This window comes from Pseudobacillus wudalianchiensis (genome assembly GCF_001685015.1).
Lineage (GTDB): Bacteria > Bacillota > Bacilli > Bacillales > Domibacillaceae > Pseudobacillus > Pseudobacillus wudalianchiensis.
Map to the genome: position 1 here is coordinate 173,015 of NZ_MAYT01000029.1, position 112,717 is coordinate 285,731.

Genomic DNA, 112,717 nt, shown 5'->3' on the forward strand with positions numbered 1-112,717 from the left:
AAGTTTTTTTACCTGCAATGGCTTTCATGTTAAAAAACTCATTCATTTATCTCATTGTTCACTTTTATCTTATAGCGGGTACTGTTCCTATATCAGCGCATAATAAATAAAACAGCCCATCTCTGGCTTAGGAAGAAGGCTTTCTAAAAAATGAATGTTATGTTTCAATCCTTGATTGCAGTGAAAGTTGACAACCAAGTGTAACAGGGTAAAAAAGAAAAGGAGATTTCATGATGGATCAAATTCTTGCCAGCGCTATAAAAAGCCATGCGATTCCTTTTGAAACGAATGAGGATTTATCGAGGCTTGTCGACGAAATTGGAGAGGCGAAGATCGTTCTTTTAGGAGAAGCGAGCCATGGCACCTCTGAATTTTACTCTGTACGAGCAGCTCTTTCTAAAAGGCTTATTGCAGAAAAAGGGTTTTCGGTCATTGCCGTTGAAGGGGATTGGCCTTCAGCCCAACAAGTAAACCGCTACATTAAAGGGTATGACAAAGAGACAAAGAAAACAGAAGATATATTACAAGCCTTTAACCGCTGGCCCACTTGGATGTGGGCTAATAAAGAAATAGCATCTCTCATTGAATGGCTGCACGCTTATAATGAAAAGAAGGCACCGGAGCAAAAAGTAGGCTTTTACGGCATAGATGTCTATAGTTTGTGGGAGTCAATGGAGGAAGTGCTCCGTTACTTATCGCGGACAAAATCAACGGGCGTTGACCTGGCATTAGCAAAAAAAGCTTTTTCCTGCTTTGAGCCTTTCAACCGGCAGCCGGAAAACTATGCGATTTCTACGCTGAATATTTCCGATGTATGCGTGGACGAAGTATCAAAGCTGCTCGCTTCTATTCGGACGCATGAAGAGCATTATAAAGGAGAAGAGGAAGCTGACCTTAACTTAAAAGTGAACGCACTCGTCGCAAAAAATGCGGAAGAATACTACCGGGCGATGGTACGAAACGATGCGCTTTCTTGGAATATTCGTGATGAGCATATGGTAGAGACGATCAATGAATTACGAAATTATTATGGCGAAGAAGCCAAAATTCTCGTTTGGGAGCATAATACCCATATCGGCGATGCTTCTGCCACTGATATGAAAAACGAAAATATGATCAACGTCGGCCAGCTGATCCGGGAGCAAAACCGGCCGGAGGATGTCTATGCGATTGGGTTTGGCACTCATCGGGGAACTGTCATCGCGGCCGAAGAATGGGGCTTGCCCTACGAAAAGATGGAGGTTCCGCCTGCTCAAAGAGACTCCTGGGAAGACCTTCTTCACCAAGCAGGTCCCTTTAACAAGTTTTTGATGTTTAACGAACAGAATCGTCACTTATTTGACAGCTGGATCGGCCATAGAGCTATTGGCGTTGTTTATCACCCTGAATATGAAGTCTACGGCAATTACGTTCCTTCTAACATTAGCCACCGCTATGATGCTTTTATTTACATTGACCAGTCTCGGGCTCTAACGCCGTTAGAAGCACAAAGATGGTAATCAACAAGTCTCCATTTGAGTAGAGGGGAGCCCTTTTAGACTCCTCTTTACTCAAAATAATAAATATCGTGCTTTTAATTTAATTTAAAATGCTCAACGGATCGATTGAGTTCTTCCGCTAATTTGGCAACCGATTCGGAACTTATGACAATTTCATCCATAATACTAGTAGATTGTTGAACAGAAGCCGACGTTTGTTCAATTCCCGCAGAGGATTCTTCTGCTATCGAGGCAACGCCTTCCAGAGAATGATTAATATCCTCGCTTTGTTTAAGAATAGCATTTAAATTACTTGAAATATGTTGTATTTGCCCTTGCATATTTAGCACAGATTGATTAATGATATGAAATGTTTCCCCTGTCGTCTTAATCTTTTCTGTTCCTTGCGCTACCTGTTCATAGCTATGCTGTAAAGCTACGACTGTTTCATTAGATTCCTGCTGCAAATCTTCCACAATCCCAATAATGCTGCCGATAGAGCCTGATACCTGCTCCGCTAGCTTCCGGACTTCTTCGGCTACAACAGAGAAGCCTTTCCCCTGTTCCCCTGCACGCGCTGCTTCTATTGCAGCATTTAGTGCCAGCAGGTTAGTTTGATCAGCAATTTGTTGAATTACTTGAACGAGCTTAGAGATTTCTTTTGATTGCAGGTCTAATCCCTTCACTTTCTCAATTGATTCCATTACCCCTTGATGGATCGTCTCCATTTGCTTTTCAGATTCATTCATTAAAGCGTAACCGTTAGCGGTTAATCCTATCACCTCATGAGAAGAGCGGTTAAGCTCCATCCCCTGATCGCTTGCCTCATGAACTTGGTTAGTAAAGCTTTGCATGGATTGAGACACTTGATTAGCAAAATTAGCTTGTTCATCTGCTCCGCCCGACAATTCATTCATTGTTGTGGCAATTTGATGATTGCTTTCTTTGACCTCATTTGTGCCATCTAATAACTGATTGGAAGCATCCACTAACTTAATCGAATTATCATCGATCCCTTGAATAATTTTCTTTAGGTCATTCATCATTTGTTGGAAGGCTGTCGTTAAAACACCAATTTCGTCCTTCCGCTCTGATGGAAATGTAATGGATAAATCACCATTTCCCACTTTTGCTATTTCATTCGTTAAATCCTTTAATGGCTTGACTAAATAGTGACTCAGTACATAAACAAGGATGATCGTGATGACTAAAATAATAAGGGCAGACTCCATGATCTTCTTTTTATATGTATCCATCGAAGCGTAAACTTGAGAAGCATTTAAATCAGCCCCTACAATTCCGATGACTTTTCCAGAGGCGGATTTTAATGGGACATACGTGGTGATCAGCGCCCCATACTCTTTCGTATTTGATATTTCAATTTGCATCTTCCCTGTCTCGAACGTCTTTACAATATTAGGATAAACAGCTGGATCTTCTTGGTCACCTAACTGTGAGGCTTCCTCGGCTCCTAGCGGCATGCCATCCACCATATAAAAGTAATCGTAACTGTTAGCGTTTTTTTCACGAGACATCGTATATAGATACGTCAATCCGGTTTTTTCTCTTATATCATTGAGTTCTGTACGTAATTCTCTATAGTAGTCATTTTCTCCGGACGCTACTGATATCTCTTTTTCATACTTATTTACGTCAATCACTTTCGCTGCTTGCTTAGCAATGTTCCCAGCTGTATCGCTCATAGAATTTTCAACTAGGTCGACAGAAGAAGTATAACTAAGATAAGAAATAATCAAACATACTAGCAAGACAACTGTCGAAAAGATGATAACCATTTTAAACCGTATACTTTTTTTCACCCTATGTAATCCCCCTGCGTAAATGAGACTTTATTCCCAAATCCATCATACTATACAGCAATTTCCGAATAAAGCTTCAACTGTTAACAAGTGTCAGATTTACAAGAGAGAAAGTAAGCTTTCCTCACTATCAGCCTTTCTTGCATGAAATTTTCAGATCCCTCTTTCTTTATACAATGAGAAAGCAAGACATGACTAAAAGCAGGCAGCTTTACAGGTGCCTGCTTTTTTTGATTAAACAATTAAAATATACTCAATGAATATTTCTCCGAAAGCATCTCTAATAATTTTAACCCTGCTATGCTATTTCCTTTTTCATCAAGGGCAGGCCCAAAGATACCGATGCCAAAGCGGTTAGGCACGACGCCCATAATCCCGCCCGACACACCACTTTTAGCTGGAATGCCGATTCTGACGGCGAATTCCCCGGCTGCATTGTACATCCCGCACGTCACCATAAACGTTTTGCATACTCTCACGATGTCTCTCGGGATTAATGGCTCCTTCGTAAAAGGATCAGCCCCATCCATGGCGAACACCAGCCCAATTCTCGCTAAATCCAAACAAGTCATTTCGATCGCACATTGTTTCGTATAAAGCTCCAAAAGTCCTTCTACCTCTTCCTCAATAATTCCATGTTCCATCATAAAGTAGCACAATGCCCGATTAAGATAGGCTGTCTTGAACTCCGAATCGGCTACCTCTTGTGAATAACCGATCTTTCGGTCACCTGCTAATTTTTGAACGAAATCCAAGATACGTTCGAGCCTATTTTCAATTGTTTCTCCTTTGATCATGCTTGTGACAGCTAATGCCCCGGCATTAATCATCGGGTTAAGCGGCTTGGAAGGGTTGTACAGTTCCAATTTGACAATCGAATTAAACGGATCGCCGGTCGGCTCATATCCGACCTTTTCAAAAACCTGTTCTTCTCCATAATCCATGAGAGCGAGGGCGAGAGTGAGCACTTTAGAGATACTTTGCAGTGTAATTTTCTGATCTACGTCTCCTGCAGAAATACATCTTCCATCAGGGTGAAAAATAGCGGCTGACAAGTCGTGCGGATTTTCTTTCTTTAGCGCTGGAATGTAATCAGCTACCTTTCCTTGTGCTGTATATTTCTTTGCTTCTTTTACGAGTGCATTTAGTTTATCACTTGAATAACAAGGCATATGATCACCATCTTTTCTTCTATTTCTTAGAAACCGATCGACTATTTTATTAGTTTCAGCTAAACAAATTCCATTTATCCACATATACTTATGACTCATGCAGCTTTTTGCTCTTTTACCTCCCTTACCCTTTTATCGTTTTCCTAACAACTGAAAGTGACAGGCTTTTCCTGTTTATCCGGAGTGATGAACTATATACCTGGACGGTTTCATGATTTATCTGGAATTAAGGGCAAGTTATCCGGAGTAATGCGTCCTCTATACAGGATGACGATCCGTTTATACAGAAGCACCTCCTAAACGCAAAAAAAGCGAACCTGCATAGGTCCGCCTTTTTCTTTTATCCTTCTTTTCCCATCAATTCAGCTAAGCTCTTTTTAAAAGGAGCGTACGCAATCCCCTTTTCTGTCACAATGGCTGTAATAAGCTCATGATCAGTTACGTCAAAAGCTGGGTTGTACACTTTCACGTTTGCTGGAGCCATCGACTTTTCATACCATTGGGTGCTAACTTCTTCCGACTTTCTCAATTCAATTGGAATATCGTCACCTGATGCGCACTCTAGATCAATTGTCGACAGCGGAGCACACACGTAAAAAGGAATTCCGTAATGCTTTGCGAGTACCGCTAAGCCTGAAGTTCCAATTTTATTAGCCGTGTCCCCATTTGCCGCTACACGGTCACATCCAACCAATACAGCTTGCACCTTGCCTTCTTTCATTACGATAGACGCCATATTATCACAAATAAGCGTGACATCAACACCCGCTTCTTGGAGTTCCCACGCAGTCAGACGCGCTCCCTGCAGAAGAGGCCTTGTCTCGTCAGCATATACGCTGAAATGATAATCCCTCTCTTGCCCTAAATAGATAGGAGCTAAAGCTGTGCCATATTTCGCTGTGGCAATTGTGCCGGCATTGCAATGCGTCAGAAGCCCCCAGCCGGGTTTCAACAGGGAAAGCGCATGTTCCCCAATCGCCAGGCAAACTTGTTCGTCCTCTTCACGAATCGTTTCTGCTTCTTCCTTCAGCGCTTGCTTAATCTCAGCGATACTCTTATCTGCTTCCTGTTTCAAGCGATCTTCCATTCGCTTCAATGCCCAAAAGAGATTAACAGCTGTCGGACGGGAGGACGCTAAATAGTGCTTGATTTTTTCAAATTCAACCGCTAATTCCACGTAAGTGTCCGCTTTTACCTGCTTTACACCTAAATAAATGCCGTAAGCTGCCGCTATTCCGATAGCAGGTGCTCCTCTCACTTTTAAATGATAGATGGCATCCCACACCTCTTCTACTGTTGAAAGTTGTAAAAAAACTTTCTCATTTGGCAGCAAGGTTTGATCGAGAAGAACGAGAACGTCATTGTCATCATCGAGCCGTACTGATTGAATGGCTGCTATTGGTGTTGTCATCGTTGATTGCCCCTTTACTAAACTGATTCACACTGTGGCGCAGTACTTTTACAAAATCATCGCCTGTTCGAATACTTGTCCGATCCAAAATAAACGTTTTTCCGGCTATTAAACAAATTTTTTCGGCTGCTGTTCGGTCTTTCGCATCGGAAATCGATGTCAAATCCTTCACATGGGCAATGCCGATCACTCTGCGGCACAATTCTAATCCGGTAACAGCCGCTGTATCTTCAAGAATAGAATCTAAATACCACTCTTTAAATTTCGGAAGAGTGGCTGTCTGTTCTGCTGCCGTCTCATTCCATAACTGTAGAAACTTCTCCGAAAACAGTTCAACCACTTGAACGATGGTCTCTTCTAAATATGGCAGATAATCTGCTCTTGCTTCTGTTTCTTCTATTGTATAATGAGCATGAACATAAGCAAAGATCAGATTTGCCACTACATTCCCGATATCATAGCCAGCTGGTCCATAAAAGGCGAACTCAGGGTCGATGATTTTAGTTGAATCTTCTTTTATAAAAATCGAACCGGTATGAAGATCGCCATGAAGTAAAGACTGGGCCTTCGTCATAAAATCAAATTTCAGCTTTGCTGTTTCCAGCTTAAGCTTTTCATCATTCCAAATTACTTCACGCGCAAACTCTTTCGTTCCTTCAAATACATCGTTTTGCTCGCAATCATAAAATGGCTCTGTATAAACTAAATCTTCAGTGATTTCACAAAGCTCCGGGTTCGTAAATTGCTGGACCCGCTCCTTCTTCTCTTTATGCCCCATGACAACATCTGACGTAAGCAGCAAAGTACGAGCAAGAAAGGTCGTAATATGATCAGCAAATAACGGGAATTTTTTATAGTTTAAGAGAGCCGAACGCATAATTTCATGGTCAGATAAATCATCCATGACACAGCAGTTCATCACTGGATCATAAGCATACACTTTTGGCACAAAGCCAGGAGCCAGTTCACCTTGTAATTCTAATATTTCACTTTCAATTCGATTGCGGTCTGGAGACACCTTAAACGCATCTGAAATACGGGCTACAGGTCCTGCCTGCTTAATAATAATGGACTCGCCGCTTTTGCGATCAACGACTTTAAATACATAATTTAAATTTCCATCCCCGATTTCACGGCATTCCAAATCAGCATCATCATTAAAAACACTCAATCTGTTCTGCACATACTCCACGACATCCGCTTCATTCATCGTAAAATAAGCTGAAGTAAAATCTTTCAAGTGAGTCCCCTCCATTATTTTTGCTTATAATAAGTCAACCCAAGGGCAAAGGCTAAAACGGCTCCTTTCACGATGTCCATTGCATAGTAAGGAACAGACATCATCACAAGACCGTTTTGTAAAATTCCGATCAATACAGCTCCAATAAACGTGCCGACCGCATTTGGCTTGCCTGCTCCAAAGACCGCGAATCCGATAAAAGCAGCAGCTACAGCGTCCATTAAGTAGGGAGCCCCTGCATTGATTTCTGCCGTCATTAACCTCGCAGCAAGCACCGTTCCTCCGATCGCTGCACAAACAGCTGAAAGCAAATAAGCGATCATTTTGTACTTATTAACAGAAATTCCAGATAACCTAGCCGCTTCCTGATTGCCGCCAATGATATACATGTATCTTCCATGCTTTGTATAAGATAAGAAGATATGGACAAGGATAACCGCCACGACCATGACGATAATGATCCAAGGCACCTGGCCGATTTTTTCAAATACCGGGCTAATCGTTCCCATTGCGAAGGTGCCATCTGGCATAACCATGTTTTGTGTGATCGTAGCTCCTTTTGTATAAGTAAGAGCAACTCCTTGAATAATGAACATCATTGCTAAAGTGGTAAGCATATCTGGAATTTTAAACTTCACAATTAACAAAGAGTTCACTGCCCCCACAACGAGTGCAGCAGCTAATGCAGCAGCTAATGCCACAACGATATTCTGGGAATACCAAACGAACATCGAAATGACAATCGCATTTGCCAAAGAAGCAGTCGAGCCGACAGAAAGATCAAATCCATTGATAGATAGAGAGATGGTCACGCCAATCGCAATGATCGTCACAATCGAAATCGACCGCAAAATGTTGATGATATTTTCCCCTTCGATAAAGGCTGGATTGGCCCATGTAAAAACAGTGATCAAAATCCCGATTGTTACAATGGTGCCGTACTTATATAACCAGTCAAACAGCTGAAAAGGCTTTTTCACAGGCTGCTTGTTCACTACGATAGTCTGTTCTGTAGCCATTTATCTTCCTCCTGTTGAGTAATATAAAATTTCGGCTTCGTTCGTAGAACCCGTTTCCATCTCTTTCACTACCTCGCCGTCATACACTACATAGACGCGATTGGTCATGCCTAAAATATCGGCTAGCTCACTCGAAGCATAGATGACGCCTTTTCCTTGCTTAGCAAGCTCCGTGATTAAGCCAAAAATCTCTCGCTTCGCTCCAACGTCCACCCCTTTTGTCGGCTCATCAAAAATATAAATATCGGCTTCTCCCATTAACCATTTGCCGATGACAACCTTTTGCTGGTTTCCACCCGATAAATTGGCCACTTTTGTTTCTGTAGATGGGGTCACGATCCCAAGCCTCTGCACCATGTTCTCTGCTTCTCTTTTCTCTTTCTTAAAATCAATTAAGCTGAAAAACTTTGAAAATCGTTTCATATTCGAAACGGTTAAATTGGTCGTCACCGATTCAGAAACGACCATGCCCCCTTTTCTTCTTTCTTCCGGAACGAGGACAATTCCGTTCCGCACAGCATCAGACGGAGAAGCGATGTTCACCTTTTTTCCATGAACGATCATCTCACCGGCTGTTTGCGGAGAAGCACCGAACAGCGTCTGGCAAATTTCTGTTTTCCCCGCACCGACGAGACCGGCGATTCCCACGATTTCCCCTTTTTTTACTTGTATGTTCAAATTTTTTACGATTCCCGCATCCGACAGGCCCTTTACCTCAAGAACCGTGCCTCCGATCGAAGCTTGATGAGGGGGGTATTGTTCGTCTAATGTTTTTCCAAGCATTTGGGTAATGACGTCATTAGGAGAAGTACATGATGTCTCTTCTTTCATGACTAACTCACCGTTTCTCATCACCGTGATCTCTTCGCAAATAGCAAACAGCTCCGGCAATCGGTGAGAGATAAAAATAACGGCTACTTCCTTTTCTTTTAGCAGACGGATGAGCCGAAACAGCTCTTCTGTTTCCGTCTGGCTTAATGGCGCTGTCGGCTCATCCAATATTAAACATTTACATTGATCAGAAATCGCTCTGGCGATTAACACCATTTGCTTTTCTGCCAGGGTCAGTTCATCCACCCGCTTGTGGGTCGAAATAGCCACATGCAAACTCGCTAGAATATCCGCCGCCTGCCGGTGAAGCGATTTCCAATTGACCAGCTGCTTCTTCCCCATGCCGTGAATCATTTTCTCGAGCATAATATTTTCACCAACGGTTAAGTAAGGAATAAGAGCCGTATCCACTTCTTGATACACCATTTGAATCCCTAATTGCTTCGCCTCTTTCGGAGAACGGATAGCCGCTTCCTTCCCATGAAAATAAATGTCCCCTCGATAATGATCATAAGCTCCGGATAGCACTTTCATTAATGTGGATTTTCCCGCTCCATTGGCACCAATCAGAGCATGGATTTTTCCCTTCTCCACATGAAAATTCACATTCTTTAAAGCCGCCACCCCTGGGAAATCAATCGATATGTTTCTCATTTCAAGCATCGTACTCGTTCCCTTCTCATAAAATGGGTATGGCCATGAAGAAAAACGGAAGCATCCGCTAGAAATCAAGCGAATGCTCTCTCTTCTTAATAGTGTTCTTTCAACGTTTTCATCCAATCTTCTTCAAACTCAGCTGATTTTCCCCAGTTAGGCACGACGCTCTTTAAGCTCTCCATATTCACTGGATCTTTAGATGAAGACAATTCCTTTTGCGAGATTAAGCTTGCATCTAATGCATATTCTTGCGGTGTGTCTTCTCCCGCCAATTTCTTTGCTAAAATTCTCATATCAATCTTTCCGATTAGTGACGGGTCAACTGCTGCTGTGTACTTCCATGAGCTGCCTTTTTCCTGCATTAATTGTAAATCTGCATTCGATACGTCAATTCCGTAAATTTTCACTTCATCACGGCCTGCTTCTTTAATCGCACGAGCTGCTCCGATAGCAAAGGCATCCCATGTTGCATAAATCGCATCTAGCTTGCCTTTCGGATATTTTTTCAACATCGCCTGAACCGCGTTTTGTGTTTGAACGGACGTATCAGCAGCGGCCACACCAAATCGTTCCACTTCTTTGATGCCCGGATTGTTCTTTAATGTTTCCTCATATACCGCATTACGGCGAACCATTGGCGGGAACCCATCTACCCAAAGGTAAGCAATGTTGGCTTTCCCGTTAAAATCCTTCACTAATTGATCTAAGCTCAAGGTAGCCAATGCTTTATCATCTTGAGATGTTAAGGTTACACCATCCACTTGTTTTAAATCCTCAACCGAGTCAAACGTAACAACACTCTTATCTTTTTCTCTCAATTTTTTTACCGCATCAACAGTTGCAGCATCGTCCCCATGAGAGATAATCACTCCGTCATAATCTTGGTTAGCAGCTTGTTCGATGGCATCGTGAAATTTAGCCGTATCGCCGTTCGCTGTAAAGATATCCACCTTGAACCCAAGATCTTCGCCCTCTTTTTTCGCACCCGCTAAAAATTGAGCTGTATGATCATCACCGCCAATTTTCCGGATGACTTTTACTTTCACTTCTTCTCCGTTTGCGAATCGTTCAGGCACATTTTCAATTTTCCCTGGTTTCTTTTCATCTGAGGAAGCCGTTTTTTCGCCTGTTGAGCACCCCGTCAGCAACAATGTTAAAGCTAAACCTGATACCGCTAACTTTTTAGCTATCTTTATCATCTTAAAAATCCCCCTATTACTTTCTGTAAATTAATTAGTTTCAAACAATTCGAGCCATTCGCCATCCGGTCCTTCAAAGAACATGTAACGAGAGCCGTTTGGCAGCGTTGTAATTTCTTTATCAATGAAACGGACACCAGCCTCTTTCAACCTTGTAATCTCACTTTCAATGCCCTCCACTTTTAAAGCAAGGTGATGAACTTTCCCTTCCACAGGCAGTGAATCATTATAGCCTTCCAACAGTTCGATCTGGGTTCCTTCTTTATCTTCTGTTCCAATAAAAGCTATTTTGATTTGGCCGTTCGGATGATCCAAGCGGCCCAAAAGCTGGAAGCCGATAATGTCTGTGTAAAATGAAATGGACTTTTCTAAGTTCTTCACCATGATTCCGACATGTTCAATTCTTTTAATCAATTTGTCCCCCGCCATTTCTTTATGTCTACTATTATTTCTGCCTAATGACTTGTAAATTTGCCTTTGCCTGCAGAAGCGCCAGCTCGTATTGAAACAAGAACTCACATGCTTCAAGTACTTTTTTAGCCTCAAATGCGTTCTTTCCCCAAGCTGTGATTCCATGATTGCGGATGAGAACGGCTCCCTTATCTTCTTCTACAAACGGAGCTAAAGCGGCTGCTAGTTTTGGAATATCAGCGTGATTAGGAATGATCGGGATTTCCCATTCGGCATCCTCTTCCCAGCGGCCGAATGCTTTAATCAGTTCCTGTCCTTTAAATACCACTTTTCCTTCATCGCCATAAATTTCTGAAATCACGTTGTTCGCTACCGTATGAACGTGAAGGCTGCAGCCCGCATTCGATCTGCCATAAATTTCACAATGGAGAAGAGTCTCAGCAGAAGGCTTAACATTCGTTTCCCCTACAGAATTTCCATCCTGATCAACAAGCAAAAAATCTTCATTTGTCTTTTTTCGTTTATCTTTTCCGCTAGCCGTTACGAGAAACTGGAGCGGCTCACCCTGTACTTTAATGGCCAAGTTCCCGCTCGTTCCCATGAACCAGTCGCGTGCTGCCAGTTCCTCTTTTATATCTGCCAACTCATGAATCCGAGTCACCACTATACTCAACTCTTATCATCCTGCCTTTCTATACAAAAAAACCTCTTCGATAAGAAGAGGTTTTCGAAAAAACAACTTCTTATCTTTCAGCATGACTGCTGTGAGAATTAGCACCGTGCTTAAAAAAGTCGGTTGCCGGGCTTCATAGGGCTCATCCCTCCGCCTGCTCTTGATAAGATCTCGTTATTAAATTTATTATTCTCATGAATTTACTTGGATTATGTCACGTTCATCCAAAACTGTCAATATCTTTTTATTTTAAAAAAAGACTTTGGTAATAATAAATGTTGATTTACACTCTAGTCACTTTGCTTTCTGCTCCAATCAACTATTTAGAAATAATATTCATCTGTAACGGAGCTAAAAATTTAAAAAACGAAACAGCTTATGGCTTGGAGCACTTTATGAAGTCGTGACAATTCCCCATTGGTCAATGGCACGCTTTAAAGGTTCTGACGTTTTGGCTGCTTCGGTTAAGGAAACATTATTCACACTCGCATCAATCGCAGCTCGGAAAGCTTGGGCACCGCTGATTGGTCCATCTGGATGTCCAAAGACTCCTCCTCCTGCGTTGATGACCAAGCTCTCACTGCCAAAATCTTTTAACAATTGCGGCACCATTCCTGGATGAATCCCAGCAGAAGGCACAGAGAAAGTTTGTTCAAAACGATTTTCTTCCGTAAGCGCCTGCCCAATCGCTAATGCATCAGACGATGGGATCGCTACATTCCCGTATGGACTTGGGAATAAGGAGAAATCTCCACCGGTTAGACGCGTTAACTTTCCAACAAGCAAGGAATACGAGTAGCCACCGCCAGGCTGTCCAGCCAGAACGCCTGATAAAGCAGAATGTGCCATAATAGGCAAAGAAATATTGTCATTTTCACGCAACGTTTGCAATGTGTCCAATCCATAAGCATGCACATTAAACAATAAAGCATTTGCTCCTAGTTCTTGCGCCCGCTCTGCCTTCTCCTGCAGTTCATTTGATCTCCCCGACAGATTCACTGCATATAAGGCTCGCTGACCTGTATGTTCATAATGGCGGTTAATGATTTCTCTAGCCGTTGTGATTCTCTTTTCAAAAGGCGTTAACTCATTCTCAAAAAGAATTTCATCGTCTTTAATCAGATCAATGCCTCCTGCCAGCAGGTCTTCTAATTGAGAAGAGAAAAAAGACAAGTCTCTGCCTATCACTCCTTTGAAAATAGCCATCAATAATGGACGATCGTATAGATTTAATTTCTCTCTGACCCCCTTCACCCCAAAGCGCGGTCCAGGGAATTGGCGGAGAAGCTCAGCATCAAAGGTTAGATCGACTAACTCATGGCCTTCAAAAAAAGAAAGCTTTCCATATACGGTTGTCAAAATAGCGGGAAGATCAGCGGAAAAATTAGCGGACGGATAATGGATTTTTACTGTGTCCTTTTCCTCTCCTTTTTCTACTGACACAACTTCCCCTTTATTTTTCTGTAATTGCTGGCGCTCCAGATGTGGAATATCTGTCCAAGAACCGACCGTCAGGCCTAAAGCGTATTGTTCTGCCTTTTTTTCTTGATCGGGATGCGACGGGAACAGATAAGTAGCTGTTACACCCATAAAATATCCTCCTCTGTCATTCTGTAACTTCATTCATTCCAAAACTCTCTTTTAGTAAACTGGCACCCAGCCTTCTTCTGTTACGAAAATACGGACAGCAACTACTTTACGGTCATCAGATAATGTAAAGTAATGGCGGACACTTTCAGGAACCGAAATAAGATCTCCAGGATTTAAATGAACCTCAAAGAACCGGCCGTCCTTTCCTTGGATAACAAAAACGCCGTGTCCGCTTGCAATAAATCGGACTTCATCATCTGTATGATGATGCTCACGCTGGAAGTTTTTCAATAACTCTTCCAAGTTTGGAGTGTGATCTGCTAAGGAAATCACGTCCCAAGCTTTATATCCCCGTCTCTCGGCAATATCTTTAATTTCCGTTTCAAAAGCAGCTAAAATCTCTTGCTTTTCTTCCTCATTCAACACATACTTTTCTTGCAAATGAGCAGGTAATTTAGAAATATCCCAATGCTCGTAAATGACATCTTGCTTGTCCAAAAAGGCAATCACTTCTTCTTGATTGTCGATCACTTCATTTGTTCCTTGAATTTTAATAGTTGTCATCATAATTCCCCCTTCATTATTCCTAACATTCCGAATTTATTCACTGCTATATAGAAAGTATAACTGCTTATTTAAGATTTAAGTTTTCTAAAATGTTGATACAATCATAAAACGTTTCAAAGGGCTGAAAAGGAATAGAAAGCTCTTCGCACTTTTCCGCCAAGTAATCTCTTGCAATCACTGAATCTGCAATCTTCGCTGCTTGAAAATCAGTCACAGAATCACCGATCACAATAGTATAGTGATCAGTATTCGCTGTATTACGAATGATAGCCGGCTTGCAGCAGCCACAATTTTGATTCGGACATTCCTGATCACACTCATACGGCCAGCGGATATGAATATGCTCTCCACTGAAATCTGCTTCATTGCAATATAACCCTGTAATTTCATTAAATGGTTCAAGCATTGGCTTTACAAAAAAATCAATGCCTCCACTGACGATATAAAGAGGAATGCCTTGTTTTTTTGTATACTGTACAAATTCGCCAAACCCTTCTCTGATTTCTGCTGTCTCTAAAACAAAGTCAATAATCTCTTGTCGAAGAGAAGATGGAAGAAGGGCAAACATATTCCCAACGCCTTCCTGAATACTGATAGATTGAGATAGCACACCATCTTTCCACTTCTCCCACTCAGGAGGAGCAAACCGTTTCATAATACTAATGATGTTGTCTTTTTTCGTCACCGTACCATCAAAGTCACAAAATATAACGGGTTTCTTCAAGATGCCCTCACTTCTTTCTTTTTACTCTATAATCCCATTCCGTAAATAAAAACAAAAAACCTCTCCAATAAGAAGAGGTTTTGGTAAACACAACTTCTTATCTTTCAGCATGAATTGCTGTAAGAATTAGCACCGTGCTTAAAAGTAAGCCGGTTGCCGGGCTTCATAGGGCTCATCCCTCCGCCTGCTCTTGATAAGAGTTTATTTATTATTTTTTATATTCATATAACTTCACTAGGATTATGACACGTTCTCGAAGGGGTGTCAATCATTTTTTAATAAGAGAAGGCTTGAATCTTTTGCGGCAAGCAGATTCTTTGCAGTACCACTAGTGCTTGTGAGACTGCTAAACTCAACTATTGAAGACTATAACTGATTTTATACATAACCTCAACCCAAATAGTTTTCTGAACGTTCTAAATGTTCCGTTACTATGATATAATCAGAAAAGCAATCTATATGATCGGAGGATACTAAATATGCAATCCTATATCAAGATAGAAAATGGTGTAGTTCCCTCAGTCTGTTCGCTTGATTGTCCGGACCAATGCGGATTGCTCGTACATAAAAAAGATGGAAAAATCACCAAAATTGAAGGCGATCCCGAACATCCCATAACGAAAGGGGCTATTTGCAACAAAGTAAGAAATATGGGTGAACGCATTTATGACGATAAAAGAATACAAACACCTCTAAAACGAATCGGACAAAAAGGAGAAGGCAAGTTTGTTCCTATTAGCTGGCAGGAGGCGATCGAAACGATTGCCACTCGTTGGAAAAAGCTGATTCATGAGGAAGGAGCCGAGTCCATTCTCCCCTACAGTTTTTATGGAAATATGGGAAAACTCAGTGCGGAAGGAATGGACCGCCGTTTCTTTTATCGGCTCGGTTCTAGCCAGCTTGACCGCACGATCTGTAATATTGCGGGCTCAGTAGGATTTAGTTACACAATGGGCGGAAGCTATGGAACCGATCCGGAAGAAATGAAAGAAACAAAGCTATTCGTCATTTGGGGCATCAATGCTGTTAGCACAAACATGCATCAAATGATGATTGCACAACAAGCGCGTAAAAATGGAGCAAAAATCATTGTCATTGACGTGCATAAAAACCAGACAGGACGGATGGCAGATTGGTTCATCCCTGTTCTTCCTGGAACAGATGGCGCCCTTGCACTAGGCATCATGCACATTCTCTATAAGGAAAACTTAGTTAACCGCTCATTTTTACAAGAATACACAGTTGGATACGAAGAGCTTGAAAAGCATGTAGAAGCCTATGATCCACAGACTGTTTCTGTGATTACCGGTGTTCCAGCAGAAGATATTTATACGTTAGCGCGGATGTACGGAACGGTTTCTCCATCTATGATCCGGATTGGAAATGGCCTCCAGCACCACGATAACGGCGGGATGATTGTGCGGACGATTGCTTGTCTGCCTGCTTTAACAGGACAATGGCTGCTAAGAGGCGGAGGCGCCGTTAAGTCTAGCTCTGGTTATTTAACATATAATCAAAAAGCGCTGCAGCGGCCAGATCTTCTCAAGCAGCCAACACGGGTCATTAATATGAATTTGCTGGGGAAAGCCCTGCTCGAGTTGGAAAAGCCGATTCGTTCACTCTTTATTTACAACACGAATCCGGCAGTGGTGGCGCCAGAGGCCAATAAAGTACGGGATGGATTAGCGCGGGAAGACTTGTTCACGGTCGTTCATGATCTCTTTTTAACAGAAACAGCTATGTTTGCTGACATTGTTTTACCGGCAACCTCTGCTTTTGAAAACACAGACTTTTATACTTCTTCCTGGCACAATTACCTTCATTTGCATGAACCGGTCATCGCGCCTTATGGAGAAAGCAAATCGAATCCCAATGTATTCCGGTTGTTAGCACAAGCATTGGGGTTTGACGAACAAGAGTTTAAAGATACGGATGAACAATTAATCGAACAAGCGTTAAGTCATGTATCTACCCCTTACTTCCCTGTTGTGACGTATGAAGAACTTAAAAATGAGCGATTCGTAAAAGCAAAAGATATAGATCAGCTACTGAAAAACTTACCGACACCGAGCGGTAAAATCGAATTATACTCTAAAAAAATGGAAGCAGACGGCCATCCGGCTCTTCCTACGCATAAGCCGTTAGTGCAGGAATCCGATCTTCCTTTTCTCTTTGTGCCGGCACCAAATCATAACTTCTTGAACTCTACGTTTTCTAATAACGAGAAACATATAAAGCTTGAAAAAACGCCTAAATTGTTTATGAATCAACAGAATGCAGATCGTTTAGGAATCGAAGATGGCACAGTTGTGCGTGTGTGGAATCACCGTGGAGAATGTGAGTTAACCGTTTCTACAGGTGACCAAGTTTTACCTGGCGTTGTCGTAAGCCAAGGTCTCTGGTCAGATGCTCTCGGTAAGAAACATCTCGTCAATGCTTTGACCCCTGATCGGGTAGCTGATATGGGCGGGGGAGCTGTATTTTTCTCAGGTCGGGTAAACGTCGAAGCAGCAAATAAAGAGAAAACTGTTCAATAACAGTTTTCTCTTGCTGTTTATAAAGGCGTATTTTTTAGTCATTTGCGGACTATTTGCCGCATTTGTATCGATTCTATTCCCTCGGCGGCACTGGCCCGCTATATTCTTCGCATTGCTCGTGTCTGTTTCTCATGTATGTGCAGAATGGTGGCAGGAGGGCTCATAGGCAGTCTATGTTTTATCACTCTATACCATTTTATTAAAAAAGCGATTGAAGAAAAATTGATTCTATATTACATAGTCTTTAACACTTAAATCGGGCAGCTTTCTGCTGCCCGCCTGTACTTGCCTTATTTAAACTTTAAACTGACCGACTAACCCATTCATCTCTTCTGCTAACGCTGCTAGCTGTTTCGAGCTGGCTGCGACTTCTTCCATCGTGGCGCTGGACTGTTGGGCAGAAGCCGCTGTTTCTTCTACTCCTGCAGCTGACTCTTCTGCAACCGAAGCGATTTCTTCAACGGAGCCATTCATTTCCTGTGCACTTGCTGCTATATCTGACAAGTTAGCAGAGACCGTTTGAATGTTGCTCACCATCTCTGTTACGGCAGAACTAATTTTATTAAGCATTTCGCCAGTCGTTTTGATTTGGACAGTTCCTTGCTCAACCTCTGTATAGCCCATTTTTAACGATTCCGCTACAATACTGGATTCACTTTGTATATTTGATACGAAACCCGTAATGTCATTGACTGAAACACCGACTTCCTCCGCAAGCTTTCTTACTTCATCTGCTACAACAGCAAATCCTTTACCATGCTCTCCTGCCCTCGCCGCTTCAATCGCTGCATTTAAAGCAAGAAGATTCGTTTGGGCAGCGATATCCTTAATAACAGACACTAATTTTGAAATTTCCTGAGACTGCTGATCGAGACTTTCCATTTTTTCAACGGCATCTCGTACAATCCGATCAATTTTAGCCATTTGAGTCGTAGAGGAATTCATTAATTCAGTGCCCTCATTCGTCATGTTTAACACATCAACAGAGTAAGTTTCGATATGTTCTCCATTTTCATTTGCTTCTTCCACTTTTCCGGAAAAAGTCTCCATAATAGAGGCTAAATTCCCCGCACTGTTCGCTTGGGTCTCTGCTCCGGAAGCGAGCTCTTCCATTGTCGCCGCAACTTGCTCAGCTCCGACCTTCACTTCATTAGAGGCTTGTGTTAACTCCTCACTTTGGCTTGTGACTGTTTCAGAAACAACGTTGATTTTTCTCAGCAAATCTCTCATATTATGAGTCATCTCATTAGTCGCCTGTACAAGCTGGCCTACTTCATCCTTTGTATTAACGGTCAGCGGTTCAAGGCTTAAATCGCCGTCAGCAATAGTCTTCATTCGCTCCATCACCTTCTTCAATGGAGTAGAAATCAGATTGGCAGTAACAAGAGCGATGACTCCACTAAACACAGCAACTAAAAGGGATATAATCGTAATAACCGTCATTGTCTTTTTGCCGCTGGCGATTATTTGCTGACCCATCTTATTAATGGAGTCTTTTTCGTTACTAGCTAGTTTTTGATAGCCGTCCATTAATTCGCGAACTTGATTTTCTGAATTGATAAGATTTTGACGGGCTATGTCTTTATTACCTTTATCATACTCGTCGAATACGTTCGCTGAAACAAATTGCCGCCACTCAACCGTACTCTTAATTAGACGGTCAAACTCTTCCGAAGCGCCAAGCTCTCTAACAATTGCTTCGTTACGTTTCCCTTCTTCCGTGTATTCATTAAAACGATCTATGTACACGTCGTTACCAGTCAGCACATAAGCTCTAGCTGTCGCAATTCTGTTAGCCATTGTAGTGGCCATCTGATCGTTCGCAGTGAGCTGCTGAAGCTCTTGGTTCACCATGGACGTAACATTTTGATTAATGGTTTTTATTACCATATGGTTATAAAGACCCAATAAAACAACAAGAAAAATGACTACTGAAAATCCAGCTATCATTTTGCCTTTTATGCTCTTAAAACGAAATAATCTACTCATTTTTTACCCCTCTATTATTTATATATTGCCTTGCTTGCTGATCAGTGCTTAGATAACCGCCCAAACACTCTATAACGAATGTATTCTCTTTTGTCTTTATTGGACTACCCCATGCCGTTTTAATAGCTTTTCATTTGCTCGCATGAGAGCCAATTCTCTACCCACTTTCTTTTATTTTCTCAGTAATCATGTATTCTTATCCTGATCTCCAAACGTTATATCGGCTTTATTTATAATAATTAATAATTATTTATTGAAGTTTAAATATTCAGTTTTCTATAAATGGAGGTTTTTGCAAATTAAAAACTAGCTGTCTTTCATTAATTCAGGAAGCAATAGTCTATGCACTTTATTTACTTTTCTCTAAAAAAGAGTTATGATATATATTGTTAATCCCAACTATTTAAATAGGATAAGAGGTGGAATGAATGGCACAAACAACTTTGACTACGCCGCCGAATTGGGATCATAAATCAACGACGGTCGTTACCCGGCTGAATCCGATGCAAAAGCCATTAGCGTCAGCTGGGATTGTGATAGCACTTATTCTTTTTGCTGTAATTGTAAACGTGACAACCTGGACACAAGGAGTATTATTTATCATCGGCCTTGCTCTTGGTGTTACGTTATTATACGCACGATTTGGGTTTACTTCTGCTTTCCGCCGGCTCGTGTCGGTAGGGAATGTCCAAGGATTGCAGGCTCATATGATTATGCTTGCCGTGGCTTCTATCTTGTTTGCGATTATACTCGGAACAGGCTTTAGCTTTACAGGAATAACTCCTGCTGGCTATGTATCGCCAGTAGGCACAAGCTTGATTTTCGGTGCCTTTATCTTCGGCATTGGTATGCAGCTTGGAAATGGCTGTGCTTCCGGAACGTTGTATCAAGTAGGCGGCGGGGCTTCATCCATGATTTTAACCCTTCTCGCTTTCATTACGGGATCGGTTCTCGGGGCTTACCATTTTACTTTTTGGATGGAGGATACGCCGTCATTGCCGCCGATTTCCTTAGCGGAATCAACGGGTCTCGGTTATTTTGGAGCGCTAGTTGTGCAATTAATTTTATTTGCGGCGATTTATTGGATTACGATACAAATTGCGAAAAAGAAAAACCCGCCAATGATGAAGCCATTGCCGACTACCACTGGTTGGAAGAAAGTAATTCGCGGCTCTTGGCCGTTAATCACCGCTGCCATCGTTTTAGCTTTATTAAATGCCTTAACGTTAACCGTTAGAGGGAACCCATGGGGCATTACTTCTGCTTTTGCACTTTGGGGTGGAAAAGCATTGATGGCGATGGGAGTAGATGTATCCAGTTGGGGATTCTTCTCAGGTCCTAACGGTGAAGCACTGAAACAAACTGTTCTGGCCGATTCTACAAGCGTCATGAATTTCGGCATTATTTTAGGCGCTTTTATTTCGGCTTCCTTCCAAGGGACGTTTAAACCGAAGAAAATTCAACCGAAAGTGGCCGCTGCCGCTGTTGTCGGCGGATTGTTAATGGGCTACGGCGCACGTCTTGCCTTTGGCTGTAACATTGGTGCCTACTTTGGCGGTATCGCTTCCTTCAGTCTTCATGGCTGGGTTTGGGCAGTTATGGCAATGCTTGGCACATATGTTGCTTTGTTTATTCGTCCGCTTTTCGGATTAAAAAATCCAAAATCGTCTGATACGTTCTGTTAACTATAAAGAGAGGGTGCGCTAAAGAAAAAGACTTTAGCGCACCCTTCTTTTTTATAAGCCCCGCTCGTATTCTCTAAACACTCCACGTATCCCATCAATGATATCAAACGGCATAACCCCGTAATGGGACGCTACTTTTGCCCTTTCCTCGCCAGCTCTCGCATGCAAATAGCTTGCTGAAACGAGAGCGTCTAAAGGAGGCGCTCCCTGGGCAAGGAAAGAAGCAATAAGCCCTGTCAGCACATCACCGCTGCCCCCTTTTCCAAGCGCACTGTTGCCATGTGGATTGACATAAATTTCTCCATTCGGCGTAGCAATAATAGAGCGGTGCCCCTTCAATAACAAATAGAGCTGATGCTCCTGGGCAAACCGATGGGCAATGCCCATACGGTCGGCCTCTACCTCTTTGACGCTCATATTTAATAAACTGGCCATCTCACCAGGATGAGGAGTAAAAATAACATTCCCTTCATATTGCCTTACTAGATCCAATTGATTTCTAATTAAATACAAACCGTCAGCATCTATAACGACCGGCTGCCCGTGCAGCGACGCCATCCATTCTTTCATCCATTTCTCACCGTCGGGAAACCGGCTCATGCCAGGCCCAACCGCTATGCTGTCGAATTCATGAAGACGCGGTACCAGTTCACTAATAGCCTGTTCTGCAAAGTGGCCATCCTTCTCCGGTAATGGTAAAAATAACACTTCCGGATGCTGAGCCGCCATCATGGAATAGATACTCTCCGGGACAGCCAGCGTCACTAATCCCGTCCCGCTATGTAAAGCTGATGCAGCAGAAAAAACAGGGGCACCCACGTATTGGCGAGACCCCCCTACGACTAGAACATGACCGAACGTTCCCTTATGACCATTCGGAGGACGCAATGGTATAGAAGCTTTAACAAAGGCTTCAGTTATCAGCTTTGGCAGTGAAAGCCCTAGAGTCTTCGCCGCTGAAGGCGGAACAGAAATATCAACCGCCTTCCACTCACCAATGTACGTTGGACCATCTTGCAGGAAAAAACCCTTTTTCGGAAAGACAAAGCTGATTGTCTTTGAAGCTTGTACAGCTGCTCCTTCTACTTTTCCAGTGTCGCTATTTAAACCTGACGGAATATCAACAGAAACAACCTCTTTCTTTCCTGCCTGTTCATTAACTAGCGAAATGACTTGACGAAAAGGCTCTCTTAGCGGCCCATTTACTCCTGTTCCTAACAGAGCGTCTACAATGATGTCCGCTTCGTTTAAGTGGCTTTGAAGTTCTGATAATGACTGCTCGTGCAAATAAAAAACAGGCAATTTCCGGTTCGTGTAAACCTGGAAATGAACCTTTGCATCCTCCTTCAACCGCTCAGGATCGACCACTAAACAGAGAAGAGCCGTTATCCCTGCGTCACACAGCCTCCGGGCAATGACAAACCCATCTCCACCGTTATTTCCTCCGCCAGCTAGTACAATGACTTTCGGCTGTTTGCAAGCCGAAACGTTCAAAATTTCTTCGACTACTTTTGCTCCAGCGTTTTCCATTAATACGACACCGGGCAGCCCAATGGTTTCCATCGTATATTGGTCCATTTGCTGCATATCTCTTTGCCCTGCTATCAGCATACACGTCCTCCTCATTCACCCAAAAACTTGGCCCTTTCTCCAGTCGAGCTGTTCACGTTCAGTTGCTTTTCTTCATCGCTCCGAACTAGTTGTTCACGCTCAACAACCCTTTATTCGTTTCAATCCTTACTCATCGAGTTCGTTAAGAGAGTGTTTCCCTAATATTTGCTGCAAGGAGCTAAAAGAGTCGATGCCGGAAAAATCGATTCCCAATTGCACAGCCGTTTGGGCGATTTCTGGACGAATTCCGGTCATAGTTGACTGGATACCTAATAACTTCAACACTTGGATAATTTGGAAGATCTGATGAGCCACCATCGTATCAATGATCGACACACCCGATAAGTCAATAAATAAATGGGCAATGCCAGCATCTACACACTTTTTAGGGATTCGCTCTAATATATTTTTAGCGCGCAATGTATCGATATCACCAACTAAAGGCAATATTCCTGTAGAAGCCGTAATCGGAATAACGGGAGAACCTAGCTCTTCGATCAAACTTTGCTGGGCTGAAAGCCTGCTCATCATGAGATCAAAATACATTTCAGAGAACAGAATGTTCAGCTCATCAAATGCCGAGTGAATAACATTCCCCCATCTTAAAATATCTTCATATGCCACTTCATTCCTATTTTGTTCTACAAACTTCTCCACAAAACCCCAATACGCTCTTCTCCCCGAATTGAGCGCAACCTGCACTTCGTGAATCGGCGTATTGCTGGATACTCTGCTCTCAGCTACTTCCCGAGCCCATTGCTCTTTTTGTCTCGTAAAGTTTTCCTTGTCTTCGAGAAGAATGCTCGCCACCGTGTAATTCGTTAAGCGGTTTTGCTGCCGAAGCAACTGTTCTACAGATGGATCGGCATCCGCGGAGTAAACAGATCCTGCCTTCTCTTCTCTCATTGCCAGCCAGGCATCTGTAATGGCATTTGAACTATCTACTAAATAATGATAAAGCTGATCATCAATCTTGCTCATTCGCCTTCCACCTCTATGACTGCATTTTAGTGTAAATAAATGCGTTCGTTTTTTTCCTTTATAAATCATATCATTTTTTCGAACGATAACTCCAATGATCAAAATACATGTTACTCCAACACAACAAAAAAGCAACCGCCATTTGTCAGCCAGTTGCTTTCAAAACCTTCTTTTCATAGGTCTTTTACCCCTTAAGAGGAGGTAACGATCATTATTTCACTTTGACCGCTTACTACTTCAACGTACTCTTTCCTTTCGATATCTTGCATGTCGTCACTATTGGTAATAATAACAGGAGTAATAGCACTTTTTGCTTTTAACTTCACTAACTCTAGATCAAACGTCACTAATTTGTCTCCAGGCGCTACTTTATCCCCTTCCTCTACATGAAGTGTAAACCCTTCCCCATTCATTATCACCGTGTCGAGCCCAATGTGGACTAATAGCTCCGCGCCATTTTCCGCTTTAAGCCCAATAGCATGCATGGTTGGAAATACTAACACTATCTCTCCCTTTATCGGCGATACAATGGTTCCTTCAGATGGTTCGATCGCTACGCCATCCCCCATCATTTTTTGCGCAAAAACGGGATCAGGCACTTCTGCAAGAGGAACAAACCGACCGCTTACAGGAGCATATATATTGATTGTCTCCGAGGCAGCCTCTTTCTTGCCAAATAACTTTTTAAACATCTCCACCCCTCCATCCTTTCATCATCATTTAGTTTCCCAGCTTCCATTTCTGAATAAAAAGATTGGCTCGTCCATTTGTTTTAAAAACAATAGATCGTTCTTCTGGATCTGCAAAAAATCTAGCTGTAAATACTTCTTGTCCACCGTTTATAAAAACCTCCAGCGAACTTGTATCGAGAAAAATATGCACGTCTTCTAATCGCAGCAATTCACAGGTCCTGCTTTCAACCGCTCCGTCTTTATAGGATTTTCTCCTTAATGTAAACAGCTTTTTGATTGGACAAAAAAGGAGAGTGACATTGCCACGAATCTCGATTTCTATTTTTTCTTCACCCAATTCATCAAACTGCACCTTGATCTCGCTAGCCTCTTCACATATTCCACCCCATGTCTTTCCGTTCATCCCTAAAGAAACATGGCCATGAAATGTCTCTTTTCTCCGCAGCTTCATTAATTCTACAACAGGCTTTTGCAAAAGCTTTGTTCCTTCCAAAACTAACTCACGCGGCAGCGTTAACGCATGGACCCAGCCTTTTTTAATCGTTGGCTGAAAAAGCTCCTGTTCATCCGTTATCCCCATCCAGCCAATCATAATGCGCCTTCCCTGTTCATCCTTAAATGTCTGGGCGGCATAAAAATCGAACCCGCGATCAAGCTCCGAAAACTCTCCATGAGCAAATTCAGTCGTTCCTTCCTTCCATTCTCCAATGAAATAGCCAGATTGAAATAGATTTTCATAACGATAGCCATCCGGCTTTAACCCTTGAGGAGAGACTAGTAAAATATCTTTATCATCCATTTGAAAGAAATCCGGACACTCCCACATATATCCAAAATGACCCAAACCATTCATGCAGCTCCCTGCAATGGGGCCTTTATAGTGCCAATTTCTCAAATCTGATGAAGAAAAAAGCACGACCACTCCTTCTTCTTTAATCGTCTGCGCACCTACGACCATGTACCACCTGTCATTTCTTTTCCATACTTTCGGGTCACGAAAATGAGCTGTAAAACCGGCAGGCAGCAAAATAACTGGCCCTTCTTTCTCAAATTGAACCCCATTATCTGAAACAGCTGCACATTGATATGTTTCCCGCTGTTCTCCCTTTTTCACATTCCCTGTATAAAACAATAGTAACTTTCCCGCCTCTTCAATCGCACTGCCTGAGTAACAGCCGTGTTTATCGTACCATTCAGTTGGCGTAAGAGCTGGAGGCTTTTCCTCCCAATGGACTAGATCATCAGAAATATAATGCCCCCAAAATTTTGGACCGTGCGATGTGGCAAACGGGTTCCATTGGTAGAAAACATGATATCTTCCTCTGTATTGAATCAGCCCGTTCGGATCATTTAGCAACCCTACTGGCGGCATTAAATGAAAGAGAAGACGATACGGGTCTTTTTTTCGATTTTCCTCGTTTTCTTTTACTTTTGCAGCTACTTGTTGAAGCCATTCTTGTTGATTCATTCTACACTCCTGTTCTCTCCTATTATTTTCTGAACATCCCGCAATACAGGCAGCGCCGTCATCGCCCCTTTTTGCGAGGCAGCCAGCCCTCCTGAGACAGAAGCAAAACGAGCTACCTCGGCTGCTTCTTCAAGTGTTAAGCAAGAAATGTTCTCCGTCCGCTCGTTTAAACAATATAACAAGGCTGATACGAAGGCATCTCCAGCACCAGTCGTATCAATTGCTTTTACGCTTAGGGCTTCCACTTCTACAAAACCGCTTTTCGTAAACACGATACTTCCCTGTGCTCCTTTCGTTAAACAGACGAGCGAAAGATTAAATTCTCTTATCCACTGTTCAATGACCTCTACCTTCAGATCCCCACTTAAAAACAATAATTCCTCCTCGGACAGCTTTAACACATCTACTTTCGGCAGCATGGCCAAGATCGTGCGTCTAAGAGCCTCTTCGTCTTTCCAAAGGGTTAGACGCACATTCGGATCGAATGAAATGATCATTCCGTGCTTTTTGGCGTAAAACAGCGCCTTCTCTGTAGCAGTTCTCGCCGGTTCTCTTAAAAGAGAAATCGTTCCAAAGTGAAAAATTTTGTGATCTATAAATAGATCTTCATTGATCTCAGTTTCTTCTAAAAAGAAATCGGCACTATCCTTTATATAAAAGCTGAAGCTGCGCTCTCCGTCTTCCTCCAATGTGACGAACACAAGGCCCGTGCGATAAGATTCTGTCAAAATGAGAGACGAAACATTTACTCCATATTCCTGCAATGTTTCTTTCAAAAAAGTCCCCAGCACATCTTTTCCTAGCTTCCCAATGAAAGTAGAAGTCATCCCTAAACGGGCAGCGCCCACCGCCACATTGGCAGGAGCACCGCCAGGGCTTTTTATATACGTGTTATTCTCAACATCCATTGGAATAAAATCGATCAAAGCCTCACCAAGCGTCATAAGTCCAGTTTTCATACGTACCTTCTCCTTTGCTGATCACAATAGCCGCAATCATTCTTGGTTTTTTAGCATTTTATCATGAAAACCAAACAACCAAGTTAAAATAAACGCAACGGCAATGGCGATGAGGTTAACGAGCAAATAAAGAACGATTTGCCCATTCAAGTATAGGAGCGTTCCTGGAATAACTGTAATAGCCATCCCCGTTCCTTTTAATCCAAAGATCGAGGCAAAAAATCCACCTACACCGCCGCCGATCAATCCCATTACAAATGGTTTGAAATAGCGCAAGTTAACCCCGAAAATGGCCGGTTCTGTAATTCCTAACAAAGCAGATAAAGACGATGGAAGGGCTAATGCCTTTAATTTCTTAGACTTTGTTTTTAATCCAACCGCTAAAGCGGCTCCGCCTTGTGCAGCGACCGAACAGGTGACGATAGCGTTGTACGGATTATTTCCAAACTTTTCGAGCAGTTGAATTTCTAATAAGTTAAAGACGTGATGGACTCCTGTAATAACAATCATTTGATTGAGGAAACCAATAATGAACCCGCTAATTCCAAATGGCCATTCTAAAACAGCTACTGTTGCATGCAGCATCACTTCCTCGACACTATGGAAAATAGGGCCAATGATGAACAAGGCTAAAAAGATCATGACAAGTAACGTTAAAAAGGGGGTAACGATTAAATCAAACGTATCGGGGACACGTTTTCGAATTTGCTGCTCAAGCTTTGCCCCAACAATTCCCGCTATAAAAGCCGGCAGCACAGAGCCTTGATAGCCGACAACAGGAATAAATCCAAAGAACTTAATCACCTCTGCCTGTCCGCCGGCCACTTCCCAAGCATTCGGCAAGGAGGGACTGACGAGCATTAAGCCTAAAACTAACCCAATAATCGGCGAACCGCCAAATACCCTGAATGTAGACCAGGCAACGAGAGCCGGCAGGAAAATAAAAGCTGTATCTGTTAATACTTGTGTAAATAAAATAAAGTTATCTGGAACATGATCGGGAGTGATTCCAAACAGGGAAAGTATTTTTTCCTGCATGACTAACCCACGAACCCCCATAAATAAGCCTGTTGCTACAAGAGCTGGAATAATGGGAACGAATACGTCGCCAAATGAACGAATAGCTCTTTGGAAAACACTGCCGCTCTTAGCCGCTTCTTTTGTCTGCTCTCCCTTTGAAGAGCTCTCAACGCCTAGTTTGATCACCTCTTCATAAATTTTGTTCACTGTTCCCGTTCCGAGGATCACTTGGTATTGGCCAGAATTAAAAAAGGCTCCTTTGACTTTTTCAATATGTTCCACTTTGCTCTGGTCAATTTGCTCTTTGTCTTTTACCATGATTCTTAAGCGCGTGGCACAATGAGCAGCCGACACAATATTTTCCTTTCCACCAACGGCCTCGATAATTTCAGCAGCAATGCGGCGGTCTCCATCCATATTTTTACACCCCTTTTTTAGTCACTCATACCCTAATTAAGTAAAGTTAATCTCTATGTGGAATCGATACCACAAGAGTTAAAAAAATAAAATTGACTTCACCCGATGAAAGCGGTTGCAATGTAAACACCATTAAATACCCCTTTATCAAGGTCATCTAAAACCAAAGAGAGGATCCCTGAAAGAGTGTGAAATCGATTTCACACTCAATTATACACTATCTCCTTCTATGACTCTATAATTTAAAACAACTTTTTTCTGTTGTTCTTTATGGCTTTCGATTTTTTCTAGAAGTATCACCGCTGCTTCTCTTCCTGCCCGTTCATTCTCAAAGTCTATCGTCGTTAATGCAGGATCAATGTACTTAGAAATATCAGCCGCACCGATTCCCGCTACAGCCATTTCTTGAGGAACTGTAAAGCCAGCTTTTTTTAAATATTGCATGGCCCCAACCGCGATCCGATCCGTCACCGCAAAAACCGCATCCGGACGGAGGTTCTCAGGAGAGTTTCGGATAATCCTTTTCATCGCCTCAAAGCCAGATGGAATAGTGAAGTTTGCCTGTCCCATCCATTCCTTGTGAATCGTAAGTTTAGCATCTTGCATCGCCGACATAAATCCCTGCTTACGATGAATCCCCACTGCTGGATCAGATTCGTCTACTCCGATGAAGGCAATATTCTTATATCCTTTACGAATAAGATAATTCGTCATTTCTTTCGCTGCATGATAATCGTCAAATGTGACACTTGACGCTTTCGGAATGTCCTGGCCGATGGCTACAAAAGGCTTGTTAAGCTGATGGATTTCTGCTACCAATTCTGCATTGACCGTAGTAGCTATTAAAATAATTCCATCCACTTGCCTGCTCTTTAATAAACGCAAGTATTCGATCTCTTTTTGATAGTCAAGATTCGTTGCCGTTAATAAAATTTGGTACCCTTGATCTTGAAGTACCTCGTTTATTCCATTTACGACGCGCCCTGATGTTTCCGTGCTGATTTTTGGGAGAATAACGCCAATAACTTTCGTTTTCTTTGTCCGAAGTGCCTTTGCATGCTGACTAGGCATGTAGCCTGTCTCTTCAATAACTGCTAGAACACGGCGCCGCGCTTCTTCACTTACATATCCTGAATCGTTCAATACACGCGAAACCGTTGATCTTGAGACCTTCGCCATTTCAGCAATTTCCTTAATCGTCAACATTCAAAACCCTCCAGTACATATAATAAGCACAGAAATATCATAGCACCATCTTTATTGCCAATCTAGCATTGTCCGTCTGTCTGCTTTCTTCCAGCCATCATCAGAAAGAATTTCTTTGTTATTCCTTTTACTGCCTCTCTTTTAATTCTGTATAATGAATTTGGTTCCGGCCATTTTTCTTCGACTCGTAAAGAGAATGATCTGCTAAGTTGATCGCTTCATGCAGCATAGAAAAGACCGGAAGACTGCATACCCCGATAGAAATAGTTAAGGTAATCTCGTGTTTCTTATTTTGGGTATAGAAAGTCCTTCTCTCTACTTTCTCACGAATCGATTCGACCGTTTTTTCCATCTCTTCCTTCTTATCCACCATCGCAAAAAGAATAAATTCTTCTCCTCCGTACCGGCCGGCAACCATCTTTTGTTCAGGGTAACACGCCGCCTCTTCACTTATGACGGCTGCCACATCTTTTAAAACTTTATCGCCGTTTACATGCCCATGCGTATCATTGATCGCTTTAAAGAAATCAATGTCGACCATGGCGATATACATTTTTTTATCTGATGCTGAATGAGAAGCTATTTTTTCTTCAAAGAACCGGATGTTATATAGCCCTGTCAACGGATCATGGCGGGCGTAATATTGGAGCTTTTCTTTTATATCCAGTTCTTTTTCTGCACTGCTAATAAAGAAATTTAAAGTAAACGCTATTAACATAAAAAAGGAAAAGCGAAAAAACATAATGTCTTTAAATACATTCCATCCATCCGGCACCATCATAATAATAGGCAAATCGGAAATCAGCCATGAGCCGACTACTAAATAAACTAGGGTAATCGAATCCAGCTTAGACTGCTCTCCCTTATTGAATAAGAAAGAATAAAATACCGGAAGCACCATGCCGAACACCACACCAGGAACAGCTCCAGGCCCGCCTATCCCCAGACGCCATGCACTTGTTATGACTAAAGCTGGAAGGGCAAATCTCCAGCCCCATTTAACCGTTAAAAACACAAGCGGAACTAATCGCAAATCAAAATGATACCCACCATACGTAATCGGCAAATAAAACAATAGTATAACAGCAAAAGACACAACACTAATAATCCCGATAGCAAAGTATCGGGAAAGCTTTTCTCTATTATTGAGCAATATGGTGATACATAAATGCATAAAGAAAATAATCGCAATGTTGGAAAGGCTTGATTGAATCACAGCATTCAATGACAACACTCCTACTTGTTCAAAACATACTCTATAAATATGGCTATTCTAGGTATCCGTGCTAAATAAATTGGTTTTTGCCTTTTGAATATACATTCTATTACATTTATCTAGTTCCATAGTAACATATTCATTCAAGATAACTCATAAAAAACACATTTATTTTCAAACTTTTCAATCTTAATAAACAAAAAATTTGTTATAATATCCGAGTCTATTGAAAAAATACCATTCATTTAACCTTCGGAGCTGCGCGATGAATTTAGAAATCTTCCGTTATGTTGTCATTGTTTCTGTGTCAGGGGTTTTATCTATTCTATTAGCCATCTATGCCTACACGAAAAGAGACGTATCCTCTAGCAGTACGATCTTTATTTTCATGTCATGTCTTTCCGCCATTTACATATTCGGCCATGCTTTTGAACTGGCAAGCAGGAATCTCACGGAAATTACACTTTGGCTGAAGGTTCAATACGTGGGATTGCCTTTTATTGCTCCAACCTGTCTCGTTTTAATTTTGAAGTATGCTGGATTAGAAGTGTTTGTAAAAAGAAAAACACTTTTACTTTTATTTCTTATTCCGACTCTCACTTCTCTTGTCTCTTTCACAAATGATTTCCACCATCTGCTGTACCGTTCCATTTATTTGCGCCCAGAGGAAGGTGCAATGCTAGCCGATATTGTCGTTGGTCCTTGGTATATTATCCATGGCAGCTATACGTTTGGCTGTCTTTTGCTTGGCGCTTGTATTTTATTATGGTACTGGAAGCGGACAAAAGACGTGTACTGGAAACAAATTATACCTTTATTATTAGGTTTAATTCTCCCCATGATGGCTTCCTTTTTATATTTAATCGGGCTTTCACCACATGGGATGGACCCTGTACCCGTTGTGATGTGTCTCACTTCCGCCCTGTATCTTTGGGCTATCTTTTCCTCTAAGTTGCTTATTCTAGCCCCAATAGCAAGAGACCGGGTGTTTGAAAGCATGCGAGATGGGGTCGTTGTCATTAACTCAGCTCACCAAATCATCGATTATAACCAAGCCGCTGAAAGCATTCTTTCACAACTGAATTCTTCAAGTATTGGAAAAAACATTGAAGCTATTTTGGGGGAAGAAAATCAGGCGATTCCCTACCAATATGATAATCAAAAAGAAGAGCAAGAGTTTGAGTGGATAAACAAAGAAACTCACAAATGCTATCATGTGCGTGTCACTCCCATGTTCAACGATAAGAAGATAATGATTGGCCATATTATCGTTCTGAGTGATATTACCGCTCAGAAAACACTTGAAGACCAGTTAAAAAAACTCGCTTATACAGATGGACTCACCCAAATTTATAATCGCTCCTATTTTATCGTGAAAAGCCAAGAATGCATGAAGCAAGCTATTGAAAAGGAGAAACCGTTGTCTATTCTTCTTTTTGACATTGATTACTTTAAGAAAATCAACGATCGCTACGGTCACAGTATCGGCGATTCGGCGATTTGTCACGTCGTATCGATCTGTAAAAAGCACCTGCAGCCAACAGATGTTTTCGGCCGTTATGGTGGAGAGGAATTTGTTATTTGCTTACCGTATACAGCTATTCATGAGGCTGGCAGAAGAGCGGAAAAGATTCGTGCCCATCTCACCGCTTCCCCTTTACAGACAGATAAAGGCCCGCTTGCAATCACTGCCAGTTTCGGAGTAACGGAAATGCGGACGGCTGCTGATACAATGGATGAGCTTTTGCAAGAAGCAGATCAAGCCCTTTACTCTTCCAAAGAAAGTGGCCGCAATGCTGTGCATTTAGCTATCGGTAATTCTTTTGTACAGTGGAAAGAAAATGAATGAAAAAATAACAAAACATCCCGCTGTCCATGAACAGCGGGATGTTTTGTTATCTCACCCAAGCAATAATTCCCTCATCTTCATCAAGCACTAACTCAATTCCTGCCGCAAACGGATCGACATTGAGTTCAGTATCAAGCCAAAAACGAATCGCCTCAATCATATTAACCGTCGTTAAGATTTGCTTTCGGCCTAACACATGAGATTCAGCAGAGAAGCCATAGTCATCATCGAATAACAATTCAACTTCTACTTCATAAGGAGAGACGTCCTTTTTATCGGAAATATAGAGACAAAGAGCATTGATGATATCCTGCTCAGTTATTTTTATCTGTTCCATGAATCATAGTCCCTCCGTTTATTTCTGAACAAGGAAACAACAATTTTTTTAATTAAGACTACGATCGCTACTAAGACCAGCATATTGATGAGAAATCCAAGCATGGAGCCAAAGATGCCTAAATGTCCAAGCATACTGCCGAACAATAAACCAGCGACTCCACCAAGAAATAACCCTTTTAGAAAACCACCTTTATTCGATTTCGTCACGGCTGATTTCTTTGAATAATTCGTTGTTGATTTTTGTTTATTAACTTGCTGATCTTTGTTTTTCTTAAAAAACGACGAATTGTTGCTGGCAGGGGGACTGTAAGATCTTTTTCCTGATTTATAAGACTTCGCACTCGCTACTTGCGTGTTTTGATCTACAATATGCCCAACAGGTGCTAAACACAAACTAAAAACCATTAACGATGCCATTATTTTTTTCAACATGTAAAACCCTCCAATATTTTTTGTAAATAAGTTATACTGCTTTTGATTTATCTGCATGTTTTTCTTCTAGCTTCTTCTCAATTTCTTCAATAATAGTCTTATCTTTCATCAGTTCCTCCTTATTCTTTTTCACTAGCTGATGAAAAGGTAAACGCTTTTTCTTCATGTTCTCCCTCCTCACTTTATAGATTAGTTTGTTAATAGAACTCATAAGCAGCTACACAAAAAGGGCCTGTACCACACTCGGTACAGGCCCTAACAACAAAAAAGACCTCTACCGTTTGGTAAGGTCTTGCTAACAACGTCCATCGCTGCCAACAAAGCCGAGAGCGGATTGCTCTGTAATGACGACTTTGCTGTAAAAGCTACTCCCCTTAAAAAGGAATATTGAGTTTATATTAATATAATAATTCATTAGACGCTTGGTGTCAAGTGGTCAGCCTAACTTTCATAAGCTTCTGCAAACGACTAAAACTCCTCTTATTCTACTGGACCAGCCCATGTTGGGATACGGTCATCTTCATCAAACTCAATAATCACGTCTGTTACATTCGCTATACTTTTCTTAATGTTTGCTTCAATATGATCTCTAATATCATCTGCCACTTTAATTTTCATTTCTGGATCTACTTCTAGCCGAAGCTCAACATGAAGATCCTCTCCTTCTTTAATCACATCCAAATCCTGAATATCTTTTACTTGAGGATGCTGAAGAACATGGGCACCAATTTTCGCCTGCAGCTTAACATCTGCCACGCCAAGCGCTCCTGCTGCATTATCTAAAAATACTCGGCCGACAACTAAAATGAGTAAACAGCCAATAATAATAGAAGCATATCCCGTAGCACTGTGGAAAGAGGTGTATCTAGCAACCAAAATAGCGATTAAAGCAAGAAGCGCCCCACCTACAGCTACATTATCTTCTAAAAAGACGAGCTTTGTAGCCGGCTTCGCGTTTCTTACATTCTTATAGCTTTCAGGAACAATCTTCCATCCTTTCACTTTTTCTGCTGGTAAATGCTCGGTAATTTCCTTCATCGCCTTAACGAGAACGCTTGCTTCTAATACAGCAGCGGCTCCAAGTACCCCGATATTAAGCCAAAACCAATTTTCTGAGTGAGTTGGAGCAGAAATATGATGAAAACCTTCTATAATTGTTTCATACGCTAATACCCCCACAACTAACACGGCGCCTAATAAAACGAGATTGACTAACCGGCCAAATCCGCCTGGAAACCTCTCTGTTGGCGCTTTCTTGCTTAACGCTGAACCGATATAGACAAACAGCTGATTCGCTGCATCTCCAAAACTATGCATCATTTCAGCAAACATAGCTACATTTCCTGTAATAAGGTAAGCAGCTGTTTTAATAAGAGCGACAATCGTGTTTACGACGGTTGCCCATAAAGCCGACTTGCTCCCAGACTTTAATAAATGATAAAATTCTGTCACACTGTCCGCTCCTTTCTCCTCCTTAAAGACTTTCGCTCCTTTATCATCTATTTTATTTCCCGTAGCATGAACGTTAAAAACCTAATTTATTCGTCAGCTAATAGAAAAGATGACATTAAAGTCATCTTTTCACGAGCTTTTATGTCACCTTCTTGCAGCTAATGGGATGGTGCCTGACACTTTTTTCTCTGCTAACTCCCGAGGCCGAGTCGATTTGTACCAGTGCATGCATAAAATAAAGATTAACACGAGGTCAATCGCATCCCCGCCATAATACATGATCATCCCCCCTTTTTCAGCCTGTGCCAAAGAGACACCGTCTGGAGGATGAGCATAAATATACTTTGATAAGATTCCATGGCCGGCCAAAGCGACAATTAGCACAATTGATCGATATAAGAAGCCTTTTCGGCGAGGGATTGGATCAATATAAATCATCGATATGGTGAATACGTAGCCAGCTAAAAACACATGAACATGAACAAATAAATGAAGAAGGAGAGACTCATGCATTGCTGTATATAACCCGGTTGTATATAAAATCCATAAACCGCCAACATTAAGCAAGGAAGCCACGATCGGATCACTCACAAAACGGACAGGTAAACTTTTTAACAGACGGGTAAGATGCCTGGCTAGATGAATAGGGAGCACCCGCAAGATAAGAGTCATAGGGGCGGCGAGCGCCATAAAAAGCGGAGCGGCCATGCCAAGAAATAAGTGACCGATCATGTGGGCCGTAAAGTCGAAGTGGGCACGTTCTGCAAGAGGACCTGCTACAGAAAAAACAGCAAGCAGCACACCCACAACCCAAAAGACGGTACGGGCTAACGGCCACTTCTTATAGTGTCGATTAGATCGTATGATGGCAAAAAAATAGAAAAATAACACTAAACCAAATGGAAGTGCAAGCAGCACCTGAGGTATGGCGCCAGATAACTGGCCGCCTGTATAGCAAATATCAGCATAGCTGCTCATGCCCGGTTTTCTCCCTCCGGTGCACGATGGCGCTGCGTGCGAACAATCAGAATAGCACCAATGATAATCATGGCTGCGGCGGTAACATTCCATATGGCATCATATACGATGACGTTTTCCACGTAGCGTATTTGGTGGATCCTCATCACTTTATGCTGGATAATCCCATCGTACAGCTGAAATCCCCCCGCTCCAAGCAAGACGCCTCCCCACCATCTCATAAGCCATAATGCTTTTCTGCGGTGAAGATCAGCGAATAAAAACAAACCGCCGATAGTCGCAAACCAGCTAAATGCATGAAACAGTCCATCTGATACCAACCCCATACTAGTTGTTGATTTATCATAAAAATGGTGCCAATGAAGCAGCTGATGGAAGACCGCTTCATCAAAAAAAGCAATAAAACCTACTCCAAACAAAAAACCCGACCACAAATTTTTTGATAAATACGCATAGCGATTCGGATAACTATCTTGGTTTCCTACTTTAGCAGCCATCTCATCCTCCTCTATCCTTTTAACTTATACTTACTCTTATCTTTCCACAGATAAACAAGTTGTAATCAAAGCCGCAAAAACAGCTTAAATAAAAACTCTCTCTCAAGCTAAGGAAAACAGACCTTCACGATAGAGATTTTCCTTATAAGAAATCCGATAAGCACCCATACAGCAACGGCTAAATCTCTCTATAAAGGACATACTAATAAGAATTCCAAAAAAATGGGGCGATTGTATGAAAAAGAAAGCAATCCTAATCTTAACTGCAATCTTTGTTATTTTAATAGCGGCTTCTGCCTTCATTAAGCATTCAAATGGAGAGTCGTTCAACTGGCTAGATACAATAAGCAGAATTTTGGCCGGCATGCTTCCTCTGCTACTCTTATTCTGCAAAAGGATTCCGTTTAGTTTGCCGCTGATTATTAGTTATTATCTTCTGCTGTTCTGCACGTTCTTTTTAGGAGCCATTGTTCGGTTTTATGATCGATTTTCTTGGTGGGATACGCTGCTTCACTTTTTCGGCAGTGTCTTTATGGCCTTTATTGCTATAACACTGTATAAACTATTCATCCCTGAGCCAGTAGAAAAAAAGGTTTCCAGCTGGCTCATTTTTATATTTGTTTTATCGTTTGCCATCTCTTCCAGTGTCATTTGGGAAAGCATAGAGTTTGCTGGAACGATTATGGGTTTTTTAGAGAGCGACAGCAATAAGGATACGATGACAGACTTGCTTGCGGGCATGGCAGGCGGAATTGTTGCAGCTGTTTACGCCTTATTTCGTAAAAAGACCGCTAACGAAGTGCATAAATAAAAAAGAGAGCTCTCTTAAGCAACTAAATGTTAAGAGCGCTCCCTTTTCTTTTAAATTAGATAGTTTTTCATGAAGCACAATAGCTGCTTAGCAGCTATCTGTAAAAACTTCCTATTCCAAAACTCCTGTTAATTTTCTGCCAACTGTTGTCCAGTCTTCTTGCCTGACGGGCTTCCTTTTAAAGGATCCTCAGCCTGCTTTGACCGTTTAATAAACAAAGCAAGAATAAGGGCAACCGCCGCAATTAAAGTCGCTACGAAGAAAGCGTCGTTAATTCCTTCAAGCATCGCTTTCATAGCGATTTCCTGCTTCATCCCCGCAATGGCAGCGTCTGATGGCTGAACAGTTGGATGCTTCATCGCATTTGCAGCCAGTTCAGAAGCGTGCGTTTCTGTGCGGGTAGTCATGACGGTCACGAGCAACGCCGTACCAATAGCGCCCGCTACTTGATTCAAGGTATTATTCATTGCCGTTCCATGTGGATAAAAGCGAGCTGGAAGCTGATTCAGACCGTTTGTAGACACCGGCATCATCACCATGGATATGCCAAACATCCGAATCGCATTCAATACAACTAAATGTGTGTAACTTGTATCGATGGCTAACTTACTGAAATAGTAAGTAGTAATCGTTGTGATCGCCAATCCTGTAACTGCTAAAATACGCCCGCCGAATTTATCAAACAATCTTCCAGTGATAGGTGACATAAGCGCCATCGTAAGCGCGCCTGGCAGCATCATCAGCCCCGCATCAAGCGGAGAAATGCCGCGGATGGTTTGTACATAAATAGGAATGAGCAGCATTCCAGAAAACAGTGCCATATTTACGACCATCGTAATGGACGATGATAAGGCAAACATCGGATATTTAAAAATTCTAAAGTTGAGCATTGGCCGTTCTGTCTTTAACTGCCGTAAAATAAATGCAGTTAACGAAACAGCGCCAACAAGGATGGTGCCGTACACTTGCGGACTATCCCATCCTTTACTTCCCGCAGAACTAAATCCGTATAATAGGCCGCCAAAGCCCACGCTTGATAAGAGAAGTGAAAATAAATCAAGATGGATATCCACTCTTTCTTTCTTATCTTTGAGCAAGAAAAAGCCAATTAATAGAACGACAACTGCAATCGGCGTCACAAAGTGGAACAGCATTCTCCAATCGTAGTGTTCAATAATCCATCCTGACAAAGTGGGACCAATCGCCGGTGCAGCCATTAGAATCAAACCAAATATCCCCATCGCGGTTCCCCGCTTTTCGATAGGGAAGCTTACAAGCATCACATTCATCAAGAGTGGCATCATGATGGCTGATCCAGAAGCCTGAACCATCCGGGCTGCTAATAGAACAGGAAATATATGAGCCACTCCGGCAATAATTGTTCCAATTGTAAACAAGCCCATCGCAACTAAAAACAAGCGGCGCACAGAATATTTTTGAATTAAAAAGGCAGTTGTTGGAATTAAGATTCCGTTTACTAACATAAACCCTGTTGTTAGCCACTGGACCGTCGAAGCTTCAACCTCTAAGTCCTTCATAATTGAAGGCAGTGCGATATTTAGCAATGTATTATTTAAAAAGGCGATAAAAGCGCCGATCATGAGCACAGCCAGAATCCCATACGGTGGACGATCGGTCTTTTGCATTGAATAATCCATTCAGTTCCCTCCATAGACGTTAAGTTCATTATTTTGTACCTTCGTTTCATACAAAAGATATCATATACCACAAGTCCAAATATCGCAACTTAAAAATACCCTTCCTTTATGAAGTTTGTACTAGTCTGAAAATTAATGTACTATAGAAGTTGTACAGTAAGTCCAACTAAACTTAAAGGTGATGAAATGAACGACAGAAAGCAGCATGTGATTAAGATGGCTCACCAGCTATTTGTTGAAAAAGGATTTCAGGCTACTTCCATTCAAGATATATTAGATTACAGCGGAATTTCCAAAGGCACATTTTACAATTATTTCTCTTCTAAAAGTGAATTGCTCATGGCTCTTTTCAGAACTATTCACAAGCAGCTTGAGAAGGAACGGAATGAGCTGCTTATCGGCCAGGACCCTTCTAATATAGAGATCTTCATTAAGCAAATTGAACTGCAAATGAGAGCCAATAAAACACATAAGCTCATTTTTTTATTTGAAGAAGTACTCGTTTCCAATGACACAGACCTTAAGCAATTTATGAAAAAAGGCCAATTACTCATGATCCGCTGGGTGTATGAACGATTTATAGACATTTTTGGCGAAAGCAAGCGTCCTTATTTACTGGATTGCGCCATTATGTTCATCGGAATTTTGCATCATAACCTTAGGTATTATACGTTGGCTTATGATTCAAATACGAGCATTCACCAGGCGGTCCGTTATAGTGTAGAACGAGCAGCCAAAATCGTAGAGGACGTATCAGAGGCAGGAGATCAACTAATTAAGCCTGAGCTTTTAGACAGCTGGCTCCCGGATTGTAACAAAGCAAACCAGACGTTTCAGCAAAAACTTTGCCAGGCAATCACGGACTTAAAAAAATCGCTAAACTGTCATGAGGAAAAGCCGAGATGTACGGAATTGCTCGAATTTATTCAAGATGAACTCCTTCATGCGAGAAACCCTCGAAAGTTTCTCATTGAAAGTGCCCTGTCTTCCTTAAAAGACAGCCGCGATTTTTTAAACGAAAAACAGCTTCAAACGCTCGCCCAACTCGTTACCCATTACTTTGCCCAATAGAGAGAAAAATGTTAAGGAAACTTACAGTGTAAACAAAATCTATTTTCAATGCTCTCAGGCTGATTGAAAACTTCTGTCTTTCGAGGAAAAGCGAGTTTTTTAACAGCCTGAAAGCCGATAGATATTTCTTAAGTTTTTATGCATTAAGTTAACGTAAGAACAATAAAGAAAATGACCATGACAACTAAGCCAACAGGCAAGCCAAATCTTGCCCACTCCTTGCTTGTAATCCCAAGTTTTCCAGCAGAAATGATATTGGGAATATTGCCAGGCACAAGCATTCCACCGCTAATTAAAAGCCCAAGTAAGATGGCTTGTACAGTTGAATTTCCCATCGACGAACTAATTTCCGCCGCGGCAAGAGTGGCATTATCCAAAACAGCTGAAATCATATTAATCCAATACAGCACACCGGTATGGACACCTAGTAAGTATTGATTAATGAACGGCTCAAAGCCTGCGCCAAGCAATGTGAGTCCCATCACAAATAAGTAAATTTTAATTGTGCGAACGACAATGTCCTCGTAGGTTTCACTTGCCTGATCACTCTCCAGTCCTTCCCGATCTTGCTGTGGATGGACGAAAAACATGGAAAGCACACCAAAGAGCACAACAGCCGCTAGTACTTCGGGGCCGATTAGTCTTAAGAGATAAAAGAAATCCTCTCCCAGCTTGCTGACGGCAATCGTGGAAAGCGGTTCTCCAATTGGAGTAAGGGAAGCGCCAAGCCCGATAGAAAAACAAGCTAATACAACAAGCCGAACTTCAGATGGACGATCAAGACTAAGCACGCTAACAATTAACACCAAAATTAATGCAGCAATAATCGCCGTAATGACACTCGATAGAAGTCCTAGAAGAATGACGACTAACGCAATAAATAATCGAAATGGCATCATCCTGCTCATATTAAGAATCCCGTTTTCTAAAGGCTTTCTAAACCATTTAAATAAAAGACTTGCGACTAAAACAGCGATTGTAATGTGAAGCGGATCCTCTAATGCCTTCTCAAGAAGTTCCTTATCTAATACTTTGCCGATAACAGCGGCTAAAAAACCCATAATAAATAAAAATATCTCTAAATTTTCCTCTACCCGTTTTACGAAGAATGGCAACAGCAGCACAAGCAGCAAGATAACGGACAAACCAATAACCATGAAATCCCTCCTTCTTCAGCTTTTCCTAGCGGCAACCTATTTATATGAAGAAAGGATAAAAAATATTTACTGTTGTCCACCTTAAAGGAAATGCTCAAAATCTGACAAAAGCAGGCATCCAATACGGATGCCTGCTTTTGGTTATAAACACATTCTATTTGCAATACTTCTGCTTTTCGAGGAGCGGAGTGAGCATAAACAACAAGGAAAGCTATTCTATATGTTCATATAAAGTCACGCTTTCAATGTAATTAACGAACCTTCTTAACTCCCTCGCCTGCTCGTTAGTAATCTCCCCTGATTGATACATTTCATGAATTTCACCACGTTCGATGTCCATTACCTTTAGGCGCAGCTCTTCTTTTTTCCCTTCCCGCTCTTCATTGTATGGAACAGCTGGTCTCTTTAGCTGATCAATGGTTCGCTTATATTCAACTATGACGGCCCCGACAATATCGGGTCTTTCATGTTCTGTCGCCTGCTCTTCCAGATGTTTAAGTGCGACTTGCAATGCTTTTAATTGAAGTGACTTTCTTAACCGTAATTTTGCCAGCTTCGTTTCGGAGTCTTTATGAAAGTGTTCCATAAAACGCCTCCAGCCCCGAATCATCCGGCCGATTAGATACATCATTTCCGAGCGAACATTGTTAGAGAGAGCTTCTTGTCGGCGATCCAGTGATTTTTCAAGCGTTTCAAACAGAGTTTCATCCATGCCATTTTTCTTTCTAATTTCATCGAAATATTTTCGTTCTGCTTTTAGACCCATTAACCGCACTTCAGTAAGTTTTTGTTGGTAATAGACGGTGTCTGATGACGTTGAATGCGGGTCAGGCTGGATCTGCCGAAACATCATCTTATATTCATCAATGAGCTCATAAGCGGCATCTTTGTTTTCTTCATTTATTTCCAGCCGGATCTTTTTAATAGCAGCCAGCAGAACTTTTCTTTTGGCCTCCTGCAAGCTGGCTTTCCCCAGCTCTTCTCCTTCGGCTGCTTCATTCCTGCTTAGAAGAGGCAAGAGCAGAGTCGCCGCAATCAACGTAAATAAAATAACGCCCGCTGCTAAAAACAGAATAAGTGATCTTTCTGGAAATAAATTTCCATTCAATACAACATACGGAATAGAGAGAACACCCGCCATGGTGACGGCTCCTCTTACCCCTGTTAAGCTAATGAGCAGAGATGTTTTAAAATTTGGTTTTAACACGTCCTCTTCCTTGTCAGAACGATAAGCAAAGTAAGAGAAAGAGTAAGACCAAATAAAGCGAATCCCTAAAATAATAAACCCGATCGCGATGACATATCCGATTACTAACCAATTGCTCATAGCCGGATTATCTACCGTTTCGATCATAGAAGAAGGAATATTCAACCCCAGCAGCAAAAAGACAACCCCATTTAAAGTAAATAAAACAATGGACCAAATATTCTCTGTCAGCACTTGCTCCTCAGCGATCAAAGTTCCTGTTCTTTCTTTTATCAAGGAGTGAACAACCCCTGCTACTACAACAGCAATGACGCCGGAAGCATGCAGCAGCTCTTCTGTAATGAGAAAAATAATAAAGGGTGTAAGAATTTGCAACAACGAGTGAAACGTTACATCATTAATTCCTTGCTTGCGCAGAACAAAACGTATCCATGTGACAAGCAAAGCTAATACAAATCCTAAAATCCCCCCTACTAAAAACATATAAGTAAAATCAAAGAGAGCCTCACGCAAAGAAAAATACCCGGTTACAACGGCCGCAACCGCATAATTAAAGGCTACTAAACCAGAGGCATCGTTGATTAAGGACTCTCCTCTAACGAGATGAAGCACCTTTTCAGGGAGATGAATGCGTTTAGCAATACCATTGACGGCTACAGGGTCAGTCGGTGATAAAATAGCGGCTAAGGCAAAGGCAGCTGCAAGCGGAATACTCGGTATTAGCCAGTGAATAAAATAACCGCCGCCAAGAGTTGTGATAAGAACAAGAACAACAGCATTTCCTAAAATAGGCGCCCTCATCTTCCATAATTCTTCGCGCGGAAAATGTCTCCCATCATTGTATAAAAGAGGAGCTACAAAAAGTAATAAAAACCACTCTGTTTCGATTTTTAGCGAAACACCCCTAAAGATGAGCGCAATAATCACTCCAAATCCTATTTGTGTTAAGGCTGTAGGGATAAACGGGATATAGTGGCTAATGATATTTGAAATTAACAAAAAAACAAGCAGTAACAATACAGTCATCAGTAAATCCATTTGTTTCTCCCTTCTGAATAAACGACAGATCAAAATCCGAAAACCAATAAGCATACTCTTTCGAGATAGAGACGAATTGTACTAAGCAGTATAGCCCGTTCAATATGTAGACACTATTATATTCCTTTTTATATTTCAAAATATGCTTGCACTTGAAAAGAAAACCCTAAAGATTAGACACTTTTTTCACGTCCAATCTTTAGGGTTTCATTGATGATAACTCCTTAAACCTATAGGATCACCCTTCCTATCAAACCACCGATAACACCTAACACCACTACAGATGCCATGACAAAAAATAATACTTTTTTAGGAAATGATTTAGCCACCATTAACAAAGACGGCAAGCTAATAGCAGGCAGTGTAATAAGCAGTGCAGCTGCAGGACCGGCGCCGAGCCCTAAGGACATAAGCGTTTGAATGATCGGAATTTCTGCTGCAGTCGGAATGACAAAAAGCATGCCAGCAACTGCAAAGATAATAATCGCCAGCAGGCTATTCGCTGCCGATTCACTTAATTGCGGGAATAACCAAACGCGTGCGGCTCCTAAAAGCAATACTGACAGCACGTATGCCGGCACAATATAAAGAAGCATCCTTCCTATACTTCCCAACCATCTTCTTAAAAATCTACCCTCTTGTTCCGCCTCCACTATCACTTGGTCGACATCAACCGGCTGAACGTCTTTCACGAGACGATTGGCCCAGTAACTAATGCCAAACGTTAAAATAAATCCAACGACGAGCCGCATAAGGGTGAACTTCCAGGACAAGACAAAAGTCATAAAAATAAGAGTTGCGGGGTTCATCATAGGATTGCCAATCCAAAAAGCTAAAGCAGCACCGACGGAAACGTTCTTCTTACGAAGTCCAATCGCGATCGGTGCCGCACAGCAGCTGCACATCATACCTGGAACGGCAGCCATCCCAGCAATCATTGTACTGCCAAATGAGGCTTTTCCAAGCAATTTAAGCAGCCATTGTGCCGGCAATAAAACTTGAAGCAGGGAGCCAAGCAAAATGCCGAGAACCGCCGCTTTCCATACAGAGCTAAAATAAGCGAGTGCATAGTCCCAAGCCGATTGCCATGACGGCGCCTCACTTGATAGATCTCCTAAAATAGAATCGCCAATAGAATGCGTATTGGCTGCTAAAATAGATTTGTTATAATAAGGCCACCATTTGATGTAAAACAATCCAGCAGCTGCAATCAGAATAAAGGCAGCAACAAACCAAAGGGTTCTTTTGTGCGTCGCCTGTTTAGGTTGAGGTGTTGTATCTAGCTGCACCATGGTATCCTCCTATATAAAATTTTTAAGACATAATATTATATCATAAATCAATAGAGCTTATCGAAAGCGCGCCTCCATAAGAGGGGTAAGAGTCCAAAAGTTATGTTTATACACCCATGAATGTTTCTTGATGTTTCTGACGTAACAGCCACCTTTAAGTAGTGACTAAAATTTACTCTCCCTTTGCTGTTATGGATTACAGTGCAAAAAAATTAAGGATAATAACACACTCTCTCTGCCTTCCATTTGCTTTCTTTCCTCCTCTCCCTTTACTTTCTTTGCTTATTTTTAGATTCATTTTTAATAAACGCAAATTTTTTTTGCTCATAAAATAAACGTTTTAAAAGACAGAATTCAAACAATATTCACTTTTAATAAAAAAAATATATTGACCTAACTATATAATTTGTTTAAACTGATAAAAAATTATTTATGAGTTTGTATAAAAACACAAATTAAAACAAAGAAAGTAGCACATCCCCTTATTCACGTTAGCTAATAAACGAACAACAACGTATAAGACTATACTCTTGAATAAAACTCTATTAAGTCGATCACTTGAGATGAATTAGCGTAAGGTGTAGTGTGCATGGGAAAGAAAGTCAAAGTCTCGTGGAACAAAAGCAGGAAGAGAACACTTTAATTGGAGGAAAATTTCATGTGGATTATCACTGTTCATTCTAAAAACAATGTACAAATGTTTGAGTATGATACCCAGAAAGAAGCAACAGAAGCTTTCAAAAGAATCAAGGGTCATAAATTCCTGACCGAAGTGATTTATTTTAACGACAGCTGCTTAGTAGAAGCGTAAAAATAAGCTGCTTATAGCTTGCTGTTCAACCGTGAAGCATGCACTATCTTTCTGAAACAATCCGCTTAAACTTTTTTGTTTAAAGCGGATTGTTTGCATTCCTCTTATATAACTGAGAAACTCCGCAACTTCATCAAAACTCCCCACTGATATTCAATCTTATTTAGAGCTTTTTGCTTTAGAAGCATGGAACAGACCAACATGTTAACTAATAAGATGAAACAACAAACAAATACAGTTGTCAGGACTGTTTTAATTGAGGGAGTGGAAGTATGGGAGCGGTTAACGGAAAAGATTTTATTAACCGATTAAATCAACTAAATAACGAAATTTGGTTTGATGGAGTAAGAATACAAGGAAAAGTCTCTGAGCATCCCGCTTTTAAAGGTCTTATCCAAACAAAAGCCTCTCTTTATGACTTACAGCATGATTCAAACTTAAAAGAGCAGATGCTGTTCTTATCCCCCCAAACGAAAGAGCTTGTCGGGATTTCTTATTTACAGCCGAAAACAAAGGAAGATTTAATTAAAAGAAGAACGATGATCGAACATTGGGCAAGACACACCGGGGGCATGGTGGGAAGAAGCCCTGATTATTTAAATACAGTTTTAATGAGCTTTGCCTCCTCCGCAAATCTTTTGATCGGAAAAGACAATTGTTTTCCGAAAAATATTCAAGCTCTATATGAACGAGCTAGGGAAAAAGATTTGTCATTTACACATACATTTATTACTCCTCAAGTAAATCGTTCTCAAACCTACTTCGAATGCTCCGAGGAACCCATCTCTGCTAAAGTGATTGACAGAAATGAAGAGGGGATAGTTATTAAGGGAGCCCGCCTCTTAGCTACTCAAGGCGGCTTAACAGATGAAGTGCTAGTGTTCCATGCTCCTCGATTATTCTTTGAGATGGACGAAGCATTTGCTTTCTCTATCCCTTCCAACACGAAAGGCTTAAAATTTATTTGCAGAGAGAGCTTTATTGGAGGAGAATCTATTTTTGATCATCCGTTAAGCTCACAATACGAAGAGATGGACTCTATTGTTGTCTTCGATCATGTGCTAGTTCCCTGGGATCGGGTATTTTTTTACGACAATGTGGAAGCCGCCAGATCTTTCCTTTCAAAAAGCTCCTTCTCTCCTTTTGCCATACACCAAGTCGTAACGAGACAAATTGTAAAAACAGAGTTTATTTTAGGGATCGCGGAGCTTCTTATAGAAACCCTTAATATTAGCGACTATCAACATATACAAGAAAAATTATCAGAGATCATCATTGGACTTGAAACAATGAAGGCTCTTCTAGAAAAGTCGGAAAACGATGCAAAATTAGATGAATGTGGTTACATGCGGCCGAGCATTATTCCACTTCAAGTTGCCAGTAACGTCTTTCCTAAAATCTATCCACGCTTCAGTGAAATTATCCAATTAATCGGGGCTAGCGGAATGGTCACTTTACCAACCGAAAAAGCCTTTCATTCTACTATTAGAGGAGATCTCGATCAATATCTTCAAGGGGCCACCAAAACAGCAGAAAACCGAATTAAGATTTTTCGTTTAGCTTGGGATCTGACGATGAGCTCCTTTGGCACGAGACAAACTCAATATGAAAGATACTTCTTTGGCGATCCTGTGCGATTATCCAGCTCCTTATATGAGGACTATCCAAAAGAGAAATATGTTAAAATCATTAACACCTTCTTAGATTTAAAAGAGAAACAATAAAACTAATGCGCGGAACAGAGCAAAACGGCAGCTTTATATACAATGAAGTGCTTGTCTTTTGAGGACGGAAGGGATATGAGCATATACTTGTCAACAAAAGAAGAGCCTTTCCTAGTGAAAAGGCTCCTGCTTATTGTCTATCTTTTCTCGTTCCCAGCATGTATAAACTTAAGTGTAATGAGGTCTATTTTTTCAAGCAGACTTATGTTCCCTTTCTAGAAATCGCTCTAGCCATGCAGCCATTAGCTGCAACCCTTCTTTGTGAAGCGGCCGTTCTAAAATAGTCTTCATTAACTTTTTCGTATCTAAAATACTTTTTGGCTCTGTTTGCTCTCGAAGGCCATGTTCCATGTTATGAACAATGTGATACTCACTTTCTCCTTGCACAAGTCCAGTCAATTCTTCTAAAACGGAGCTTTCCACAAGTGAATCTTTATCGCCATGCAACGCAAAAACGGGACAAGAGACATTCTTCAAAGCGGCTCTTGTATTATACGCATCGTGCTCCCGGAACCACTTAGCCGGTTGCTTCATGCCTGTGACCCGGACAATATCGCTGTTTGATTCGATCATTTTCTTCAACATCTTTTCTGCTTTCTTCTCGCCCTTTTCGTCTACTTTAAGCGTCCGATTCAACCAGCCTTTCAATCCCCGCATGGAAAGCAACTCCTGGTATGCCTGCTGCCGCTGATGATAGAGTGCCTCCAGTAGATTATCAACCCCTCCAGATAGAAGCATACAGCCGTCGATTTTCATCTTTGCGGCAATATCTGTTGCCAAGATAGTCCCTTCGCTATGGCCACACACAATCACATCCGACACATTTGGCTGCTCCTGTAAAAAGGTCATCGCAGCTTTAGCGTCATGCAGTAAATTAGACAAGCCTGCTTCTACCAAGTTGCCGTTTCGTTTTCCTGTTCCCCATTTATCATAGCGAAGCGTGATGAAGCCCATATTAGTAAAAAAGTGCGCCAATTCTTTATATAAATTCGTTTGATACTTTCCTTTTGGCCCGTTCCCATTACGATCAAGGGGCCCTGAACCGGCGATGAGCAAAATAGCCGGAAAGGTTCCTTCTTTTTCTGGGCATGCCAGCGTAGCAAAAATGTCTTTTTCAATAACAACCTCTTTTTCAACCATATTTTCTCCCCCTCAGGAATAATAGTGATCATGAATGTTTTATTTCTAAATAATGCATCAACTAATTCTAGAACTGAATGGCTTTTTATTATCATTATTAATTATGATAATAATATCTTTTTCGATAAAGGTCAATAATTAAAAAGAGAAAAAAGTAAGATTTTATAAAAAACAGCAAATGCTTAGTTGTAAAAAGCACCATGACTAAGCTCGACTCTCTTTTGTCGAGCAATAAAAATGCCAACTAAAATGCAGTTGCATTTTAGTTGGCATTTACATTAATATTCTTCAACAGGCTGGATCGCATTAAGTGTGCTGCCAGATTGTCTTTTGCTCAACGTAAGCATCACCACAAAGGAGATGCAGTATAGAGCTGCTAAGTAAATCATCGCTATGGTCATATCATAGCTTTGCAAAATATAACCAACTAGGATCGGTGAAAGCCCTCCTACTGCTCTGCCAAAGTTAAAAATCGTATTTGTCGCCGTACTGCGAATTTGAACCGGGTAATAGCTGCTGATTAATGCACCGTACCCAGCAAACATTCCGTTTGAGAAGAACCCGACAATGGCACCGCCCATTAACACCCCAGCGCTGCCAGTCGCATAGGAGTATAAGAACACGGCACATGCAGAAGCAAGCAGGAAGATGCCAAAGGAACGCTTTGCTCCAAATCGATCCATAAATTGTCCAAAGGTTAACATCCCCATGATCATTCCGACTGCTGTGCTGATCGTCCAAAGCGCCGAGCTCGAAACCGATAAGCCTTGTGATTGCTGAAGCATAGATGGCAGCCAGATCATTAAACCGTTATAGCCAGCAATTTGAACAGTTGCCATGATGCTCAAGGCAATGGTTGTCATCGTTGCTCGCGGAGTGGCAAACAACTGAACCAACTTTCCTTTTTCCCCTTTTTTAGCCGGCTTTTTATCCTTTTGAGCAGCCAGCCATTCTGGAGACTCTTCTAAATTTTTTCTTACAATTACAGCGAAAACAACCGGCACCACACCAACGAAAAACAGCGCTCTCCACCCTAGCGTAGGGAGAATCATCGCACTCAAAAGCGCTGCCAGAATGACACCATACTGAGCGCCTACACTAACGTAGGATGAGGCTCTTCCCTGCTTATTCTTTGGCCACGCTTCTGCAACAAGTGCCATACCAATCCCATATTCTCCACCCGCACCTAATCCGGCGATGAATCTAAATAAGTAAACTTGTTCTATATTCGCTGCTAAACCCGTTAAAGCCGTGCCGATCGCAAACAACAGAACCGTATAAGTAAAAACTTTCACACGGCCAAACTTATCTGCTAGCACTCCGAAAATCATTCCACCTAAAAGCATCCCGATATTTGTAATCGAAGAAATCAATCCGCCCGTTGCCAAATCTATGTGAAACTCAGCAATCATCATTGACATCGCAAACGAAATGAACATAATGTCCATGCCTTCTAATGTTAATCCAGCGACTGATGCTACCACTGTTTTTTTACGATAATCCATTTTGTACCACCCTCCGCTATTTCTCATGTTGTAATCACTCTCTTTTATCTTTGAGGGAATGGATAGATGAATTACATATAATTCTTCCATTCTCTTTTCAAGCCTCACGGGACTTTATTTAAAAGAGGTATTCATCATTGGACAAAATAAAAACCCTTTTGTCAGAGAGGACAAAAGGGCATAAATAGGCATAGTTAAATAGAAACATCCCGTATTCACTCGCCTTTTCAGCCTCTCTGGACTGTATTAAAGGTACTATTATGTCGGTATTTATACTAGCATACTAAAATACTAGCTTCAATACATATATTATGGAAGAAGATTTTTTCCAATATTAAAGGTTCAGGGTTCAATTTAATTGTATGTACCACAGAATCATATTTCATACAATGTCACAACCCTATATTTAAGCACCTGTTGCTCGGCTTCACTATATATTAATACATAATCTTTTTTCATTGGGGTGCTATGATGACGATAAGAAGAGCCAATCAATCCGAAACGCATTATATTCTTCAGCTTACCGGTAATGTATTAAGCGAGAGCTCTATGGGACACATAAAAAATAATGTTCACACGGCGTATCACATGTTTTTACCCTATATCCAAAATGGTGCCTATTATCTGATTGAGGAAGAAAATCAGAGACTAAAGGGCTGGCTCCTATTGGGGATAGATGGGGATTTCATGGCAGGCAATGTTATTGGACAGCTGCTTCAAATATATGTTTTTCCTCAATACAGAAAGATGGGGATCGGAAGGAAGTTAATGCAGGAAGCGATCAGACAGCTTCAATCCCAAGGCATGAAAAAAATTCATCTTAATGTGTTCGCTGGCAACCCAGCAAAAAACATGTATAAGGAGTTCGGGTTTAAAAAAATTTCTACCATTATGGAATTAAATACGGAGGAAAAAGACAGGCGATAACCCCCTTCGGTCTTTCTTCACTTTTTCAGCAGTCTATTTACTCCTTATGCAATATCCATCATATTTTTATGAAAGCGGGTATCCCTCATTGGAAACCTGCTTTTTTTCTTTTCCTACTGCCTCAAAAAAGTTCCGCATACTTTTCTCATATTTGGTTGTTACTAGAAAAATAGTTTTAGGTATTTATTAAGTATGCAATTAGGAGTATCATAATATTTAAAAACAGAAAGAGGTCATCTTATGGATTCAACATTTTCATCGGCAGGTGCAGCCAAATCTAAAACAAGAGCCATTGTCATCAATGCGCTTTTTATCACACTCACTCTTGTGGCTACTATGTTCATCAACATTAGGCTTCCCATCATGGGTAACGGAGGACTTATCCATTTAGGAAACGTTCCCCTTTTTATAGCAGCCTTTGCTTACGGAAGAAAAACTGGAGCGATAGCAGGTGCGTTTGGAATGGGCTTGTTTGACCTGATCTCCGGTTGGACAATATGGGCCCCGTTTACATTTATCATCGTAGGAGCAATGGGCTTTACAGCCGGTCTTATCTCTGAAAAAATGCCTGGCAACAAAGTGGTTGTCCATACAGTAGCCATTATCGCTGCACTGGTAATTAAAATCGTAGGCTATTATTTTGCTGAAGTTATTCTTTACGCTAACTGGGTGCAGCCGTTCGGCTCCATCCCTGGAAACGTGATGCAGGTCGTTATCGCTGGTATCATTGTTTTACCAATTGCGGGACGCTTAAAGAGAATTGCGGGAAAATAAGAAATACTCACAATAAAGATAAAAATCTAGTTGAAATGATTATAGGCATACGCACACAGATTTGTTTACATGTACCAAGCATTAAATCGTAACAGGCTATTCAGTTCCATTCACTATTAAAAGAAGAAAAGTACCCTCTAGATGAACCTTCAATAGAGGGTACTTTTCTGTTCTATATAAAACGTCATTCTCTTTTCATTGTTATAAAACTAAAAATAACTTAGTCTTTTTTCTTTTTCATATTGAAAAGCCTTTCTTATCCTCTACCCACTGTTACGACTCTTATAGAGTTTTTAAACAAATATGAAACGCACTAGACTTAATCGCAATCACAGGAGCAGCATTCGGTCAAAAACTATGCAGTAGTTAAATAAGCTGCTTTTCTGTTAACCCTATTATGAGTGGTCTACCTTTTTTCAAGGACGAATCTTTTCCTTTTCTTTTAATAATAAGGATATGGATATGGTGGGTACGGATAATAAGGGTATGGCGGATATGGGTACGCTGGGTACGGGTAATAAGGGTATGGTGGATATGGGTACGGTCGATATGGATAATAAGGATAGCCGTATCCAAACCCAGGTCTTCCAAATCCAAAGCCGGGCCTTCCAAATCCAAAGCCAGGCCTTCCAAATCTAGACCAAGCCTCCTGGTCATTGACATTAATTATACTATCTGAAAGGGACGCCGTAATTTGATTATCATTAGTCAAAGTAACTCCTCCTTTATAAATATCAAATGTATTAAAGGATATGTTACAATTGCCTAATATGATTGGGCAAACGTCCTCATACTGCATTTTAAATGAAGAAAAAAATCAAATCTCTTTTCTCAATATCATATATCCAAATCTTGTTCTCTTGTTCAACTAACCACCCGTGAGTGTGTCAAGCAAACACAGCCGCCAAATGGCAGAACCTGCTGTTGAACAAACATTACCTGTTACTTTAAGTATAATTCTTCAAAATGTCTGTTGTTAATTAAAATAGATGATACCTTATTTGAAACCTGCCAACTTGTCTTCCATCAAGGAGGAAAACATCATAAAGGTCAGTCGCTGCACTATCAAACAATTCCATATAGACACCGAGCGCCTCAATATTTACAACCATCCAAATGGTGTATAGAACACGCTGATGTCCAATACACGATATTGACTTTTGAAAAAACATTTCATTGTTTTTCTTCTCCCTTAAAATAGAAAGAGAGCTTCCCACGAAGAGTGAGAAACCCTTTTTCAATAGAATGGTAGAATACTTATTCTATGATCATATTACACTTTAAGAAATTTGCCCGCTTATGATACGCTATGGCCTGCGGCTTCTAACGACTCACTTTTACTTAAACCAAGTATTTGCGCTGTTGAAGTGTGAACTTCATGCAAAAGTTCCGGGTTTTGCATGAGTGAGATGCCGTAAGATGGAATCATCTCTTTGATCTTCGCTTCCCACTCTTTTACATGCTGCGGGAAGCATTTGTTGATTACCTCAAGCATAACATGAACAGCTGTAGAGGCACCTGGAGAGGCGCCCAGCAATGCTGCAACCGATCCATCAGCTGCACTTACAACTTCCGTACCGAATTGAAGCGTTCCTTTGCCGCCCGCTTCTGTATCTTTAATAACTTGTACACGCTGACCAGCCACTACAATATCCCATTCCTCAGTTTTAGCATTCGGGATAAATTCACGCAGCTCTTGCATACGCTGTTCTTTCGATAACATCAATTGTTGGATCAAATATTTTGTCAACGCCATCTCTTTAACTCCTGCTGCCAGCAGCGTTGTAATATTATGCGGTTTGACAGAAGCAATTAAATCCATATTTGAACCGTTTTTTAAGAACTTAGGCGAGAAACCGGCGAACGGTCCAAACAGCAATGACTTTTTATTATCAATATATCGTGTGTCAAGGTGAGGAACAGACATTGGCGGCGCACCAACTTTGGCTTTTCCATATACTTTTGCATGATGCTGCTCAACCACTTCTTGATTATTACATACCATGAATAATCCGCTGATCGGGAATCCGCCAATGTGCTTTCCTTCAGGAATGCCTGTTTTTTGCAGTAATTCTAAGCTTCCTCCTCCAGCTCCGAGGAAAACGAATTTTGCAGTATGGTATTCCATTTTACAGCCATCAAGATCGTGTACCTTTACTCCCCATAAGCCGTCTTTCGTACGTTTAATGCCTTCAACACTATGTTTATAGTTGATTTCAACATTTTGAGTTTCCAAGTGTTCAAATAACATACGCGTTAAAGCACCAAAATTGACATCTGTGCCAGTATCAATTTTGGTTGCTGCAATGGCTTCATCCGCTGGACGATCCTGCATAATAAGCGGAATCCATTCTTTCAGTTTTTCTGGCTCATCCGAAAATTCCATTCCTTTAAAAAGAGGATTCTTTGTCATTTCTTCAAAGCGTCTCTTTAAAAATGCTACATTTTCCTCCCCTTGTACCATACTGACGTGAGGCAATGGCATGATAAAGTCGTGTGGATTACGGATTAAATTACTGTTCACAAGATAAGACCAAAACTGCATAGAAACCTGAAACTGTTCATTAACGTTTATTGCCTTGCTAATATCTACAGATCCGTCTGGTTTTTCAACTGTGTAGTTCAGCTCACACAATGCAGCGTGTCCTGTTCCTGCGTTATTCCATTCGTTAGAGCTTTCCTCTCCTGCTTTGTCAAGCTTCTCAAACACTGTGATATTCCAGTCCGGTGCTAATTCTTTTAGAAGAGTACCTAAAGTCGCGCTCATAATTCCGGCACCAATTAAGATAACGTCTGTTTTAGTTTGTATGTCGCTCATTTTTACCTTCCTTATCCCCTAAGATTTGCAGAAAAGATATAGTCGCTCCTTCTTAGGCGGTACGAGCAAGCCAAGACGCGACCTAAACACACACCTTTTCTGTATCATTATATCTCAATTACAGTATATCACTTTTACTTATAGTATATCACATTTATTGGCAGAATAAAATATCACTATTATACGATAATTATAAGCCATTTAAAAGTAAGTAAAAAGGAAGAAAATTTTCCATAACACTAATATACAACAAAATACGACTTAAATCGAGCTTGCCGCAGTAAAATCGCCTATCAGCATCCGGATGGTTCGTGATCCTGACCGTCTTCCTATAAAGAATACTAATCAATTCTTTGACTCTTTTAAATTTCCTGAAACGAGGATAGAACCTAACAGTACAATTAATGCACCTATGATAAATTGTAAGCTAACAGGGGTACCAATAAACAATATTGAAACTACTATAGCCCAAAAAACATAAGTATTGTTAAGCGATTGACCCCTAGCAGCACCGATTACATTAATAGACATGTAGTATAAAGAATAATTGGCAGTTCCTAATAAACCTGCTATAACTATTATCCAAACGATCTCAGATGATGCTGCTTGAAATACTAGAGAATATCCCTGAATAAACGGAATAATTAATATTGCATAGCACAGTGCTGAGACCATCTGTCTTATATTAATGGCGTATAGAGGAACAACCTCTTTTCCTTTCATTCCCCACGCACCGATTACCCCTTCAAGCCCCCAAAATATGGCGGCCCCTAATGAAAACAATATTCCGATGAAGAAGTGACTATCGACACTAAACTTTGATGGCATATAGGCTAATACAATCACTCCGGTAATACTTAAAACTACACCGAACCATGTTCTTCTATTCATTTTTTCCTTCAAAAAAGTGAAAGCAAGCACAGCACCTATCCCAGGAAAGATAGAAGCAATACTCGCCGCATACGTTACTCCTGCATATTGAATACCAAGAAAGTAAAAGGTCATAGCCAAAGGCCCCCCGCACACTGCTCCTAAAACTAAAATGGCCCCGCTCTTTGTTTTTAACAACTGTAATACGTTAATAAATTCACCTTTTACAATCATAAGCAAGGTGATCCATAGGGCAGAGAAAAAGTCATGCATGAAAGCGGCTACAATTGGAGCAAGCACCACTGCCTCTTTAAAAGGTGTACTCGCTATTATAAGGCCAATGATCACCGTATCTATTCCCCAAGCGATAGCCGAAGTAGCCCCTAAGCCTATACCTTTTCTAGCTTCTTTTATATTTTTTACATTCATCAACTCTACCTCCTCTCCAAAAATTATTTCACCAGAATTCAGGCAAATGAAGAATCACCTTTATTTCCGATGAATCATTTCACTCAACATTTACTAAATGATTTACCGTACTGTATAAATAGTGAGGATAGGAAAGAGAATGTCATCTTACCTTCAAGAAAACGCAAACTAGCAAATACGTCGTACATCGCTGATCGCTTCTCTGTGCTAGCTGGCAACTCGGTATTTAATTTGGTTAGCAAAAGTAAAGGGTACGCCTCTCCAAGCAAAGCCATATAAAGCTTAAATACTTGCTCAGCTTTCTTTTTCCTAATAGAAAGCGTCCCGTTCTTCACCAGCCTTCATATCGGACAAAGAAAATTTTAAAAAGAGGCTTAATGAAAAAAGAGAGAAGAAATGAAACTCTCTCTCAATCTAATTGTTATAGATGTCCCTGCTTCTTGATCTTTTCGGAACTTATTTTGGCAGGATGTATAAAAACAACCGAGGAAATGGTTTTGTGGTCATATTTAACAACGATGATGTTGTGTAAATTTAGTAGGTGACAAAGGATTCCATCAATTGAAAACTATCCATAATAGATTCATCTAGGAAAATAAAGAATAAATGAGCAAAAGACGTTTGAAGGGGGATGAATGAGATACGAAACAAAAGTGTAACCTACAATATTATATATTAATATAATATTTTGTCAAGTATTATAAAGATGCAACACGCTGTTAATTTAAGAATTCTATTTATTTTTATGGAATAAAAGGGCAACCTCCCTCAATCAACTATATTAGAAGCAGCTCCAATACTTTTTCTTGAAATAATGTTTAATTAGATAGAAACCTGTAAAAAAGAATTAGTTATAAAAAAAACAACCCGTAATCGTTAGTTGTGTTTAACAATTAAGGGGCAGCTCAATTTACAAGGGTTCGAGTTATTTAAAAACAAGAGTTAACAGCCGTACCGCAACGCTTCAGCAGCATAATAGCCAATGAACTATAAATGGGAATCCTTTAAACCGCTTTAAATCATCTTCACGAAAAGACGAGCGGGATCTTCGATTACATTAGATGCCTTCTACTAACATCCGCTTAGTGACTGCTTTCACGCGAGCAGAATACTGACCACTACAGCAAATAAAAAAGACAGAAGAAGGTTCTCTGTCTTAAATGAGCATTCTCACAACTGCTAAGCTGGCACTTTACATAAAAACCAAATAGAAAGATGCAAGCGGGCTCTCTTTCTGCCGCTTGCATCCTTAAGTCCTTAACTCCCAATCTTACTTTCAGGCTTTTCACGTACTACTAAATTAATTTTTTCCTTTGGAGACTCTGTTTCTTCCTTGTCACCGCCGACTAAATCATTCGTTGCTTTTTTGAATTCCTTCAAGGTACTGCCAAATGCCCGTCCAATTTCAGGAAGCTTGGAAGGACCAAAAATAATTAAAGCAATGACGAGAATGAGAATTAATCCTGGAATCCCGATATTTGATAGCATCATTTTCACCTCCTACAGGATGAATGGTGTTAGTATCTGGCAGCTCTTTGCCTGTTGGAAATAAGTCATTATATTATCGGCATCCCGTGGCGTTCTAATGCGGCCGCTTCTAAAATAGACATTCCTTGTTCTTCGGCAAATGCTGCTAGCTTTTTAGAAACTACAGGTGCAAGATCTGCCGGTGGTGCCGCATGACCCATTGCCCGTTGACGTGCCGCATTTCTGCGAGCAAAAGGACCCCATATCGCAAAAGTAATACCAGGTGTTTGCATGTTTACGAAGAAAGTATTTCCGTCTGAAGAAAATGCCGGTCCCGCAAATTCAGATCCGTTCATCTTATTCTCGGCGAAAGTGTAAACATTTCCTTCCGGTGTAAGCCCAACGATTCGGTCATTTCCGCCTCCATCTTCCGCAATCCAAAGGTCTCCCCAAGGAGTAATCGTAATATTGTCTGGCATTTCTAAATCATTCTTATCTGTAGATTCATAGAAAAGCTCTAATGTATTAGTAGCTGGGTGATAACGATAAACACGACCAAGCGCTTTGCCGCCGGCACTTGTATCATCAAACCAGAATACTCCTGCAGAGAACCATGCCCCTTCTAAGCGGCTAAATTGAATACAGCCGTTATCTTTTGCATCTTGTTGTGCACGTTCAGGATTTACTTCCTTCCACACGACACCGAATTTTTGTCCGCTGTAAAATTGGCTGGCAGAAGAAGTTGGCAATTCTTCAATGGCTGCTGCTTCAAGCTTGCCTCCTTTTTGAAGGGACCCAAGCTTTTGGCTGCGATCATTTGGTGTAAAACGATAAAGGAAGCTTGGCGAAGCGTCTTCAGTTAAATACCAAATACCTGTGGAAGGATCAACGGCGCATGCTTCATGAGAGAAGTAACCCATGTCACGAATAGGCGTTTTAGACATTTCATTTTCTGGATCAAGAGGATTCACTTCAAAGACAAAACCATGACCCATATTGCGAGTCTCTTCACAAGTTAACCACGTGCCCCAAGTAGTAGGACCGCCGGCACAATTGCGGATTGTCCCTGAGCTAGATACGTATTGGTCAACAATTTCGCGATTTGGTCCAACAATTAAAGTTGTTGTTCCACCAGCTGCACCATTGCTCCATGGGTTTTTTCCGTTTACGGGATAGTCTGCATTCGTACTATTCTCATGGTTTCTTACAAGGATCGTTGTGTTTTTCTCTCCTTTAAATGCCGCCATTCCATCATGCATAGAAGGGACTCGGTCACCGTTCGGCATGATGTCTCCAGTTTGAGAAAGCATTTTGTAGCGGAACCCCCGTGGAAGGTCAAGAATGCCATTTGGATCCTTTACAAGAGGGCCATAGCCGCCAAAGCCGCTCGTAGGATTATGATTAGTTGCAGCTAAACTCTGGTTAGCTCCACTTAGTGATAATAACCCGGTTGTTCCTAACGTTAAGGCTACCGCACCCACACCTCCGACTTTTAAGAAGTCACGCCTGTTTAAACCATTATTACTAGCACTCATCAACATTACCCCCATAACTTATTTTCTTGAGGATGCTATTTTTTAAAGCAAGCTCTATTAAAGAAGTTAACAGATGATTCCAATGATTTTGTTAATTCATTGTAATTTTAGCCTTAATATCGAAAAACAAATCAATGGTATTGCAAGTGGAGGATATTATTGGAATTTGATCCATACATAAGTAATACCCAGAAGTTAAAAAGCATGAAAAAAGCAAAATCCAGTAAAAAAAACAAAGATTAAAGACCCAGATGTAACAAGGGACTCTTTCAAATATATTAATCTTTTGTTAAATAGTCTTAGTTGCCTTTAACTTTTTGTGGAACTTAGTGGAATTTCTCATGCATCATCACTCCCTAATACTATTGGAGGATAATGCCTCAACATTCAAAACAAAATTACTCAGAAAAAGGCCAAGCAATCCACTTAGCCTTTAACAAGTTTAAGATACTTTTCATTCATTTGTATCTATACATAGACAATCCTCAAGTTCTAAAGGGATCATAGTTTGTAACTCACTATAAAAATTGTCTATTTTTACTTTCTTCTTTCTAAAATCTAATCCTAATTTCTCGGCACCCACTTTTACTTCTGTATGTAAATAAACGTTGGTTGGTTTTATAACATAATAAGAGCCTCTCCTTATGGATGTATCGTAAATGGTAAGTTCACCAAACGCGTTAATTTTACACTTCAATGCGATACTTAGAATTTCTTCAATATTATCCACCTTCTCCATATCTTTTATTTTGCTTTCACAAATGGTACTTTCAATTCTTAATGAATGAACATGGGCCTCTCTGGGATTAGATAAAAACAAGTATTAGATAAAAAAGAGCCTTTTCCAAAAGGAAAGGCTCTTTACTCACTGTTGCATCTATTATTTATCTTTCCTTATAAGTAGTGAACAGCACTCCACATGTGTGGTCTGTGGAAACATATCCACCGGCTGCACTTCCATCGTTTTGTAGCCGCCATCTTCCAATATACGTAAATCACGAGCGAGTGTAGCCGGATTGCAGGAGACGTAGACGACTTTTGTTGGTTTCATGTCAATGATCGTCTGCAAAAGGGATTCATCACAGCCTTTACGCGGCGGATCAACGACCAGCACGTTCGCTTTGTTTCCTTGCTTGTACCATTCGCTAATGACATCTTCAGCTTTCCCAACGGCAAATTCAACGTTATGAATACCGTTCAATTCAGCATTTCGTTTAGCATCTTCAATCGCTTCTGGAACCACTTCGACACCAAAGACGCTTTTCGCTTTTTGCGCAAGGAATAAGGAGATCGTCCCGATACCGCAATAAGCGTCAATCACAGCTTCATTTCCTGTGAGTCCTGCATATTCGAGCGCCTTGTCATACAGCACTTTCGTTTGCACCGGATTCACCTGGTAAAAGGATCGAGCTGAAATGACAAACTTCACATCGCCGATATAGTCGTAGATCACTTCACTTCCCCAGATCACTTTTGTCACGTCGCCCATAATCACGTTTGTTCGTTTGGAATTGATGTTATGAACAATTGATTTTACCCGCGGCAGCCGCTTAATGATCTCTTTCACAATCTGTTCTTTATGAGGAAAATCAGCTGTCCGGGTAATGAGCACAACCATGAGTTCCCCTGTTTGTTTTCCATAGCGTGCCATAATATGACGAAGCATACCTTTGTGCGTTACTTCATCATATGCTTTAATGCCAAACTCACTACAGATTTCTTTTACTGTCTGAATCGCTTCATTGACCTCTGGCAGTTGGATGATACTTTCATTTGTATCGACAATTTCATGGCTGCGTGGTTTGAAGAAACCAGCAATCAGCTTGCCGTTTTTCTCTCCAACAGGTACTTGGGCCTTGTTGCGGTAATACCAGGGCTCTTTCATGCCTAACACAGGATGCACCTTGACGTCCTCAAGTTTCCCGATCCGAGTAAGTACTTCACGTACCTGCTTTTCTTTAAATTGCAGCTGCCCTTCATAGCTAATGTGCTGCAGCTGGGTTCCTCCGTATTTGTGCATGTCAGCAGCCGGGACATCAACCCGATGCGGGCTTCTCTCAAAAAGCTCCATTAGCCGGCCGAAGCCATACCCTTTATTAATCTTTGTCACTTGGATACGGCCCGTCTCTCCCGGCAGCGCACCTGCCACAAACAGCGGGTAGCCCTCTACCTTTGCGACCGCATTCCCGTCATGCGTTAAATCTTCAAATTCCACGTCTATCACTTGATTTTTCTGAACAGGGGCTTGAATTTTTGCCACGATTATCCACCCTTTTTGTTTTTTCTTAAGAATCGAAAGTTATTCTATCATATATATAAAGCCATTCGCAAAAAAGGGCGATTCATGACAGAGTACTCTTTTCTTGATAAAAGAGTACTCTGTCATGATAAACCGCCAACCTTCTCCGATAAACAAAGCAGTTCTCCTGATACCCCTCTTTCTCCACAAAAAAAAGCCTGCCTCTTCACTGCTTTAAGGCAGTGGGAGACAGGCTCCCGGCATAACCGGCATATTGTCCTTGTTTCTTTATAAGCTCTTCATGATTGCCTCGTTCCACGATCCGTCCTTGATTGAGAACAAGGATTTGATCGGCTTGCCGGATCGTGTTCAACCGGTGAGCAATTACGACAGTTGTACGGTCCTCCATAAGACGGCTGAGCGCTTCTTGGATATACATTTCTGTAATCGTATCGATACTGCTCGTTGCTTCGTCTAAAATGAGAATAGCGGGGTCTGCTAAGATTGCTCTCGCAATGGCAAGCAGTTGTCTCTGCCCTTGGCTAATACCGGTGCCTTCATGCTGGAGCTTTGTTTCATAGCCGTCCGGCAATTTCATGATGAATGTATGAGCATTAGCAGACTTAGCCGCTTCTATCACTTCTTCATCCGTTGCCTCCAAACGGCCATAGCGAATGTTTTCTTTAATCGTTCCCTCGAATAAAAAGGAGTCCTGCAGCACGAAGCCCATATGCTTTCTCAGCTCCTGCCGTGAAATATCAGCAGTATTGCAGTCATCTACAAAGATCGCCCCACTGTCCGGATCATAAAAGCGGGAGAGCAGGTTAATAATGGTTGTCTTTCCTGAGCCAGTTGGCCCAACGAGCGCGACCATATCCCCTTGGTTTGCTTTAAAGCTGACTTGCTTAATCGTTTCGTTCCCTTTTTCGTATGAAAAAGAAACATTGCGGAACTCAATGTCTCCCCGGACTTCATCAAGACGAATGCCCTCTGCTTTTTCTTCCTCTTCTTTTTCCGTGTCTAAAATATCAAAGACCCGCTCTGCTCCGGCAATCGCAGAAAGCAATGTATTAAATTGGTTCGCCAGATCATTAAGCGGCCTTGTAAACTGGCGGGAATATTCAGCAAAAACAACAATCACCCCGACGGTCACATAACCGTGCAGCGTCAACAGTCCTCCTGCTCCGGCAATTAACGCGAAGCTAATGTTATTCAACATATTCATCAGTTTCGGGATAAAACCAGAGTAGGTCTGCGCCCAAAAGCCGGCTTCCTTTAGCTTTGCATTTCTGTCATTGAACGCTAACGCAATTTTTTCCTCACGGGAAAACATTTTTACAATATGCTTACTTGATACCGTCTCCTCAATAAATCCGTTCAACTCTCCTAAGTGGCGCTGTTGCTCCTTGAACAGTCGGCGTGTCCGGCGTGTAATCCAATTCATACCGATATAGAGAAGCGGCACAATTAACAAAGTAACAGCCGTTAGCACCGGACTTAAATAAAGCATGACCGCGACGGCTCCGGTAAGGGTCAAAACGCTCGAAGCAACTTGGATAACAGAGCTGTTCAGCGTGCTGCTAATATTTTCAATATCATTCGTTACCCGGCTCATCAGCTCTCCATGCTGGCGTTTATCAAAGAAAGACAGCGGCAGCTGATGAAGGTGCGCAAACAATTCCGTCCGCATTTCATACACTGTTTTTTGGGCAACTCCGACCATCCAGTAGTTTTGTAAAAAGATCGTCAAAGAGTAAAAGATATACACAACACCGAGTAATGAAAGCAGCAGTGCCAGACCTTTTTCATCTTTCGTAATGATAAAATCATCAATGGCCATCCCAACAAGATAGGGTCCGAGCAGCCCGAGCGCAGAGCTTGCCGCCACCATCAGAACAACGAGAAAAAGCAGTCCCTTTCTCCTTGCTAAGTATCCGGCTAATCTTTTCAAGGTTGGCACTAGCTCTTTCACTTGCGGCTTTGGCCCGAGGTGAGCATGCCGGCTATGCGGATGGGCAGGCTTAACGGCTGACCTTGACATGCGGCATCCCTCCTTTTCCATATTGGGAAGCTAACAGGCGGCGATACAATTCACTGCCTGCTGTTAGTTCTTCATGGCTGCCAGATGCCATAACATGGCCGTCTTCAAGTAAAATAATTTGGTCGGCCTGCAATGCCGTACTAATTTTTTGCGTAATGATGATGGTTGTACAACGTTTCTCCCGTAGAGCCGACAACAACTTAGCTTCTGTCCGCACATCTAAGGCACTCGTACTATCATCCAGCAGCAGTATAAGCGGCTTACGGATCAGCGCTCGTGCAATCGACAATCGCTGCTTTTGCCCGCCTGATAGGTTGACACCTTTTTGGCCAATCATCGTTTCATATTGATTCGGCAGCTGTTCAATCGTTTCGTGTATCTGAGCACGTCGGGCCGCTTCTATTATTTCTTCCATAGAGGCATCTTCTTTTCCCCAAGAAATATTCTCACGGATCGTCCCTGTGAACAAATGAGATTCCTGAGGAACAAAGCCGATTTGCTCACGTAATGCGGCTGGCTGAACCGTGCTGATATCCTGGTCATCTATGAAGATTTTGCCCCTATCCGGCTCATATAGGCGGGGAATTAAATAAAAGAGCGTTGATTTTCCCGAGCCGGTTGCACCTAGAATAGCGGCTGTTGTTCCGGGCTGAATCGAAAATGTAAGACCATCAAGAACAGGCTCTCTTCCTCCTGGGAAAGAAAAGCTTACATCGTTAAATTCGATTTTTCCTCCTTGAGGGTAGAAAGCGTTCCCTTTCAAGCGCTGATCCGCCTCTTCTTCCGGCTGCTCTAAAAGCTCACCGATCCGCTGTCCCGAAGCGCGTGCTCTTGAAAAAGCCATTAAAATAAACGTAAACATAGATAACGAAGAAATAATTCTCGTAGCATAGTTGATAATCGCGACAATCTGACCTGCTGTTGCCGTACCGCTTGTAAATTCAGCGAAGCCAAACCATAAAATAGCGATAAGACTACTGTTCATAACGAGCAGCAAAACAGGTGTTGTTGTCTCTACTGTGCGCAAGACACGGGTCGTCTGTGCCATAAGCTGTTCACTCGCCTGCTGAAAGCGGCTGTTCTCGTACTTCCATCTCAGAAACGCCTTGATGATGCGGATACCCGTTAAGTTTTCCTGCATCACATTATTCACACCGTCAAGCCGCTGCTGAACGGACCGGAATAAAGAAGCACTTTTCTTTAGCATTTTTAATAGAAATAGAATCATCAGCGGAATTGTTACGAGCAAAACAATCGTCAGCTTTGCATGGATGAGCAAGGCCATCACTGTTCCAAAGACGACCATCAACGGAGCTCGCAGCATGATGCGTAAGCTCATAAAAACGGCATTTTGTACTTGGGTGACATCATTTGTCAGCCTTGTAATTAAAGAAGATGAGGCAAACCGACTATAGTTGGAAAAAGAAAATGACTGGATCTTATCCATCATTTTCTCCCGTAAGTCAAAGCCGAAGTTCTGACCGACATGAGCAGCTGCAAAAGAATTAATAATACCGGAAGCAAAGGCTAGTAAAGAAGTACCTAGCATAAGGCCCCCCCATTTATAAACAGCTCCCATATCATGCTGTGCGATTCCTTCATCGATAATTTTCGCCATAAACAACGGATGGGTTAGTTCAACCGCCAGCTCTACAAGCATTAACAGCCAAGCAAAGGCCATGTAATTCCTATATGGTTTTAAATAAAACAAGACACTTTTCACGGCAGACTTCCCCCTCCTATTGGCGCAATGTCACAACCGTATTTTTACCAGTATAGTCCAAGCGATGCGCATCATCAAATCATTTGGCGCTTCTTCTTCTCCTGTTTGCCATGCAGCATCAAATAAACGAACAGACCAACGATCACATAAATCGCACAATAAGCATAAAGCGTTCTAAAGCTTATTCCTGTAACGGCCCAGCCGATGATAAAGGAGCCAAGACCAATACCGAAGTCAAATACAGATAGGAATGTAGCGGTCGCCAGCGCTTTTTTTTGCGGCGCTGCTTCCTGAATAGCAATTGTCTGGAAACTTGGGAACAATGTGCCCCATCCAACACCAATCATTCCAGCTGTCACGAGAAAGATAAGAGCTGTTTCTGCTTGGCTGAGCAGAAGCAGTCCAGCCGCGAAAAGGAAAATAGCTGGGTAGACAATCACATTGGCTCCATACTGGTCAAACCATCTGCCGGTAAACGGACGGGATAAAAGTAAAACAACGGCATAGACAATAAAGAAATAGCTGGCTACCTCTCCGACTTGAATTTCTTCTGCGTAAACAGAAACGAACGATAAAATAGACGAATACGCAATCGAGAAAAAGGCTCCCACTACGGCAATCGGAAGCGCTGAAAATTCAAATAAATCCCTTGGATTGAATTTTACTTGAAAAATAGACATTACGCGGACGTTATTCTTGCTTTCTACTAGATTCACTAACAATCCAGCAATCAGTGCAAGCCCTGAAATTACGATACACATAGTGAACATAACTAAACTGCCCCATTCCCGCATGACAGTCAGTCCTAAGAAAGGGCCAATAACCATTGCCAGATTTGTGGACATCACGTAATAGCCCATTCCTTCTCCACGTCGGGAGCCAGGAATGATTTCGGCAACCATGGCACCTGTCGCTGTCGTCGCCATTCCAAAGCCAATACCATGAATGAAGCGAATAGCTAACATCATATTAAGCGTGTCGGGAAAAAAATATAATAGCGATGCGCCGAGAAAAATAACTTGCGAACTGATCAAGACAGCCCTCTTTCCAAACTGCTCAATCCATTGACCAGCAAAGGGCCTGACGATAATAGCCGAAATTAAAAAGAACGTAGTCAGTAACCCTGCCTGTGCAGGACTCCCTCCTAATTCTTGAATAGCATAGATCGGCATCGTAACTAGTAAAAAATAAAAAGCAACGAACAAAAAGAAATTGCTCGCTGATACACTAATAAAATCCTTCGTCCATAAAGGCTCCTTATTCATTTCTTTTCTTCCTCTCCTTGATGACGTTCCATTGCAGATAACCATTCTGTCATGAGTTTCTGCAGCTGTTGTTGGTGTTCTTTCGAAAAACCTCTAATCGTTTTTTCGTTCATTTCTAATACAGCCTGTTCCCACACAGGATATTCTCTTTCAGCCAGCTCCGTCAGCTCAATAAATTTTACCCGCTTATCTTGGCCAGGTACCTGTCTCACATATCCTTGCTTGACGAGACGCTGAATCGTCCGCGTCATCGGCGGTGCTTCTACAGCTAAATACTCACTAAGCTCTTTTTGTGTGAGCCTGCCTCTTTGTTTTAGCACATACAGCACCGACCATTGCGCACTGTAAAGGCCGTATTCTTGCAAGACGGTATTATTGCACTTCATAATTTGCCGGGATAACTGGTGAACAGAGTGGAATAAAACATGCAGCTCCATATCTCTTCTCCTTTAGTTACCTAGGTAACTATTTTTCAACTTTCTTATTGTAACACAGTTTTCTTAAAAGAAAATAAAAAACTGCCAAAAAATCGGCAGTTTAGTTTATAAATAAAAGAGAAATTAAGGGCTGCTTCCATCTTACAGGCTAAATGAGCCTAGGACACACGTTGATCCCGTTGAATTAGGCTTTTTTGAAAGCATATTGATTACTTCAAGGTTTCAATCTATTTATTCTAAAATGGGTTGTACGGCTATCCTAACTTTTTAAACCCTGCTGACTGGAACGGAAGGCGCGAAGACTTCTCCATCATACATTCGCATGATCTCGTGCGGTGCGAATTCAAGGGTGTTATTCAACATCCTGTGGGATCAGCGGGACAGGTGAGATCCCGCAGGCGCTTTGGCGGCGAGGAGGCTCACCGCCCGCCCCGCGGAAAGCGAAGCGCCTGAAATGGAAATCAACAGGCCCCCATTCACAGGCAAAATAAAAACTGCCGAAAAGATTCGGCAGTTTTCTCTATTTAGTAAATCCGGTCTTGCGGTCGAAGCTGATCGACCGGAACAAAGACTTCAATATGACGGTATAAGTTTTCAAAGTCTGCCGGCAATGATCCTCCTGGTTCTCCATCTAAATTCAGCAAGACTTTTTCTGGTGCGTGTATTTTAATGCGATTTGCCTTCGTATAAATGACATGAGGATCATTTAAGTGCTCTCCTCTTAAAGCGAGAGAGGCAATTCGAATAAACTCAGCTAAGTTTGTTTTCTTCAAAATCAATAAAGAGAACAAGCCATCGTTCACAGAAGAGTCCGGCGCCAGCTTTTCAAAGCCGCCCACAGAGTTTGTCAGCCCGATTAAAAACAGCATAACCTCTCCTTCAAACAACTTGCCATCATATTCAATCGTTACCTCTGAGGCTTTAATAGAAGGCAGCATTTCAATTCCTTTTAAGTAATATGCCAACTGGCCAATCATTGTTTTTAACTTGCTTGGCACTTCATACGTAAGCTCCGTTAGACGTCCGCCGCCCGCAATGTTAATAAAGTATTTATCATTCATTCTTCCAATGTCGACCGGAATGGTTTTTCCAGTTGTAATTATATCTACAGCTCCATCAATGTCGCGGGGAATTTTCAGGGCTCGGGCAAAGTCATTCGTCGTTCCCATCGGAATCACGCCGAACTTCGGACGATACTCCTGACCAGCTAAACCATTGACGACTTCATTCAGCGTGCCGTCGCCGCCGGCAGCGATGACGATATCAAAACGGCGTTCTACCGCTATCCTGGCAGCTCTTGTGGCGTCACCTGCGCCAGTGGTAGCATGAGCGGATGTTTCATAGCCGGCTTCTTCAAGCTTTTGCAGTACTTCCGGCAAATTCTTTTTGAACAGCTCCCGTCCTGAAGTAGGATTATAAATAATACGTGCTCTTTTCATGTCTATCCATCCCAGTCTCATTTATGATCATGCTTAATTTTACCATTCACATTTCCGTTTTATATCTTACTACGTTTTATGCGAAAAAGCTATTTCTCACTCTGTGTCTCTTTATCAAATACATAAATGCCCCGATCCGCTAAAAAGACGAGTGACTCTTCTATTCCCTTTTCATCAAGCTGGAATGCTTCCGCTACTGTACTTATCCATTGAGCCGGCTCACGAAAGTGGTATTCTCTAATATCCCGGTAATTAATCACTTTGAGTGTCTCATTGCGCAGAAAATAGCAGTTATTCCCTTGAAAACGGACAGCTGAAATCCGCCTCATCGTGATATTGTTGTCACTATCTTTATAAGACTCTTCAATATCTTGCTGCAGCTCTTCTTCCGTGAGCGGCTCCCAGATAATCTGTTTTGTCACAAATGTCTTTCCATGAGACCGCCGTTCCAGCTGAAATTCCTTCTCATTACGACCTGTAAAAATAATTTCTTCTCCAAAACCATGAAGAACATGCTTTGGTCGGTTGTTTAGTTCAATGGGGCGTGTAATAGGCGACCCGTAGCCAACATCTACGTAAAATTTCCTGTCAGCCATGTGAACCATAATCGCTGCATGCCCCGGCAATACACGAACAAACGAACATGAAAAGCCTAGTTGTTCAAGAAGCCTCGCAAAATTCATATTTAACGAATAACAAGTGCCTCCCCACCCCCTGCTTTTAAGATTGTCTACAAACTGAGTAAAGGTCGGCACTTCGCACCCTTGTTCATTAAAATAGTGAAATTTACTAAACGTTTCATATGGTATCAGCGACAAATGGTGCTGGATAAGCCGCTGCAAATAATTTAAGCTGGGTTTTTCTCTATTCATTTTCAGCTGTTTTAAATATGCTGATACAGCATCCATGTGTCCACCTTCCGTTCTTTCATTTATCGTACCATGTCGTTTGCCGTTTTGCGAAAGAAAAGCAGGCTTCGGAATTTCTCCCGAAAGCCTGCCCTCTATTAAAACAACCGTTCAGCCAATGACGTTTTGATACTTCGGTATACTTCCTGCCACAACTCTCTTTTCGTAAGGTATGCCTCTTGAAGCTCCTGGTACATCTCTTTCTGCCTGTCCGCAAAATCTTCGTGATCAAGCGGCGGCAAGCTGGACCGTTTGCTGTTTACAAGTTCCTGCAGCTCTTGAGCACGAGGGCCCCACACGGCTTTCTCTTCTCCCTGTTCGTTAATAAAAATAAAGATCGGAATAGCCCGGGACGTCCCATTCGTTAAATATTGATCCATCAGCTCTAAATTTTCATCTCTATATAAGAAGCGAACTTCCATGTCAGAATGACGCGCGATTTCTAGTAAAATCGGTACGTTTAACATCGCATCACCACACCAATCTTCCGTCAGTACAATCACTTTTAGTTGTTCTGTCTGCAGACCTGTTAAAAAAGAAGCTTCGTCCTTTTGAATTTGAAAAGAGGATTGAATTTGTTTAACTCTTTCCTTATTCTCTTTCATATTTTCAATATACTCATCCGCTGGGATGCCTTTTTGAAACCAATCCATCAAATTCATGGTCTTTTCCTCCACTTATTGATCTAAGAAGCTTCATACTTCTTCTTTGTTATTCGCTATTCTTCCCAGAAATCCTTTTATTCTTCTCTGAATTATAAAAGGGTCTCTCTTTATTATCTCATAAAGTGGAGCTTTTTTCTAAAAGTGGTTGATTTAATTTGTTAACCAACTTATAATTATAAAAAAATATTAATATTTATGTATTTAGATAAATAAAAATACAACAGGAGGCCACAATGAAAGCAGCAGTTATCGGGGCTACTGGATATGGAGGAATTGAACTTATACGTCTTTTATCCAATCATCCAAACTTCACCCTTCATTCTGTATATTCATCGAGTAAAGATCAAGTACCGGCAACGGATGACTATCCACATTTAAAAGATATTTGTCCACTGCCTTTAATGAAAATCGATCCTGAGAAAATAACAAACGAATGCGACGCCGTGTTTCTCGCTGTTCCTTCTGGAGCTTCAGCCGCCCTGTCGCCTAAGTTATTAGAGAACAATACGAAAGTAATCGACCTATCAGGTGACTTACGTCTAAAAGATCCGGAACATTATGAAAAATGGTACAAAAAAGAACCGGCTGGACCGAGCGTGCTAGAACAAGCAGTATACGGTTTGACGGAATGGAACCGGGAAGCAGTCAAGAAGGCAACGCTTTTATCTAATCCGGGTTGTTATCCGACAGCCGCCTTGCTAGGCCTTGCTCCTGCTATCCAGGCAGAGGCAATCGACAGCACTGGAATTATCATTGATGCCAAGTCTGGTGTATCTGGTGCTGGCCGCGGACTTTCCCTTGCTGTCCATTTTGCAGAAATGAACGACAACTTTAAAATCTACAAAGTAAATCAGCATCAGCATATCCCTGAGATTGAGCAGCAGCTGCGCCTCTGGGATAACAGTAGCAGCCCAATTACCTTTTCTACTCATCTTTTGCCTATCACTCGTGGAATTATGACAACAACGTATGCCCAAATGAAACAGCCAATGACTGCAGCAGAATTGCATCAGTTATATGAAGAAACGTATCAAAATGACTTTTTTGTCCGCGTCCGTCCGCTAGGCGAGTTCCCTGGCGTAAAAGAAGTCGCCGGTTCGAATTTCTGTGATATCGGAGTGGCCGTTGATGAACGGACGAACAGAGTCACCATCGTTTCTGTTATCGATAATTTAATGAAGGGAGCAGCAGGCCAGGCCATCCAAAACGCTAACCTGATGTTTGGCTTTGAAGAAACAGCCGGCTTACGCGGATTCCCAATCTATCCATAATTACTTTAGGAGGTAACAACTATGCCTGCAATAAAAGAAACTACTCATATAAAGGTGCTGCTACAAGGCTCGATCGTCTCACCAAAAGGGTTTTCCGCTGCCGGACTGCACGCCGGTCTGCGTCACTCTAAGAATGATCTAGGTGTCATCTTTAGTGAAGTCCCTGCTGAGAGCGCTGCGGTTTATACGACGAGCCATTTCCAAGCAGCGCCAATTAAAGTGACAAAAGACAGCCTGGCCGTTGAAAACAAGCTGCAAGCTATCTTGGTCAATAGCGCCTGCGCCAATGCTTGCACAGGAAAGCGCGGTCTCGCTGATGCTTATCAAACGCGTCAGTGGCTTGCAGAACATTTAAATATTCCGGAGCACTTAGTCGCTGTTTCTTCCACTGGTGTCATTGGTGAATACTTAAAAATGGATAAAATGAAAGCCGGCATCGCGAACTTGCAGCCTGCCCCGGAAGCAACGGCAGCCGAACAATTCGAGGCTGCTATTTTAACAACCGATCTTGCCACAAAAAAATGGGCCGTACAAGCAACGATTGATGGTAAAACTGTCACAATGGGTGGAGCAGCGAAAGGATCCGGCATGATTAATCCAAACATGGCCACTATGCTTGCTTACGTTACAACCGATGCAGCTGTCGCTTCCGAACATTTGCAAACAGCCCTAAGCCAGATCACAGATAAAACCTTTAATCAAATTACAGTTGACGGTGATACATCCACAAATGACACGGTCGTTGTCATGGCGAATGGTTTGGCTGGCAACACCCCGCTTTCACCTGAGCACCCGGAATGGCCGGTCTTCCTCTCTATGCTTCACGAAGTTAGTGAGCAGCTCGCAAAAAAAATTGCCCGTGATGGCGAAGGAGCGACAAAGCTTGTTGAGGTAGAAGTGCTTGGTGCCGTGTCTGATGAAGAAGCGAAAAAAGCCGCTAAGGAAGTGGTTGGCTCCAACCTCGTCAAAACAGCCGTTTATGGTGCTGATGCGAACTGGGGCCGAATCATTAGTGCGATTGGCTATAGCGACATTGAAGTCAATCCGGAAACGATCGACATTTCCATCGGCGACCACCTCATTCTTTCTCAAAGCGAAGTAGTCGATTACTCAGAAGAAGACGTAATCGCTTATTTAAAAGAAGAAGAAATTAAAATTACGGTGAACCTTCACTTAGGAGAAGGCCACGGCTTAGCTTGGGGCTGCGACCTTTCTTATGACTATATTAAAATCAATGCAAGCTATAGAACTTAAATTTTTCTCATAAAAGGAGCCCGCAAACTACTGGCTCCTTACTATTTTTATCAAGGAGGAGCTTATGAAAACCATCGTTGTAAAGTGCGGAGGCAGTGTGTTGAGCGAACTATCAGAAGCGTTTTTTGACAGCATGAAAGAGTTGCAAGAACAAGGCTATGCCATCGTGTTTGTACACGGCGGCGGACCTGAAATCAATTCTATGCTTGAAGCGCTGCAAGTAAAAAGTGAATTTAAAAATGGACTGCGCGTGACTTCCAAGCAAGTATTGAAAACAGCAGAGCTTGCTCTTGCCGGCAGCTTAAATCGGCAGCTCGTCAGAATGCTTGAAAAGCACGGTATCCGGGCAATCGGTTTAAACTCAAGTGACAACGGCTTGCTCGAAGCTGACTTTATTGATCAGGAGCAGCTCGGCTATGTCGGTGATGTAACGGCGGTCAATAGTCCATTTATTCAATTGCTGTGCCAGGAACAGCTGCTTCCTGTAATGACTCCGCTCGCAGCAGGACCTAATGGAACGGTATTGAATATTAACGCTGATCACGCCGCCTGCGCAGTAGCCAACGCCTTAAAAGCAGAGCATTTCCTCATGGTAACCGATGTAGACGGTGTATTAAAGGACGGCGAGCTTGTACCGACACTCACAGAAACGGAAACGAAGGCACTCATTGACAAAGGCATCATTAGTGGCGGAATGATCCCTAAAGTCCAGTCTGCATTAAAAGCTTTTTCCGATCATGTGCAAAGTGTACATATCGTTTCTGGTAAGAAAGCCTTTTATGAGCACGGTGAATGGCTCGGAACAAAATTTATCAAAGAGAAGGTGACAATATGAGCAGCTTATTTCCTACCTATGCCCGCTGGGATATCACACCAATCAAAGCTAAAGGCGCCTGGCTGACAGATAAAAGCGGGAAAAAATATTTGGACTTTACGACAGGAATCAGTGTATGCAATCTTGGACACGTACCCGACAATGTCAAACAAGCGGTGAACGAACAGCTTGAAAAGTTTTGGCACACATCTAACCTCTTTCAAATCGAGCTGCAGGAAGAAGTAGCCAAACAATTGACGGCCGCTTCTGGACTCGATTTAGTCTTTTTCGCAAACAGCGGTGCGGAGGCAAACGAAGCAGCGATCAAATTAGCTCGCAAAGCAACAGGACGACCTAAAATTATTACGTTTATTGACTCCTTCCACGGGCGTACATTCGGCACGATGGCCGCAACTGGACAGGAAAAGATCAAAACAGGCTTCGGTCCAATGCTTGAGAAATTTGAGTATGTTCCCTTCAATGATTTAGAAGCTTTGAAAGCAGCGGTAGATGAAGAAACAGCCGCCATCATGTTTGAAATCATCCAAGGAGAAGGCGGCCTAAACGCTGGTGACCCTGAATTTCTCCTTCAAGTCGAACAACTTGCTCATGACAATGGTTCGCTCGTTATTGTCGATGAGGTGCAAACAGGAATTGGACGGACAGGAAAACCGTTTGCCTTCCAGCATATCGGCCTTAACCCTGATATTGTTTCAAGCGCTAAAGGCATCGCTAGCGGCCTGCCGCTCGGTGCCATCATCGGCAAAAAAGAATTGGCAGAGGCCTTTTCACCTGGTTCACATGGCTCTACCTTCGGCGGCAACCCTGTCTCTCTTGCTGCCGCAAAAGTAACGCTTGACACCATTTTTGACAATGAGTTTTTAGAGGACGTGACAAAAAAAGGTGAGCACCTTTCTTCTCTGCTTACAGAAGGCCTCTCTTCTATTCCACAAGTCAAAAAAATAAAAGGCAAAGGTTTGATGATCGGCATCGAAATGAACGAAGAAGCAGCGCCATTCATCCCCGCAGCACGTGAAAAAGGACTGTTAATCTTAACAGCCGGTACGAATACCATTCGCTTGCTGCCACCGCTGAATGTAAGAGAAGAAGAAATCAATCAGGCAGCCGCAATTCTGGTTGAAACAATTAAGGAACATGTATACGAGAAAACAGCTGGTCAATAACTAAAGGAAAGTGGCTATTATAACGGATTCTTTCAAAGATCCTAACAAGTAATTCACATAAGAAAACGCTGTTGAGTCTGACTTCAACAGCGTTTTTATTTTAAAGCTATGTTAAATAATATTGTTGATAAATGACCAAAAAACAAGGACCCAATTGGGGTCCTTGTTTAAAATTCTTATTGAAGATTAGCACCCGTTAGTTTAAGTGCAAATCTTCACAATGATTGTATTAAACTAATTTACTTTCCTTTAATCCCTTTTATACAAATCCATTTTTTATTTGCATTTTCATTAATACGTACAACAGCAAATCCTGTATTTTTTAACAATTGCTCAATTTCTTCCTTTGTTTTATAAGATTTCATATGATAATTGATTTTATATAACTCGGCTGTTATTAAGAAACATCCATCTTCTTTCAACACCCTAAAAACTTCTTTTATACTGGTTTCTAAATCAGACCAAAAATAATGGGTTTGAAATGCCGTAATTATATCAAAAAAGTTTTCTGGAAACGGAATGTCAATGACACTTGCTTGTTGAATGTTTACCTTACCCGATGCTACATCAATTTTATTTGCTCTTATAGAATCTTTTACAGCCTGTTCAGAATAGTCTATTCCGTATATTTTCCCTTTTTTGTTAATATTTGACAATAATTGCATCGTTTTCCCACCACCACAACCTACATCCAACACAATCGATGCTTCTCCAATTTTCGTATTTCCCAATGCCCATTTGTTCATTTCTGTATGAGCAGTATTCATAATCCTCAACATAAATGAACCTACAATTCCATCAGGATTCTTAGCTTGCTCTATCAACTTATTTAACAGGTTCATAACCGTACCGCCTCTTTAGACTTCATAATTTCTATATATTAAATATTATTTTTTATGATTCCATCTGAATTTGATGTTTTATTTAGTTAACCTGCACCGTTAGTTGAACAAGGATTACAAAACTCTGAATGTTGATAACCTTAATTTATCATAAGTCGCTACTGTCCGAAATAAGCAGCTATCGACAATCATCTTACTTACAGTAGTAGAATTGTTTCGGAAACGAATTCCATCCAGGAAGAGAAACTAGCTCAGATAATGGTCGAGATACTTGGTCTCTACACCATTAAAACGGTTCATCCAGCCCTTTAAGCGGCTGTGATAATTATTTACATTTTGGATATGGTACAGCCCTTTGGCCCGTTCTTTCCATCTGATTTGAACTGGTAATGCTCGATTCCTTTTTCTTTTGCATAGGCTTTGAAAGCCAGCCAAGCATCTGTACAAAGGGTATTCGTAGTGGTTACCTTAGTTCCGATTGCTTGGTCAAGTTTCGATTTAATGCTGCGACCCTGCCCTAACACTTTTGAGAAAGTTTGCTTTTGGCGGGCTCTCGCAACCAAGACGCAGACCTGTTCCTTGCTGATGCCACGAAATTGAGAAGCACCGCCACGCTTGCGAGCTTTACGTCCAATTATCTTGCGTTTCCCTTTTTCAGAGTATAGGAAATAGGTCTCGTCCATTTCGATGATACCTGAAAAATAGTCGATGTCCATCTGTTTCAAAGCGGATAAAACTTTGTGCCGCCAGTAGAACAGAGTGACGTGATGAACACCGATAAGCCCTGATGCCTTATGTAATGAATGTCCCCCAATCATACAATGGATAAAATCCAACCATTTACGGGGAAGGTGGGTTTCCTTTAACGGCGAATTGGTTACATCCGTAAATGTTTTTCCGCACTCCTTGCATCGGTACCGCTGACGTTCAATAACTTTTATTCCAGCTTTAATTCGATATTTCCCAAAGCGGACGGCGTTAGTTGGATAGCAATGTGTGCATGTGTAGCCGTCTTTATGTTTTTGTTCAGACATATCTTTAAAGATAGGCTCACTTGCGGAATAAGAGGCAAGTGATTTTATGAAAAAATCTTTTAACCTCAGTTGTTCTGCGGTGGTCAATTTTAGAATCTCTTTAATAATATCCCTCAGTGCCATTACTAACCACCCGCTTTTGTTCTGTTACACCTATTATGGAATAAATGTTCGTTTACGGCAGATATCAACATTAATGTTTAACATAGCTTATTTTAAAAGAAATTTAAAAGGCTGAGGATCCTACAAAAAAATAAATATAATTGAATTTTCTGAAATCCAAGTTAACAAAAGATTGAGTATATGTTAAATTCTATTTTAAGAGATGACGTTTTACAAGTCTGTAAGGGGTGAAGAAAATGAATGAATTTTTTACGTTTTTATTCCTTTCATTGTTTGTTGTGATGAGCCCGGGAATCGATACTGCACTTATTACAAAAAGGACCATTTCAGACGGAAGAAGAGATGGGTATCAAATGGCTTTAGGGATTACAACTGGCTCCCTAGTGCATACATTTGCCGCTGCTTTTGGACTGTCAGCTATTTTGATGCAGTCTTCTGTTGCTTTTGAAATCGTTAAATATGTAGGTGCCATCTACTTGATCTATCTTGGATTGTCTTCTTTCATCTCACGAAAAAAGCAGAAAGTCACTAACTCTAAAGATCAAAATGATTTCGAAATGAAAAAGTCAGCTTTTAAACAAGGTCTCTTCTCAAATTTACTGAACCCTAAAGTCGCCATGTTCTTCTTAACCTTTTTACCCCAATTTGTGAAAGCAGGGGAAAACGCAACACAACAACTGATTATGATGGGTGTTATTTACACACTGCTGTCCATTTCTTGGTTTTTTATTTACGTCTTTTTCATTAACTATTTACGTGAATGGCTGATGTCTCCAAAAGTACAAGGGGCAATGGAGAAAGCAACCGGTCTTGTCTTAATTGGATTTGGTTTAAAACTAGCCCTAGATAAACAACATTAAGGAATATGGGACATTATTTCTTAACGCCTTTTCCAAGTTGATTGTATGTGAATTCACATGAAAAATCTTAAAAATATTGAATGATCAATAAAAATAAAAGCGTGAATTCGTATGAGAATTCACGCTAAAATCTAATTAGATTACCAGCTTCTGCCGGCACCGCCGCCGCCCGAAGAACCTCCGCCACCGCCACGGGGTCCTCCGCCTCCTCCCCCGCCTCCGCGGGACAGGATAGCGAAAAAGATTTGGGTTAAAAAGCCGCCGAAAAACCTCATATCAAGAAAAATGACGACGACGGCAATAATAATCAGCAGAAAGGGGTTCATCCCTTCTCCTTCATTAGCAGAGTAAGCTTTTGCATCCGCCTGTTGCCCATTCCAGTTGTATTCGGCCGCTGTTTCGTTATACAAAGCCTTATATGTGTTCATAATCGCTTCTGCCGGTGCTTCATTTTTTAGATAAGGAATAGCATATTCATCTAAAATCCTACCGACCTTTCCATCTGGCAAAGCCCCTTCAAGCCCATAACCGACTTCTATCCGAATATCTCTTTCTCCTTCGCCGCCTTCGGTTGTGAGAACGAGCAGAACACCATTATTCTCTTTTTTACTTCCTAATCCATACTGCCGAAAGGCTTCATTCGCATACTGTTCGATAGGCTTGCCTTCCGCCGTCGGCACTGTCAGCACAGCAACCTGAGCGGTAGTAGCATCTTCAAGCTGCCTCCCTAGCTGGATCAGCTCTGCTTTTTGCTCCGGAGACAACACACCCGAGAAATCCTGAACGTAAATATCTCCTTGAGGCGCTGGTGCCGCCAAAACGGGCATAACGAACGATTGAATAGAAAGAATCGCTGCTGCTAAAAAGAAAGCAGCTTTTTTCATCATTGCTGTACACCCTCAAAATCTACTTTTGGCGCTTCCTTTGCTCCTGCCTCGGCTTTAAAGTATTCTTTCTCATCAAATCCAAAGATGCCTGCCATCAAGGAACCAGGAAATCGCTTGATTTTTTTATTATAGGTCGCTACTTCAGCGTTATAATCTTGTCGGGCAACAGCTAATCTATTTTCCGTTCCGGCCAGTTCATCCATTAGTTGTCTGAAATTAGCATCCGCTTTTAACTGCGGATAGTTTTCAACAACGACCAGTAAACGGCTCAATGCTCCTGATAACTCGTCATTCGCCTCAGCCTGCTCTTTGGGAGAACCGGCTCCAGCCAGCTTGGCACGAGCATCCGAAACGTTTTTTAACACTTCTTTTTCATGACTGGCAAATCCTTTTACCGTATTCACTAAGTTCGGAATTAAATCCATTCTTCGCTGCAGTTGATTCTCGACCTGTGCATAAGCTTGATCGACATTTTCTTCTCTTTCAACCATGCCATTGTAACTTGGGATCAGCATGGCTGCTAGCACTACAACGATAATGGCAATAATAGCTAGTGGTCCTAAACCTTTCCTCATCATCTTCACCTCTTTATTTTATCTTTTTGTATTTACCTCTTTTTATGCGGCAGGAAACCAAAATAAAACACCTCTCTGTGGCAGAGAGGTGTTTGGACTAGGTTATTTTACAGCAACATAAGAATGAACCGTAGCGTAAGTACGGATAAAACGAGCTGCCTGCTCAACAATCAACTCTTTGTCATGATCCAACGACGCGACGTGATAAGAGTTTGGCAGGGTCACAAGCCGTTTGTTTTTGGCTGCGAGTGCTCGGTAAATAAACACGGTATTTTCTGGCGGAACTACATGATCGGTGAATGATTTAATGCATAGAGCGGGAACTTCAATGTTATGAATCAAAGCTGGTGCTTCAGCCATCAATTCCTGTAATTCGCGAATCGCCCGGACTGGCGCTTTTTCATAAGTAATTTCATGAACATTCTCCGCTTTAATATCTGGCGCTCCTTCTTTTATAAAACGAGGAGCTGGTTCTTCTCTTAAATATTCAAAAGCAGGAAGAGATAAAGCGGCATTAATTGTGATAATTCCTTCAATATCTTTATATTCAGCAGCAAGCTTAAGCGCCAAGGTTCCTCCCATGGATTGCCCCATTACGAATACTCTCTTTCCTCGCTTCTTCAACTGCCAATATCCTTGCTTCAAGCTTTTATACCAGTCTTCATGTGTGCACTGCTCCATGTCGAGATAATGAGTACCGTGCCCTTTCAAACGAGGAGCCAAAACTGTAAAACCGTGTTTTGCAAGCTTCTCTCCTAAAAATTGTACACTTTGCGGCGTTCCAATAAAACCGTGAGAAAGCAAAATCCCAATATCATTTCCCTCAAAGTAAAATGATTCCGCTCCCGGGATAACAGCAAATTGTTCTTTCATATTTGGCTCCCCTTTCAATTCCGATTATTTTTATAGGTTATATACAGTTTAACCCCCAATTACCCATCTGTCAACTAGGAATTAAAGTTTAAAAGGTATCTTCTCCCTTTGTTCTTCCCTTTACAAGTTAAATTCATGAAGTAAAGAAGATAATAAGCCAACTGCGGACAGGAAATTTACAGAAATTCACAAAGCTGACGGTTGGTAACTGTAGAACATGATAAGAGGGAGTACTTGAAGAGCATGAATTATGGGTATTATCCTAGATGATCGGCTATATATCTGGAAACACGCTCGCTTTATTTAAAAACCAGACAAAAAGCCTCCCAAGCAGATAGCTTGAGAGGCTTACTATTTAGCGTTTTTTGATTTCTTCGAGCAGCAATTTGTTTAGTACAGATGGGTTCGCTTGTCCTTTAGAAGCTTTCATGATTTGACCGACAAGGAATCCGACTGCTTTGCTTTTACCGTTTTTAAAGTCTTCGATAGACTGCGGGTTCGCATCGAGTGCTTCTGTAATAAACTTCAGCAATTCGCCTTCGTCGGAAATTTGCACAAGGCCTTTTTCCTTCACGATTGTCGCTGGATCGCCACCGTTTTCTACAAGCTCTTTAAAGACTTTCTTCGCAATCTTAGAAGAGATCGTTCCTTTTTCAATTAAAGCGATCATCGCAGCTAGGCTCTTCGGCGTCAGGGCAACTTCTCCTAACTCTTTGCCTTCTGCGTTCAAGTAAGCTGATACTTCGCTCATGAGCCAGTTAGAAGCTAGCTTAGGATCAGCTCCCTCTTGCACAGTCGCTTCGAAAAAGTCAGACATTTCCTTTGTAATTGTTAACACGTTCGCGTCATGTGCTGGCAGGCCAAGTTCATTCATATAACGCTCTTTCCGTTGATCCGGCAATTCTGGAATCGAGGCGCGAACACGCTCTTTCCACTCGTCATCAATGTACAATTCAACGAGGTCTGGCTCAGGGAAATAACGATAATCATCGGAGCCTTCTTTTACGCGCATAAGCAATGTTTTGCCTGTTGCTTCATCAAAGCGACGTGTTTCCTGTTCGATGACACCGCCGGAAGACAATACATCTGCCTGGCGTTTTTCTTCATACTCTAACCCTTTACGAACAAAGTTGAAAGAGTTTAAGTTTTTCAATTCTGTTTTTGTACCGAACTCTTCTTGACCGTATGGACGAAGGGAAATATTCGCATCACAGCGAAGGGAGCCTTCTTCCATTTTACAGTCGGATACTTCTGTATATTGGATGATGGATTTTAATTTTTCAAGATACGCATACGCTTCTTCAGGCGTGCGGATGTCCGGCTCAGAGACGATTTCAACGAGCGGTGTACCTTGACGATTGTAGTCAACGAGCGAATAACCGTTTCGGGAATGTGTTAATTTCCCAGCGTCCTCTTCTAAGTGAAGACGCGTAATGCCGATTTTTTTCTTTTCGCCATTTACTTCAATTTCAATCCAGCCATTTTCACCGATTGGCTTATCAAACTGCGAAATTTGATAGGCTTTCGGATTGTCTGGATAAAAATAGTTTTTGCGGTCAAATTTTGTTTCTGTGTTGATCTCACAGTTTAACGCCATGGCCGCTTTCATTGCAAACTCGACTGCCTGCTTATTTAAAACAGGGAGCACACCCGGATAAGCAAGATCGATGACCGTTGTATTCGTATTTGGTTCTGCTCCGAAATGAGCGGGAGCAGAAGAAAAGATTTTGGATTCTGTTTTTAGCTCTACGTGGACTTCTAGCCCAATAACCGTTTCAAAGTTCATGTGTGTCACCCCTTACAGCGATGGTTTCTGTTGATGAAAATTAGTTGCCTGCTCGTATGCATAAGCCGTACGATAGACAGTTTTCTCATCAAAGTGCTTGCCGATAATTTGCAGACCCAGCGGCATACCGCCTGAGAATCCACATGGCACGGAAATTCCCGGAACCCCTGCAAGGTTTACCGGAATTGTTAAAATATCGTTCGCATACATCGTTAACGGATCATCAATATTTTCACCAATTTTAAAAGCTGGTGTCGGTGTTGTTGGTCCGATAATGACGTCATAGTTTTCAAATACGTCTTCAAAGTCTTTTTTAATCAATGTACGTACTTGTTGAGCTTTTTTATAGTAAGCATCGTAGTAGCCAGAGCTTAAAGCGAATGTGCCGAGCATAATGCGGCGTTTTACTTCATCACCAAAGCCTTCTGCACGTGTCTTTTTGTAAAGATCAATCAAATTTTCTGCATTTTCAGTACGGTAGCCGTAACGAATACCGTCAAAACGTGCAAGGTTAGAAGACGCTTCTGAAGAAGACAATAAATAATAAGTAGCTAATCCATATTTAGAATGTGGAAGAGACACTTCCTCCCATGTAGCACCGAGACCTTCTAATACTTTTAATGCATCTAACACAGATTGACGCACGTCTTCTGAGACACCTTCGCCAAGGTACTCTTTTGGCACAGCAATTCTTAAGCCTTTGATATCGCCCGTTAAGGCACCAGAATACGTATCGACCGGTACATTTGCAGAAGTCGCATCCATTGGATCTAAACCAGAGATGGCTTCAAGCAAACGAGCATTATCTTCTACATTACGTGTAATCGGCCCAATTTGATCTAAAGAAGAGGCAAAAGCAATCAAACCAAAACGAGAAACACGGCCATATGTCGGTTTTAACCCAACAACACCACAGAAAGCGGCTGGCTGGCGGATGGAACCACCTGTATCAGAACCTAGTGAGAATGGTACTTCCCCTGCTGCAACCGCTGCAGCTGAACCGCCTGATGAACCACCTGGCACTCTGCTTAAATCCCATGGGTTCGCTGTCTTTTGGTAGCTAGAGTTTTCTGTCGAAGATCCCATCGCGAATTCATCCATGTTTAACTTTCCAATCGTAATGGCTTGGGCTTCGTGAAGCTTGTTCATCACCGTTGCATCATAAATTGGATCGAAGTTATTTAAAATTTGGCTGCCGCTCGTTGTGCGCAGTCCTTTTGTTACAATATTATCTTTAATTCCAATTGGCATTCCGAATAGAAGGCCTTTAGCTTCATCTGTGCCAACTTTTGCTTGTAGCGCTTCTGCCTGCTTACGGGCATTTTCTTCATCTAATGTGATAAAAGCCTTTACTTTATCTTCTACTTCGCTAATTCTTTTATAAGATTCATCCACTAAATCAGGAATGGATACTTCTTTCTTATGTAAAAGGTCATGAAGCTCCGTCAATGTATGATTAAATAATGACATGTTGTTCTCTCCTTACTCAATGATTGCCGGAACGCGGATTTGCCCATCTTCGTGATCCGGAGCATTTTTCAATACTTCCTCGCGCGGCAATCCTGGTTCGGACTTGTCTTCACGCAATACATTTTTCATATCCAACACGTGTGACGTTGGTTTTACCCCAGTTGTATCTAGTTCATTCAGCTGTTCAGCGAATTGGATAATGCTATCAAGCTGAGCTGTAAATGTTTCTACCTCTTCGTCTGTTATAGCCAGACGCGCAAGATGAGCGACGTGTCTAACTTGCTCTTCGGAAATTCGTGACAATTTCCTTCACCTCCAAGAAAAATATAAAACGATCACAATACTATTCATCTTATCAAATATGAACGCTTAGTAGCAATATTCTAAAGGATTTCTCCAGCCTTTATTTTATCACGCTTTCTATTATTCAAATAGCTTCTGCGTAAAAGAATCTCTCTTTTCTCTACTGTTTTCGCTAGTTTGTTCAAAATTAACAACTATTGCTTATATTCAACACAAAAAACTGCCTCCAATATGCTGGAGGCAGTTCAGTATATTAAGCTTGTGTTTGGAATTGTTCTTCCTCTGTTGAGCCTTTTAGGGCTGTTGTAGAAGATTCACCGCCAGAAACAACCATGGATACTTGGTCAAAGTAGCCAGTACCAACTTCACGCTGGTGACGTGTAGCTGTGTAACCATCTTTTTCTGAATCGAACTCGGCTTGTTGCAGCTCCGAGTAAGCGCCCATGCCGCGATCCTTGTAACCAAGCGCCAATTTGAACATGCTGTGGTTCAAAGAATGGAAGCCAGCAAGTGTAACGAATTGGAACTTGTAACCCATTTTGCTAAGCTCCACTTGGAACGTTTCGATCGTCTCATCGTCAAGTTTTGCTTTCCAGTTGAAAGAAGGCGAGCAGTTGTAAGCAAGCATTTTTCCAGGGAATTGCTCATGAATCGCTTCAGCAAAGCGGCGCGCTTCTTCAAGATTTGGCTCAGATGTTTCACACCAGATAAGGTCTGCATATGGAGCATAAGCAAGGCCGCGAGCAATCGCTTGGTCAAGACCAGCTTTTGTACGATAGAAACCATCTGGTGTGCGCTCGCCCGTAATGAATGGAGCATCCGCTGGGTCAAAGTCGCTTGTGATTAAATCGGCGGCATTAGCATCTGTACGAGCAACTAGAATAGTTGGTGTTCCCATAACGTCTGCTGCAAGGCGGGCCGCAATCAAGTTTTTCACGGCTGTTTTTGTTGGAAGGAGAACTTTTCCGCCTAAATGGCCACATTTTTTCTCTGAAGAAAGCTGATCTTCGAAGTGAACGCCTGCTGCACCCGCTTCGATCATGCCTTTCATTAATTCAAACACGTTCAACTGGCCGCCGAATCCAGCTTCGGCATCCGCTACGATCGGCGCAAAGTAATCAATGGAATCGTCACCTTCCATGTGAGCGATTTGGTCAGCACGTTGTAACGCTTGATTAATGCGCTTGACTACACTCGGAACGCTGTTCGCAGGGTATAAGCTTTGGTCTGGGTACATATGACCGGAAAGGTTGGCATCTGCCGCTACTTGCCAGCCGCTCAAGTAAATAGCTTTCAGGCCTGCTTTTACTTGTTGGACAGCCTGGTTTCCAGTTAAAGCACCAAGAGCATTAATGAAATCCTCTGTATTTAAGTAGTTCCATAATTTTTCTGCTCCGCGGCGTGCCAGTGTATGTTCAATGTCGATAGAGCCACGTAGTTTAATTACTTCCTCTGCTGTATAGGGACGAGTAATCCCTTGCCATCTTTTATCATTTTCCCATTGTTCTTGTAATTGTTGTACGCGTTCGTTTGTCATTTTAATTCCTCCCATATGTTTTTTATGAATGTAGCGCAATAGCTGTTTTAAAAAATTATGTAACAGCCTGCCCTTGTTCAAGTGGCATTCTTTGCCTTAATGCCTGTCATTGCCCCATTCTTCGCTGCTTGTGTTGATCACCTGTTGTTATAAAACAGTTATCATCTGTTGTTTGTATTATATAACAGTGTTTTTGAAAATGGAAGCCCTTTTTCAAACTATTTTAAATTTTCTTTCGACAAATTTAAAAACAGCTGCCGAAGGATCTTGGCAGCTGTTTCTCTATTATTCTTTTACCCCTACAATAGATACTTGTCTATTTCCTTTCCATCTAATTAATAGGCTCTTGTTGCCTTCCTGTTCCAGATGAGCAGGGTCTAACAATTGTTTTAATTGGCCAGAGTCCATCACTTTCTCTGCTGGCACTGGAATATCACTCAATTCTGATTCCTTCTCACTGAAAGAATTTTCATTTATATACGTCATGAGCTGTTCGCGGCGATCTGATGTATCAGTCGTTAAAATGTAAGCTTCTTCTACTTGTTCAGCTGATGCGAAATTCGTTCCGCCTCTAACCTTTTCATGAATGTAACGCATAGTCTGTTCCTGGTCCAGATAAATTGGGACAGACATCATATGCCCGTTCGTAAACCAGATCTGCACTTCGCCAACTTGAGAAAGGTCATAAATGACAAATCGGCGTGATGCTTCCGTTAACGTATCCCTTTTTACAGCTTGGATGAGACCTTTCATCTCCTCTTGATCTGTTACTCTTAGATCTCTCGTTCCTTGAAAGTCTGCGACAGCTAAATAACTGATTTTTTCAGGACGAGTAATGGCAAAAATGGGGCTCGTTTTTTGTTTGAATTCTTGATTGCTTCTTAACTCCTTCGTCATTTCCGTTACCTGTTCAGCATCTAAATAATATTGCCGGTCTATCCGGCTGCCATCTTTCAGCTTATATACGATGCCAACTTGATAATTTCGCTGTTTAGATGGATGCCCTTCCTTCATTAATTGTTTATGAAGGGAAATCGTTTGACGGATGGATTCTTTTTCTTTCATTTCTCCAAATCTCTTTTTATCAATAGCTGTAGATTCAGGGAGATACGTAGAGTCGTAAGAAATACTATCTCCAGCATATACTGCCGCAATCTCGTTTTCTGCCGGAATTTTCTTTTCATAAGTACCCGCCAAAATAGCTGTCGGTATCAGCAAAACGATAACAGCGGCGGCATACAGAACAAACCCCTTCCACGGCCATGAAAGACGCAAGGTTTTCTGGACAATCATTTGCATAATCGTATAACCAACGAATGCACCGATTGCATAGCCAAACAGTGTCCAGCCAAATGCCCCATTCAAAAACTCCGCAAAGTACAGTCCGCTTGCAAGCATAACAAATAGGGTAAGACTGAAAATGAACAAAGAGCGAAAGAAAGGAAATGCTATCGTCTCATCAACAGCCTCTGCTGGCCGTATTTTATAAATAAAATAGGAAACAGCAATGAGCAGAACGATCAATCCAATATATAAAGCCAGCTCTAAACTGCTGAATGGCTTTTCTGTAATAGATGACGCCCTTACTAAGAAAATCCCCTTCGTCATGACCCTATCGATATAAGCGTCTGCCGCTAATCCGTTAATGAAAAAGCGGGCGTTGCCTAAAGCAAGCATAATCAGTGCTCCCGGCAAAATGAGAATGCCGTAAGCCATGACTCCTTGAATCAAGGTTGAGCCGATAAATAAGCCAACAAAAATAGTAACAGTAAACATGAATAAGACAATTAGCAATGAAATGCCAATCCAGCCAACAATATTCCCCATTGTATAAAGCGGCGGCGTCATAAATGGATGGATGATCACTAATACTGCCCCAGTTAATAGAATGGGCAGGATCAATGCGATGCCACCTGCCGCATATACATGTGTTAATAAAGTTTCCCGCTTGAAAGGCAGGCTGTGCATAAAATCAGAAGACCCTTTTTTCGTCATATAACTAGTTAAAACTAATCCAGTAATCACAGGGAAAACAAGGAAAGTGATAAACTGATACGGGTAGGAAAAAGTAAATACTCCGTTTTTCCCTTTATGAGGGAGATAAATATCCATTGATTCTGCATTCATATAGATCATCCACATACCGAGCGGAAGAACAAGGAGCAAAGCCAAGGCAAAAAAGATGCTAATCCATAAAACTGAGCGGGCATGCTGCTGAAACAGCCCTTTATTAAACGATAAGGTTCCGGATTTCATAGCCGACACTCCCCATTTCATACGTAAATATTTCTTCCAGAGTTAACGGCAGAATATCAAATATTGCCGGTTCAAAGGCTTGCACGTGCCGGTGAATTTCCTCTTCCTGTCCGCGGACAATACAAATGAGTACACGTCCCCGCTTTTCATAGTGAAGAAGGTTCAAACCATCCAGAAACGATGAATCCGGTAATTTCCGAAAAGCGACTTGCACTTTGCAAACATCTGTCTTTAATTCTTCTAATTCTCGCTCAAATAGTAATCTGCCTTTATGCATGATGCCGACACTATCACAGAAGTCTTCCATTTCACGCAAGTTATGCGAAGAAACGATTACAGTCATTTGTCGCTCGCTCACATCTTGGATCAGCAGATTCTTCACTTGCTGCCGCACGACAGGATCAAGACCATCAAACGGTTCATCTAGAATAAGTACGTCCGGCATCGCCGACAACGTTAAAATAAAAGCCGCCTGGCGCTGCATCCCTTTTGACATTCGTGACAGCTTTGCATGAGGATCTAATCCAAAGTGTTCATGCAGCTTTTGAAATCGCTTTTCATCCCAACGCTTATAAACCGCTTTATAAAACGAAGACATCTGCATCAGTGTGGACTGCTGAAAGAAATAAGGCTGATCTGGAATAAACAAGGCTCTTTCTTTTACTTCCGGCCGTTCATACACAGGCTCTCCTTCAATCTCTGTCAAACCCTGATCCGGACGAATGATCCCTGTTATGATCTTTAAAAAAGTTGTTTTTCCAGCTCCATTCGAACCAAGCAGTCCATAAATGGAGCCCTTTTTTACATGGATAGAGACGTCCTTTACTGCCTCATAGCGCCCGAACCGCTTTGATACTTTTTCAGCTGTGATCATCCTCGTTCTCCCTTTCTGGCATCTCCATTTTTTCAATTAAACGAATAACATCCTCTTTGGATACTCCTAAAAATAAAATTTCCCCTACTACTCTCTCTAGCTCTTTTTTCAGCACCATCATCCGCTCCTCGCTGATTTCTTTTTTCACAGGGGCGACAAAGCTTCCCTTTCCCGGAACGGAATAGATGTAGCCTTCTCGTTCCAGTTCGCGATATGCCTTTTGTATCGTGTTCGGATTAATCGTCAAATCCTGGGCAAGCGACCGGACCGATGGCAGCTGTTCATCTTCCCTCCACACCTCACGAATAATTAATTCCTTTAACTTGCTCATCAGCTGCTCATAAATCGGTACACGGCTCCTCGTATCAATCGTAAACATCGCTTCGCTTCCTTTCAGCCAACCGTATTAACTGTATTAATATATATAATACAGTTTTCAGGAAATATCAACCTTTTCTGATAAAATTTTTCTTCAATATGGTAAAATTTAAGTAAAGCAGAGCCAGAGGTGAAGGTATGGGGTTTCTTGTCATCATTATTCTATTGATCTATTTATTTGACTTTACAAAGCTGCGAAAACAAAACGAAACCATCATTCAACAAAATGAAAAGATGATTTCTCTGTTAGAAGAGATAAAAAACAAATGATAGTGTTGGCGTGTCAATCATCAAAATAAAAAAGGATGTCCTAAAACATAAAAATTTTAGAACATCCTCTTTTAGTTATTCATAGATATGAACTTGTGGTTCTTTCTCATTGGCTTTTTTTACAATGAGCGCTTCTGGCCCATTTACTGAAGAAATGGTCACTTCAATTGGGACATAAGCGGGAAAATGATCCATGATCAGCCCTGTTACGAATTGGGTAAACCCAATCGCTTCTGCTTTTCCGTAGAACTGAATTGGAATCTTAATTCTCAAGTCAACGAGTTCTTCACCATTGTAAAGTGCTGTCCCCACAACACCATTATAGTTTTGAAAGTACTTTTCAACGTCCTGTTTAAAGTTCAAGAAGTAAGTCGTATCATCACGATGATCTTTTTCCGCTTCTGCCGATGGGAAGAGATAATATTTTTCATTCACTTTTTCCCAGCCTTTAATCGTGTCTTCATCAGCATCCAGATGGGTATAGGCAATAAAATTGCCAGGTACGACTGAGTTTTGAGGCGCCTGCTTAAAGAGCGCAATTGTGACTGGTATATCTTTCAGTCCTTTCGTCTGCCGTACTCTTTTTGCTACCTCGTCCGCTATTTTTTTGCCTTCTCTCTCCACTTCTTCATCAGGAATCTTATAATCGTATACAGCTCCGTACTTTTCTTTTGTATAATAGTGCACAGAATTTAAGGCAAGACCAATCACTGCTCCTGATAACTGCAGTGAATTATTATCTGTTTTTGTCAGATAATCATGCTCCATAACGTGCGCTAGATAAATGGGGCTTTTTTCATTCCGCTGTTCCACTGAGCCTTTCCCGTCATCTATTGGGTTTAAGCCGAGGTTATCTTTCGATTCAAGCTTCTTCTCTTTTAATTGCTCATCCGTATACTTCCGTTGCAGCCAGGCTTTGATCGTGTCACTATCGAGCATTTGACCTTCCTGAAATAAATAACTTTTCGGTGAAAAATTATCCTGGGCGATCCTCATTAAGCCTGTTTCAAACTCTACAATATCAAAACGTGTGTTAAGGTTCGAGACAACCATTCCCCTTGCCTTTCCTGGCTTGAATGGCACGATCGTCCGATAAAAATTCTCGGAGATTTGATAATTTGGAATGATCGCTTTCTCCTGCTTCCCATCTTCCTGAATTACTTCTTCTTTTTTATCTAATTTCGGCGCACAACCACTGACAAGAAGCATCGCTGCAAATGCCGCCGAAAATACTTTTTTATTCAAAAGAGCCACCTCTTACTTATTAAGTTCATCCAATAGCCTTTGTTCGTCCCATACTTCAACACCCAACTGCAGAGCTTTTTCTAATTTAGAACCTGCCTCTTCACCGGCAATGACAACATCTGTATTTTTGCTAACACTTCCTGCTACTTTTCCACCAAGCGCTTCAATTTTCTCTTTTGCCTCATTGCGAGTCAATTCATACAGCTTACCAGTTAAGACAACTGTTTTCCCTGCAAAGAACGAATCGGATGCTTCCACGGCTGACAGCTTCGGCCCTTTATACGTCATATTCACCCCGGCTGTTTGTAGCTTGGTTATGAGTTCATCCACCTCTGGCTGATCAAAATATGTGACGATCGCTTCTGCCATTTTACCACCAATTTCGTGAATAGCGGTTAGTTGTTCCATGTCAGCATGAGCGAGTGCTTCCATTGTTTCAAATTGCTGGGCTAGTGTTTTCGCTGCTTTTGCTCCAACGTGGCGGATACCAAGACCAAATAACAGTTTCTCCAGTGAATTATCTTTGGACGCTTCAATCGCCTTCAACAAATTATCTGCTGACTTTTCCCCCATCCGTTCAAGCTGAATGAGCTGTTCTTTCGTCAGGCTGTATAAATCAGAGACATCATGTACAAGCCCGCTTCTATACAGCTGAGCCACCACTTTTTCCCCTAAGCCGTCAATATTCATCGCATTACGGGAAACGAAATGGATCATGCCTTCACGTATTTGAGCTGGACATTGCGGGTTAATACACCGAAGTGCCACTTCTCCCTCCAGCCGAACAAGTTCACTGTTACATTCCGGGCAATGCGTTGGCATATGAAACTCTTCTTCCTCGCCTGTACGTCTTTCAGCAATCACATTGACGACTTCCGGAATAATATCTCCTGCTTTTTTAATGACGACAAAGTCGCCAATTTTAATATCTTTCTCTCTAATGAGATCTTCATTATGCAATGTCGCTCTTTGGACCGTGGTACCAGCTACTTTCACCGGCTGCAATAAAGCCGTTGGGGTCACGACACCTGTTCGTCCAACACTTAACGTAATACCCGTTAACTTCGTTACAACTTCCTCAGCCGGAAACTTAAAAGCAATCGCCCAGCGCGGACTTTTTGCCGTAGTGCCAAGCTCTTTTTGCTGGGCAAGTGAATTTACCTTAATTACGATCCCGTCAATTTCATAAGACAGCTTAGGCCGTTTATCCGCCCATCCGCTAACATACTGAATGACATCATCGATCGTACGGCATACTTTTCGTTCATTATTCGTTTTGAAGCCAAGACGCTCTAACATCTCTAAGCTTTCACTGTGAGTGCTAACTCCTAGTTCTTCTGCTTCGGCTACGCCGTATAGAAAAATATCTAAGTTGCGGGAAGCCGCAATGCGCGGGTCTAGCTGGCGCAAAGATCCCGCGGCTGCATTGCGGGGATTCGCAAAGGGCTCTTCCCCTTTTTCATCACGGATGGCATTTAATGCAATAAAAGATTGTTTCGGCATGAAGGCTTCGCCGCGTACTTCCAGCGTCAATGGCTCTCTTAAGCGCAGAGGGATAGAGCGAATGGTTCTTAAGTTAGCAGAAATGTCCTCACCGACTGTACCATCTCCGCGTGTCGATCCTTGAACGAACAAACCATCTTCATATTTTAAAGAAACAGCCAGGCCGTCAATTTTCAATTCACATACATAGGAATAACTATTTTCATCAAGCGCTTGCCTTACCCGACGGTCAAAATCCCGCAAGTCATCTTCGTTGAATGCATTGGCAAGACTCAACATTGGTACATTGTGCTGCACTTTTTTAAACGCGTCCAGCACCTGGCCGCCAACACGTTGAGTAGGCGACTCAGAGGTTTGTAGTTCAGGAAACTCTTCTTCTATCTTAAGTAGCTCCTGTGTTAAGCGGTCATACTCCGAATCCGGAACAGATGGCTGGTCCAGCACGTAGTATTCATAATTATACTGATTTAATAGATTATGAAGCTCCTGTGCTCTTTTTTCAGCAGCTTGCAAGTCCATGTTGACCACTCCTTCATTTACGCTTTTTCAATCGGGGCAAAGGCTGCCAGCAGACGTTTAATGCCAATTGGGCTTGGAAAAGCGATATCTAACTCGATGCTTTCTCCGCTGCCTTTCACACTGACAACTGTGCCTGTTCCCCACTTCTTATGGGTCGCTTTGTCGCCAACCTTCCAATCAGATTCTATGCTGGCTGTTTTAATTTGCGGACGTGTGACCGGACGGCGGGCAGGCTGTGTTTTCAAACCGAATGATGTGTTGACCTTTTTGCTTGCTGCCAAGTCATCAATTAAATCAGCCGGAATTTCACTAATAAACCGCGATACAGGGTTCATATTAGTTCGTCCATACAAGGTCCGCATTTGAGCATTCGTTAAGTACAGTTCTTCCTCTGCTCTCGTAATCCCAACGTAAGCCAAACGTCTTTCTTCTTCCATTTCATTTTCGTCCATCAAAGACCGGCTATGAGGGAACACGCCTTCTTCCATTCCCATTAAAAAGACGACTGGAAACTCTAATCCTTTGGCAGAATGAAGCGTCATTAAAACAACGGAATCCTGCACTTTTTCCTCTTTGCCTACTTCATCAATATCCGCCACAAGGGCTAAATCCGTAAGAAAAGCAACTAAACTTTTATCTTCGCTGTTGTCTTCAAAGTTCTTTGTAACGGAAAGAAACTCTTCAATGTTCTCTAGTCTGCTTTGTGCTTCAATGGTCTTTTCTGCTTTTAGCATGTCACGGTAACCGGTGCGCTCTAGTACTTCTTCGACCAGCTCAGAGACCGAAAGATATTCCTGCTGCTGAGTGTACGTTTCAATCAGTCTGCGGAATTCCAGGGCCGTCTTTGCCGCCTTGCTGCTAATTCCAATAAAGTCGGCTTCTGCTAAAGCTTCATACATCGTCAAATCATTATCTTGAGCGTACCGTGATATTTTATCAAGAGACGTTGAACCTAGTCCACGCTTTGGCACATTAATAATACGCTGTAAGCTAATGTCATCTGCCGGATTAGCGATGAGCCGTAAATAGGCCAGCAAATCCTTAATTTCCTTACGGTCGTAGAACTTGGTGCCGCCCACGATGTTGTAATCAATATTCGACTTCATCAATACTTCTTCTATTACACGCGATTGAGCATTCGTACGATATAAAATCGCAATGTCTGATCGCTTTCGTTTGCCGCTGGCTGTTAATTCTTGAATCTTTCCGGCAACAAACTGTGCTTCCGTTTGCTGTGTGTCACCCCGGAAATAGGAAATATTGCATCCATCTGCATTTTCCGTCCATAAGTTTTTCGGCTTCCGATTAAAATTGTTTTTAATCACTTCATTGGCCGCATGTAAAATCCGCTTCGTTGACCGATAATTTTGTTCAAGGAAGATCGAGCGAGACTGCGGGTAGTCTTTTTCAAAAGAAAGAATGTTAGCAATGTCTGCTCCCCGCCAGCCGTATACACTTTGATCAGAATCTCCGACTACACACAAATTCTGAAAGCGGCTTGCTAACAGTTTGACTAACATATATTGAGCCCGGTTTGTATCCTGATACTCATCGATATGAATGTACTGAAATTTCCGCTGATAAAACTCCAACACTTCCGGAACTCGTTGAAATAGTTGAATGGTCACCATAATTAAATCGTCAAAATCAAGTGCCTGATTTTTCTTCAAGCGTCTTTGATACTCAGTGTATACTTCACTCACGATTTGATCCATGTAACCGCCTTGTCGCTTAGCGAATGTCTCGGGATCAATTAATTCATTCTTTGCCGAACTGATCGCTGCCAGAATGGCACGGGGATCAAACTTTTTGGGGTCAAGGTTTTTCTCTTTTAAGATCCCTTTAATAACTGACTGCTGGTCTGTTGTATCTAAAATTGTGAAGTTACGGTTGTAGCCAATCCGATCGATATCCCGCCGTAAAATACGGACGCAAGCCGAGTGGAACGTGGAGATCCACACTTCTTCTGCCGCTCCGCCGAGCAATGCTCCGATCCGGTCTCTCATTTCCCGCGCTGCTTTATTCGTAAAGGTAATCGCGAGGATATTATAAGGATTAACGCCCCTTTCCACCATCAGGTACGCAATCCGATGTGTTAACACCCTCGTCTTGCCAGACCCTGCCCCTGCCATGATCAATAACGGTCCTTCCGTTGTTTTAACAGCTTCCTGCTGCTGTTTATTCAAACCTGTTAATAGCTTCTCAGTTAAAAACTGCATTATACTTTCACCGCCTATTAGAACGTTCGTTCCTATTATATCTGATTTTTCACTGCTGTGACTGTTTCAATAGCTTTATCTACATTTTCATACACGGCATTCCCAACGACAATGACATCTGCATACTGAGCGATTTCCTTTGCCTGCTCAGGGCCTGTAATCCCTCCGCCATAAAAGAAAACCGTTTTTTCAAGCGTCTCACGTACGGCTTTTACGGCGGCTAAATCGCCATATGTACCGCTATATTCTAAATAAAACAGCGGCAGCTGAAACATTCTCTCCGCCATCATCGCATAAGCTGTAATGTCTTCTATCTCAAGCGGCGCTTTGGCTTCTGTTAAGGCTGCTGCTTTACAATCGGGATTGGCAATACAATAGCCTTCCATGTAAATTTCTTCCCACTCCATCAGCTCTCCGTACTCTTTCACTGCCTGATGATGAAGCCCTGTCACCCACTCTGTATTTCTACTATTTAGCACCGTGGGGATAAAATACAAATCAAAACCCGGGGTAATCGATTCAATCGTGGACACCTCGAGTACGCACGGTACGGTGTAACGGCGGATACGCGCCATTAAATTTAATACGTTATCCAAAGTAACTCCATCACTGCCGCCGATTATAACAGCATCTGTCCCTGACTCACATACTTGTTCTAACACGGAGTCATCTATCTCCTTATTCGGATCTAACTTAAACACATGACGCCATTCACGCACATCATACATCTAGCAATTTCCTCCATTCTTTTATCCGCGCTTTTGCTATTCGCAAATTTGCACCCCATCATTATAACATTTGTTCCTCTATGCTAAAACAAAGGTCTGACCCCCATCGCATTAACCTATTAATGCGGTGGGGGTCAGACCCCATTATTGCTGTTCTTTCAAATTTTCTTTTTCTTTTAATCGATCTAAAACAAGCTGGTACGCATCGTTTCCGTAGTTAAGGCAACGCTTCACCCGTGAAATGGTAGCAGTGGATGCACCCGTTCCGCTTTCAATTTTATGATAGGTTTTTCCTTCTTTCAGCATGCGTGCTACTTCCAAACGTTGGGCGAGAGACTGAATTTCGTTCACCGTGCAAAGATCATCGAAAAATAAATAACACTCTTCTAAATTACGAAGTGTGAGAATCGCTTCAAATAACTGATCCAATTCCCTTCCGCGCAGTTTTTCAATTTGCATATTAAGTGTCAAACCCCTTTTCTAATTATTTCCTAAATTTACCATCTTGTCTAATCCTTTAGAAGCAGGAATAATATTAATCCACGTCTTCCCTTTCGCAAATCCCATCGGTGAACCATCTTTGAAAGGCAAGATCCGTCCCTCTACGTTTGACCATTCTGCTGTATGAACCACTCCATTTTGCACGAGATACGCATTTCCACCGGAAGATAAATCGATATCAAGCCGTCCCTCTCCATCTGTCACGCGATGCCCCGCTTCAATGATAAGCACGTTAGCGGCACGAATGGCTCTTTTTGACTCACGATCAAACTGCTGCTCTCCACCGACAAATCGCTCATAGCTTTTCTTATCAGCATTATATCTATACTCTACTTGAAAAGCAGGATTGCTTGAATAAACAACACGAACAGATGATGCTTTTTGCTCAGCCCCCTCTGTTACATCCGACGACTTTAAGAAATTCAATCGGTCTGGCATATCGTTGAGTTCATAGCCTTTTTCTTTTGCCTCTTCATACATCTTATCGAACTGGACATAAGAATTGTGTGGTGCCTTCCGGGAAGAATCCCTTGTAAAAATCGTTTTATCATGCTGGATGCCGTTTATTTGATCAACTTCTCCACTGAAAAGCCGCTCTTTTGCTTCTGGACTGTATCCATGGGCAATAAAAAGACTGTCATACCCTTCAGCTAAGTCAATAAAGTAATCTCTGGCACTCCGGACAGGCCCGACTTCTTTAGGGTGCTCGCTTTGATAAATAGCAAGAAACCTTGTCATATTTCCTTCAACTAGTACTTCATATACTACATCCGCTTCGGCTAGGCCGGTTTGTGGCCGGGCTTGAGGGTGGTTATTCACAACTACAGCGACCGCACGCTGGTCAAACTGTTCTTTTGTTTGTTTTCCGGTTAAAGGAAACGTATAACTCTGTCCCTTCGTTTGCCGCTCGTTATCTTTTTCTATCTTTTTCTCTTTCTCTCCCCAGCAGCCGCCCAGTAGCAAAGCGCCTGCTAACAAGGCTAGCATGGTCCATTTTCTCATACATAAACTCCCATATCTATTCTCTTGTACTTTACTATTTTAACGCATTATCGTCGGAAAGAGTACCGTTTTCTTCATGACGTCGTACATTCCTTGTGGTGTAATTCGAAGATATGGTAAATGAGTAGACGATAAGAATAACAATGTGTAAAGAGGGTCATCGTATAAATAGCCTCTTTCCACCAAGAGCCCTTTCAACTCTTCTTCTTCTTCCATAACCTCTTCAAAAGGTTTTGTTGACATTAATCCAGAGAGCGCCAGCGGAATTTCATAAATAACTTCTCCACCTTCTGAAAGAACGATTCCCCCGCCCATTTCTTTCATCCGATTAAATGCCCTCTCCATTTCTCTTTTACATTTTCCAATTAAAATAATATCACCTGTGTTAGAAAAAGAAGAGGCCAGCCCTTCTACTTTTGAAGTAAACCCTTTAAGAGTCGTGTTGACCCGCCACTTGCCTTGACGGTCAAGTAACACTAAAAAGCTTTCGTCATCTGTTGTAGAAATTTCTTCTGCCGACATATCCCTTTCAAGTGAATATGGCTTTGTAATAACATTATTCATAAGCTGCATTCCAAAAGGCATGGAAAATTGCAAATCTTCTTCTGTCAAGTTATAATCTAGAGCAAGCGGGCCAAAGCCAAACTTCTCCCACTCAATAGCTGGGAATGAGGGAACTTCATCTTCTTTTTTCAGCCATTGGCCTTTCGATAGGACTGAAATTGGAGAAGGATGAAATTCATCTTGTAAAATATTAATATTGGCAATCCGTCCTGGAGCAATCATGCCATGTAAATGGTCGATGCGGTAATATCTTGCTACATTGTAGCTGGCCATGTGATACGCATCAATGGCTGGAATATCATATTCCATCGCTCTAGCAATCATCCAATCTAAAATTCCTTCTTTGTAAAAAGAAGGGCTTGCTCCGTCTGTTGTGAACATCATCATGTCGTATTGGTTAAGGCCCATCTCTCTCATGTCTTGAAGCAGCCCTTCAAGGTCAGGACGAATCGATGAATGACGTAAAGAGACCATATAACCAGCCATCAGCCGCTTATAGATGTCCTTGCCGCTCATTGCTTCATGATCACTGTCCGCTCCAAGCAGAGCCATCTTTGTTAATGTTTTCTCAGAGGCACCTGGAAAGTGGCCTTCAATTCTTTTGCGGAGCCGCTTCGTTTCTTGAATCCAATGCAGCATCATCTCATCGCCTGCCAACAGCTTCGGCCAGCCTGTTAATTCACCGCCTTGAACTACGGCATCATGCTCAATCCAAGATTTAACGGCTACATTCGAGACGACTTCTTCTTCATTGGCTAATTCTGTCTGTCCATCATAGCGGCACCACCAATACATGCTAACAGGCAGTGACCGGAATTCCTCTAACAAAGAAAACGCTTTCTTTTCTTCTAATGCTAAAAATAACATTAAGTTATCATTAATAGACGTCGTTGTTCCTGTTTTCGCTGCATACTCAGCGAAACTTTGAGGATTATAAAGTAAAAACGGATGCACATGCGGTTCAATATAACCTGGAACAAGCGTTTTACCACTGCAATCATACACTTCGCCTGTATTGTTTTGTGGCAGTTCTTCTCCGACATAGACGATGCGATCTTCATAAATCCATATATTCGCAGTCACCCACTGCTTTAGCACGGAATGCAAAAAGCGGGCATTTTTCAGCACTAGCGTCGGAGAAATTTCACCGTTGACTACTGCTACATGTTCTCTTAATTGTTTGTTCTTCCATTGATGTCTTTGTTCTAACATTTATCTAAACACCCCTCCTGAAAGGAAGCTATCATCCCGTATTTTAGATTAGTGTTATCTTAACATATTTCACAGTTTAAAGCATTAAAGAATTAGATTTTTTTTGAACAATATGTGAAAAATTAAACATGCTGTTTCATACAGCTTCTTCCCTTTATATATAAGCCATTTTTTACCTCTAATTCTCTTTAAATTGCTCTAATAAAAGCAATTTATTTTCCTACAAAATAGATTCTAATCACTGTTAGGAAACAAAGAAAAACAGAAGGAGTTATCCTTCTGAGCGGTATTCTTATTTTTAAAAATAAGGCTTCCTTTTACTAAATAGCATCCATGCAGCCAATCAACCTTTCTTCAATATCCTTTGCCGCTTCTTTTAACTTGTCATTCTCAAGCAGAGAAATTAAAACTGTTGGCCTTGGCATGCCAATTTTCGTCTGGCCATTTTCTTCATAAACGACTATTTTACATGGCAGAAAGTAGCTTGCCAAGTTTTCTTCCTCTAATACTTTCTTAGCTTCCTGTGGATTACATACTTCAAGCACAATAAACTTCTTATTAAACTCTACTCCTTTTTCCTGCAGCTTCTCCTGGATGTTAAACTGCCATAGCACCCCAAATTTCTCGCTTTTTAAAGAGCTCTCCAGCTTCGTAACGGCCTCTTCTAAAGGGATGGAGACCATTTTTGTATAATGAAACATAACAATCCGCCTTTCCATTTTGTATGATCCATTATCATTACTTTCCACTAGAGACCTTTCACAAACACGAAAACTTTATTAGATATAAAAACAAGACCCTTGAAAAGGGTCTTGTTTTTACAGCCATTACTTTACTGATTCGGCAATAGCTCGGCTGCCGATATCTTTTCGATAGAAAAAATGATCCGTTTGAATATTGTTCATTTTTTTATAAGCCTCTTGTCTCGCCTCTTGGATAGACGGAGCAATTCCTGTTACAAGGAGCACTCGGCCGCCATTCGCACAAATGGTTCCTGCTTCATCTTTAAAGGTTCCTGCATGCAGGACAGCAGCAGAATCTACTTTTTCAAGACCTTTAATCGGATGGCCTTTTTCATAGCTTTCCGGATAACCATCTGATGCCAGCACAACACCCAGCACCGCATCGTCTTTCCATTTCAATTCAGGGTCTTTTCCAGCAAGCACATCGAGAAAAACCTGGATAAGATCGGATTCAAGCCGAGGCAACACCACTTGTGTCTCTGGATCACCAAAACGAGCATTGAATTCGATTGTTTTCGGTCCTTCTTTCGTCAGCATTAGCCCTGCAAAAATGATACCCGTGAATGGGCGTCCTTCCGCTGCCATTCCTTTAGCAATGGGAAGAAGAATTTCCTGAACTGACTGCTCAATTACATCTGCTGAAATATGAGGGATCGGTGAATAAGCGCCCATGCCGCCCGTGTTTGGACCTTCATCATTGTCAAATGCCCGCTTATGATCCTGAGCTGCTTCCATGGGATACACGTGTTCGCCGTTCACAAACGCCATTAGAGAAAACTCTTCCCCTTCAAGATACTGCTCAATGACTAATTTTGAAGAGGCCTCGCCAAACTTTTTAGCGACCATCATCTCTTCAAGAGCGGTAAGTGCCTCTTCTATGGTCATGGCTACTGTTACACCTTTTCCAGCTGCAAGTCCGTCTGCTTTGAGAACAATCGGGGCTCCCTGTTCCTCGATATAAGCTTTTGCTTCTTCGTAATGGTCAAAAGAGGCATAGCGAGCGGTCGGAATATTATATTTTCCCATCATCATCTTAGCAAAAGACTTGCTTCCTTCAAGTTCTGCCGCTGCTTTATTAGGCCCGTATACCTTTAAGCCTTTTTCTTGAAAATGGTCGACAATCCCAGCAGAAAGCGGATTTTCAGGCCCAATGATCGTCAACCCAATATTCTCGCTAAGGGCAAATTCGCTCAAAGCTGTAAAATTCATTTCATCAATTTCTACTATTTCTGCATCCTGGGCAATCCCGGCATTGCCTGGTGCACAAAAGACTTTCTGCACTTGCGGGCTTTCCGAAAGTTTCTTGCAGATTGCATGTTCTCTGCCTCCACGGCCAACAACAAGAACGTTCATCTTCGTTCCTCCCCTCTTGATTAATGTTTAAAATGTCTAATACCGGTCATGACCATCGCAATGCCGTATTCATCTGCTTTTTTAATGGAATCTTCATCTTTAATCGAGCCGCCTGGCTGAATGATCGCTGTAATACCGGCTTTTGCTGCCGCTTCTACCGTATCATTCATTGGGAAGAACGCATCAGAAGCGAGAGCTGCACCGTTTGCTTTTTCTCCAGCCTGTTCCAGCGCGATTTTCGCTGCACCCACACGGTTCATTTGTCCTGCCCCAACACCAAGTGTCATCTTATCATCTGTTACAACGATCGCATTAGACTTCACATGCTTTACAACTTTCCAGCCAAGCTTTAATGCGGCCCATTCCTCTTCCGTCGGCTCTCGTTTTGTAACAACACGAAGATCAGCATCCTCCAATGAATGAAGATCAAGATCTTGAACGAGCAAGCCTCCTTCTACAGATGTTAATACTTTCTCTTTGTCGTTTCCTTCATCAAATGACAGCGTTAAGAGACGGATATTTTTCTTCGCTGTTAATACAGCCAGTGCTTCTTCTGTAAATTCCGGTGCAATAATGATTTCCAGGAAGATTTCATGCAGCTTTTCAGCTAATGCCCCATCTATAGGACGATTCAAAGCGACAATCCCTCCAAAAATTGAAGTCGGATCTGCTTCGTAAGCACGCTCATAGGCTTCTTGGATCGTGCTGCCCACGCCAACACCACATGGATTCATATGCTTAACAGCTACAGCTGCCGGCTCAGAGAATTCTTTAACAATTTGCAAAGCGGCATCCGCATCGCGAATGTTATTGTATGAAAGCTCTTTTCCATGAAGCTGTTTAGCGCGTGCAATCGAAAAAGCAGAGCCAAGCGGCTGTTCGTAAAAAGCAGCTTGCTGGTGAGGGTTTTCTCCATAACGAAGCGGCTGCTTTAATTCATATGTAAATGTCATTTTTTCTGGTTGTTTTTCATCGGTTAGTTTGGTCATGTAGCTGGCAATCATCGCATCATAAGCAGCGGTATGACGGAATACTTTTGCGGCTAGCTTTCTTCTCGTTTCTTTCGTCGTATCTCCAGCTGATTTCAATTCTGCTAATACTGTTTCATAATCAGCAGAATCGACAAGAACCGTTACGTATTCATGGTTTTTGGCAGAAGCACGCAGCATAGCCGGCCCGCCGATATCAATATTTTCAATCGCGTCATCCACTGTCACATCCGGCTTAGCAATCGTTTGTTGGAATGGATATAAATTCACACAAACAAGGTGAATGGGAGTAATTTTTTGTTCTTCCAGCTGTCTTGCATGATCTGCCTCGCCTCTTTTAGCAAGCAAGCCCCCGTGAATAAATGGGTTTAACGTTTTTACGCGCCCCTCAAGAATTTCAGGAAACCCTGTTACGTCACTGACACTCATAACAGGCAAACCTGCTTCTGCGATCATTTTCTTTGTTCCGCCTGTTGAAACAATTTCAAAGTCCAACGCTATTAATTCTCTTGCAAAATCTACGATACCGCTTTTATCCGATACACTGAGTAAAGCGCGTTTTTTCATTCCGTTATTCCCTCCATAACTGCTTCAGTTAAAAGTTTTTTAATAACCCGCGGGTACAGTTCATGCTCCACTTCTTGAATTTTTCTCTGCAATGATTCCCTTGTCTCATCCTCCGCCATCCGCACACTTTCCTGATCAATGATGGGCCCTGTATCCATTCCCTCATCTACAAAGTGAACCGTCACTCCGGCTATCTTCACCTGAGCATTAAAAGCCTGGCCAATGGCATCTTTCCCTGGGAAAGCAGGGAGCAAAGAAGGATGAATGTTTACTATTTTGCCACGATAAGCATGCAAAAGTGTTTCTCCAATCAAACGCATATACCCTGCCAGAAAAATAAAGTCAACTCCGGCTTCCCGGAGTCTATGAACGATTTCTTGCTCGAATTCTGCTTTAGACGCATATTCTTTTGCACGAAAAGAAAACACTGGAATATTTAATTGTTCCGCACGCTTGATCACATATGCATCCGGCTGGTCACACACTAACAACGCAATGTGAGCCGGAATTTCCCCTGTTTGAACAGCTTCTGCGATCGCCTGAACATTACTCCCGCTGCCGGATGCAAACAGAGCGATACAGCTTTTCCCCTCTTTTTTCATGATTCGAATTGAACTCCTTCACCTGCGATGACCCGACCGATTGTGTAAGCTTTCTCCCCGGCTTTTTCAATCAGCTGTTTGGCCTGTTCCTCTTCTGAAGCAGATACGATCATCACTAATCCAATCCCCATGTTGAAAATATTATACATTTCCTTCTCATCAAGTTTACCGTACGCTTTTAAGGCATAGAAAATCTCCGGAATGTCCCATGTCCCTTCGGTAATCACTGCTCCTAGTCCTTCCGGCAATGCACGCGGAATATTTTCAATGAAGCCGCCGCCTGTTATATGAGCCATTCCTTTGACTTCCATCTTCTTCAATACTTCGAGAACTGGTTTTACGTAAATCTTTGTTGGTGTAAGCAGTACTTCCCCAAGAGGAGCTGATAGCTCTTCTAATTCGGCTTCTGGTTGAAGACCATGTTGCTCAAAAAAGACTTTGCGAACGAGCGAAAATCCATTGCTGTGCACACCGCTTGATGGCAAGCCAATAAGCACATCTCCTTCTTGAATCGTCTCTCCTGTAATCAGCTTGCTCTTCTCAGCGACGCCTGTTGTGAAGCCAGCGATATCATACTCTCCATCGCTGTACATTCCCGGCATTTCTGCTGTTTCCCCGCCGATTAATGCGCAGCCAGCTTGTTCACAGCCGTCAGCAACTCCCTTAACGATTTGCTCGATTTTTTCAGGCAAAGCTTGGCCGCAGGCAATGTAATCAAGGAAATAAAGCGGCTCTGCTCCTTGAACGATTACGTCATTCACACACATTGCCACGCAATCAATACCGATTGTGTCATGGCGGTCCATCATGAATGCGAGCTTCAGCTTTGTTCCGACTCCATCTGTACCGGACACTAATACAGGCTCTTTTACATTAACAGCAGATAAATCAAACATGCCGCCAAAGCTGCCAAGAGCGCCCATCACACCAGCACGGTTCGTCCGGCTTACATGCTTCTTCATCCGTTCAACGGCTTCATAACCCGCTTCAATATTGACTCCTGCCGCTTCATACGCCTTTGCCATTTTATAAGTTCCCCCTTAATATCCTCATCGCTGCGAGAAAACCCGGCAGCTCTTTCATTAGCACATTACTTCTTTATCATGCGGATGCTTTGTATCCGGTAAAATCTCTGTTGGGTATTCTCCTGTAAAACAAGCTAGGCACTGGCCGCAGTGACCATTTTGCTTCTCATGGCCAATCGCTTCAATCATGCCCTCTACACTCAAAAACGTTAAAGAATCAGCCCCAATGAGTTGACGCAATTCTTCATCTGTATGAGTAGCAGAGATTAACTCTTCTCTTGTTGAAGTATCAATCCCATAGTAACAAGGATTTTTAATTGGCGGCGAAGTAATACAGACATGTACTTCCAGTGCGCCAGCATCCTTTAACATTTTTACAATACGTTTGCTCGTCGTACCTCGTACGATTGAATCATCAACCATGACAACGCGTTTTCCCTCTACCACGCCGCGAACTGGAGACAGCTTCATTTTTACCCCTTGTTCACGCAATGATTGTGAAGGCTGGATGAACGTCCGGCCGACGTAACGATTTTTAATCAGTCCCATTTCATAAGGAATGCCTGTTGCTTCTGCAAACCCAATCGCAGCCGAAATGCTTGAATCCGGGACACCAGTTACAACATCCGCTTCAATATTTACTTCTTTTGCGAGCTGAATGCCAGAACGCTTTCTCGCACTGTGAACATTGATTCCATGAATATCACTGTCCGGACGAGAGAAGTACACGTACTCCATCGTACAAATCGCCTGGTTCGTAGCCATTGAAAAACGCTCGGACCGCACACCATCTTTATTGATGATCAATAGTTCTCCTGGTGCGACATCACGAATAAATTTCGCTCCAATGAGGTCAAAGGCGCATGTTTCAGAGGCTACACAAAAGGCATCGCCAAGCTGACCGATTGATAACGGACGCAACCCGTTGGGATCAAGTGCCACCATTAGTTCATTTTCTGTCATAACTAAAAAGGCATACGCTCCTTTTAACATAGACAAAGCATGTTTCATTTGATCTTTCATCGTTCCAAACCCGCCGCGGCGAATTAAATGCGCCAATACTTCTGTGTCTGAAGTTGTTTGAAAAATGCTTCCCTGGCCTTCAAGTTGATGCTTCAAGGAGGTCGCATTAATTAAATTTCCATTATGAGCCAGCGCCAGACTGCCAGACTGTGAATGAAACAGCAGCGGCTGAACATTTTCATATCCGCCGCCTCCTGCTGTTGTGTATCTTACGTGGCCAATGGCTCCAAAACCTTTTAATTCTTGAACTTTTTCCTGGCTGAATACTTCTGTGACGAGACCTTCACCTTTTATACCACGAAGCTTTTTGCCGTCTGATACAACAATCCCAGCTCCTTCTTGACCGCGGTGTTGCAAGCTGTGCAGACCGTAATACGTAATCTGCGCTGCATCTTCATGTCCCCATATGCCAAACACGCCACACTCTTCATTTAATCCTCTGATTTCAGCAAGCATGGGATCGCCCCTTTCCAAGCACCTTCAAGTTCATGGATTTCCGCTTTGATGACTTTCTCACCTTGTTGCTCGATCACTAAATCTGCTTCTGCCGTTACTTCGCCAATCAACTTCGCTTCCGTTACAATGGCTTCAAATGCCTCTTGATTTTCTTTGCTGACTGTCACGATAAAACGAGATTGCGTTTCGCTAAATAAAGCTGCTGTCCGCTCAATATTTGCCTCAACAGCTACGCTTGCTCCAAGGCCGGTGCCGAAAGCTTTCTCAGCAAGCGCTACTGCGAATCCACCCTCAGCTACGTCATGCGCTGATTGTACGGCGCCTGCTTGAATCGCTTTTAATAAAGCTGCTTGTCTTGCTTCCTCTACTGTTAAATCAATCGCCGGTGCTTTTCCGAAAATTTCTCCATTATGGTGCAGCTTTTGCAATTCACTTCCACCAAATTCGGCTTTTGTTTCTCCAATAACATAGATAAGATCGCCTGCTTGTTTGAAGCTTTGCGTTGTAATATGAGAAAGATCTTTAATGAGACCAACCATGCCCACAACAGGTGTCGGGTAAACGGCTGTTCCATTCGTTTCATTGTATAAAGACACGTTTCCGCCGATAACTGGTGTACTTAACACACGGCATGCTTCGCTCATTCCATCTGTTGCTTTTTCAAGCTGCCAGAAAATTTCTGGTTTTTCTGGATTTCCGAAGTTTAAACAATCGGTAATCGCTAATGGTTCGCCGCCTGAGCAGATGATATTACGAGCCGCTTCCGCTACCGCAATTTTTCCGCCTATTTCAGGATCAAGGTATAGATAGCGAGAGTTACAGTCTGTTGTCATCGCTAACGCTTTTTTCGTACCGCGCACACGAATGACCGCTGCATCAGAACCAGGTGCTACAACTGTATTTGTTCTTACTTGGTAATCATATTGTCCGTACACCCATTCTTTGCTTGCAATTGTAGGCTGAGAGAGCAATTGAATAAGTGTTTGTTTGAAGTCTTCCACTTGAGGTGTTTTTTGCTCCATCGCTTGATATTCGCCATAGTAAGCCGGCTCTGCCGATGGCTTATAATACACTGGCGCATCTTCCGCAAGGGCATCTGCAGGCACTTCTGCTACTACTTCGCCTTTATGAAGAAGACGGAGCATGCCATCATCTGTTACACGGCCAACCGTTGCAGCCTCTAGGCCATATTTAGCAAAAAGCTCTTCGATTTCTTTTTCGCGGCCTTTTTTAATAACAATGAGCATCCGCTCTTGTGATTCCGATAACATCATTTCATATGGCGTCATGCCTGTTTCACGCTGAGGAACAAAATCAAGATTCATTTCGATTCCTGAGCCAGCTTTGCTCGCCATTTCTGCTGAAGAGCTCGTTAATCCCGCAGCTCCCATATCTTGAATGCCGACAAGTGCATCACTTTTTACTAATTCAAGACAAGCTTCCAGTAACAGCTTTTCCATGAACGGGTCGCCGACTTGGACAGCTGGGCGCTTGTCTTCAGATTGTTCGCTTAATTCTTCAGAAGCAAAAGTTGCACCGTGAATACCATCGCGGCCTGTCTTGGCTCCAACGTACATAACCGTGTTGCCAACCCCTTTTGCTTGGCCCTTTTGGATATCTTTATGATCAATTAATCCGACACACATCGCATTAACTAGTGGGTTTCCTTCGTACGTGTGGTCGAATTGAACCTCCCCGCCAACTGTCGGAATACCGATACAGTTGCCATAGCCAGCGATTCCGGCTACTACTTCTTCAAATAAATATTTCACACGGCTAGACTCTAGCTCGCCGAAACGCAAGGAATTCAGCATGGCAACCGGACGGGCCCCCATTGAGAAAACATCACGGATAATGCCGCCGACACCTGTTGCTGCACCTTGGTATGGTTCGATCGCAGATGGATGGTTATGGCTTTCGATTTTAAAGACGACTGCCTGCTCATCGCCAATATCAACGATTCCGGCGCCTTCTCCCGGACCTTGAAGAACACGTTCGCCTGTTACCGGGAATTTACGAAGCACTGGTTTGGAATTTTTATAGCTGCAGTGCTCAGACCACATAACAGAGAAAAGACCGGTTTCCGTGTAGTTTGGCGTACGTCCTAGAATCTGCTCAGCTTTTGCGAATTCCTCATCCGTCATGCCCATTTCATGGTAAATTTTCTGTTCCTTAATTTGTGATGGACTTGGTTCAAGCATTAACGACATGAGATTCCCTCCATTGTTTTACAATTGATTGAAATAGTTTTAATCCGTCTGCGCTTCCTAGCAGCTCATCTACTGCCCGCTCGGGGTGGGGCATCATTCCGAGAACGTTGCCTTTTTCATTCACGATTCCGGCAATGCTCTGCAGGCTACCATTGAAATTATCAGCATACGTAAAAACGATTTGTTGATTGTCTTGCAGTTGCTTTAAAGTTGCTTCATCACAGTAATAGTTTCCTTCTCCGTGAGCGACAGGGATAGTAATTTCTTCTCCTTTGTTATAGGCAGAAGAAAACATCGTTTCGTTGTTTTCCACTCGTAATTTTGTCGGTCTGCAAACAAATTTTAAATCTTTATTGCGCAGCATCGCGCCTGGCAGCAAGCCAGATTCGAGTAAAATTTGAAAGCCATTGCACACACCGAGAATCGGTTTTCCTGCTTCAGCTGCTTTTTTCACTTCACTCATCACTTTTGATAAATGAGCAATGGCTCCTGAACGAAGGTAGTCACCATAGGAGAAGCCGCCCGGCAGTAAAATACCATCAAATTGGCTTAAGTCATCGGCATCATGCCAGACATATTCTACTTCTTCACCTAATTCATCCTTTACCGCATGAAACATATCAACATCACAATTAGAGCCAGGGAACACGATCACTGCAAATTTCACTGCTGAACACTCTCCTCAATCTCATATCTATAGTCTTCGATAACTGGATTTGACAACAGCTTTTCACATACTTCTTTTACTGTCTTCTCTACATCTTGGGTGTTTCCATCAATCGTTAATTCCATATATTTGCCGATACGCACATCTTGAACGCCTTCATAGCCAAGATTCGTTAGTGATTGCTGAACCGCTTTTCCTTGTGGATCTAATACACTTTCTCTTAATGTGACGAATACTTTTACTTTATACATGTTGTTTTCCCCCTAATCTATTAAATACTTCTTCATATGCTTCTACTAAATTACCTAAATCGCGGCGGAATACATCTTTATCCAGCTTGCGATTTGTGTTCTTTTCCCATAAACGGCAAGTATCCGGTGAAATTTCATCAGCTAGTAAAATAATTCCTTTTTTGTCTTTGCCGAATTCGACTTTAAAGTCGATCAAATCGATTTCCATTTCTGCAAATAATGAGCGAAGAGCTTCGTTAATAGCTAAAGCCTGCTTCTTGATCTCAGCTACTTCTTCTTTAGAAGCAATGTTTAACAACTGAATATGGTCTTCAGTAAGAAGAGGATCACCAAGTTGATCATCTTTAAAGTAGAACTCAACGATTGGTTGATCAAATACTTGTCCTTCTTCAAGTCCGAGACGTTTGGCTAAGCTTCCTGCCGCCACATTTCTCGTTACAACCTCGAGCGGAATAATCGTTACATGCTTAACCAGCTGCTCATGCTCTGAGAGCTGCTCAATAAAGTGAGAGGGAATGTTGTGCTCCTTAAGCTTTAAAAAGATGCGGCTGCTGATTTCATTGTTCAGTCTTCCCTTACCTGCCAGCTCTGCCTTCTTTTCTCCATTAAAAGCAGTGGCTGAATCTTTGTAGGAGATCAAGACAACATCCTCCTGATCGGTTGCATAAATCCGTTTCGCTTTTCCTTCATAAAGCAGTGAGCCCTTTTCCAATGTAACGTCCCCCTTGTAAAAATAATTAAAAATCTTCAGTCACTAGTTGTTAGAAGAAGGCCCCGTGTAAAACGGGTGCCTTTATTTTGTTATTGATCTAACCCAAGACGGGTGAAGATTGTATCTACATGCTGAAGATGATAATTATAGTCAAAGCAATCAGCAATTTCTTCAGCAGTTAATTTTGATGTAATGTTCTCGTCCGCTTCAATTAATTCACGGAATGGCACTTGCTTCTCCCAAGCTTCCATCGCCTTTGGCTGCACAGTATCATAAGCTGCTTCACGTGCCATGCCTTTATCAATCAAAGCTAAAAGAACACGCTGAGAATAAATTAAGCCTAATGTCCGATCCATGTTACGCTTCATGTTCTCCGGAAAAACAGTTAAATTTTTCACGATGTTTCCGAAGCGGTTTAGCATATAATTCAAGGCAATTGTAGCATCTGGCAAAATGATCCGTTCAGCTGAAGAGTGAGAAATATCGCGTTCATGCCAAAGCGGTACATTTTCATAAGCTGTTAGCATATGGCCACGAATAACACGAGCAAGCCCAGTCATGTTTTCTGACCCAATTGGATTACGCTTATGCGGCATCGCAGAAGAGCCCTTTTGACCTTTTGCAAAGAATTCCTCTACTTCGCGTGTTTCACTTTTTTGCAGACCACGGATTTCAACGGCAAACTTCTCAATTGAAGTAGCAATTAAAGCTAGCGTTCCCATGTAATGAGCATGACGGTCACGCTGTAATGTTTGTGTAGAAATCGGTGCCGGCTTTGTTCCAAGATGCTGGCACACATACTCTTCTACAAATGGATCGATATTCGCATACGTACCGACTGCTCCTGAGATTTTTCCGTACTCTACTCCTTCGGCTGCTTGATTGAAGCGCTCCAGGTTTCGTTTCATTTCTTCATGCCAGAGAGCAAGCTTCAAACCAAACGTAGTCGGCTCTGCATGAACACCGTGCGTCCGTCCCATCATAACTGTGTATTTATGCTCTTTCGCTTTCTCTTTTAAAATGCTAATGAAATTCTCAAGATCTTTTCTCAAGATAGTGTTTGCCTGCTTTAATAGATAAGATAAAGCTGTATCGACCACATCTGTAGAAGTTAAACCGTAATGTACCCATTTGCGTTCTTCTCCGAGTGTTTCAGATACGGCCCGTGTAAAGGCTACAACATCATGTCGTGTCTCTTCTTCAATTTCTTTAATACGATTTACATCAAACCCCGCACGTTCACGAATCTTTTGTACGTCTTCTTTCGGAATTTCACCAAGTTCTGCCCATGCTTCACAAGCAAGAATCTCCACTTCCAGCCAAGCTTGATAACGGTTTTCTTCTGTCCAAATGGCTCCCATTTCCGGGCGTGTATAACGTTCGATCATTTCTTTTGTCCTCCGATCAACTTTCCATTATTGCTCCAGATTCCGCTTGCCTCGACTTCTTTAAGTGCGTCATTGACGTCATTTACCAAAATGGTGATATGCCCCATTTTTCTTTTCACTTTCGCTTCTGCTTTCCCGTATAAGTGAACAGACCATTCTGGATGTTCAGCTATACCCTCCAGAACACCAGGCACGTGTTCACCAAGGATATTCACCATAAGAGCCGCCTTTAGCAGTTCGGGCGTTTTTAGCGGCCAATTGCAAATGGCACGAATATGCTGGCCAAACTGGGAAACGTCGCAAGCTTCAATTGTATAGTGCCCTGAATTATGAGGTCTCGGCGCTAGCTCATTAATGTAAATTTCTCCGTCTTTACCAACAAACATCTCTACTGCTAATGTGCCAATGAGAGAGAGCGCTTCAGCAATCTTCTCTGCTGCTTTGACCGCCTCTTCTTTGACTTCATCCGTCACTCTTGCTGGTACAATTGTTTCGTGGAGAATATTTTCTTTATGTATATTTTCTCCGACTGGAAAGTAAGTGGTTTCCCCTTGAAGATTTCGTGAAACAATAACCGAAATTTCCTTTTCAAACGGAATCCATTTCTCTAATACACATACACCGTGCTGCAAGAGCTGGGCTGCTTCTTCAATATGAGCCGCTTCTTTAATCACAAATTGTCCTTTGCCATCATAGCCGCCACGTGCTGTTTTCAAGACAGCCGGATATCCGAGCTTATCTATCGTATCATAAATTTCTCCTGCTTCTGTGATCACTGCATAAGGTGCGACAGGGACGCCCGCATTTGTAATCGCTTCTTTTTCAGCAACACGATTTTGTGTCACCCTGATTAATTCTGCCCCTTGTGGAACAAAGGCTTTTTGCTGCAGCTTCTTTAAGCCTTCATAATCAATATTTTCAAATTCGTACGTAATGACATCGCTAACCGCAGCCAGTTGCTCTAAAGCTTCCGGGTCGTCATAAGCCGCATTAATTTCGATATCAGCTACTTGCCCGCATGGAGAATTTTCTCCTGGTTCAAGGACTGCAATCTTAAAACCAGCTTCTTTAGCAGCAAGTGCCATCATCCGGCCAAGCTGTCCGCCACCGATAATTCCTATCGTTTGCCCGGGCATAATCATTTGTCTAGACAAGCTGATCACTACTTTCCAACACAGTTTCTTCTATCTTTTTGCGTCGCTCCTCAAGTTTTAGAGCCACTTCCTGATTCGTAGTAGACAATATTTGGGCTGCCAATAATCCAGCGTTGGTAGCACCAGCTTTCCCAATAGCCACTGTTGCTACTGGTACACCACCTGGCATTTGCACGATGGATAATAAGGAATCCATCCCATTTAGTGCTTTCGATTGGACTGGTACTCCAATGACCGGCAGCGTCGTTTTAGCAGCAACCATTCCTGGAAGATGGGCGGCGCCCCCTGCACCAGCAATGATCACTTTCAACCCTTTCTCTCTTGCACTTTCCGCGTATTGAAACATGAGATCCGGTGTACGGTGTGCAGACACTACCTTCTTTTCAAAGGAAATCCCCAGCTCTTCTAAAATATCACAAGCATGCTTCATCGTTTCCCAATCAGAGGTACTTCCCATAATTACGCCAACTTCTACTGACATGATTGCCCTCCCCAAAATAGTTAATTGCATATAAAAAGCCCGGATAGCTGCCTTTCTCACAAGAGAAAGCAGCTCATCCGGGCAAAAAGCTCGTTAAGAATATAATAAGCCCAAGATAAGATGTGCTTTCCCCATAGTCCGATCATTTACGGTAATCGGGTAGAAACTCGCAGGCCATATTCCCGCTATTATATGAGGCGCTGTATTTGTCATCTACATCTTAACAAGCTTAAAACGTTGTTGTCAATAAAAAATCGAACAATTATATTTTTTCTTTTTTTAATGTTCGTGTTTAGCCTATCATTTTTCCTTCAAAAATGATTTCTCTGCCAACAGGTATATACTTTTTCTCTCCATTCGTCATTTCTTCCTTAAAAACAGGCCGTTCCATTCTTCGAACAGGAAGATATCCTTCCTTAGCCATTCGCTCAAGGCACTGATCAATCGTTTCATTTTCCTGTAAATAAAACTTTTTCTTTTTACTCATTCGGCCAACTTTCCTTTTTTTACAGTTTTTACCCAGAACCCGCCATGAATCGTTTTTGGTTCATACGCAATAATAAATGCTTTAGGATCCAGCTCTTTAATCTGGCTGTATAGCTTTAATTCATACTTTCTTGGAGTTAAAATTTGCAATGCCATTCGGTCTCCTTCAAGTCCATTAGCTGCCCAGCTTGTTACCCCATATCCTTGTTCCCGCAGCTGTTTTGGCAAGTCTTTATCATATTCCTTTGTGATGACATTAACTGTAATATAACCAAGCGCTAGTTTTTCTTCCAATTTCATACCAGCAATAACCCCAAGGCCATATCCAATCGCATAAGCAATGACATTTTGAATTTCGTTTAAATTATCAAGCACCATTCCTAAGCCAATAATGTAAATAACAATTTCGATCATGCTGACAAAAGCAGCTATATAACGATACCCCTTTAAGGTTAAGATCATCCGAATAGTAAAGAATGATACATAACAAACATTAATAATTAAAATAATCAACGCCATAACTAATCCATTTTCGAGCATGGGGCACCCTCCTTTAAATTAAAAACTAATAACCTTTTAAACAATGACGTAAGTTTATCACAAATTAAATAGAGAAAAAAGAAGAAGTGAAAGGGAAAAAATTCTCCTTGTAGCTTTCTATCCATTAAAAGGGAGCAAACCATAAGATCGACTTGCCAAGTCACTTTCATAAATAAAGAATTGATATCAATGTTTATGAACATCTTCTAATATTTGCGGCATGACGAAAAAAGCAAACAATCTTAAATAAAGTGATTTGAAGTGGGAATACTAATAACATACTGTTATTATGAAAGGGATTTTCATCATGAAATTAATAACAAAGGTCCTAACAGCTACTATATTTGTAACAACTTTATCAGGAGTTAGTGCTTGCACTCCGGCGAATAACGAACCGAAATCAGTCCAAACAAATGAAACAAAATCATTAATTAATGAGGTAAAGGCAAAAAGAATTGCATTGAATGAATTAAAGGGCGGGATAGTGAGAGAAATCCACCTGGAAGAAAGTAAGGAAGGGAATAAAGAATACGAAATTACTATTGTAAAAAGGGATAAACGATTTGAGGTGGACGTTAACGCTCTAACAGGCAAGGTTTCGGAAGTTAGCCAATACCTCCCTCAGAAAAATAAAATTAAAACAAAAGTTTCTAATCAAAAAGCACGTGAAATAGCAATAGATCAGGTAAATGGACGAGGAACCATCTCTGAAATTAACTTAGACACATACAACAACCAATTAGTCTATGATGTTGAAATATCTACAGTCTATGGACGTGAAGCAGAAGTACTGGTAGATGCAATGACGGGAAAAGTAGTAAAGTACACAAAACGGGATTAAAAATCAATAAAAAAAAGAGCCATAAGTTGGCTCTTTTTTTGCTTTGCCTGGCAGCGTCCTACTCTCACAAGGGG

At 41.9% G+C, this 112,717-nt stretch carries 98 protein-coding genes, 1 pseudogene and 3 riboswitches; of the genes and pseudogenes, 17 read left to right on the top strand and 82 right to left on the bottom strand.

Going from position 1 to position 112,717, the window contains the following annotated elements:
- Window positions 1-233 precede the first annotated feature (233 nt).
- Window positions 234-1,499, top strand: a complete 1,266-nt coding sequence (locus A8F95_RS17705; RefSeq protein ID WP_065411734.1) for an erythromycin esterase family protein — start codon at window positions 234-236, stop codon at window positions 1,497-1,499.
- A 74-nt stretch (window positions 1,500-1,573) separates the two neighbouring features.
- Here the strand turns inward: A8F95_RS17705 and A8F95_RS17710 are convergent, their stop codons facing one another.
- From A8F95_RS17710 to A8F95_RS17765, 12 genes are all read right to left on the bottom strand, one after another.
- Window positions 1,574-3,298 carry a methyl-accepting chemotaxis protein gene (locus A8F95_RS17710; RefSeq protein WP_077247423.1) on the bottom strand — a complete coding sequence of 575 codons (1,725 nt, stop codon included), beginning with the start codon at window positions 3,296-3,298 and terminating at the stop codon, window positions 1,574-1,576.
- A 242-nt stretch (window positions 3,299-3,540) separates the two neighbouring features.
- Complete coding sequence (glsA, locus tag A8F95_RS17715) at window positions 3,541-4,470, bottom strand: glutaminase A (protein ID WP_065411836.1); 930 nt, start codon at window positions 4,468-4,470, stop codon at window positions 3,541-3,543.
- Between the two features lie 340 nt (window positions 4,471-4,810).
- Complete coding sequence (mtnA, locus tag A8F95_RS17720; protein WP_065411735.1) at window positions 4,811-5,881, bottom strand: S-methyl-5-thioribose-1-phosphate isomerase; 1,071 nt, start codon at window positions 5,879-5,881, stop codon at window positions 4,811-4,813.
- On the bottom strand, window positions 5,838-7,121 hold the full coding sequence (gene mtnK / locus A8F95_RS17725; RefSeq protein WP_095407489.1) for an S-methyl-5-thioribose kinase: 1,284 nt from the start codon (window positions 7,119-7,121) through the stop codon (window positions 5,838-5,840). The genes mtnA and mtnK overlap by 44 nt, the downstream gene beginning before the upstream one ends.
- Window positions 7,122-7,135: 14 nt before the next feature.
- Window positions 7,136-8,140, bottom strand: a complete 1,005-nt coding sequence (locus A8F95_RS17730; protein ID WP_065411737.1) for an ABC transporter permease — start codon at window positions 8,138-8,140, stop codon at window positions 7,136-7,138.
- Window positions 8,141-9,625, bottom strand: coding sequence for a sugar ABC transporter ATP-binding protein (locus A8F95_RS17735; protein ID WP_077247432.1), 1,485 nt, complete (start codon window positions 9,623-9,625; stop codon window positions 8,141-8,143).
- Window positions 9,626-9,720: 95 nt separating this feature from the next.
- The gene (locus A8F95_RS17740; protein WP_425415021.1) at window positions 9,721-10,818 is read right to left on the bottom strand and encodes a sugar ABC transporter substrate-binding protein; all 1,098 of its coding nucleotides are present in this window, start codon (window positions 10,816-10,818) and stop codon (window positions 9,721-9,723) included.
- Between the two features lie 39 nt (window positions 10,819-10,857).
- Window positions 10,858-11,256, bottom strand: coding sequence for a VOC family protein (locus A8F95_RS17745; RefSeq protein ID WP_065411740.1), 399 nt, complete (start codon window positions 11,254-11,256; stop codon window positions 10,858-10,860).
- A gap of 16 nt (window positions 11,257-11,272) precedes the next feature.
- Complete coding sequence (locus A8F95_RS17750; protein WP_065411741.1) at window positions 11,273-11,911, bottom strand: methylthioribulose 1-phosphate dehydratase; 639 nt, start codon at window positions 11,909-11,911, stop codon at window positions 11,273-11,275.
- 67 nt (window positions 11,912-11,978) lie between these two features.
- Window positions 11,979-12,081, bottom strand: a riboswitch (SAM riboswitch).
- 223 nt (window positions 12,082-12,304) lie between these two features.
- A complete protein-coding gene (locus A8F95_RS17755; RefSeq protein ID WP_065411742.1) occupies window positions 12,305-13,501 on the bottom strand; it encodes a 2,3-diketo-5-methylthiopentyl-1-phosphate enolase in 1,197 nt (398 codons plus the stop codon).
- A gap of 51 nt (window positions 13,502-13,552) precedes the next feature.
- A complete protein-coding gene (locus A8F95_RS17760; RefSeq protein ID WP_065411743.1) occupies window positions 13,553-14,065 on the bottom strand; it encodes a 1,2-dihydroxy-3-keto-5-methylthiopentene dioxygenase in 513 nt (170 codons plus the stop codon).
- A 67-nt stretch (window positions 14,066-14,132) separates the two neighbouring features.
- Window positions 14,133-14,792, bottom strand: a complete 660-nt coding sequence (locus tag A8F95_RS17765; RefSeq protein WP_176713742.1) for a 2-hydroxy-3-keto-5-methylthiopentenyl-1-phosphate phosphatase — start codon at window positions 14,790-14,792, stop codon at window positions 14,133-14,135.
- 94 nt (window positions 14,793-14,886) lie between these two features.
- Window positions 14,887-14,992, bottom strand: a riboswitch (SAM riboswitch).
- Between the two features lie 279 nt (window positions 14,993-15,271).
- On the opposite strand from A8F95_RS17765, the gene A8F95_RS17770 reads away from it, so the two are divergent.
- Window positions 15,272-17,329 (top strand): molybdopterin-containing oxidoreductase family protein, encoded by a 2,058-nt coding sequence (locus A8F95_RS17770; RefSeq protein WP_065411745.1) that lies wholly within the window; start codon window positions 15,272-15,274, stop codon window positions 17,327-17,329.
- Between the two features lie 294 nt (window positions 17,330-17,623).
- Here the strand turns inward: A8F95_RS17770 and A8F95_RS17775 are convergent, their stop codons facing one another.
- Window positions 17,624-19,318: a methyl-accepting chemotaxis protein gene (locus A8F95_RS17775; RefSeq protein WP_065411746.1), complete on the bottom strand. Its 1,695-nt coding sequence runs from the start codon at window positions 19,316-19,318 to the stop codon at window positions 17,624-17,626.
- Between the two features lie 428 nt (window positions 19,319-19,746).
- Between A8F95_RS17775 and A8F95_RS17780 the strand changes: the two genes are divergently transcribed.
- On the top strand, window positions 19,747-21,003 hold the full coding sequence (locus tag A8F95_RS17780; RefSeq protein WP_065411747.1) for a YeeE/YedE family protein: 1,257 nt from the start codon (window positions 19,747-19,749) through the stop codon (window positions 21,001-21,003).
- Between the two features lie 51 nt (window positions 21,004-21,054).
- Here A8F95_RS17780 and A8F95_RS17785 read toward each other — a convergent pair whose 3' ends face one another.
- From A8F95_RS17785 to A8F95_RS17820, 8 genes are all read right to left on the bottom strand, one after another.
- Window positions 21,055-22,614 (bottom strand): bifunctional ADP-dependent NAD(P)H-hydrate dehydratase/NAD(P)H-hydrate epimerase, encoded by a 1,560-nt coding sequence (locus tag A8F95_RS17785; protein ID WP_065411748.1) that lies wholly within the window; start codon window positions 22,612-22,614, stop codon window positions 21,055-21,057.
- Window positions 22,615-22,740: 126 nt separating this feature from the next.
- Window positions 22,741-23,595: an STAS domain-containing protein gene (locus tag A8F95_RS17790; protein WP_065411749.1), complete on the bottom strand. Its 855-nt coding sequence runs from the start codon at window positions 23,593-23,595 to the stop codon at window positions 22,741-22,743.
- A gap of 191 nt (window positions 23,596-23,786) precedes the next feature.
- Window positions 23,787-24,287: a PTS sugar transporter subunit IIA gene (locus tag A8F95_RS17795; RefSeq protein WP_065411750.1), complete on the bottom strand. Its 501-nt coding sequence runs from the start codon at window positions 24,285-24,287 to the stop codon at window positions 23,787-23,789.
- A gap of 28 nt (window positions 24,288-24,315) precedes the next feature.
- Window positions 24,316-25,755, bottom strand: a complete 1,440-nt coding sequence (locus tag A8F95_RS17800) for a glycoside hydrolase family 32 protein (RefSeq protein ID WP_065411751.1) — start codon at window positions 25,753-25,755, stop codon at window positions 24,316-24,318.
- Window positions 25,752-26,714: a carbohydrate kinase family protein gene (locus tag A8F95_RS17805; RefSeq protein WP_065411752.1), complete on the bottom strand. Its 963-nt coding sequence runs from the start codon at window positions 26,712-26,714 to the stop codon at window positions 25,752-25,754. Before A8F95_RS17805 ends, A8F95_RS17800 begins: the two co-directional genes overlap by 4 nt.
- Before the next feature lie 36 nt (window positions 26,715-26,750).
- Window positions 26,751-28,151, bottom strand: coding sequence for a sucrose-specific PTS transporter subunit IIBC (locus tag A8F95_RS17810; protein ID WP_065411753.1), 1,401 nt, complete (start codon window positions 28,149-28,151; stop codon window positions 26,751-26,753).
- Window positions 28,152-28,361: 210 nt separating this feature from the next.
- Window positions 28,362-29,357, bottom strand: a complete 996-nt coding sequence (locus A8F95_RS17815; RefSeq protein ID WP_065411754.1) for a LacI family DNA-binding transcriptional regulator — start codon at window positions 29,355-29,357, stop codon at window positions 28,362-28,364.
- Between the two features lie 127 nt (window positions 29,358-29,484).
- A complete protein-coding gene (locus A8F95_RS17820) occupies window positions 29,485-30,573 on the bottom strand; it encodes a GGDEF domain-containing protein (protein ID WP_245671432.1) in 1,089 nt (362 codons plus the stop codon).
- A 265-nt stretch (window positions 30,574-30,838) separates the two neighbouring features.
- Here A8F95_RS17820 and A8F95_RS17825 point away from each other — a divergent pair, with 265 nt between their 5' ends.
- Complete coding sequence (locus A8F95_RS17825; RefSeq protein ID WP_065411756.1) at window positions 30,839-32,422, top strand: histidine kinase N-terminal 7TM domain-containing diguanylate cyclase; 1,584 nt, start codon at window positions 30,839-30,841, stop codon at window positions 32,420-32,422.
- A gap of 46 nt (window positions 32,423-32,468) precedes the next feature.
- Here the strand turns inward: A8F95_RS17825 and A8F95_RS17830 are convergent, their stop codons facing one another.
- The 6 genes from A8F95_RS17830 to A8F95_RS17850 form a co-directional block, all read right to left on the bottom strand.
- On the bottom strand, window positions 32,469-32,759 hold the full coding sequence (locus A8F95_RS17830; RefSeq protein ID WP_049660115.1) for a YxcD family protein: 291 nt from the start codon (window positions 32,757-32,759) through the stop codon (window positions 32,469-32,471).
- Window positions 32,747-33,193 (bottom strand): hypothetical protein, encoded by a 447-nt coding sequence (locus tag A8F95_RS17835; protein WP_065411757.1) that lies wholly within the window; start codon window positions 33,191-33,193, stop codon window positions 32,747-32,749. Before A8F95_RS17835 ends, A8F95_RS17830 begins: the two co-directional genes overlap by 13 nt.
- 31 nt (window positions 33,194-33,224) lie before the next feature.
- Window positions 33,225-33,359, bottom strand: coding sequence for an FbpB family small basic protein (locus tag A8F95_RS21785; protein ID WP_077247425.1), 135 nt, complete (start codon window positions 33,357-33,359; stop codon window positions 33,225-33,227).
- 314 nt (window positions 33,360-33,673) lie between these two features.
- Window positions 33,674-34,645 (bottom strand): cation diffusion facilitator family transporter, encoded by a 972-nt coding sequence (locus tag A8F95_RS17840; protein ID WP_065411758.1) that lies wholly within the window; start codon window positions 34,643-34,645, stop codon window positions 33,674-33,676.
- A 144-nt stretch (window positions 34,646-34,789) separates the two neighbouring features.
- Complete coding sequence (locus A8F95_RS17845) at window positions 34,790-35,623, bottom strand: cytochrome c oxidase assembly protein (protein WP_065411759.1); 834 nt, start codon at window positions 35,621-35,623, stop codon at window positions 34,790-34,792.
- The gene (locus tag A8F95_RS17850; RefSeq protein WP_065411760.1) at window positions 35,620-36,120 is read right to left on the bottom strand and encodes a DUF2243 domain-containing protein; all 501 of its coding nucleotides are present in this window, start codon (window positions 36,118-36,120) and stop codon (window positions 35,620-35,622) included. Before A8F95_RS17850 ends, A8F95_RS17845 begins: the two co-directional genes overlap by 4 nt.
- Window positions 36,121-36,355: 235 nt before the next feature.
- Here A8F95_RS17850 and A8F95_RS17855 point away from each other — a divergent pair, with 235 nt between their 5' ends.
- Entirely contained in the window at window positions 36,356-36,931 is a 576-nt protein-coding gene (locus A8F95_RS17855) for a DUF2238 domain-containing protein (RefSeq protein ID WP_065411761.1), read from the top strand.
- 128 nt (window positions 36,932-37,059) lie between these two features.
- On the opposite strand, the gene A8F95_RS17860 is transcribed toward A8F95_RS17855, so the two are convergent.
- A complete protein-coding gene (locus A8F95_RS17860; protein WP_065411762.1) occupies window positions 37,060-38,589 on the bottom strand; it encodes a DHA2 family efflux MFS transporter permease subunit in 1,530 nt (509 codons plus the stop codon).
- A gap of 186 nt (window positions 38,590-38,775) precedes the next feature.
- Between A8F95_RS17860 and A8F95_RS17865 the strand changes: the two genes are divergently transcribed.
- The gene (locus A8F95_RS17865; RefSeq protein WP_065411763.1) at window positions 38,776-39,660 is read left to right on the top strand and encodes a TetR/AcrR family transcriptional regulator; all 885 of its coding nucleotides are present in this window, start codon (window positions 38,776-38,778) and stop codon (window positions 39,658-39,660) included.
- Between the two features lie 143 nt (window positions 39,661-39,803).
- Here A8F95_RS17865 and A8F95_RS17870 read toward each other — a convergent pair whose 3' ends face one another.
- The 3 genes from A8F95_RS17870 to A8F95_RS17880 form a co-directional block, all read right to left on the bottom strand.
- On the bottom strand, window positions 39,804-40,817 hold the full coding sequence (locus tag A8F95_RS17870) for a DUF1646 family protein (RefSeq protein ID WP_065411764.1): 1,014 nt from the start codon (window positions 40,815-40,817) through the stop codon (window positions 39,804-39,806).
- Window positions 40,818-41,028: 211 nt separating this feature from the next.
- A complete protein-coding gene (locus A8F95_RS17875; RefSeq protein WP_065411765.1) occupies window positions 41,029-43,062 on the bottom strand; it encodes a Na+/H+ antiporter in 2,034 nt (677 codons plus the stop codon).
- Between the two features lie 230 nt (window positions 43,063-43,292).
- The gene (locus A8F95_RS17880) at window positions 43,293-44,354 is read right to left on the bottom strand and encodes a permease (RefSeq protein WP_065411766.1); all 1,062 of its coding nucleotides are present in this window, start codon (window positions 44,352-44,354) and stop codon (window positions 43,293-43,295) included.
- 658 nt (window positions 44,355-45,012) lie between these two features.
- Here A8F95_RS17880 and A8F95_RS22670 point away from each other — a divergent pair.
- Both A8F95_RS22670 and hpaB read left to right on the top strand, forming a co-directional pair.
- Complete coding sequence (locus tag A8F95_RS22670; protein WP_176713743.1) at window positions 45,013-45,165, top strand: hypothetical protein; 153 nt, start codon at window positions 45,013-45,015, stop codon at window positions 45,163-45,165.
- Between the two features lie 272 nt (window positions 45,166-45,437).
- On the top strand, window positions 45,438-46,889 hold the full coding sequence (gene hpaB, locus A8F95_RS17885; protein ID WP_065411767.1) for a 4-hydroxyphenylacetate 3-monooxygenase, oxygenase component: 1,452 nt from the start codon (window positions 45,438-45,440) through the stop codon (window positions 46,887-46,889).
- Window positions 46,890-47,081: 192 nt separating this feature from the next.
- On the opposite strand, the gene A8F95_RS17890 is transcribed toward hpaB, so the two are convergent.
- The gene (locus A8F95_RS17890) at window positions 47,082-48,029 is read right to left on the bottom strand and encodes an alpha/beta hydrolase family protein (protein WP_065411768.1); all 948 of its coding nucleotides are present in this window, start codon (window positions 48,027-48,029) and stop codon (window positions 47,082-47,084) included.
- Between the two features lie 278 nt (window positions 48,030-48,307).
- The gene (locus tag A8F95_RS17895; protein ID WP_065411769.1) at window positions 48,308-49,534 is read right to left on the bottom strand and encodes an MFS transporter; all 1,227 of its coding nucleotides are present in this window, start codon (window positions 49,532-49,534) and stop codon (window positions 48,308-48,310) included.
- Between the two features lie 588 nt (window positions 49,535-50,122).
- Here A8F95_RS17895 and A8F95_RS17900 point away from each other — a divergent pair.
- Complete coding sequence (locus tag A8F95_RS17900; protein ID WP_176713744.1) at window positions 50,123-50,461, top strand: GNAT family N-acetyltransferase; 339 nt, start codon at window positions 50,123-50,125, stop codon at window positions 50,459-50,461.
- Window positions 50,462-50,701: 240 nt separating this feature from the next.
- Complete coding sequence (locus tag A8F95_RS17905; protein ID WP_065411771.1) at window positions 50,702-51,235, top strand: ECF transporter S component; 534 nt, start codon at window positions 50,702-50,704, stop codon at window positions 51,233-51,235.
- 366 nt (window positions 51,236-51,601) lie between these two features.
- Here the strand turns inward: A8F95_RS17905 and A8F95_RS17910 are convergent, their stop codons facing one another.
- From A8F95_RS17910 to A8F95_RS17985, 15 genes are all read right to left on the bottom strand, one after another.
- Window positions 51,602-51,853: a hypothetical protein gene (locus A8F95_RS17910; RefSeq protein WP_176713745.1), complete on the bottom strand. Its 252-nt coding sequence runs from the start codon at window positions 51,851-51,853 to the stop codon at window positions 51,602-51,604.
- A gap of 362 nt (window positions 51,854-52,215) precedes the next feature.
- Window positions 52,216-52,407: a hypothetical protein gene (locus tag A8F95_RS17915; protein WP_065411773.1), complete on the bottom strand. Its 192-nt coding sequence runs from the start codon at window positions 52,405-52,407 to the stop codon at window positions 52,216-52,218.
- Between the two features lie 125 nt (window positions 52,408-52,532).
- On the bottom strand, window positions 52,533-54,053 hold the full coding sequence (gene mqo / locus A8F95_RS17920; RefSeq protein ID WP_065411774.1) for a malate dehydrogenase (quinone): 1,521 nt from the start codon (window positions 54,051-54,053) through the stop codon (window positions 52,533-52,535).
- 345 nt (window positions 54,054-54,398) lie between these two features.
- Window positions 54,399-55,352: a DMT family transporter gene (locus A8F95_RS17925; RefSeq protein WP_077247427.1), complete on the bottom strand. Its 954-nt coding sequence runs from the start codon at window positions 55,350-55,352 to the stop codon at window positions 54,399-54,401.
- A 1,257-nt stretch (window positions 55,353-56,609) separates the two neighbouring features.
- Window positions 56,610-56,840: a twin-arginine translocase TatA/TatE family subunit gene (tatA, locus tag A8F95_RS17935; protein ID WP_065411777.1), complete on the bottom strand. Its 231-nt coding sequence runs from the start codon at window positions 56,838-56,840 to the stop codon at window positions 56,610-56,612.
- A gap of 68 nt (window positions 56,841-56,908) precedes the next feature.
- Window positions 56,909-58,354: an alkaline phosphatase PhoX gene (locus A8F95_RS17940; RefSeq protein ID WP_065411778.1), complete on the bottom strand. Its 1,446-nt coding sequence runs from the start codon at window positions 58,352-58,354 to the stop codon at window positions 56,909-56,911.
- A 454-nt stretch (window positions 58,355-58,808) separates the two neighbouring features.
- Window positions 58,809-59,093 (bottom strand): hypothetical protein, encoded by a 285-nt coding sequence (locus A8F95_RS17945; protein WP_065411779.1) that lies wholly within the window; start codon window positions 59,091-59,093, stop codon window positions 58,809-58,811.
- 141 nt (window positions 59,094-59,234) lie between these two features.
- Window positions 59,235-60,614, bottom strand: a complete 1,380-nt coding sequence (gene rlmD / locus A8F95_RS17950) for a 23S rRNA (uracil(1939)-C(5))-methyltransferase RlmD (protein WP_245671422.1) — start codon at window positions 60,612-60,614, stop codon at window positions 59,235-59,237.
- A 205-nt stretch (window positions 60,615-60,819) separates the two neighbouring features.
- Window positions 60,820-62,634: an ABC transporter ATP-binding protein gene (locus A8F95_RS17955; RefSeq protein ID WP_065411780.1), complete on the bottom strand. Its 1,815-nt coding sequence runs from the start codon at window positions 62,632-62,634 to the stop codon at window positions 60,820-60,822.
- The gene (locus A8F95_RS17960; RefSeq protein WP_095407490.1) at window positions 62,615-64,357 is read right to left on the bottom strand and encodes an ABC transporter ATP-binding protein; all 1,743 of its coding nucleotides are present in this window, start codon (window positions 64,355-64,357) and stop codon (window positions 62,615-62,617) included. The genes A8F95_RS17955 and A8F95_RS17960 overlap by 20 nt, the downstream gene beginning before the upstream one ends.
- A 74-nt stretch (window positions 64,358-64,431) precedes the next feature.
- A complete protein-coding gene (locus A8F95_RS17965) occupies window positions 64,432-65,622 on the bottom strand; it encodes an MFS transporter (RefSeq protein WP_065411781.1) in 1,191 nt (396 codons plus the stop codon).
- Window positions 65,619-66,059, bottom strand: coding sequence for a MarR family winged helix-turn-helix transcriptional regulator (locus A8F95_RS17970; RefSeq protein WP_065411782.1), 441 nt, complete (start codon window positions 66,057-66,059; stop codon window positions 65,619-65,621). Before A8F95_RS17970 ends, A8F95_RS17965 begins: the two co-directional genes overlap by 4 nt.
- A gap of 524 nt (window positions 66,060-66,583) precedes the next feature.
- Window positions 66,584-67,498: a diacylglycerol kinase gene (locus tag A8F95_RS17975; RefSeq protein ID WP_065411783.1), complete on the bottom strand. Its 915-nt coding sequence runs from the start codon at window positions 67,496-67,498 to the stop codon at window positions 66,584-66,586.
- 89 nt (window positions 67,499-67,587) lie between these two features.
- Window positions 67,588-68,406, bottom strand: a complete 819-nt coding sequence (locus A8F95_RS17980; protein ID WP_065411784.1) for an arylamine N-acetyltransferase — start codon at window positions 68,404-68,406, stop codon at window positions 67,588-67,590.
- 98 nt (window positions 68,407-68,504) lie between these two features.
- Window positions 68,505-69,068: a thioredoxin family protein gene (locus A8F95_RS17985; RefSeq protein ID WP_065411785.1), complete on the bottom strand. Its 564-nt coding sequence runs from the start codon at window positions 69,066-69,068 to the stop codon at window positions 68,505-68,507.
- A gap of 236 nt (window positions 69,069-69,304) precedes the next feature.
- On the opposite strand from A8F95_RS17985, the gene argC reads away from it, so the two are divergent.
- The 4 genes from argC to A8F95_RS18005 all read left to right on the top strand — a co-directional run bounded on the left by argC (window position 69,305) and on the right by A8F95_RS18005 (window position 73,594).
- Window positions 69,305-70,342, top strand: a complete 1,038-nt coding sequence (gene argC / locus A8F95_RS17990; RefSeq protein WP_065411786.1) for an N-acetyl-gamma-glutamyl-phosphate reductase — start codon at window positions 69,305-69,307, stop codon at window positions 70,340-70,342.
- Between the two features lie 21 nt (window positions 70,343-70,363).
- Window positions 70,364-71,596, top strand: a complete 1,233-nt coding sequence (gene argJ, locus A8F95_RS17995; RefSeq protein WP_065411787.1) for a bifunctional ornithine acetyltransferase/N-acetylglutamate synthase — start codon at window positions 70,364-70,366, stop codon at window positions 71,594-71,596.
- 64 nt (window positions 71,597-71,660) lie between these two features.
- The gene (gene argB / locus A8F95_RS18000; RefSeq protein WP_065411788.1) at window positions 71,661-72,431 is read left to right on the top strand and encodes an acetylglutamate kinase; all 771 of its coding nucleotides are present in this window, start codon (window positions 71,661-71,663) and stop codon (window positions 72,429-72,431) included.
- On the top strand, window positions 72,428-73,594 hold the full coding sequence (locus A8F95_RS18005) for an acetylornithine transaminase (protein WP_065411789.1): 1,167 nt from the start codon (window positions 72,428-72,430) through the stop codon (window positions 73,592-73,594). The genes argB and A8F95_RS18005 overlap by 4 nt, the downstream gene beginning before the upstream one ends.
- A gap of 239 nt (window positions 73,595-73,833) precedes the next feature.
- Here the strand turns inward: A8F95_RS18005 and A8F95_RS18010 are convergent, their stop codons facing one another.
- Both A8F95_RS18010 and A8F95_RS18015 read right to left on the bottom strand, forming a co-directional pair.
- Entirely contained in the window at window positions 73,834-74,436 is a 603-nt protein-coding gene (locus tag A8F95_RS18010) for a class I SAM-dependent methyltransferase (RefSeq protein ID WP_065411790.1), read from the bottom strand.
- 114 nt (window positions 74,437-74,550) lie between these two features.
- Window positions 74,551-75,593, bottom strand: a pseudogene (locus A8F95_RS18015) (IS1595 family transposase).
- Between the two features lie 236 nt (window positions 75,594-75,829).
- Between A8F95_RS18015 and A8F95_RS18020 the strand changes: the two are divergent.
- Window positions 75,830-76,453 (top strand): LysE family translocator, encoded by a 624-nt coding sequence (locus tag A8F95_RS18020; RefSeq protein WP_065411791.1) that lies wholly within the window; start codon window positions 75,830-75,832, stop codon window positions 76,451-76,453.
- A 140-nt stretch (window positions 76,454-76,593) separates the two neighbouring features.
- Here the strand turns inward: A8F95_RS18020 and A8F95_RS18025 are convergent, their stop codons facing one another.
- The 10 genes from A8F95_RS18025 to A8F95_RS18070 form a co-directional block, all read right to left on the bottom strand.
- A complete protein-coding gene (locus A8F95_RS18025) occupies window positions 76,594-77,337 on the bottom strand; it encodes a TPM domain-containing protein (protein WP_065411839.1) in 744 nt (247 codons plus the stop codon).
- Entirely contained in the window at window positions 77,337-77,915 is a 579-nt protein-coding gene (locus A8F95_RS18030; RefSeq protein WP_049660038.1) for a LemA family protein, read from the bottom strand. Before A8F95_RS18030 ends, A8F95_RS18025 begins: the two co-directional genes overlap by 1 nt.
- Window positions 77,916-78,017: 102 nt before the next feature.
- Window positions 78,018-78,788, bottom strand: a complete 771-nt coding sequence (locus tag A8F95_RS18035; RefSeq protein WP_065411792.1) for an alpha/beta hydrolase — start codon at window positions 78,786-78,788, stop codon at window positions 78,018-78,020.
- Between the two features lie 355 nt (window positions 78,789-79,143).
- On the bottom strand, window positions 79,144-80,574 hold the full coding sequence (gene gatB, locus A8F95_RS18040; RefSeq protein WP_065411793.1) for an Asp-tRNA(Asn)/Glu-tRNA(Gln) amidotransferase subunit GatB: 1,431 nt from the start codon (window positions 80,572-80,574) through the stop codon (window positions 79,144-79,146).
- Between the two features lie 12 nt (window positions 80,575-80,586).
- Window positions 80,587-82,044: an Asp-tRNA(Asn)/Glu-tRNA(Gln) amidotransferase subunit GatA gene (gene gatA / locus A8F95_RS18045; RefSeq protein ID WP_065411794.1), complete on the bottom strand. Its 1,458-nt coding sequence runs from the start codon at window positions 82,042-82,044 to the stop codon at window positions 80,587-80,589.
- A gap of 12 nt (window positions 82,045-82,056) precedes the next feature.
- Window positions 82,057-82,347 carry an Asp-tRNA(Asn)/Glu-tRNA(Gln) amidotransferase subunit GatC gene (gene gatC / locus A8F95_RS18050; protein ID WP_049660032.1) on the bottom strand — a complete coding sequence of 97 codons (291 nt, stop codon included), beginning with the start codon at window positions 82,345-82,347 and terminating at the stop codon, window positions 82,057-82,059.
- 253 nt (window positions 82,348-82,600) lie between these two features.
- On the bottom strand, window positions 82,601-83,884 hold the full coding sequence (aceA, locus tag A8F95_RS18055) for an isocitrate lyase (protein WP_065411795.1): 1,284 nt from the start codon (window positions 83,882-83,884) through the stop codon (window positions 82,601-82,603).
- A 285-nt stretch (window positions 83,885-84,169) separates the two neighbouring features.
- A complete protein-coding gene (locus tag A8F95_RS18060) occupies window positions 84,170-86,140 on the bottom strand; it encodes a DUF6449 domain-containing protein (RefSeq protein ID WP_065411796.1) in 1,971 nt (656 codons plus the stop codon).
- Window positions 86,115-87,014 (bottom strand): ABC transporter ATP-binding protein, encoded by a 900-nt coding sequence (locus A8F95_RS18065; RefSeq protein WP_065411797.1) that lies wholly within the window; start codon window positions 87,012-87,014, stop codon window positions 86,115-86,117. The genes A8F95_RS18060 and A8F95_RS18065 overlap by 26 nt, the downstream gene beginning before the upstream one ends.
- Window positions 87,001-87,393 (bottom strand): GntR family transcriptional regulator, encoded by a 393-nt coding sequence (locus A8F95_RS18070; protein ID WP_065411798.1) that lies wholly within the window; start codon window positions 87,391-87,393, stop codon window positions 87,001-87,003. Before A8F95_RS18070 ends, A8F95_RS18065 begins: the two co-directional genes overlap by 14 nt.
- Before the next feature lie 137 nt (window positions 87,394-87,530).
- Here A8F95_RS18070 and A8F95_RS23250 point away from each other — a divergent pair, with 137 nt between their 5' ends.
- Window positions 87,531-87,662: a hypothetical protein gene (locus A8F95_RS23250; RefSeq protein WP_281181793.1), complete on the top strand. Its 132-nt coding sequence runs from the start codon at window positions 87,531-87,533 to the stop codon at window positions 87,660-87,662.
- 75 nt (window positions 87,663-87,737) lie between these two features.
- Here the strand turns inward: A8F95_RS23250 and A8F95_RS18075 are convergent, their stop codons facing one another.
- The 22 genes from A8F95_RS18075 to A8F95_RS18180 all read right to left on the bottom strand — a co-directional run bounded on the left by A8F95_RS18075 (window position 87,738) and on the right by A8F95_RS18180 (window position 111,802).
- Complete coding sequence (locus tag A8F95_RS18075) at window positions 87,738-88,907, bottom strand: CamS family sex pheromone protein (protein ID WP_425415020.1); 1,170 nt, start codon at window positions 88,905-88,907, stop codon at window positions 87,738-87,740.
- A gap of 12 nt (window positions 88,908-88,919) precedes the next feature.
- Window positions 88,920-90,929 carry an NAD-dependent DNA ligase LigA gene (ligA, locus tag A8F95_RS18080; RefSeq protein WP_065411799.1) on the bottom strand — a complete coding sequence of 670 codons (2,010 nt, stop codon included), beginning with the start codon at window positions 90,927-90,929 and terminating at the stop codon, window positions 88,920-88,922.
- A 17-nt stretch (window positions 90,930-90,946) separates the two neighbouring features.
- A complete protein-coding gene (gene pcrA, locus A8F95_RS18085) occupies window positions 90,947-93,148 on the bottom strand; it encodes a DNA helicase PcrA (protein WP_065411800.1) in 2,202 nt (733 codons plus the stop codon).
- Between the two features lie 35 nt (window positions 93,149-93,183).
- Window positions 93,184-93,876 (bottom strand): heptaprenylglyceryl phosphate synthase, encoded by a 693-nt coding sequence (gene pcrB / locus A8F95_RS18090; RefSeq protein WP_065411801.1) that lies wholly within the window; start codon window positions 93,874-93,876, stop codon window positions 93,184-93,186.
- A gap of 144 nt (window positions 93,877-94,020) precedes the next feature.
- Complete coding sequence (locus tag A8F95_RS18095) at window positions 94,021-94,335, bottom strand: YerC/YecD family TrpR-related protein (RefSeq protein WP_065411802.1); 315 nt, start codon at window positions 94,333-94,335, stop codon at window positions 94,021-94,023.
- A 21-nt stretch (window positions 94,336-94,356) separates the two neighbouring features.
- Entirely contained in the window at window positions 94,357-95,379 is a 1,023-nt protein-coding gene (locus A8F95_RS18100; RefSeq protein ID WP_065411803.1) for a DUF3048 domain-containing protein, read from the bottom strand.
- Window positions 95,380-95,418: 39 nt separating this feature from the next.
- Window positions 95,419-97,155 (bottom strand): adenine deaminase C-terminal domain-containing protein, encoded by a 1,737-nt coding sequence (locus tag A8F95_RS18105; RefSeq protein WP_065411804.1) that lies wholly within the window; start codon window positions 97,153-97,155, stop codon window positions 95,419-95,421.
- A 320-nt stretch (window positions 97,156-97,475) separates the two neighbouring features.
- Window positions 97,476-97,856, bottom strand: a complete 381-nt coding sequence (locus A8F95_RS18110) for a DUF302 domain-containing protein (protein WP_065411805.1) — start codon at window positions 97,854-97,856, stop codon at window positions 97,476-97,478.
- 126 nt (window positions 97,857-97,982) lie between these two features.
- Complete coding sequence (purD, locus tag A8F95_RS18115) at window positions 97,983-99,251, bottom strand: phosphoribosylamine--glycine ligase (RefSeq protein WP_065411806.1); 1,269 nt, start codon at window positions 99,249-99,251, stop codon at window positions 97,983-97,985.
- A gap of 20 nt (window positions 99,252-99,271) precedes the next feature.
- A complete protein-coding gene (gene purH, locus A8F95_RS18120; protein WP_065411807.1) occupies window positions 99,272-100,807 on the bottom strand; it encodes a bifunctional phosphoribosylaminoimidazolecarboxamide formyltransferase/IMP cyclohydrolase in 1,536 nt (511 codons plus the stop codon).
- Window positions 100,804-101,409 (bottom strand): phosphoribosylglycinamide formyltransferase, encoded by a 606-nt coding sequence (gene purN, locus A8F95_RS18125; protein WP_065411808.1) that lies wholly within the window; start codon window positions 101,407-101,409, stop codon window positions 100,804-100,806. The genes purH and purN overlap by 4 nt, the downstream gene beginning before the upstream one ends.
- Window positions 101,406-102,434: a phosphoribosylformylglycinamidine cyclo-ligase gene (gene purM, locus A8F95_RS18130; protein ID WP_065411809.1), complete on the bottom strand. Its 1,029-nt coding sequence runs from the start codon at window positions 102,432-102,434 to the stop codon at window positions 101,406-101,408. The genes purN and purM overlap by 4 nt, the downstream gene beginning before the upstream one ends.
- A gap of 57 nt (window positions 102,435-102,491) precedes the next feature.
- Window positions 102,492-103,913, bottom strand: a complete 1,422-nt coding sequence (gene purF, locus A8F95_RS18135; protein WP_065411810.1) for an amidophosphoribosyltransferase — start codon at window positions 103,911-103,913, stop codon at window positions 102,492-102,494.
- The gene (gene purL / locus A8F95_RS18140) at window positions 103,889-106,123 is read right to left on the bottom strand and encodes a phosphoribosylformylglycinamidine synthase subunit PurL (protein ID WP_065411811.1); all 2,235 of its coding nucleotides are present in this window, start codon (window positions 106,121-106,123) and stop codon (window positions 103,889-103,891) included. Before purL ends, purF begins: the two co-directional genes overlap by 25 nt.
- Window positions 106,107-106,790, bottom strand: coding sequence for a phosphoribosylformylglycinamidine synthase subunit PurQ (gene purQ, locus A8F95_RS18145; protein WP_049659992.1), 684 nt, complete (start codon window positions 106,788-106,790; stop codon window positions 106,107-106,109). The genes purL and purQ overlap by 17 nt, the downstream gene beginning before the upstream one ends.
- Window positions 106,787-107,041, bottom strand: coding sequence for a phosphoribosylformylglycinamidine synthase subunit PurS (gene purS, locus A8F95_RS18150; protein ID WP_065411812.1), 255 nt, complete (start codon window positions 107,039-107,041; stop codon window positions 106,787-106,789). The genes purQ and purS overlap by 4 nt, the downstream gene beginning before the upstream one ends.
- Window positions 107,034-107,753 carry a phosphoribosylaminoimidazolesuccinocarboxamide synthase gene (gene purC / locus A8F95_RS18155; RefSeq protein WP_065411813.1) on the bottom strand — a complete coding sequence of 240 codons (720 nt, stop codon included), beginning with the start codon at window positions 107,751-107,753 and terminating at the stop codon, window positions 107,034-107,036. Before purC ends, purS begins: the two co-directional genes overlap by 8 nt.
- Before the next feature lie 89 nt (window positions 107,754-107,842).
- Complete coding sequence (gene purB / locus A8F95_RS18160; protein WP_065411814.1) at window positions 107,843-109,141, bottom strand: adenylosuccinate lyase; 1,299 nt, start codon at window positions 109,139-109,141, stop codon at window positions 107,843-107,845.
- Window positions 109,138-110,295 carry a 5-(carboxyamino)imidazole ribonucleotide synthase gene (gene purK / locus A8F95_RS18165; protein ID WP_065411815.1) on the bottom strand — a complete coding sequence of 386 codons (1,158 nt, stop codon included), beginning with the start codon at window positions 110,293-110,295 and terminating at the stop codon, window positions 109,138-109,140. The genes purB and purK overlap by 4 nt, the downstream gene beginning before the upstream one ends.
- The gene (gene purE, locus A8F95_RS18170) at window positions 110,288-110,776 is read right to left on the bottom strand and encodes a 5-(carboxyamino)imidazole ribonucleotide mutase (RefSeq protein WP_065411816.1); all 489 of its coding nucleotides are present in this window, start codon (window positions 110,774-110,776) and stop codon (window positions 110,288-110,290) included. Before purE ends, purK begins: the two co-directional genes overlap by 8 nt.
- A gap of 114 nt (window positions 110,777-110,890) precedes the next feature.
- Window positions 110,891-110,992: riboswitch (purine riboswitch) on the bottom strand.
- 76 nt (window positions 110,993-111,068) lie between these two features.
- Entirely contained in the window at window positions 111,069-111,263 is a 195-nt protein-coding gene (locus A8F95_RS18175; RefSeq protein ID WP_065411817.1) for an NETI motif-containing protein, read from the bottom strand.
- Window positions 111,260-111,802, bottom strand: a complete 543-nt coding sequence (locus tag A8F95_RS18180) for a DUF2179 domain-containing protein (RefSeq protein WP_065411818.1) — start codon at window positions 111,800-111,802, stop codon at window positions 111,260-111,262. Before A8F95_RS18180 ends, A8F95_RS18175 begins: the two co-directional genes overlap by 4 nt.
- Window positions 111,803-112,109: 307 nt before the next feature.
- Between A8F95_RS18180 and A8F95_RS18185 the strand changes: the two genes are divergently transcribed.
- Complete coding sequence (locus tag A8F95_RS18185; RefSeq protein WP_065411819.1) at window positions 112,110-112,643, top strand: PepSY domain-containing protein; 534 nt, start codon at window positions 112,110-112,112, stop codon at window positions 112,641-112,643.
- Window positions 112,644-112,717: the final 74 nt, after the last annotated feature.

Coding starts and splice junctions, on each gene's coding strand:
- purH (WP_065411807.1), bottom strand. CDS start 100,807: ATGAAAAAACGCGCTTTACTCAGTGTATCGGATAAAAGCGGTATCGTA.
- A8F95_RS17730 (WP_065411737.1), bottom strand. CDS start 8,140: ATGGCTACAGAACAGACTATCGTAGTGAACAAGCAGCCTGTGAAAAAG.
- A8F95_RS23250 (WP_281181793.1), top strand. CDS start 87,531: ATGGGGTTTCTTGTCATCATTATTCTATTGATCTATTTATTTGACTTT.
- A8F95_RS17805 (WP_065411752.1), bottom strand. CDS start 26,714: ATGAAAACTGGACTTATGACGCTTGGTGAGGCTTTGATCGATTTTATT.
- A8F95_RS17760 (WP_065411743.1), bottom strand. CDS start 14,065: ATGACAACTATTAAAATTCAAGGAACAAATGAAGTGATCGACAATCAA.
- A8F95_RS17860 (WP_065411762.1), bottom strand. CDS start 38,589: ATGGATTATTCAATGCAAAAGACCGATCGTCCACCGTATGGGATTCTG.
- A8F95_RS17875 (WP_065411765.1), bottom strand. CDS start 43,062: ATGGATTTACTGATGACTGTATTGTTACTGCTTGTTTTTTTGTTAATT.
- A8F95_RS17965 (WP_065411781.1), bottom strand. CDS start 65,622: ATGAATAAGGAGCCTTTATGGACGAAGGATTTTATTAGTGTATCAGCG.
- A8F95_RS17800 (WP_065411751.1), bottom strand. CDS start 25,755: ATGAATCAACAAGAATGGCTTCAACAAGTAGCTGCAAAAGTAAAAGAA.
- A8F95_RS18020 (WP_065411791.1), top strand. CDS start 75,830: ATGAATGAATTTTTTACGTTTTTATTCCTTTCATTGTTTGTTGTGATG.
- A8F95_RS21785 (WP_077247425.1), bottom strand. CDS start 33,359: ATGAAGAAAAAGCGTTTACCTTTTCATCAGCTAGTGAAAAAGAATAAG.
- pcrB (WP_065411801.1), bottom strand. CDS start 93,876: ATGTATGATGTGCGTGAATGGCGTCATGTGTTTAAGTTAGATCCGAAT.
- aceA (WP_065411795.1), bottom strand. CDS start 83,884: ATGACAAACGAACGCGTACAACAATTACAAGAACAATGGGAAAATGAT.
- pcrA (WP_065411800.1), bottom strand. CDS start 93,148: ATGCAGTTTTTAACTGAGAAGCTATTAACAGGTTTGAATAAACAGCAG.
- A8F95_RS17985 (WP_065411785.1), bottom strand. CDS start 69,068: ATGAATTTGATGGATTGGTTTCAAAAAGGCATCCCAGCGGATGAGTAT.
- purL (WP_065411811.1), bottom strand. CDS start 106,123: ATGTCGTTAATGCTTGAACCAAGTCCATCACAAATTAAGGAACAGAAA.
- A8F95_RS18175 (WP_065411817.1), bottom strand. CDS start 111,263: ATGAGTAAAAAGAAAAAGTTTTATTTACAGGAAAATGAAACGATTGAT.
- A8F95_RS17845 (WP_065411759.1), bottom strand. CDS start 35,623: ATGAGCAGCTATGCTGATATTTGCTATACAGGCGGCCAGTTATCTGGC.
- A8F95_RS17830 (WP_049660115.1), bottom strand. CDS start 32,759: ATGGAACAGATAAAAATAACTGAGCAGGATATCATCAATGCTCTTTGT.
- A8F95_RS18065 (WP_065411797.1), bottom strand. CDS start 87,014: ATGATCACAGCTGAAAAAGTATCAAAGCGGTTCGGGCGCTATGAGGCA.
- A8F95_RS17850 (WP_065411760.1), bottom strand. CDS start 36,120: ATGGCTGCTAAAGTAGGAAACCAAGATAGTTATCCGAATCGCTATGCG.
- hpaB (WP_065411767.1), top strand. CDS start 45,438: ATGGGAGCGGTTAACGGAAAAGATTTTATTAACCGATTAAATCAACTA.
- A8F95_RS17895 (WP_065411769.1), bottom strand. CDS start 49,534: ATGGATTATCGTAAAAAAACAGTGGTAGCATCAGTCGCTGGATTAACA.
- purM (WP_065411809.1), bottom strand. CDS start 102,434: ATGGCAAAGGCGTATGAAGCGGCAGGAGTCAATATTGAAGCGGGTTAT.
- A8F95_RS18070 (WP_065411798.1), bottom strand. CDS start 87,393: ATGTTTACGATTGATACGAGGAGCCGTGTACCGATTTATGAGCAGCTG.
- A8F95_RS17865 (WP_065411763.1), top strand. CDS start 38,776: ATGAACGACAGAAAGCAGCATGTGATTAAGATGGCTCACCAGCTATTT.
- A8F95_RS17880 (WP_065411766.1), bottom strand. CDS start 44,354: ATGGTGCAGCTAGATACAACACCTCAACCTAAACAGGCGACGCACAAA.
- A8F95_RS22670 (WP_176713743.1), top strand. CDS start 45,013: ATGTGGATTATCACTGTTCATTCTAAAAACAATGTACAAATGTTTGAG.
- A8F95_RS17940 (WP_065411778.1), bottom strand. CDS start 58,354: ATGAGTGCTAGTAATAATGGTTTAAACAGGCGTGACTTCTTAAAAGTC.
- A8F95_RS17970 (WP_065411782.1), bottom strand. CDS start 66,059: ATGGAGCTGCATGTTTTATTCCACTCTGTTCACCAGTTATCCCGGCAA.
- purF (WP_065411810.1), bottom strand. CDS start 103,913: ATGCTTGCTGAAATCAGAGGATTAAATGAAGAGTGTGGCGTGTTTGGC.
- A8F95_RS17980 (WP_065411784.1), bottom strand. CDS start 68,406: ATGGATGCTGTATCAGCATATTTAAAACAGCTGAAAATGAATAGAGAA.
- A8F95_RS18180 (WP_065411818.1), bottom strand. CDS start 111,802: ATGCTCGAAAATGGATTAGTTATGGCGTTGATTATTTTAATTATTAAT.
- A8F95_RS17835 (WP_065411757.1), bottom strand. CDS start 33,193: ATGTTGAAAAAAATAATGGCATCGTTAATGGTTTTTAGTTTGTGTTTA.
- A8F95_RS17815 (WP_065411754.1), bottom strand. CDS start 29,357: ATGTTGACGATTAAGGAAATTGCTGAAATGGCGAAGGTCTCAAGATCA.
- A8F95_RS18010 (WP_065411790.1), bottom strand. CDS start 74,436: ATGAACCTGTTAAATAAGTTGATAGAGCAAGCTAAGAATCCTGATGGA.
- argJ (WP_065411787.1), top strand. CDS start 70,364: ATGCCTGCAATAAAAGAAACTACTCATATAAAGGTGCTGCTACAAGGC.
- A8F95_RS17770 (WP_065411745.1), top strand. CDS start 15,272: ATGCAATCCTATATCAAGATAGAAAATGGTGTAGTTCCCTCAGTCTGT.
- tatA (WP_065411777.1), bottom strand. CDS start 56,840: ATGCTATCAAATATCGGGATTCCAGGATTAATTCTCATTCTCGTCATT.
- gatB (WP_065411793.1), bottom strand. CDS start 80,574: ATGAACTTTGAAACGGTTATTGGGCTAGAAGTCCACGTAGAGCTAAAA.
- A8F95_RS17915 (WP_065411773.1), bottom strand. CDS start 52,407: ATGTTTTTTCAAAAGTCAATATCGTGTATTGGACATCAGCGTGTTCTA.
- A8F95_RS18105 (WP_065411804.1), bottom strand. CDS start 97,155: ATGTTAGAACAAAGACATCAATGGAAGAACAAACAATTAAGAGAACAT.
- A8F95_RS17705 (WP_065411734.1), top strand. CDS start 234: ATGGATCAAATTCTTGCCAGCGCTATAAAAAGCCATGCGATTCCTTTT.
- A8F95_RS17890 (WP_065411768.1), bottom strand. CDS start 48,029: ATGGTTGAAAAAGAGGTTGTTATTGAAAAAGACATTTTTGCTACGCTG.
- mqo (WP_065411774.1), bottom strand. CDS start 54,053: ATGAGCGACATACAAACTAAAACAGACGTTATCTTAATTGGTGCCGGA.
- A8F95_RS18095 (WP_065411802.1), bottom strand. CDS start 94,335: ATGCAAATTGAAAAACTGCGCGGAAGGGAATTGGATCAGTTATTTGAA.
- A8F95_RS18005 (WP_065411789.1), top strand. CDS start 72,428: ATGAGCAGCTTATTTCCTACCTATGCCCGCTGGGATATCACACCAATC.
- A8F95_RS18060 (WP_065411796.1), bottom strand. CDS start 86,140: ATGAAATCCGGAACCTTATCGTTTAATAAAGGGCTGTTTCAGCAGCAT.
- A8F95_RS17870 (WP_065411764.1), bottom strand. CDS start 40,817: ATGGTTATTGGTTTGTCCGTTATCTTGCTGCTTGTGCTGCTGTTGCCA.
- glsA (WP_065411836.1), bottom strand. CDS start 4,470: ATGCCTTGTTATTCAAGTGATAAACTAAATGCACTCGTAAAAGAAGCA.
- A8F95_RS17745 (WP_065411740.1), bottom strand. CDS start 11,256: ATGGCGGGGGACAAATTGATTAAAAGAATTGAACATGTCGGAATCATG.
- purN (WP_065411808.1), bottom strand. CDS start 101,409: ATGAAAAAAGAGGGGAAAAGCTGTATCGCTCTGTTTGCATCCGGCAGC.
- A8F95_RS18025 (WP_065411839.1), bottom strand. CDS start 77,337: ATGAAAAAAGCTGCTTTCTTTTTAGCAGCAGCGATTCTTTCTATTCAA.
- ligA (WP_065411799.1), bottom strand. CDS start 90,929: ATGGACTTGCAAGCTGCTGAAAAAAGAGCACAGGAGCTTCATAATCTA.
- A8F95_RS18110 (WP_065411805.1), bottom strand. CDS start 97,856: ATGTTTCATTATACAAAAATGGTCTCCATCCCTTTAGAAGAGGCCGTT.
- A8F95_RS18035 (WP_065411792.1), bottom strand. CDS start 78,788: ATGAAAGAACAATTTGCTGTTATCCCGGGAGCGGAATCATTTTACTTT.
- A8F95_RS17975 (WP_065411783.1), bottom strand. CDS start 67,498: ATGAAAAGAGCACGTATTATTTATAATCCTACTTCAGGACGGGAGCTG.
- A8F95_RS18100 (WP_065411803.1), bottom strand. CDS start 95,379: ATGAGAAAATGGACCATGCTAGCCTTGTTAGCAGGCGCTTTGCTACTG.
- A8F95_RS17755 (WP_065411742.1), bottom strand. CDS start 13,501: ATGGGTGTAACAGCTACTTATCTGTTCCCGTCGCATCCCGATCAAGAA.
- A8F95_RS17785 (WP_065411748.1), bottom strand. CDS start 22,614: ATGCTGATAGCAGGGCAAAGAGATATGCAGCAAATGGACCAATATACG.
- A8F95_RS17945 (WP_065411779.1), bottom strand. CDS start 59,093: ATGGAGAAGGTGGATAATATTGAAGAAATTCTAAGTATCGCATTGAAG.
- mtnA (WP_065411735.1), bottom strand. CDS start 5,881: ATGACAACACCAATAGCAGCCATTCAATCAGTACGGCTCGATGATGAC.
- purD (WP_065411806.1), bottom strand. CDS start 99,251: ATGAACGTTCTTGTTGTTGGCCGTGGAGGCAGAGAACATGCAATCTGC.
- gatA (WP_065411794.1), bottom strand. CDS start 82,044: ATGTCATTATTTAATCATACATTGACGGAGCTTCATGACCTTTTACAT.
- A8F95_RS17795 (WP_065411750.1), bottom strand. CDS start 24,287: ATGTTTAAAAAGTTATTTGGCAAGAAAGAGGCTGCCTCGGAGACAATC.
- A8F95_RS17735 (WP_077247432.1), bottom strand. CDS start 9,625: ATGAGAAACATATCGATTGATTTCCCAGGGGTGGCGGCTTTAAAGAAT.
- A8F95_RS17790 (WP_065411749.1), bottom strand. CDS start 23,595: ATGAGCAAGATTGATGATCAGCTTTATCATTATTTAGTAGATAGTTCA.
- A8F95_RS17780 (WP_065411747.1), top strand. CDS start 19,747: ATGGCACAAACAACTTTGACTACGCCGCCGAATTGGGATCATAAATCA.
- A8F95_RS17925 (WP_077247427.1), bottom strand. CDS start 55,352: ATGAATGTAAAAAATATAAAAGAAGCTAGAAAAGGTATAGGCTTAGGG.
- purS (WP_065411812.1), bottom strand. CDS start 107,041: ATGTATAAAGTAAAAGTATTCGTCACATTAAGAGAAAGTGTATTAGAT.
- purE (WP_065411816.1), bottom strand. CDS start 110,776: ATGTCAGTAGAAGTTGGCGTAATTATGGGAAGTACCTCTGATTGGGAA.
- A8F95_RS17825 (WP_065411756.1), top strand. CDS start 30,839: ATGAATTTAGAAATCTTCCGTTATGTTGTCATTGTTTCTGTGTCAGGG.
- A8F95_RS17905 (WP_065411771.1), top strand. CDS start 50,702: ATGGATTCAACATTTTCATCGGCAGGTGCAGCCAAATCTAAAACAAGA.
- A8F95_RS17855 (WP_065411761.1), top strand. CDS start 36,356: ATGAAAAAGAAAGCAATCCTAATCTTAACTGCAATCTTTGTTATTTTA.
- argC (WP_065411786.1), top strand. CDS start 69,305: ATGAAAGCAGCAGTTATCGGGGCTACTGGATATGGAGGAATTGAACTT.
- A8F95_RS18185 (WP_065411819.1), top strand. CDS start 112,110: ATGAAATTAATAACAAAGGTCCTAACAGCTACTATATTTGTAACAACT.
- A8F95_RS17955 (WP_065411780.1), bottom strand. CDS start 62,634: ATGTCAAGGTCAGCCGTTAAGCCTGCCCATCCGCATAGCCGGCATGCT.
- A8F95_RS17810 (WP_065411753.1), bottom strand. CDS start 28,151: ATGGATGGAGACCGCCGCATTGCTGCTGAAATTATCGAGGCCGTTGGT.
- A8F95_RS17900 (WP_176713744.1), top strand. CDS start 50,123: ATGTTTTTACCCTATATCCAAAATGGTGCCTATTATCTGATTGAGGAA.
- argB (WP_065411788.1), top strand. CDS start 71,661: ATGAAAACCATCGTTGTAAAGTGCGGAGGCAGTGTGTTGAGCGAACTA.
- A8F95_RS18030 (WP_049660038.1), bottom strand. CDS start 77,915: ATGAGGAAAGGTTTAGGACCACTAGCTATTATTGCCATTATCGTTGTA.
- A8F95_RS17775 (WP_065411746.1), bottom strand. CDS start 19,318: ATGAGTAGATTATTTCGTTTTAAGAGCATAAAAGGCAAAATGATAGCT.
- purB (WP_065411814.1), bottom strand. CDS start 109,141: ATGATCGAACGTTATACACGCCCGGAAATGGGAGCCATTTGGACAGAA.